This window comes from Enterobacter sp. 22452, from assembly GCF_052045065.1.
GTDB classification, from domain to species: domain Bacteria; phylum Pseudomonadota; class Gammaproteobacteria; order Enterobacterales; family Enterobacteriaceae; genus Enterobacter; species Enterobacter mori.
Genome location: NZ_JBQEOB010000003.1, coordinates 1 through 115,343 on the forward strand (window position 1 = coordinate 1; position 115,343 = coordinate 115,343).

Consider the following 115,343-nt stretch of genomic DNA (forward strand, 5'->3'; position numbering starts at 1 on the left):
ATCTCTCGCATCCCAGGGCATAAGCGACTCCATAAACGGGTTCTTATGCCTTAGTTGTAAGTGTCTACCATGTCCCCGAACAAGTGTTCACTATGTCCCCGGACCGTACATGGGAGAGGGTCAGGGTGAGGGCATCAGGCCGCACCTGCGAAATGTAGGCCGGGTAAGGCGAAGCCGCCACCCGGCTTTTTTATACGGTAAAACCAAGCATCATCCCCGTATCCTCATGCTCCAGCAGATGGCAGTGCGCCATATAGGCAAACGCCTTCGGCGCATCGTGGTCAAACTTCACCAGCACCTCGCTGACGCCACCTTCCACCCTCACCGTATCTTTCCAGCCCGCGCGGTGTGCATCCGGCGCTTTGCCGTTTTCTGAGAGAATGCGGAACTGGGTGCCGTGGATGTGGAACGGATGCAGCATCATGTCCCCTTCGCCCGAAATCACCCAGCGCTCAAACTGCCCCTTTGTCGCAGCGAACATCGGCGTGTTCATGTCGAACGCTTTGCCGTTGATCATATTGGCGTTGTGGAAATCAAAGCCGTGGTCGCCGTGATTCATGTTCCCCATGCCGCCCATTTTGCCGTGGTCCATATTCATATGGCCCATCATCTGCCCGTGGTGCATCCCCGCCATTGCCTGATCGCCATATTTCGCCATCAGCGCCTGCATGCCCATCATGTCGAGCATCGGGTTCATGGAGAGCTGCAGCTTGCGCTGCGTAAGCCCGTCAAGCGACGGGAGCGCTGGCAGGGTGGTTAACGTATCCGGCAACGTGCCGGAAGCGGTCACCAGTAAAGGCTGAATACGCAGCACCGGATGCGGCTTATCAAATGGCGCAACCGCCATCCCCATCTGGCTGACTGGCAGGGTTACGAGGTCAAACGCCTTGCCGTCGCTGATGTCCACCAGCACCTCGAAGCGCTCGCCCATCAGCATCGGCAACGCGTTCACTTTTACCGGCTCCGGCAGGAGTCCACCGTCGCTTGCCACCACGTACAGCGGGCGCTTATCGCTGGCGGCGAAGTTCAGCGAACGGGCGTTACAGCCATTAAGCAGACGTAAACGCAGCCAGCCTTTCGGCGCGGCATGCTGAGGGTAGATCGCGCCGTTGGTCAGCAGCGTGTCGCCAAACCAGCCCACCGCCGCACTCATCACGTCCAGCTGGTAGTCGATTTGCCCGTCAGCGTTGAATTTCTTGTCCTGCACAATCACCGGAACGTCGTCGATGCCCCACTGTTTCGGCAGGCGCATCAGGCGGCTTTCATCGTCTTCAATCAGCACCAGCCCCGCCAGCCCCATCGCCACCTGATGGCCCGTTTTGCCGTGCTGATGCGGGTGGAACCAGCAGGTCGCCGCACGTTGGTCAGGGGTAAAGGTCACGCTGCGTTTACCACCCGCCTTGATAACGCCCTGCGGTCCCCCGTCCACTTCGCCCGGCACTTCCAGCCCGTGCCAGTGCAGCGTGGTCTCTTCCGACAGCGTGTTGTGGATATCAACGGTGACGGTTTTTCCTTTGCGTAACTGGAGCGCCGGGCCGAGGAGATTTCCGTTATAGCCCCAGGTTGCGGCGGTATTCGCACCAAAGGTCGTTTTGCCTGATTGCACCACAAGCTGGATACGACTGCGGGCATCAGCAGTCAGCAATTCAGGAATGGGTAAGGCGGGTCTGTCAGCCGCGAAAACGGCGCGACTCCAGAGTGGTAATGCGCTGGCAGCCCCCAGCGCAGCGGAATATTTTAAAAAATCACGACGTTGCATGTTCATTTCCTTATTTCCAGCCGGCGATCTTTTGAGCATAAACCCTCCCCTTACCGGAAGGTCAAGTAAAGCGGCAATAATAAAGGTCGTCGGCCTGGCATCAAGTATGCTAACGTTAATTTTCCGTGATGCAGTGGTAGAAGCAATGAAGACGTTTTTCAGAACAATTTTGTTCAGTGGCCTGATGGCGATGTGTGCGAACAGTTACGCGCTGAGTGAAAACGAAGCAGAAGATATGGCCGATCTAACGGCAGTGTTTGTGTTTCTGAAAAACGATTGTGGTTACCAGAATTTACCCAACGGGCAGATTCGTCGCGCACTGGTCTTTTTTGCCCAGCAGAACCAATGGGATCTCAGCAACTACGACAGCTTCGACATGAAGGCGCTCGGTGAAGACAGCTACCGCGATTTGAGCGGTATCGGTATTCCCACTGCTAAAAAATGCAAAGCGCTGGCTCGTGATTCACTCAGCCTGCTCGCCTACGTGAAGTAACCTTCCCGACGCCCCTTGTTGACTCGTTAACCGCTTCACGGCGGTGATGTGTTGCGCCCCTTCTGCTGATTGTCAGGATGTAAACGATGGAGAGGACAGCCCATGACCGAGAAAACGGTATGGCAAGAAACGCTGCACGATCAGTTTGGTCAGTACTTTGCCGTTGATAACGTGCTTTATCACGAGAAGACCGATCATCAGGATCTGATCATCTTCGAGAACGCCGCCTTTGGCCGCGTCATGGCGCTGGACGGCGTGGTCCAAACTACCGAGCGCGATGAGTTTATTTATCACGAGATGATGACCCACGTTCCGCTGCTGGCCCACGGCCACGCAAAGCACGTTCTGATTATTGGCGGCGGCGACGGCGCGATGCTGCGTGAAGTGTCCCGACATCAGTCCGTCGAAACCATCACGATGGTGGAAATCGACGCGGGTGTGGTTTCGTTCTGCCGTCAGTACCTGCCCAACCATAATGCCGGCAGCTACGACGATCCGCGCTTTAATCTGGTTATCGATGACGGCGTCAATTTTGTTAACCAGACCACGCAAACGTTTGATGTAATTATCTCTGACTGCACCGACCCGATCGGTCCGGGCGCGTCGCTGTTTACCTCCTCGTTCTACGAAGGCTGCAAGCGCTGCCTGAATCCCGGCGGGATCTTCGTCGCGCAAAACGGCGTCTGCTTCCTGCAGCAGGATGAAGCCCTCGACAGCCACCGCAAGCTGAGCACCTACTTCAGCGACGTCAGCTTCTACCAGGCCGCGATCCCGACCTATTACGGCGGGATCATGACCTTTGCGTGGGCGACCGACAACGAGGTGCTGCGTCATCTCTCTACCGAAATCATTCAGGCGCGCTTCCACCAGGCGGGTCTTAAATGTCGCTATTACAACCCAGCCGTCCATACCGCGGCGTTTGCCTTGCCACAATATCTGCAAGACGCACTGTCCTCTAAGGGGGTGAGCTAATTGAAAAAGCTGAAACTGCATGGCTTTAACAACCTGACCAAAAGCCTGAGTTTTTGTATTTACGATATCTGCTACGTCAAAACTGCAGAAGAACGCGATGGCTACATCGCCTATATCGATGAACTCTACAACGCTAACCGCCTGACGGAGATCCTGTCAGAAACCTGCTCAATCATTGGCGCCAACATTCTGAACATCGCGCGTCAGGATTATGAACCTCAGGGCGCGAGCGTCACCATTCTGGTGAGCGAAGAGCCGGTAGACCCGAAGCTTATCGACAAAACCGAGCATCCGGGCCCGCTGCCGGAAGTGGTCGTCGCGCATCTCGATAAGAGCCACATCTGCGTACACACCTACCCGGAAAGCCACCCTGAAGGCGGGCTATGCACCTTCCGCGCGGACATAGAAGTGTCGACCTGCGGCGTGATCTCGCCGCTAAACGCGCTGAACTATTTAATCCACCAGCTGGAATCGGACATCGTCACGATTGATTATCGCGTGCGTGGTTTTACCCGTGATATCAACGGTATGAAGCACTTCATCGACCATGAGATCAACTCTATTCAGAACTTTATGTCTGAAGACATGAAATCGCTGTACGACATGATGGACGTGAACGTGTATCAGGAGAACATCTTCCATACCAAGATGTTACTTAAGGAGTTCGACCTTAAGCACTACATGTTCCATACCAAACCGGAAGATTTGAGCGAACAAGAGCGTAAGGCGATTACTGACCTGCTCTGGAAAGAGATGCGCGAGATCTACTACGGCCGCAATATTCCGGCCGTGTAAGAGTAAGCCGGAGCAGGGATGCTCCGGTCTGTTATTTCTGTTTCATAAAGTCGCGGTACGCATTTACCACCTGAAGGAAATCCTCTACGCCGCACATCGACAGGCTCTCTTCGTCGTAGTAGCTCATCCCCTCTTCCATCTCGTCACCTGAAAACTCAAGTTGGTTGGCGCGCACCATCACCTCTTCGCCATCCATCCACAGGGTGTATTCATGCCCGGCGCGCTGCCAGGAGCGCTCACTGCCTTTTACCGTCTTCGCCGCCTCTTCCACTTCATCAAGAAGTGCGAGATTCTCCTTCACCTCTTCGTTAAACCAGTGTCCTACGGCTTCGTGGCCCATCGACATACGCACTTTCACCACTCCGGTGATGTCGCGCAGAAATTCGTAATCCATAGTGTTTTCCTCTGCAAAGCCATTAGGGTAATTATCGCAGCAGCGGGGAAGAAAAAAAGCGTGAGAGGTGGGAGGAATGAAAATAAAAAGGTGAGAGCAAGACCCTGCGGCCTGATGCCCTCACCCCGTCCCTCTCCCACGGGAGAGGGTGCAAACACTAAAAACCGTCTCGTGGAGACGGTTTTGCTGTTTATACTGCCGTCTGGAAGATAACCCCGTCAGCCTTCTCGGTGTACTGAGAGAGCTGGTCGAAGTTCAGATAGCGATAGGTATCCACCGCTGTCTTATCCACCTGAGCCACAAAGGTCTGGTACTCTTCCGGCGTTGGCAGTTTGCCAATCAGCGCCGCAACCGCCGCCAGCTCCGCAGAGGCCAGGAAGACGTTCGCACCGGTACCTAAACGGTTCGGGAAGTTACGGGTAGAGGTGGATACCACCGTCGCACCGTCAGCCACGCGCGCCTGGTTACCCATACAGAGGGAACAGCCAGGGATTTCAATACGCGCACCACTCTTACCAAACACGCTGTAGTAGCCCTCTTCGGTCAGCTGCGCCGCGTCCATACGGGTTGGCGGTGCCACCCACAGACGGGTCGGCAGCTGGCCTTTATGGGTATCCAGCAGCTTACCGGCAGCGCGGAAGTGACCGATGTTGGTCATGCAGGAACCGATGAACACTTCGTCGATTTTCTCGCCCTGAACTTCAGAGAGCGGACGCGCATCGTCCGGATCGTTCGGTGCACAGAGGATCGGCTCTTTAATATCTGCCAGATCGATGTCGATCACCGCCGCGTACTCTGCGTCAGCATCGGCTTCCAGCAGCTGCGGATCCGCCAGCCATTTTTCCATGCCCTGAATACGACGCTCCAGCGTACGACGGTCGCCGTAGCCTTCCGCAATCATCCACTTCAGCAGCACGATGTTGGAGGTCAGGTACTCTTCGATTGGCGCCTGGTTCAGCTTGATGGTACAGCCTGCAGCAGAGCGCTCGGCGGAGGCATCGGTCAGCTCGAACGCCTGTTCCACTTTCAGATCTGGCAGACCTTCAATTTCCAGAATGCGGCCAGAGAAGATGTTTTTCTTCCCTTTCTTCTCAACGGTCAGCAGGCCCTGTTTAATCGCATACAGCGGGATCGCGTGAACCAGGTCGCGCAGGGTGATACCCGGCTGCATTTTACCTTTGAAGCGCACCAGCACCGATTCCGGCATATCCAGCGGCATCACGCCGGTCGCAGCAGCAAACGCCACCAGACCAGAGCCCGCCGGGAAGGAGATACCGATTGGGAAACGGGTGTGAGAGTCACCGCCAGTACCCACGGTATCCGGCAGCAGCATGCGGTTCAGCCAGGAGTGGATGACGCCGTCACCCGGACGCAGAGAGACGCCGCCGCGGTTCATGATGAAGTCTGGCAGCGTGTGGTGCGTGGTTACGTCGACCGGCTTCGGATACGCCGCGGTGTGGCAGAAGGACTGCATCACCAAGTCAGACGAGAAGCCCAGGCACGCCAGGTCTTTCAGTTCGTCACGGGTCATTGGACCGGTGGTGTCCTGAGAGCCCACGGAGGTCATCTTAGGCTCGCAGTACGCGCCCGGACGAACACCCGCTACGCCGCACGCACGGCCCACCATTTTCTGCGCAAGAGAGTAACCACGGCTGCTCTCCGCCACATCTTTCGCCTGACGGAACACGTCACTGTGCGGCAGACCCAGCGCTTCACGCGCTTTGGTGGTCAGGCCACGACCGATAATCAGCGGGATACGACCACCGGCACGCACTTCGTCGATCAGCACGTCGGTTTTCAGCTCGAAGCTTGCCAGCAGTTCGTTGGTTTCGTGGTTGCGCACTTCGCCCTTGAACGGGTAAACGTCAATCACATCGCCCATGTTCAGGTTGGACACATCCACTTCAATCGGCAGCGCGCCCGCATCTTCCATGGTGTTGAAGAAGATCGGCGCAATTTTGCCACCGAGGCACAGGCCACCGCCGCGCTTGTTAGGCACGTGAGGGATATCGTCGCCCATGAACCACAGCACGGAGTTGGTTGCGGATTTACGGGAAGAGCCGGTACCCACAACGTCACCCACGTAAGCCAGCGGGAAACCTTTCTCCTGCAGGGCTTCGATCTGTTTGATCGGGCCGACGCTGCCCGGCTGATCCGGCTCAATGCCTTCACGAGCGTTTTTCAGCATCGCCAGGGCGTGCTGAGGGATATCCGGGCGAGACCACGCGTCCGGTGCCGGAGAGAGGTCATCGGTGTTGGTTTCACCGGTCACTTTAAAGACGGTAACGGTGATTTTTTCAGCCAGTGCTGGACGGTTCAGGAACCATTCGGCATCCGCCCAGGACTGCATCACCTGCTTCGCATAGACGTTGCCCGCTTTGGCTTTTTCTTCTACATCGTAGAAGTTATCGAACATCAGCAGCGTGGAAGAGAGCGCTTTAGCGGCAATCGGTGCCAGCTTGTCGTTATCCAGCGCGTCAATCAGCGGATGAATGTTGTAACCACCCTGCATGGTGCCGAGCAGTTCAATGGCTTTTTCAGGAGTAACCAGTGGGGAGGTGGCTTCGCCTTTGGCGATAGCAGCAAGGAATCCGGCTTTTACGTAGGCAGCTTCATCTACGCCAGGCGGTACGCGGTTGATCAACAGATCTAACAGGAATTCTTCTTCGCCCTTAGGCGGGTTCTTCAGCAGCTCGACGAGCGCGGCCATTTGGGTTGCATCTAAAGGTTTGGGTACAATTCCCTCGGCGGCACGTTCTGCTACGTGCTTACGGTATTCTTCTAGCACGACGGTTCTCCTCGCTCTCATTGTCATATGCGGCGGGCGTTCTCTTCACGCTCCTGTGAGACAGCAGTTTGTAGGGTAAATGCCCGATACCGCGTCGGGCAGCATAGCAGGATTTCTGCACAGTGTTAATCCGTTTACAAAAAAGCAACATTAAAAAATTTGCTGAATCGTTAAGCATGGTGTAGCGGGGAGACGGGACGAATTTTGGGTACAAAAAAACCGCCTGGTGGCGGTTTATTTGTTGCCTTGCGGTGGTAGCACACCGTGTTGGCAGATTTGCGGCAACCCCAACGAAATGAATTTTGCATCACGCCCCGCGGGCTTGCAAGCCATTATGTCAATTTTGCGTAGCGCCTTCCTGTTTCAAATGAAAATTCGTTTCACTTCATTTTTCGCCTTCAGAATGACGACTGAGTCGATTACTCTTTTTCTCGGCCTGCTTCGCTGGTGTAGCAACCAGTCACCGGGCCCGGGAGCAGTTCCGTAACCTACGCGGCAATCCCAACTTGCCTGGTTCTGCCTTTCCCGGTGGAGAATGAACCCGCGTAGCCTGTACAGGAACGCACGCAATGGAGATGCGAATTACTGCGCTGATCGTTGTAATCGGTTTACTGCTTACCGCGCTGCACGGTGGCTGGAACATATCCGACATCACAGTGCTGTTTGTCGTCAACCTCGGCAACTAGCTGCTGGCCGCTCGCAAGAGCGGCCTTCTGAATTCCCGGCGCCTTTTCCCGCATCGCATATAATTGTGTAATAAATGCACACACTCTTTATCCGGACGCTTCGGTGGTTTCCCAAGAAAAGTCAAAACTGTCAAACACGGGTGAATAATACTCGCGGCAACAAGAACGCCTCACGGCACAGCGCTTGTCTCGTTGGAGTCATTTTATGAAGTTGCCCTTTAAGCCACACCAGCTTGTCCTTCTCTGCAGTGCCGGGCTGTTTGCCGCCTCAGGCGTTATGTTTGTCAAAAGCCGGGCAACGGAGTCGGTCGTCCCTGCTCCTGTCACGCAACAACCGGTGGCACCCGCCGCAGCCCAGCCCGCCCCTGTCGTTGCACCCACGTACACGGCCGCGCAGATCGATCAGTGGGTTGCCCCAGTTGCGCTCTACCCGGATGCCCTGCTGTCGCAAATTTTAATGGCCTCGACCTACCCGTCAAACGTTATCCAGGCGGCACAGTGGTCAAAAGATAATCCCAAAATGCAGGGCGATGCCGCCATTCAGGCCGTTGCTGGTCAGCCGTGGGATCCGAGCGTAAAGTCGCTGGTGGCGTTTCCGCAGTTGATGTCGCTGATGGGTGAAAATCCGCCCTGGGTCCAAAATCTGGGCGATGCCTTCCTCGCCCAACCGAAAGACGTAATGGATTCCGTTCAACGCCTGCGCTTGCTGGCGCAACAAACCGGTGCATTGCAATCAACGCCACAGCAAACGGTCACGACCGTGACGAAACCTGCCCCTGCAAAAACCACCACCAGCGAGTCAACAAACACCACCACCACAAGCCCGACGGTGATCAAAATTGAATCCGCCGATCCGCAGGTGGTTTACGTTCCGACCTATAACCCCAATACGGTTTACGGTACCTGGCCAAACGCGGCCTACCCGCCCACCTATTTACCGCCCTCACCCGGGGAGCAATTTACCGACAGCCTGGTCAAGGGTCTCGGCTTCAGTCTGGGGGTGGCGACAACCTATGCCATCTTCAGCAACATCGACTGGGATGACGACGATGACTGGGACCACCACCATCACGATGATGACTGGGATAATCATGGCGGCTATAACCGCAACGGCGATAACAACATTAATATCAACGTTGATAACTTCAATAAAATCAGTGGGCAGCGTCTGACGGACGCCAACCGCACCTGGCAGCACAACCCGGCCTATCGGGAGGGCGTGCCGTACCCGACCAACCAGCTCAATACCCGTTTCCACTCCACGAACGCGGCGACAGGGCTCAGTGCGACGCAGCAAAAACCGGTCAATCGGGACAGCCAGCGTCAGGCCGCATTGAGCCAAATGGAAAAATCGACAGGAAAAACGTTCCCTCAGGCAACGCGCCCGGCACAGCGTCAGGCTTCCAGCCAACAGCTGAAGCAGATTTCACAGCGCAATAACTACCGCGGCTACGACACCAAACCGCAAATCGCGAAGCGAACTGAGAACAACCGTACGGCCACACAACGACAGGAAAAACGGGTTTCGCAACCCTCACAGCAGCGCACGGCCCAGCAGAGAAATGTTCAGCAGCGAACCAGCCAGCATCGCGCTAATGCGCTGAGCGGCAACGATAGCCGCTCCGCCAACTGGCAAGCCCAGCAGCGTCGGGGCGAGCAGAGCAGACAAGTCGCTGCCCGCCATCAGCAGCCCCGTCAGGCCTCAGCCGGACGCGCAGAACACCGTGAATTCCGTCACCGTTAAGGGAGCCGACATGAAAAGTAAACTACTCTGTGGAATGGCGTTATTCATGCTTTCGGCCACCGCGATGGCACAGCAATCGTTCAGCACGCCAGGCCAGGCAACCGACGCGCTGGTGAGCGCCATCAGTAAGCATGATGAACGTGCAATGAGCGTTCTGCTTGGGGAGAACTGGCGCGACTTCCTGCCGCCTGAAGGGGTCGACCCGGATGCCGTTGATCGTTTTCTGAGAGACTGGAAAGTTCGCCATGATACCGCCATCGAGGGCGATGTGGCGCATCTGGTTGTTGGAGAGAGCGACTGGCAGTTGCCGATCCCGGTGATGAAAACCGCTACCGGCTGGCAATTTGACATTAAAGCAGGCGCCGAAGCGATCCTCTCGCGCGAGATTGGGCGTAACGAACTCGGTGTCATCGAGGCGCTGCATGCCTATGTCGATGCTCAGCAGAGCTATTTTGCGTTGAACCAGAAGTATGCGCAGAAAATTGTCAGTTCTGAGGAGAAAAAGGACGGTCTGTACTGGCCCGTCTCGCCAGGCGAAGCGCCAAGCCCGCTGGGTCCGGCGTTCAGTCCGAAAGAGCCAGGAGCAGGCTATCACGGCTATCGTTTCCGCATTTTGCCGGATAATAACGGTTTCGCAATGATCGCCTGGCCAGTCACTTACGGTCAGACGGGGGTGATGAGCTTCACCATCAATCAGGACGACAAGGTGTACCAGAGCGATCTCGGCAGTGATTCCGCGAAGAAAGCAAATGCCCTGACCGCATACCCTCTGGATAAGACCTGGCAACCCGTCGCCCCGTAATGCAGGCAGGCCGGGTAAGGCGACGTCGCCACCCGGCTGTTTTCCTACAGAATATTCGCGACCGATTTCGCCAGCTGCGCTTCCAGAACCGGCTTCGCCTCTTCGAACTTCAGGTTCACCTTGTTGGCGTTAGACACCACGCGGGTCTGATACTTCGCACGATCGCCCTGCTCGGTGCTGGTCTGCAGTTTCACGCCAGAGGTACCCTGACGCAGGGCAGCGATATTATCGGTTGTGACTTTTGCTTTGCTGCGCTCAGAGATCTGCAGGTCAGTCACCATGGTGTAGTTTACATCTTCCACCATGGCGTCTGCCGCCATGCCGATCAGACCCGCCGCCAGACCCACGCCCAGCGCTGCACCGGAAGAGTTGCTGTTATAAGCGGTGATCCCGGCACCCAGTGCAGCGCCCACAGCCGCACCTTCATACCCGGTTTTCAGGTAGCCCTGAGCTTCACGCAGGTCCATTTTGTCGGCTTTCAGGACGTTTGCCTGCACCCAGTAATATGCGCCGTCAGGGGAGCTGGTCACTTTATAGCCCTTGGCAATCAAGTCGTTCGCCAGCAGGGTCTGCAGGTTGCTCATGTCTTTATCGGAGGTGTTTTTAACCTGAATGTAGACCGTTTTCTCGTTGGATGGCTCAAGCCAGACGGTTTCACTCATCTGGGTTTTCACTTCCAGGTTGCGTTTCTTCACCGCCGTCGTTACCGCACCGCACCCTGTCAGCGTCAGCGCTGCCGCCACTAAGCCAATTACCGCCACTTTCTTCAAAGACATGTATTTTCCTTTTTTCGTGTAATAAAAGAGTCCAGAACCCCTAAACCGCGTGGCCAGTAGCCACACAATGGTGAAAAAAGTATCGGCAGATGAAGGGAAATTTTTAGCGGAAATATCAACAGGATGACTACTAAATCCGGTAGTGCCAGGCAAAAAAAAACGCCTCCGAAGAGGCGTTTATCAAGCGCAGAGAAACTTATTTCTTCTTCGCTTTCGCGTTTGGCAGGTCGGTGATGCTACCTTCGAACACTTCTGCCGCCAGGCCCACAGACTCGTGCAGAGTCGGGTGAGCGTGGATGGTCAGCGCGATGTCTTCCGCGTCACAGCCCATTTCAATAGCCAGACCGATTTCACCCAGCAGCTCGCCGCCGTTGGTACCGACAATCGCACCACCGATCACGCGGTGAGTCTCTTTGTCGAAGATCAGTTTGGTCACGCCATCTGCGCAATCGGAAGCGATAGCACGGCCAGAAGCAGCCCACGGGAAGGTGGCGGTTTCGTAGCTGATGCCTTTCTCTTTCGCTTCTTTCTCGGTCAGACCCACCCAGGCAACTTCTGGCTCGGTGTACGCGATAGATGGGATCACTTTCGGATCGAAGTAGTGTTTCATGCCAGCGATAACTTCAGCGGCAACGTGACCTTCGTGAACACCTTTGTGCGCCAGCATTGGCTGACCGACGATGTCGCCGATAGCAAAGATGTGCGGCACGTTGGTGCGCAGCTGCTTATCAACGCGGATAAAGCCACGGTCGTCCACTTCCACGCCAGCTGCGCCAGCATTGAGGTTTTTACCATTCGGCACGCGGCCGATAGCCACCAGCACGGCGTCGTAACGCTGCGCTTCTGCAGGGGCTTTTTTGCCTTCCATGGAAACGTAAATACCGTCTTCTTTCGCTTCAACGGCAGTCACTTTGGTTTCCAGCATCAGGTTGAATTTCTTGCTGATACGTTTGGTGAAGACTTTAACGATGTCTTTGTCGGCTGCCGGGATAACCTGGTCGAACATTTCAACCACGTCGATCTCTGAACCCAGCGCATGGTACACGGTACCCATTTCCAGACCGATGATACCGCCGCCCATAACCAGCAGACGCTTAGGAACGGTTTTCAGCTCCAGGGCATCGGTGGAATCCCACACGCGTGGATCTTCATGCGGAATGAATGGCAGTTCGATTGGGCGAGAGCCTGCCGCGATGATCGCGTTGTCGAAGTTGATCACGGTTTTACCGTTTTCGCCTTCCACTTCCAGGGTGTTCGCACCGGTGAATTTACCCAGACCGTTTACCACTTTCACTTTACGGCCTTTGGCCATACCCGCCAGACCGCCGGTCAGCTGAGTGATAACTTTCTCTTTCCAGGTACGAATTTTGTCGATATCGGTTTTCGGCTCGCCGAAGACGATACCGTGTTCAGCCAGCGCTTTGGCTTCTTCGATAACTTTCGCTACGTGCAGCAGCGCTTTAGAAGGGATACAGCCGACGTTCAGACAAACACCGCCGAGGGTGCTGTAACGTTCTACGATGACGGTTTCCAGACCTAAATCCGCGGCGCGGAATGCTGCGGAGTAACCTGCCGGGCCTGCCCCAAGTACTACGACCTGAGTTTTGATTTCTGTGCTCATCATGACCTCTTAATTTATACCCGTCGTCCACCGGGTCGTTCTATCCGCCCGCAGTTTACAAAATTGTTAACAATTTTGAAACAACAAACGGCTCACGAATTGTCGCTTTCGCCAATAACCTCACAAACACCATGAGATTATCAGAAAAAAGCCGGCCGACTGGCCGGCTTTTCGATTACATCACCAGGCGGCGAATGTCGCTCAGGGTGTTGTTGATGATGGTGATGAAGCGCGCACCATCAGCACCGTCGATCACGCGGTGGTCGAAGGACAGAGAGATTGGCATCATCAGACGCGGCACGAACTCTTTGCCATTCCACACTGGCTCCATCGCGGACTTGGACACACCGAGGATAGCCACTTCCGGCGCGTTCACAATCGGCGCGAAGTGGGTGGTACCCAGGCCGCCGATGCTGGAGATAGTGAAGCAGCCGCCCTGCATTTCGCCGGCAGTCAGCTTACCATCACGCGCTTTTTTGGAGATGGTGGTCAGTTCACGGGACAGCTCGGTAATGCTCTTCTTGTTCACGTCTTTAAAGACCGGAACAACCAGACCATTTGGCGTATCAACCGCAACACCGATGTTGATGTATTTCTTCAGCGTCAGCTTCTGACCGTCTTCGGACAGGGAGCTGTTGAAGCGAGGCATCTGCTCAAGGGCAGCGGCAACGGCTTTCATGATGAAGACCACTGGGGTGAATTTCACGTCCAGCTTGCGCTTCTCAGCTTCGGCGTTCTGCTGTTTACGGAACGCTTCCAGATCGGTGATATCGGTCTTATCGAAGTGCGTAACGTGCGGGATCATCACCCAGTTACGGCTCAGGTTAGCACCAGATATTTTCTGGATACGGCCCAGCTCCACTTCTTCGATTTCGCCGAACTTGCTGAAGTCCACTTTTGGCCATGGCAGCATGCCCGGGATACCGCCACCGGCGGCTGCAGCAGGTGCAGCTTCGGCGCGTTTCACCGCGTCTTTCACGTAGGTCTGAACGTCTTCGCGCAGGATACGACCCTTACGGCCGGTCCCTTTCACTTTCGCCAGGTTCACACCGAATTCGCGCGCCAGGCGACGAATCAGCGGGGTAGCGTGGACGTAAGCGTCGTTTTCAGCGAACTCAGATTTGCCTTCCGCTTTTGCAGCAGGAGCCGCAGCAGGTTTAGACGCCTGAGCCGGTGCAGCAGCAGGTGCCGGAGCTGCGGCAGGCGCAGCGCCTTCCACTTCGAAGACCATGATCAGAGAGCCGGTAGACACTTTGTCGCCGGTGCTGATTTTGATCTCTTTAACGGTACCCGCGAACGGCGCAGGGACTTCCATAGAAGCCTTGTCGCCTTCAACGGTGATCAGTGACTGTTCAGCGGCAACTTTGTCGCCCACTTTCACCATCACTTCGGTTACTTCAACTTCGTCACCGCCGATGTCCGGTACGTTAACGTCTTTCGCGCCGCCAGCAGCTGCTGGTGCAGCAGCCGGAGCCGGAGCAGCGGCCTGTGCTGGCGCGGCAGCAGGTGCAGCACCCGCCACTTCGAAGATCATGATAAGCGACCCGGTAGACACTTTGTCGCCGGTGTTGATCTTGATCTCTTTAACGGTACCGGCGAACGGCGCTGGCACTTCCATAGAGGCTTTGTCACCTTCTACGGTGATCAGTGACTGCTCAGCGGCAACGGTGTCGCCCACTTTCACCAGGATTTCAGTGACTTCAACTTCGTCACCGCCGATGTCAGGCACGTTCACTTCTTTCGCGCTTGCGGCAGCGGCTGGAGCAGCGGCGGCCGGAGCGGCTTCTTTCTTCTCTTCCTGCGCAGGTGCAGCTGCTGCTGCACCGTCGGCGGAATCGAAAATCATGATCAGTTTGCCAGTCTCGGTTTTATCGCCAACAGAGACTTTGATCTCTTTAACGATGCCAGCCTGAGGAGACGGGACTTCCATAGAGGCTTTGTCGCCTTCTACGGTGATCAGCGACTGTTCAGCTTCAACTTTGTCGCCTACTTTGACCAGGATCTCGGTGATTTCAACTTCATCAGCCCCGATGTCCGGTACATTGATTTCGATAGCCATTATTCTTTTACCTCTTACGCCAGACGCGGGTTAACTTTTTCTGCATCGATGTTGAATTTGGTGATTGCGTCCGCAACCACTTTCTTATCGATTTCGCCACGTTTAGCCAGTTCGCCCAGTGCTGCTACAACCACGTAAGAAGCATCAACTTCGAAGTGGTGACGCAGGTTTTCGCGGCTGTCAGAACGACCGAAGCCGTCAGTACCCAGAACGCGATAATCATCAGCTGGAACGTAAGTACGAACCTGCTCTGCGAACAGTTTCATATAGTCAGTAGACGCCACCGCTGGTGCATCGTTCATCACCTGAGCGATGTACGGAACGCGTGGAGTTTCCATTGGGTGCAGCATGTTCCAGCGCTCACAATCCTGGCCATCACGCGCCAGCTCAGTGAAGGAGGTCACAGAGTACACGTCGGAGCCCACACCGTAGTCTTTCGCCAGGATCTGAGCCGCTTCACGGACGTGACGCAGGATAGAACCGGAGCCCAGCAGCTGAACTTTACCTTTGCTACCTTCGAGGGTTTCGAGTTTGTAGATACCTTTACGGATACCTTCCTCGGCACCTGCTGGCATTGCCGGCATGTGGTAGTTTTCGTTCAGGGTGGTGATGTAGTAGTAAATGTTCTCTTGCGCTTCACCGTACATGCGCTGCAGACCGTCATGCATGATGACTGCCACTTCGTACGCGTAAGACGGGTCGTAAGAGATACAGTTAGGGATAGTCAGAGACTGAATGTGGCTGTGGCCATCTTCGTGCTGCAGACCTTCACCGTTCAGGGTCGTACGACCGGAGGTACCGCCTACCAGGAATCCGCGAGCCTGCTGGTCGCCTGCCTGCCAGCACAGGTCACCGATACGCTGGAACCCGAACATGGAGTAGTAAATGTAGAACGGGATCATCGGCAGGTTGTTGGTGCTGTAAGAGGTCGCAGCAGCCAGCCAGGATGCGCCTGCGCCCAGCTCGTTGATACCTTCCTGCAGGATCTGACCTTTCTCGTCTTCTTTGTAGTATGCAACCTGCTCACGGTCCTGCGGGGTGTACTGCTGGCCGTTCGGGCTGTAGATACCGATCTGACGGAACAGACCTTCCATACCGAAAGTACGCGCTTCGTCGGCGATGATTGGAACCAGACGATCTTTGATCGACTTGTTCTTCAGCATCACGTTCAGGGCACGAACGAAAGCGATAGTGGTAGAGATCTCTTTGTTCTGCTCTTCCAGCAGCTGAGAGAAGTCTTCCAGCGCTGGCAGTTCCAGCTTCTCGGTGAAGTTAGGCTGACGAGCTGGCAGGTAGCCTTTCAGCGCCTGACGACGTTCGTGCAGGTACTTATGCTCTTCAGACCCTTCCGGGAAGGTGATGTAAGACAGGTTTTCTACCTGCTCATCGGTCACTGGAACGTTGAAACGGTCGCGGATATAACGCACGCCGTCCATGTTCATTTTCTTAACCTGGTGAGCGATGTTTTTACCTTCTGCGGTATCACCCATGCCGTAACCTTTGATGGTGTGGGCCAGGATTACGGTCGCTTTACCTTTGGTTTCCTGCGCTTTTTTCAGTGCAGCGTAGACTTTCTTCGGATCGTGACCACCGCGGTTCAGGGCCCAGATCTGCTCATCAGTCCAGTCTGCAACCAGTGCTGCGGTTTCAGGGTATTTGCCGAAGAAGTGCTCACGAACGTAGGCACCGTCTTTGGATTTGAAGGTCTGATAGTCACCGTCAACGGTTTCGTTCATCAGCTGGATCAGTTTACCGCTGGTGTCTTTACGCAGCAGCTCATCCCAACGACCGCCCCACATGACTTTAATCACGTTCCAGCCAGCACCTGCGAAGATGCCTTCCAGTTCGTTGATGATCTTGCCGTTACCGGTTACCGGACCATCCAGACGCTGCAGGTTACAGTTGATGATGAAGCACAGGTTGTCCAGCTTCTCACGGGTCGCGATGGTGATCGCACCTTTAGATTCTGGCTCATCCATTTCGCCGTCGCCCAGGAAGGCGTAAACGGTCTGCTCGGAGGTGTCTTTCAGACCACGGTGTTCCAGGTATTTCAGGAATTTAGCCTGATAGATCGCACCGATTGGACCCAGACCCATAGATACGGTCGGGAACTGCCAGAATTCAGGCATCAGTTTAGGGTGCGGGTAAGAAGACAGACCTTTACCGTGAACTTCCTGACGGAAGTTGTTCATCTGCTCTTCAGTCAGACGACCTTCCAGGAATGCACGTGCATAGATGCCCGGAGAGATGTGGCCCTGGAAGTACACCAGATCGCCGCCGTCTTTCTCGTTAGCTGCACGGAAGAAGTGGTTGAAGCACACTTCGTAAACGGTAGCAGAAGACTGGAAGGACGCCATGTGTCCACCCAGTTCCAGGTCTTTCTTGGATGCGCGCAGAACGGTCATGATGGCGTTCCAGCGGATTGCAGAACGGATACGACGTTCCAGATCCAGATTGCCCGGGTATTCCGGTTCGTCTTCGACGGCAATCGTGTTTACGTAGTTGCTAGCCCCTGCACCTGAAGCAACCTTCACACCGCCTTTGCGGGCTTCAGAAAGCAGCTGATCAATCAGATACTGAGCGCGCTCAACACCTTCTTCACGGATGACCGATTCGATCGCCTGTAGCCAGTCGCGAGTTTCGATCGGATCCACGTCATTTTGGAGACGTTCTGACATGGGGGTATTCCTTATCTATCTAATACGTTGATTTGTCTGGAACCTGTCCCATTGTGCTCTTGGGCAAGAACACAATAAGACAGGTTCTGCGTTTAGTTGCCGCGCTCTAAAAGTACCTGGCGCTTAATCCTTTCGTTGCTGTATGCGGCGTAATGAACGTTCGCGACGCGATTGTTCACGGCTGCGGTCCAGCAAGATTTCCTCAATGAAAGCCAGATGGCGGTGCGACGCTTCACGCGCCTGCTCCGGTTCCCCGGCCATTATCGCCTCGAATACTCGGGTGCGATGGTTGCTTACCAGTGGGAGCATCTCCCGACGGGCATACAACAATTCAAAATTCTGACGAACGTTCTGGGCCAGCATCGGCTCCATGCAGCGTAGCAGATGGAGGAGCACCACGTTGTGGGCCGCTTCGGTGACGGCGATTTGATACTGGACAACGGCGCTGGACTCGGCGTCTAAATCGCCGGACTGCTGTGCCCGTTCAATGGCCTGATGCAGTTCGCGGATACGCACGCGATCTTCATCAGTGCTGCGAAGGGCGGCGTAATAGGCCGCAATACCTTCAAGCGCGTGACGGGTCTCAAGCAGATCAAACTGGGATTCTGGGTGGTCAGAGAGAAGTTCTACCAGCGGATCGCTGAAGCTCTGCCACAGGCTGTTTTGCACAAAGGTTCCGCCGCCCTGGCGACGAAGCAGCAAGCCCTTTGCTTCGAGACGTTGAATCGCCTCACGCAGAGAGGGACGTGAAACGTCGAACTGTTTTGCCAGCTCGCGTTCTGGCGGAAGTTTCTCACCCGGGCGCAGAGTCCCTTCGAGGATTAAAAACTCCAGCTGCTGCTCAATCACATCAGATAGTTTTGGTTGGCGAATTTTGCTGTAGGCCATATTCCCTGTCTTACGCCTTTTTGCCCGGAGTCAATTGGTCTTACCAATTTCAAGTTCGTATCGCTAAAGTAACAAAGTATTCACCTTCTGTCCATATTGGTTTTGATTGAAATCAGTAAACCCTGCACATTTTAACAACCTTACAGAAATAACGTTTCAGAAATGTAACTTTGCACAAATGAGTTGATTACTCCCAAAGAGGCAGTTTTAACCTTAATGAAACGAGGGTTTTTGCAATCTGAAGCGATTCAACAAGGCAAATAACGAAAATTCGCCCACTTCTGGCGCATTTCTATTCTATAGGTTGGGTTAGGAAGACTGAGCGGGCCGATTTACAAATGCTTTCTTTTTATTCAAGTCGTCATCAGCCCTTCATAAAGCAGGTGCATTCACAGGCGCTTACCACTATTCTTGCGCTTACGGAAGTCATCTCCGCTTTTTTCGGTCTCGTTAACCGTAAAGAAATAAATACAGAATATGGATTTTCATAATTACACACGCACAGCGTGAACATAACAACCACACACGAGGTTTCAAATGGAAGCTCAACAGCACGGCGATCAGCTAAAGCGCGGGCTTAAGAACCGCCACATACAGCTCATTGCACTGGGTGGTGCTATCGGTACTGGCCTGTTTCTCGGTAGCGCGTCCGTTATCCAGTCAGCCGGTCCGGGCATTATTTTGGGGTACGCAATCGCAGGCTTTATTGCCTTTCTGATTATGCGTCAGTTGGGTGAGATGGTCGTTGAAGAGCCGGTTGCAGGCTCGTTCAGCCACTTTGCCTACAAATACTGGGGCAGCTTTGCCGGTTTCGCCTCTGGCTGGAACTACTGGGTGCTGTACGTCCTGGTTGCCATGGCTGAGCTTACCGCCGTCGGGAAGTACATTCAGTTTTGGTATCCCGAGATCCCAACCTGGGCTTCCGCAGCGGCTTTCTTCGTCATTATTAACGCCATTAACCTGACCAACGTAAAAGTGTTCGGTGAAATGGAGTTTTGGTTTGCGATTATTAAGGTGATTGCCGTAGTGGCGATGATCATCTTCGGCGGCTGGCTGCTGTTCAGCGGCAATGGCGGCCCGCAGGCGACAGTGCGCAACCTCTGGGAACAGGGCGGCTTCCTGCCTCACGGCATGACCGGCCTGGTAATGATGATGGCTATCATTATGTTCTCCTTCGGCGGCCTTGAGCTGGTGGGCATCACCGCCGCGGAAGCCGACAACCCGGAGCAGAGCATTCCAAAAGCCACCAACCAGGTTATCTACCGCATCCTGATCTTCTATGTGGGCTCGCTGGCCGTGCTGCTTTCCCTGCTGCCGTGGACCCGCGTAACCGCTGACACCAGCCCGTTTGTGCTGATCTTCCACGAGCTGGGCGATACCTTTGTGGCAAACGCACTCAACGTGGTTGTTCTGACCGCGGCGCTGTCTGTTTATAACAGCTGCGTCTACTGCAACAGCCGCATGCTGTTCGGTCTGGCTCAGCAGGGCAACGCCCCGAAAGCGCTGCTCAACGTTGATAAGCGCGGCGTGCCGGTGAACACCATTATTGTGTCTGCAGTTGTCACGGCGCTGTGCGTGCTGATCAACTACCTGGCGCCGGAGTCAGCCTTCGGCCTGCTGATGGCGCTGGTGGTCTCTGCTCTTGTGATTAACTGGGCGATGATCAGCCTCGCGCACATCAAGTTCCGCCGCGCCAAGCAGCAGCAAGGCGTCACCACGCGCTTCCCTGCCCTGCTTTACCCGCTGGGTAACTGGGTGTGCCTGGTGTTTATGGCGGCCGTACTGGTGATCATGCTGATAACCCCGGGCATGGCGATTTCCGTTTACCTGATCCCGGTCTGGATTGCGATCCTCGGCGTGGGCTATATGGTGAAACAGAAGAACCAGAAAGCCGTGAAAGCACACTAAGCCTCTCTGCGCTGTACCCGTTTTTTGCGGGTACAGCGTGTTGTTACCTTCCTCACAAATTCAGGCCTTCAGCCGTTTCATCCATATCACCGCCTTTATCCTGCAACGCATATATTCATGAGCCAGCGAATAATTCTCTCCATACCGTAAACCGGAGAGCTGTCGATGGATAACAACAAACTGTCAGTAAAAGAAAAGATCGGCTATGGGATGGGCGACGCGGGATGTAACATCATCTTCGGCGCCATCATGCTGTTTGTTAACTATTTTTATACGGATATTTTTGGCCTGGCGCCTGCGCTGGTCGGCGTACTGCTGCTGTCCGTCCGCGTGATTGACGCCGTAACGGACCCAATCATGGGGGCGATTGCCGACCGTACCCGCAGTAAATATGGCCGATTTCGTCCATGGCTGCTGTGGATTGCCTTCCCCTACGCGCTGTTCAGCATCCTGATGTTCACCACGCCAGACTGGAGCTATAACAGCAAAGTTATCTATGCGTTTGTCACCTATTTCCTGCTGTCGCTGACCTACACGGCGATCAATATTCCTTACTGCTCGCTGGGTGGCGTGATCACCAACGACCCGAAAGAGCGCGTCGCCTGTCAGTCGTATCGTTTTGTGATGGTCGGTATCGCCACGCTGCTGCTCTCATTAACGCTGCTGCCGATGGCCGACTGGTTTGGCGGGGACAACAAAGCCAAAGGCTACCAGATGGCAATGACCGTCCTGGCCCTGATTGGGACCTGTATGTTCCTGTTCAGCTTCTCTACCGTGCGCGAGCGCGTGCGCCCGGCGGTGCAAACCAACGATGAGCTGAAAAACGATCTGAAAGACGTGTGGAAGAACGACCAGTGGGTACGTATTCTGCTCCTGACCCTGTGCAACGTCTGCCCGGGCTTTATCCGCATGGCGGCCACCATGTATTACGTCACCTGGGTGATGGGCCAGAGCACCCACTTCGCCACGCTGTTTATCAGCCTGGGCGTCGTGGGCATGATGCTCGGCAGCGTGCTGGCAAAAGTGCTGACCGACCGCTGGTGTAAGCTGAAGGTCTTCTTCTGGACCAACATCGTGCTGGCGATTTTCTCCTGCGCCTTCTACTTCTTCGACCCGAAAGCCACCGTCACCATCGTGGTGCTCTACTTCCTGCTGAACATCCTGCACCAGATCCCGTCACCGCTGCACTGGTCGCTTATGGCCGACGTGGACGACTACGGCGAGTGGAAGACCGGCAAACGCATTACCGGGATCAGCTTCTCCGGCAACATCTTCTTCCTGAAGCTGGGGCTGGCGATTGCCGGAGCGATGGTCGGCTTCCTGCTCTCCTGGTACGGTTATGACGCGGGCGCAAAAGCGCAGAGCGCGGACGCCATTAACGGGATCGTGCTGCTCTTTACCGTTATTCCCGGCATTGGATACTTAATTACCGCGGGCGTAGTACGCCTGCTGAAGGTAGACCGTGAAACGATGAAACGCATTCAGGAAGACCTGGAAAAACGTCGCACCAATTACCGTGAACTGAGCGACTATCAGGAACTGAAAGCCGCAGAGACAAAATAAGGAGAGCCAAATGCATCAGTGGCCAAACCCGTTTATCGAACAACGTGCCGACCCGTATATTTTACGCCATGAGGGGCAGTACTATTTTATCGCCTCCGTGCCGCAGTACGACAGGCTGGAGATCCGCCGCGCAGCGTCGCTGGAAGGCTTACGTAATGCTGAAGAAGTTGTGGTCTGGCGCAAACCCGAGACCGGCCCGATGAGCCAGCTGATCTGGGCGCCGGAACTGCACCACATTGACGGCAAGTGGTACATCTACTTTGCCGCGACGCACACCCAGGCGCTCGACGAACTTGGGATGTTCCAGCACCGCATGTTTGCGCTGGAGTGTACCGACAGCGATCCGCTCACCGGTACGTGGACGGAAAAAGGTCAGATAAAAACGCAGTTCGACACCTTCGCGCTGGATGCCACCACCTTTGTTCATCAGGGAAAACGCTGGTATCTGTGGGCGCAAAAAGCGCCGGACATCTCCGGGAACTCCAATCTTTATCTGTGTGAAATGGAAAACCCCTGGACGCTGAAAGGCGAGCCGGTGATGCTCAGCAAGCCGGAGTATGACTGGGAGTGTCGGGGGTTTTGGGTCAACGAAGGTCCGGCGGTGCTGGTTCACGACGATAAGCTGTTTATCAGCTATTCCGCCAGCGCCACCGACGAGAACTACTGCATGGGGCTACTGTGGATAGACCTGAATGCCGATCCGCAAAACCCGGCAAACTGGCAAAAATCCTCGCGCCCGGTGTTCGTCACCAGTTACGAAAACCGCCAGTACGGTCCGGGACACAACAGCTTTACGCAAACGCCGGAAGGGGAGGATGTGCTGGTGTATCACGCGCGTAATTACACCGAAATTGAGGGCGACCCGCTGTACGATCCGAACCGCCACACCCGCCTGAAGCTTGTCCGCTGGGACGAAAACGGGATGCCTGATTTCGGCATCCCGCCCGCGGATAAGCTTTAGTCTTTGCGGCGCGCTGGCTTACACCAGCGTGCCGTAGATAGTCAGCAACGCCACGACCACAACCACCACGAACGACGTTTTCTTCGCCATGGAGACAGCGGCTTTCGGCGTTTCAATCTTGTCGGTGTGCGGCTCACGCGCCAGCGAGAACTGCGCCAGACGCGTTAACACCTGGTACTGCGACGTATGGCGGTCAGCAAGCGAGGCAAACCATGCAGGCAGCGCTTTTTCACCGTGACCAATTAACGCGTACACCACGCCCACCAGACGAACCGGGAGCCAGTCGAGCACGTGCAGGATGGCATCAATACCTGACAGCAAGCGTTCATGCGGCGTCAGGTAACGGGCCAGCCAGGTCTGCCAGGCGCGCAGGAATGCATACCCCATCAGCAGTACCGGCCCCCACGGACCGCCCACCACGAACCAGAACAGCGGTGCCAGATAGTAGCGGAAGTTAATCCACAGCAGCGCATTTTGCAGCTCGCGCAGAAACTCGCGCTCGTCGCAGTCCGGCGGCACGCCGTGGATCATCGTCAGCTCGCTCGCCATGGCCCCGCGCGCATGGGCATCGTCACGGGAGGCGGCTTTAAGATAAGCGTGATAGTGCATACGCACTTTGCCCGCACCAATGCACAGTACCCCAAGCAGGATCCACACCACCAGCAGCGGCACGTTGAAAAACAGCCCGTACAGCGAGCGCAGGAGCAGGAAGGTAATAAGCATGACGCCCGCCATCATCAACAGCGTACGCAGCATGGAAAAATGCTTAATGCGGCGGAAAATCACCTCCAGCCGGTGATCCAGATGCCAGTGCTCGCCAAGTTTAAACAGGCGTTCAGCAATCATTACCAGCAGCATGGTAAATAACGTCATGGTATCTCCTTATTCTGACGACGCGGCGAGCATGGTGCGAAACCGGGACCAGTCAAAAGCCGGACCGGGATCGGTTTTTCTCACCGGGGCGATATCACTGTGTCCGGTAATATTTTCAGCGATTGCCGGATAGAGCCCGATAAGCGTTCGGGTCACGGCCGCTAACTGTTGATACTGTGAATCGGTGTAGGGCGTGGTATCCGTGCCTTCCAGTTCGATCCCAATGGAGAAATCATTGCACCGTTCGCGCCCGTGATACATCGACACTCCGGCATGCCAGGCGCGCTTATCAAAAGGAACATATTGAACCACTTCTCCGTCGCGACGGATCAGACAATGTGCCGATACGCGCAGATGAGCAATTTCAGCAAAAAAGGGATGAGCATCGGGATCAATCGTTCCCGTGAATAACGCATCGATCCACGGACCGCCAAACTCACCCGGCGGGAGACTAATATTATGAACCACCAGCAGTGTGGGCTTTTCATCCTCCGGGCGGCAATCGTGGTGCGGCGAGGGCACGTGCCTCGCATCCACCAGCCATCCGTCTTCTAACAACATGCTGGAACTCCTTCTGTATGGTGCAATGACTCGGTTCAGAGTAGCATGTTTCAATATTATGATTCGTTACCAATTTGGAGTTTTATCATGCCGCCTCGCCGCTACAACCCCGACCACCGACGTGAAGCCCTTCTGGAACGTATTAACATGGATATCCCGGCAAGCGTTGCCCATGCGTTGAAAGAAGACCTGGGCGGTGACGTCAGCGCCGACAACGATATTACCGCACAGTTGTTACCAAAAGAGACACGCTCCCACGCGGTCATCATCACGCGTGAAGACGGTGTTTTTTGCGGCAAGCGTTGGGTTGAAGAGGTCTTTACCCAGCTGGCAGGCGATGATGTGCAGGTAACCTGGCACGTGGAGGACGGCGACACCGTCACGGCGAACCAGCCGCTATTTGAGCTCGATGGCCCGTCCCGCGTGCTGCTCACCGGCGAACGCACCGCGCTGAACTTCGTCCAGACCTTGTCCGGGGTAGCAAGCGAAGTACGTCGCTACGTTGACCTGCTGGCCGGTACCCGCACGCAGCTGCTGGATACCCGCAAAACCCTGCCGGGCCTGCGTACCGCGCTGAAATACGCGGTGCTGTGCGGCGGCGGCGCAAACCATCGTCTGGGGTTGTCAGATGCCTTCCTGATTAAAGAGAACCACATTATTGCCTCTGGCTCGGTGCGCCAGGCGGTGGAGAAAGCCTTCTGGCTCCACCCGGACGTGCCGGTTGAAGTGGAAGTGGAAAATCTGGAAGAGCTTGAGCAGGCGATTAAGGCCGGGGCTGACATCATCATGCTGGATAACTTTGAAACCGAGCAGATGCGTGAGGCGGTAAAACGGACGAACGGACAGGCGCAGCTTGAGGTATCCGGCAACGTGACGTTCGATACCCTCCGTGAATTCGCGGAAACCGGCGTTGATTTTATCTCCGTAGGTGCCCTCACCAAGCATGTGCGGGCTCTCGATCTCTCCATGCGCTTTAAGTAATCCCGTTCTCCCCCTTCACGCGAAGGGGGAATTACAGACTGCATCGCAAAACTTTTGCCCTCCCCTGAAACGCTACGTTAAATTCCTGAAAGCCCCTTCACGTTTCCTTTTTTGCCCCTCGTTTCTGCTCCCTCTCCCTGCCAGAGTAGCGGCACCTAACCTAAGGAGCAGACATGAACAGACAAAAAGGATTCACGCTCATTGAGCTAATGGTGGTGATTGGCATTATTGCCATCCTGAGCGCCATCGGCATACCCGCGTACCAGAACTACCTGCGAAAAGCCGCACTCACCGATATGCTGCAAACGTTTGTCCCTTATCGCACTGCTATCGAGCTTTGCGCGCTGGACCACGGTGGCGTGGAGCGTTGTGATGCGGGGACGAACGGCATCCCCTCTCCGACGACGACACGTTATGTTTCAGCGATGAGCGTGGCTAAAGGCGTCGTATCGTTAACGGGGCAGGAGAGCCTGAACGGGCTGGAGGTTCTCATGACGCCGCTCTGGAGCGACGGCAATGGCATGACGGGCTGGACGCGTGACTGCAAGATCGACTCTGACAGCGCACTCAAGCAGGCCTGTGAAGACGTTTTCCGCTTCGACACTCACTAACGGGAGCGGATGATGAATACTGAGCAACTCGTCGCACTATGCCTGCGTCATCACGCCGTGCTACTGACCAACGATACCGACACGATCAGCATTGCCGTAGCGGGAAATCCCGGCAAGGAACTGATGGAAGCATTGCGTTTCGCGACGCAAAAACGGATTGATATCGAATGCTGGAGCGTTGAACGCATGGAAAAGCACCGGCAGATGGCATCACAATCTCATCTCCCCGTCGTATCAGCACCGCACTCTGCGGTAGATATCCTCAACCACACGCTGCAGCAGGCGATAAGCCAACGCGCATCCGACATTCATATTGAACCGATGGAGCACGCCTGCCAGATTCGTTTACGCATCGACGGCGTGCTTTGCCCGCAGCCGCCGCTTTCCGCGGCGCTGGCGACCATGCTCATCGCGCGCTTAAAGGTGTTGGGCAATCTGGATATTGCGGAGCGCCGTTTGCCTCAGGATGGTCAGTTTACGGTTGAGGTAGCCAACGAGCCGGTCTCCTTCCGTATCTCTACGCTCCCCTGTAGCGGTGGTGAGAAAATTGTGCTGCGCCTGCTGCATCAGGTTCAACAGGCGCTGGAACCCGCCAGGCTGGGAATGAATGCCGAACAGCTGGCCTGCTTTAACGAGGCCCTTCATCGCCCGCAAGGCTTGATCCTGGTGACGGGCCCCACCGGCAGCGGGAAAACCGTATCGCTTTACAGCGCGTTGCAGGCGCGTAACACTCAGGACGTCAATATCTGCAGCGTGGAAGATCCGATTGAGATACCGCTTGCCGGGTTGAACCAGACGCAGATTAATCCCCGAGCAGGATTAACCTTCCAGAGTGTGCTGCGGGCGCTGCTTCGTCAGGATCCCGACATCATCATGGTGGGTGAAATCCGTGACGGCGACACCGCAGAGATCGCCATCAAGGCCGCGCAAACCGGGCATCTGGTGCTGTCTACGCTCCATACCAATTCAACAGCAGAGACGCTTATTCGTCTTCAACAAATGGGGGTCGCCCGGTGGATGATCTCCTCAGCGCTTTCGCTGGTGATCGCCCAGCGGCTGGTTCGCCGCCTGTGTCCCCACTGTCGCCATGAAGCCAGCGGCCGTGAAAAATTACCTCGCGCCCTTTGGCCCAGGCCGCTTCCGCGCTGGCAACCTACAGGCTGCGATCGCTGTTATCACGGTTTTTATGGCCGCGTGGCGATTTTTGAAGTGCTGTCAATCGACAGCACGCTTCGGCAGGCGATTGCCAGCGGAGCAACCATAGAAGTGATAGAGGGCAGCGCCCGTCAGGCGGGAATGACATCGCTGTTTGAGCATGGCTGTATGGCTGTAGAAGAAGGGCTCACCACGATCGAAGAGGTAGTTCGCGTCATGGGAATGCCCGATGGCTGTTAATCAACTCTGGCGATGGCGGGCGCTTACTGCGGAGGGTGAAATCCGCACGGGCACGCTGTGGGCTATCAGTCGAGAAGCCGCTTGCAGCAGCTTAGAACAACGGCATCTTCATCCGCTGGCGCTCAATCGGTCATTGCAGCGTCCTCGATGGCAGCGTCATCACTGCTACGATATCTTTCGCCAGCTCGCGACGCTGCTGCAGGCTGGCCTGACGTTGTCTCACGGCCTGCAAATGCTGGCGGAACAGCATCCATTAAAGCATTGGCAGGCTCTGCTTCACAGCCTTGCTGACGATCTCAGTGGAGGCTGTTCCTTTTCTGCGTCAATGAATAAATGGCCGGAGGTGTTTAGCCCGCTTTATGTCTCCATGGTAAAGACAGGCGAGCTGACGGGGAAGCTGGAGGAGTGCTGTCGCCAGCTCGCACAGCAACAAAAAGCCCAGGAGCAGCTCGGTGCAAAAGTCAAAAAGGCGCTGCGCTATCCCACGATCATTCTGACCCTTGCAGCACTGGTAGTGCTGGCGATGGTGACGCTGGTGCTGCCCGAGTTCGCCGCGATCTATAAAACGTTTAATATTCCCCTGCCCTGGCTCACGCAGGCTGTCATGGGGCTAGCCGCCGCTATTCAGGGGCATATTGTCACGCTTTTTGCCCTGCTTCTTATTTTGGTTGTTGCCGCCTGTAAACTACGACGGCATCCGCGCTGGCAGCGCATGCTGCTGCATCTGCCCGTGATGGGCGTACTGGCGCGCGGGCAAAAATTGGGGCAGATATTTACCGTACTGTCATTAACCCAGCAAGCCGGGATCGCCTTTTTGCAGGGGCTGGAAAGTGTGGAAGAGACGGTTGAAAGCGGGTACTGGCAAACCAAAATGCGGGAGGTACGCGAACATATCGAGCAAGGAATGCCCGTGTGGTCAGCCTTTCAGCAGGCATCTGTCTTTACACCACTGTGCATACAGCTGATTCGAACCGGTGAAATCGCGGGTGCGCTTGATGTGATGCTGGCGAACCTTGCCCGCCACCATACGGAACAGACATTTCAACAAGCAGACAATCTGGCTGCGCTTCTGGAGCCACTGTTGTTGATTGTGACAGGGTTGATTATCGGCACGCTGGTGGTCGCAATGTATCTGCCGATATTCCATCTGGGGGATGCCATGAGTGCGGGATAGCACAGAATAGTGCTGGCGCACGGACATGCGCCAGCCAGCGGTATTACAGGCTATTGAAAACGCGGTTTTCCTGTTCCTGAACGCGAATAAACGTTGTGCGTTTCGTCAGCTCTTTCAGGCGGGATGCTCCCACGTAGGTACAGGCCGAGCGCAGACCGCCGAGGATATCGCGCGCGGTATATTCAACCGGGCCGCGCAATGGCAGCTTCACGGTTTTGCCTTCCGCCGCGCGGTATTTTGCCACGCCACCGACGTGACGGGTCATCGCGGATTCAGAGCTCATACCGTAGAACAGCATGAATTTCTCGCCATCTTCTTCAACGACGGTACCACCGCTCTCTTCGTGGCCTGCCAGCATACCGCCGAGCATCACGAAGTCCGCACCGCCGCCAAAGGCTTTCGCCACATCACCCGGCATGGTGCAACCACCATCGCTGATGATCTGACCGCCCAGGCCGTGCGCGGCGTCAGCGCATTCAATCACGGCAGACAGCTGCGGATAACCGACACCGGTTTTCACGCGCGTAGTACATACGGAACCCGGACCAATGCCTACTTTTACAATATCTGCACCGGAGAGGATCAGTTCTTCACACATTTCACCGGTCACCACGTTGCCCGCAATGATGGTCTTAGTCGGCCAGGCTTCACGCGCTTTGCTGACAAACTGGACGAAGTGTTCGGAATAACCATTCGCCACATCAATGCAAACAAAGTTAAGCGCCGGGTTAGCGTTCAGGATCTGTTTGGTTTTTTCGAAATCCGCGTCTGAGGTGCCGGTAGAGACCATAACATGCTTCACCACATCCGCGGATGCAGAGGCGACAAACGCATTCCACTCTTCGGTGCTGTAGTGTTTGTGAACCGCGGTAAGAATATCGAACTGTGCCAGGGCCGTTGCCATCTCAAAGGTACCGACCGTATCCATATTGGCAGCGATAATCGGCACGCCAGACCAGGTCTGACCGGAATGTTTAAAGGTGAATTGACGTTCGAGTTCAACGTCTGAGCGACTTTTCAGTGTAGAGCGTTTAGGGCGGATAAGAACGTCTTTAAAACCTAACTTCAGATCTTCTTCGATACGCATGTGCGGATTCCTGGGGTTAGAGGCAAATATGTTAAAAGCACAACTCCAGTGACGTTATCATACGCACTAATACCTGCTCCGCAAGACTGCGAAATTCTCTTTTTTTACGCTACAATCCTATAAATTTACCTGGTAAAAAGCAGGTAACGAGAGCTAAACACTCGCGGTAGAAAGTTTGAATTTCAACCAATTGATTTTAATAATGAATAATTCCCAGGATTCGATTTAATGGGGTATATCGTCGCATTAACCGGCGGCATCGGTAGTGGAAAAAGTACCGTTGCGGACGCGTTTTCTCGTCTGGGTATCACGATTATTGATGCCGATATCATTGCCCGTCAGGTGGTAGAGCCAAATACACCCGCACTCAAGGCCATCGAGGCACACTTTGGTCCCGTCATCCTTAATGCGGATGGCACGCTCAATCGCCGCCAGCTTCGTGAATGCATTTTTTCTGATTCTGCAGAAAAAGCCTGGCTTAATGCCCTGCTGCATCCCATTATCCACCAGGAAACCCAGCGTCAGATTGCCGCAGCACGTTCGCCTTATGTGCTCTGGGTCGTTCCACTGTTGGTAGAAAATCAGCTGCAACATAAAGCCGATCGGGTATTGGTGATAGATGTCTCCCCCGAAACGCAAATCCAACGAACCGTGGCGCGGGATCGGGTCTCACGTGAACATGCTGAACACATTCTTGCCGCACAGGCCACGCGCGCTCAGCGCCTTGCCGTTGCGGATGATGTTATTGATAATAACGGCGCACCAGATGCCATTGCATCGGATGTTGCCCGTCTGCACGCGCAGTATCTGACGTTCGCCGCGCAGGCCGTTGCACAGGAAAAACCATAATGTCGACCCACATCCTTTTTGAGCATCCGCTTAACGAAAAAATGCGTACCTGGCTGCGCATCGAATTTCTCATTCAACAGCTTTCGCATCATCTGCCTGTTAACGATCATGCCACCGCCCTGCATTTCTTCCGCAACGTTGGCGATCTGCTGGATGTGATTGAACGCGGCGATGTCCGCACAGAATTGCTCAAAGAGCTGGAGCGCCAGCAGCGTAAATTACAGGCATGGACAGAAGTGCCAGGCGTAGACCAGAGCCGTATCGACGCGCTCCGCCAGCAGTTGAAAAGCAGCAGTGCCATTTTGATGGCCGCGCCGCGCGTCGGACAGTTTTTGCGTGAAGATCGCCTGATCGCTCTGGTGCGCCAGCGTCTCAGCATCCCTGGCGGTTGCTGCAGCTTCGACCTGCCGACCCTGCACATGTGGCTACATATGCCGCAGGCACAGCGTGACGCGCAGGTGAATAGCTGGCTGGCAAGCCTGGAGCCAATGAATCAAACGCTCTCGCTGATCCTCGATCTTATCCGTAACTCAGCCCCGTTCCGCAAGCAAACCAGCCTGAACGGTTTCTACCAGGATAACGGGGATGATGCCGATCTGTTACGCCTGAATTTATCGCTGGGTGAGCAGCTTTACCCGCAAATTTCGGGGCATAAGAGTCGTTTTGCGATTCGCTTTATGCCGCTGGACAGTGAAAATGGCACCGTGCCGGAACGCCTCGATTTTGAACTGGCCTGTTGTTAAGGAGTGCCGATGTCTGACGTAACCACCGTAAACTGCCCGACCTGTGGCAAAACCGTTGTCTGGGGCGAAGTGAGCCCATTTCGCCCATTCTGCTGCAAGCGCTGCCAGCTCATTGACCTGGGCGAATGGGCCGCGGAAGAGAAACGCATTCCAAGCGAAGGCGATTTCTCTGACAGTGATGACTGGAGCGAAGAGCAGCGATAGCCTTTAATGTCTGCTGGCGCTTCGCTTAGCAGGCCTACAGGTTGCCCGTCAGGCGGGATATGACGGGCGCATTTGCCGGAGGAAATTTGTCGGCATCACTTGCCTTTAGCTCAACCCAGTTACCCGGCTGTCCCTCTTTCCCCCATGGCTCACCTTCCCAGCTTTCCACCAGCCAGAACCACAGCGTGATGTGCCTGTCCGGGAACTGGTATTCGAGCTTATCAAACAGCGTTGCGCCAAACGGGGTGATCCCCACCTCTTCCTGAAGCTCCCGAACCAGCGCCTGTTCCGGCGTTTCACCCGACTCGATTTTTCCGCCAGGAAACTCCCACTTGTTCGCCATATGGGCGTCGGCAGCGCGCTGGGTGATGAAAATTTGGTTTTGCGGGTTGCGAATAATCCCGACGGCAATTTGCAGTGTTTTCATATTGTGACTTCCATAAAAAAGGCGCAGTAATCTGCGCCTTTTCGAGTTGTTAACGTCTTAGCTCAGACGGCCGTGGCACGCCTTGTACTTTTTACCGGAACCACATGGGCACGGATCGTTACGGCCCACTTTACGATCGCCAGTCTGCGCTGCGATCGCCGCTGCGGCTTCGCTTTCGTCAGTCTGGTGACTCAGCTGCTGCATCTGTGCCAGACGCTCAGCTTCTTCACGACGCTGCTGCTCCATCGCTTCTACTTCTTCCGGCATACGCACCTGAACTTTGCTCAGGGTGCTGATGACTTCATACTTCAGCGATTCCAGCATAGCGGCAAACATGGAGAAGGATTCACGCTTGTACTCCTGCTTCGGATCTTTCTGCGCATAGCCGCGCAGGTGGATACCCTGGCGCAGGTAGTCCATCGCCGCCAGGTGCTCTTTCCACAGGGAGTCGAGCGTCTGCAGCATCACGCCTTTTTCGAAGTGACGCATCATCTCTGCGCCAACGACTTCTTCCTTACGCTTGTAGACGTCCAGCGCAGTTTCGAAGATACGTTCACGCAGCGTCTCTTCATGCAGCTCAGGCTCTTTGTCCAGCCACTCTTTGATTGGCAGTTCAAGGTCGAAATCATTTTTCAGACGTTCCTGCAGACCTTCGATATCCCACATTTCCTCCAGAGACTGCGGAGGAATATGCGCATCGATCGTCGCTTTGAACACGTCTTCACGGATACTGTTGATGGTTTCGCTCACGTCGGACACGTCCAGCAGTTCGTTACGCTGGGTATAGATCGCACGACGCTGATCGTTGGCAACATCATCATATTCCAGCAGCTGCTTACGAATATCGAAGTTACGGCTTTCCACTTTACGCTGCGCGTTAGCAATCGCTTTGGTGACCCATGGGTGCTCAATCGCTTCGCCAGGCTTCATACCCAGTTTACGCATCATGCCGGACACGCGGTCGGAGGCAAAAATACGCATCAGCGCATCTTCCATAGACAGGTAGAAGCGAGAAGAACCGGCATCACCCTGTCGGCCCGCACGGCCACGCAGCTGGTTATCGATACGACGAGATTCGTGACGCTCGGTACCAATGATGTGCAGACCACCCGATGCCAGCACGGCATCGTGACGCACCTGCCAGTCGGCTTTGATCTGCGCAATTTGTTCTGGTGTTGGGTTTTCCAGCTCCGCCACTTCGGCCTGCCAGCTACCGCCCAGCATAATATCGGTACCACGACCCGCCATGTTGGTGGCGATGGTCACGGCACCCGGATAACCCGCCTGCGCAACAATGTCCGCCTCTTTGGCATGGAATTTGGCGTTCAGCACGTTGTGCTTGATGCCCGCTTTAGTCAGCTCGTTAGAAACCACTTCAGATTTCTCAATCGAGATGGTCCCCACCAGCACCGGCTGGCCGTTCGCGGTACGCTCGCGGATATCTTCGATGATCGCCTGAATTTTTTCCGCTTCGGTCATGTACACCAGGTCCGGCATATCCTTACGGATCATCGGACGGTTGGTTGGAACGACCACGGTATCCAGCTTGTAGATGGAGCTGAATTCAAACGCTTCGGTATCTGCAGTACCGGTCATCCCTGCCAGCTTCTCGTACAGACGGAAGTAGTTCTGGAAGGTAATAGACGCCAGCGTCTGGTTTTCGTTTTGAATATCAACGCCTTCTTTCGCTTCAACCGCCTGGTGCAGACCGTCAGACCAGCGACGCCCTTGCATAGTACGGCCGGTATGTTCATCAACGATGATCACTTCACCGTCTTTAACGATGTAATCAACATCGCGAGTGAACAGCGCGTGCGCGCGCAGTGCGGCCGTCACGTGGTGCATCAACATGATGTTAGTTGGAGAGTAAAGAGACTCACCCTCTTCCATAATGCCCTGAGCCACCAGCAGTTCTTCAATCTGAACCAGACCACGTTCGGTCAGGTTAACCTGGCGCGCTTTTTCATCAACAGAGAAGTGACCTTCCCCCTGGAAGGTATCGGAGTCTTCTTTCTCCTGACGCAGCAGGTGCGGAATGATTTTGTCGACTTTACGGTACATTTCAGAGCTGTCTTCGGCCGGGCCGGAGATGATCAGCGGGGTACGCGCTTCATCGATCAGGATGGAATCCACCTCATCCACCAGCGCATAGTGCAGCTTGCGCTGTACGCGCTCTTCAGGGCTGAACGCCATGTTGTCGCGCAGGTAGTCGAAGCCGTATTCGTTGTTGGTGCCGTAGGTGATGTCTGCGTTATACGCTTCACGCTTGGCTGGTGCAGGCAGACCGGACATGTTGATGCCCACGGTCAAGCCTAAGAATTCAAACAGCGGACGGTTGTTTTCGGCGTCACGCTGTGCCAGATAATCGTTGACGGTAACGACGTGAACGCCTTTGCCGGTCAGTGCGTTCAGGTAAGCGGGCAGCGTCGCGGTCAGGGTTTTACCTTCACCGGTACGCATTTCCGCGATGCAGCGCTCGTTGAGCACCATACCACCCAGCAGCTGCACGTCGAAGTGACGCATACCGAAAACACGTTTACTCGCTTCACGCACGACAGCGAACGCTTCCGGGATCAGGCTTTCCAGGGTTTCGCCTTTTTCCAGACGCGCGCGGAATTCCGCCGTTTTCGCCTTCAGCTCGTCATCTGACAGCTTTTCCATCGCCGGTTCCATACCGTTGATGACGGCAACAGCTTTACGCATACGGCGCAGGGTACGATCGTTACGACTACCAAAAACTTTGGTTAATAATTTGATTAACATAATAAATTCTCAAACGCCCCAGATGGGCAGATAAATTAAGGTATTGAAATAAGGTTAATTTAGCTGAGGCGTTGCGGTCCGGCACGGATGCCGTGAACCTGGCTTATCCATGTCGAGACAGAAAATGTGGCAGGCGGAATGAATGCAAATTGCGCCGTCTGACGAACCATGACCGGCGGCTGGCTGTCCTGCGTGAGCAGCGCATTGAGCGTGTCCAGCAGAGCAAGATGCTGAGCCTGAACCGGCAGCGTCTCTTCAGCAATTGGCATGGTCTGCGGTGCCATCGCGAAGGACAGATGGCGGATAACCGTGCGGATGGCGTGTTGATGCCAGTAATCAACCGAGAAGTTTGGGCGGCGATTCGCTTCAAGCAGTGCGAGGTTGGTAAAATTAACCCGCGTGGTGAGATCGTGCTTGGTGGTAGAGGTTTTTGTCGGTGTTGCCGCTTCAGCACTGTTGCTGAGCGCAGGCAAGCCGAGGCTCGCCGCGACCATCCCCAATAAGAGATGCGGCCAGAAGTAACGTCTGCCAAATTGTCGCCAGCGCGTCAGTATTCCGCTCACCTGCTCCACCCAATAAGCCAGCCTTGCAGAGGCTGAGTTCAGTTATTCTTTTTAGCGCCCAGATATTACCACTAAAGCCAATGCGCAGCAGCAGGAATGACGTAATGCAGCAGGGAAAAACGGTCAAGAATGCAGCTAACGCACAGATTTTCTACGCCAGACGGGCGTGAGGATAAACCGGGGAAAACAAAGAAGAGTAAAAATAAAAACGACTGGCCTTCCTGGTCGGAGAGAGTACCAGGTTAACCAGTCGATTTTTTACGAACGGTATAGACCGTTACGCCAGAACCATGTTTGGTGCTTTGAAGGCCAGCGGCAGTTCAGCTTCGTCTTCAAAGGTCACATATTCCCAGGCTTCCTGTTTTGCCAGGACAGCCTGCAACAATTTGTTGTTCAGCGCATGACCGGATTTAAACGCGGTAAATGCACCAATGATGTTGTGACCACACATAAACAGGTCGCCGATCGCATCCAGCATTTTGTGACGAACGAATTCATCTTCAAAACGCAGGCCGTCTTCGTTCAGTACGCGATAATCGTCAACAACGATGGCACAATCGAAGCTACCGCCCAGGCACAGGCCGCGGGACTGCAGATATTCGATATCACGCATAAAGCCGAACGTACGAGCACGGCTGATCTGACGCATAAACGCATCAGCAGAAAAGTTCATCGCATAGCGCTGGGTGCTGGAGTCAATCGCCGGGTGGTTAAAGTCGATGGTAAAGTCCAACGAGAAACCATTGTACGGTTTGAATTCAGCCCACTTGTCGCCATCTTCGACACGAACGGTCTCTTTGATGCGAACAAATTTCTTCGCGCAGTTCAGTTCTTCGATGCCGGCATCCAGCAACAGATAGACGAACGGTGCAGCACTACCATCCATGATCGGGATTTCTGGTGCATCGACTTCAACAATAATGTTGTCGATACCCAGACCCGCCAGGGCGGCGTTCAGGTGCTCTACGGTAGAAATCCGCACGTCATGCTCGTTCACCAGGCAAGTACAGAGCATTGTATCACGCACAGATTTGGCATCGGCCGGAAAATCTACCGGTGGATTCAAGTCGGTGCGACGATAGATGACCCCGGTATTGGCCGGCGCAGGGCGCAGCGTCAGGGTGACTTTCTTGCCGGTATGTAAACCGACACCAGTCGCCTGAACGATACGTTTAAGTGTCCTTTGTTTGATCATCGTATAATCTCGCCAAATTAACTATCCAACCGAGAGTGTATATCACTAACGGTGGGCCAGTTTAGCACAAAGAGCGAAAATCCCCAAATTCCAGCCAATTCCTAGTCAGCTTGCTTACGCAGGAACGCCGGGATATCCAGATAATCTGGCTCTTTTGCCGTTTGTGGAGTCGGGTCGTTTACCACTTTCGCGGCCGGTTTCTGCTCCTGAGTCAGTGGAGACATACCGTGCTGCTGGTAACGATCCATCACCGGCTGCTGAGTCTGTTTGTTGGTGACCAGCGTGATCTCAGGACGCTTGTCCATACCGATACCGGTGGCAACAACAGTGACGCGCAGTTCGTCGTTCATTTCCGGGTCAAGGGAGGTACCGATTACCACGGTAGCGTTGTCAGAGGCGAACGCACGGATGGTGTTACCCACGGTTTCGAACTCATCCAGACGCAGGTCAAAGCCAGCGGTAATGTTGACCAGCACGCCGCGCGCACCAGACAGATCGATATCTTCCAGCAGTGGAGAAGAGATCGCCATTTCAGCCGCTTCTTCTGCACGGTCTTCACCGCTCGCCACGCCAGAGCCCATCATCGCGTAGCCCATTTCGGACATCACGGTACGAACGTCTGCAAAGTCAACGTTCATCAGACCAGGGCGGGTAATCAGTTCAGCGATACCCTGAACCGCACCTTTCAGCACGTCGTTTGCTGCGCCAAAGGCGTCCAGCAGGGAAATACCGCGCCCCAGAACTTTCAGCAGTTTGTCGTTCGGGATGGTAATCAGAGAGTCCACATGTTTGGACAGCTCGGTGATACCCTGCTCCGCGAAGGCCATACGCTTCTTGCCTTCGAAGTTGAAAGGCTTGGTCACGACAGCAACGGTCAGGATACCTAAATCTTTTGCCACTTCAGCCACTACAGGTGCTGCACCGGTACCGGTACCGCCGCCCATGCCCGCTGCGATGAAGACCATATCCGCACCTTCCAGTGCAGCACGCAGGGCTTCACGATCTTCTTCAGCCGCGTTGCGACCGACTTCCGGGTTAGCCCCAGCGCCCAGCCCTTTGGTGATACCACCGCCGATCTGGATAGTTTGGCCAACTGCCGTCTTACGCAGTGCCTGCGCATCGGTGTTAACTGCAAAGAATTCAACACCTTCAATGCGTTCACGCACCATATGCTCTACGGCGTTACCGCCGCCGCCACCGACGCCGATGACTTTAATCACCGCGTCGTTGGTCAGTTCCATAGGTTCAAACATAATTTCTCTCTCCGTTGTGCCTGTCGCCCGAGACCGCTAATTCTCTCCGGTCTCTTAAAAAAATTAAAACTCTTTTCGCAACCAGGTGTTAAGTCGTTTGACCCACGACCCCACCGAGACGCGTTTTTCCACTTCTGCTTCACCACTCAAATGGGATTCTTTCCCGTAGTGCAGCAGGCCCACGGCCGTTGAATAATACGGCTCCTGAGCGTAATCCGTTAAACCGGTGATATTCAGCGGCGCACCAATACGCACCTGCGTATGGAACACGCGCTGAGCGCAGGCCGCAAGACCTTCAATTTGCGCTGCCCCGCCGGTTAATACAATCCCCGCCGCAAGATGATGCTTAACCCCCTGCTGACGAAGCTGTTCCTGTAACTGCAAAATCTCTTCGTTGACCAGGTTGAGCAGCTCGGTATAGCGCGGCTCAATCACCTCTGCCAGCGTCTGGCGCTGCAGGCTGCGCGGTGGACGACCACCTACGCTCGGCACTTCAACGCTCTCATCTTTGCCCACGATAGAACCCAGTGCGCAACCGTGGCGGACTTTAATTGCCTCTGCATCGCTCGGTGGCGTACCAAAGGCGTAGGCTATATCGCTGGTCACAACGTTCCCTGCGTAAGGGATCACTTTGGTGTGGCGCAACGCGCCGCCGGTATAGACAGCCATGTCCATTGTACCACCACCAATATCGACCACACAGACGCCCAGTTCACGTTCATCTTCGGTCAGCACGGAATAACTTGCGGCCAGACCGGCGAAAATAAGTTGGTCAACTTTCAGTCCACAACGTTCAACGGCTTTAACGATGTTCTTCGCCATATCGTTGTGACATGTGATCAGGTGCACTTTTGCCTGCATACGTACGCCGGAAAGACCCACCGGGTTCTTAATCCCTTCCTGGTAGTCGATCGCATATTCCTGCGGGATCACATGCAGTACGCGATGCTCATCGCGGACGCGCACGGACTTCGCCGTATGCACAACATTCTCTACATCTTCCTGCGTCACTTCTTCTTCTGAAATCGGCACCATACCGATTTCGTTCTGGCAGCTGATGTGCTTGCCAGAAAGGGCCAGATAGACAGAAGAAATCTGGCAATCTGCCATTAATTCAGCCTGATCGATGGCGCGCTGAACGCATTTCACCACCGACTCAAGGTCGTTTACCCCACCTTTATCCATACCACGGGATGGGCAACTCCCCACGCCAATGATATTGACCATACCGTCGGGCAGAACTTCCCCTACTAAAGCGGCAACCTTCGCGGTGCCAATCTCCAGTCCAACTACCAGTTTTCTGTCCGTCGCCTTGATCATTGTTGTTCTGCCTGTACCTGTGCCTGATTCTGTTGCTGATTAGGTTCCTCGACCGGAGCCGGCACCCAACCGACTGCTGCGCCTGAGTCATAGCGCAAATCAACGTAGCTTATCCGTTTGCCGTCCGTCTGCGCCTGCTGCTGTAAAACCGGGTAAAGTTCTACAAATCGCGCCAGACGTTTCATTGTGTCGCCGCGGCCAAGGTTGAGCTTGATCCCGTTCGTTAACGTCAGTTGCCAGGAGCGGCGCGCCGTCATTGCGGCATCTTTTAACGTAAAGCGATCCTTAGCCAGCACCTGCCCCATCTCGCGGAAACCTTGTAACACTTCGTTTTCGCTGCCTTCAGGGCCATACAACATCGGTAAATTTTGCTTGTTGACGCGATCGCCTGGGACGCTGAAGGAATTTCCGTCTACGTCTACCATGTGCTGATCATTCCAACGCGCAATGGGCACATATTCAACCAGATGAATCTTCAATTCATCAGGCCATTGCTTTCTTACACTCGCCTGTTTTATCCACGGCAGACGTTCAATCTGGCTCTGGATAATATTGACGTCCTGGGTCATAAAGGTGCCAGGTGAGCCCAGGGCCAGAATAGACTGGCGAATATCATCGTTACGCGTGTAGTGACGCTCGCCGGTCACCACCAGCTTAGAGAGCGGTAAACGCTGCACATCTTCCATCCAGCCCAGCACCATCCAGCCGCTGATAAACACGGTGCACAGCACCCCGAGCAGGAAGATAATCCCTGCAAGACGCGTTCCATTACTCCGGCGTGAAGACGTATATTCTTCCTCTTCATCGCGGTTGCGCGTGTTCAATGCAGCCTGAGACATATCAGCCCGCCTGGTCCAGAATACGTACGACTAACTGCGAGAAGCTCATCCCCGCCTGACGCGCTGCCATCGGCACAAGGCTATGGCTCGTCATACCTGGTGAGGTGTTGGCTTCCAGCAGATAAAATTGCCCGTCACCGTCGAGCATGACATCAATGCGTCCCCAGCCGCGGCAGCCTAAAACATTCCAGGCTTTGAGCACCAGAGACTGTAAATCGGCTTCACGTTCTGCTTCAAGACCACTTGGACAGAAATATTGCGTCTCATCAGAGAGATACTTCGCCTCATAATCATAGAAGACTCCGGCGGGTTGGATGCGAATTGACGGTAAAATTTCTTCGCCAAGCATCGCAACAGTAAATTCCGGCCCGCTGAGCCATTTTTCAATCAGAACTTCTTCATCATGTTGAAATGCCAATGTTAACGCGGCAGATAAATCCTCAGTTTTATCCACCTTAGACATCCCGACGCTCGACCCTTCACGGCTCGGCTTCACAATAACCGGTAAGCCCAGCGCGGCAATGCGTGTATTAACGCTGTCCGACAGGCCCAATTCAAATTCAGTACGCGTCAGAGCAACCCATGGCGCAACGGGGAGACCCGCGCCCTGCCAGAGCAATTTGCTGCGCAGTTTATCCATGGAGATGGCAGACGCCATCACGCCGCTGCCGGTGTACGGCAGGCCGATTAACTCCAGCAGCCCTTGCAATGTACCGTCTTCACCGCCACGGCCGTGCAGCGCAATGAAAACTTTATCGAAGCCCATCGCTTTCAGCTGGGTCACATCAATCTCTTTCGGATCGACCGGATGCGCATCAACGCCACCTTCACGCAGGCCCGCCAGAACGGCAGCGCCTGAATTCAGGGACACTTCGCGCTCGGCGGAGGTGCCGCCAAACAGGACAGCAATCTTATCAGCCATGATGCTCGTCCTCCGGAGTTTGCGGCTTCAGTTTGATTTCGGCTAAGGTACGGGCGATTTTGCCGATATTTCCCGCACCCTGAATCAGAATCAAATCGTTACCCGTCAGCACCGGCGCGAGAATTTCTGCTGCCTGCGCCGGGTCCGAAACCAGAATAGGGTCCACTTTACCGCGTGCGCGAATGGTTCGACATAACGAACGGCTGTCCGCGCCCGGAATCGCTGTTTCACCCGCAGAATAAACATCCAGCATCAGCAGCGTATCGACCTGCGACAGCACGTTGGCGAAATCGTCGTACAGATCGCGGGTACGGGTGTAGCGGTGGGGCTGGAAAATCATCACCAGATTTTTGTCCGGCCAACCCGCACGAGCCGCTTTGATCGTGGCGTCCACTTCCGTTGGGTGGTGACCGTAATCGTCTACCAGCATCGCGGTACCCGATTTACCGTTCACTGCGTCCAGCGGGAATTCACCAAGGAAGTCGAAGCGACGGCCTGTCCCCTGGAAGCTTTCCAGCGCGCGCAGGATCGCATCATCATCAATGCCTTCTTCCGTCGCTACCGCAACCGCCGCCGCCGCATTCAGGGCATTATGGCGACCTGGCGCATTCAACGTCACGTGCAGCAATTCTTTGTCCTGACGTGCAAGGGTGAAATGCCCCTGCGCACCAATCTGTTTGTACTCTTCAACACGAACATCAGCATCTTCGCTGAAGCCATAAGTGGTGATTTGACGCCCGACGCGCGGGAGCAGCTCGCGGATCACCGGGTCGTCAACGCACATTACCGCACGGCCATAGAACGGCAGGTTGTGCAGGAAGTTAATAAACGTCTGCTTTAAGTTTTCGAAGTCGCCCTGGTAAGTATCCATATGGTCAGCTTCGATATTGGTGACAATCGCCACCATCGGCTGCAGGTGCAGGAACGACGCATCGCTCTCATCCGCTTCCGCAATCAGGTAACGGCTGTGGCCCAGACGCGCATGAACGCCTGCCGCTTTCACCAGACCACCGTTAACGAACGTCGGGTCCAGACCCGCTTCCGCATAAATGCTGGATACCATCGCCGTGGTTGTGGTTTTACCGTGCGTGCCCGCAACGGCGATACCGTGACGAAAACGCATCAGTTCCGCCAGCATCTCAGCGCGGCGGATCACCGGAATGCGCGCTTCATGTGCGGCAACGATTTCCGGGTTGTCTGAGGAGATGGCGCTCGACACCACCACCACGCTCGCATCGCGCACGTTTTCCGGGCGATGGTTGAAATAGATAGTCGCCCCAAGCGACGCCAGCTGCTGCGTTACAGGGTTTGGCGCCAGGTCAGACCCGCTGATCTGATAACCTTCGTTAGCTAACACTTCGGCAATACCGCCCATGCCAGCACCACCGATGCCAACAAAGTGAATGTGCCGGACGCGACGCATCTCGGGCACGATAGAACGCAGTTTTGCCAGTTGTTGTGTATTCATTCTCTAAACGCCATCGACTACTTAAAAATTCGTGCAGCGCAACACGCGCTGCGAGGGTTAAGCCTGGGCTGCCAGGCTCACTTCTTTTGCCACTCGTTCCGTTGCATCCGGGATAGCCGCCGCGCGCGCGCGCTGTGCCATTTCCAGCAATGCGTCTCTGTTCCAGCCCGCCAGAGTGGTGGCGACCGCATCGGCGGTAAATTGTGGCTGCTCAAAAATCTTCGCGGCACCGGCTTTCTCAAGCGGCAGCGCATTCCAGTACTGCTGTCGGTCTTTGTGCTGGAACGGCACAAACAGCGCTGGCAGACCCGCGGCAGCGATTTCGCTCACCGTTAATGCGCCAGAACGACAGACTACGACATCGGCCCAGGCATAGGCTGCGGCCATATCGTCAATAAATTCCGTTACGTTGTGCTGCGGCTGCCCCGCTTCGGCGTAAGCCTGCTCAACGGTCTGCTGAGCACCTTTACCGCTTTGATGCCAGATGGTCACGGCATCGCCCAGCTTTGCGGCCACCTGCGGCATCGTCTGGTTCAGGATGCGTGCCCCCTGAGAACCACCGACGACCAGCACGCGTACCGGACCTTCACGACCATTCAGGCGAGCGTCAGGCAGCGGCAGCGCCAGCACATCGACGCGCACCGGGTTTCCGACGACGTCTGCTTTCGGGAACGCGCCGGGGAATGCCTGCATCACTTTTGTGGCAATTTTCGCCAGCCACTTGTTGGTCAGCCCGGCGATACCGTTCTGCTCATGCAGCACAACAGGGATGCCCAGGGACCACGCCGCCAGCCCACCGGGACCAGACACGTACCCGCCCATTCCCAGCACCACATCAGGCTTAAACTGCTTCATGATGGTGCGGGCCTGACGCCAGGCGTTAAAAATACGCACCGGTGCCAGCAGCATTGCCTTGAGGCCTTTGCCTCGCAGGCCAGAAATACGAATAAAGTCGATCTCAATACCGTGCTTCGGTACCAGATCGGCTTCCATGCGGTCTGCGGTTCCCAGCCAGCGTACCTGCCAGCCCTGATCCATTAAATGGTGCGCAACCGCCAGCCCCGGGAACACGTGTCCGCCGGTACCGCCTGCCATCACCATTAACCGCTTCGGTTGATTCATCGTGAACCTCGTGTAAACGCCTGGGCTTTCTCCAGACGCGTCTCATAATCTATGCGCAACAAAAACATGATGGCCGTCGACATGATCAACAGACTCGAACCACCATAACTGATCAGCGGCAACGTCAGGCCCTTAGTCGGCAGCATACCCGCTGCGGCCCCGACGTTAACCAATGCCTGGAAGCTAAACCAGATACCAATTGAACAGGCTAAGAAACCTGAGAAGCGGTGATCGATCTCCAGCGCTTTTCGGCCAATCGACATGGCGCGGAAAGCGACGAAGAATACCATTAATAGCGCCAATACCACACCGATATAACCCAGTTCTTCCCCAATAATGGAGAAGATGAAGTCGGTGTGTGCCTCCGGCAAATACTCCAGTTTTTGCACCGAGTTGCCCAGGCCTTGCCCCCAGACTTCACCGCGGCCAAACGCCATCAGCGACTGCGTCAGCTGATAACCGCTGCCGAACGGGTCTTCCCACGGGTTCCAGAACGAGGTCACGCGGCGGATACGGTAAGGCTCGGCGAGGATCAGCAGCACAACCGCCGAAATCCCCATCCCGATAATGGCGATGAACTGCCACAGCTTTGCACCCGCCAGGAACAGCATCGCCAGCGTGGTGACAAACAGTACCACCACAGTACCAAGGTCAGGCTGTGCCAGCAGCAGGATCGCCAGCACCAGAATTACGCCCATCGGCTTTAAGAAGCCGCGAAGGTTATTACGAACTTCATCAACCTTACGCACCAGGTAGTTCGCCAGGTAGCAGAACAGGGACAGCTTGGTAAATTCCGCAGGCTGAATACGCAGTGGACCAAAGGCGATCCAGCGCGATGCCCCGTTAACGGAGCTCCCGACAACCAGTACGATCAGCAGCATGATAATGGACGCAATCAGCATGGCTGTACTGTGCCGCTGCCAGAACGACATCGGCAGACGTAAGGTCACCAGCGCCAGGCAGAACGCCAGAATGATGTACAGCCCGTCACGCTTGGCAAACAGGAAGGGATCGTTAGCCAGACGCTGCCCGACCGGCATGGAGGCCGAGGTCACCATGATAAAGCCGATCGCCGCCAGGCCCAGCGTAAGCCAGAAGAGCATGCGGTCATACATGATCAGGCTATCGGAATCCTTATCCCGGGAAGCCATCACCCAGCCTTTCAGTGCCGCAAACAGCCACACCAGAATTCCAAATCCTGGCAGGCGCGGCATTTTCAGGCGAGGGAGAGATAAACGCATCAGCCTAACTCCTTCGCCAGGCGGGTAAAGACATCACCACGCTGTTCGAAATTCTTGAATTGATCGAGGCTGGCGCAAGCCGGAGAGAGCAGCACCATGTCGCCTGGCTTCACGCGCGGCGCGATCAGGCGCAGCGCCTGTTCCATGGTCTCAGTTTGCTCGGCAATCTCCGGGCGCAGTTCAGCCAACTCGCTGCCGTCACGACCAAAGCAGTACAGGCGGATGTTATCTCCGGAGAGATACTGTTTCAGAGAGGAGAAATCTGCAGATTTTCCATCACCACCCAGCAGCAAATGCAGCGTACCCTCAACGTGAAGACCGTTCAGCGCGGCCTCCGTGCTTCCCACGTTGGTGGCTTTGGAGTCGTTAATCCAGCGCACGCCGTTATGTTCCAGCGCTAACTGGAAGCGGTGCGCCAGACCGGTAAATGTGGTCAGCGCTTTCAGGCTGGAAGAGCGAGGCAGGCCAACGGCATCCGCCAGCGCCAGTGCTGCCAGCGCGTTGGTGTAGTTATGCTGACCGCAAAGCGTCATCTCTTTCACGTTCAGCACTTTTTCACCCTTCACGCGCAGCCAGGTTTCACCCTGCTGACGGTTCAGGTGGTAATCACCCATGGTGATCCCAAAGCTGATGCAGCGGTCATCTGCACCGCGCACCGGCATGGTCAGCGCGTCGTCGGCATTAACTACGCAGACTTTCGCATTTTCATAAACGCGCAGCTTAGCCGCGCGGTACTGCTGCAGACCAAAGGGATACCGGTCCATATGATCTTCAGTCACGTTGAGGATCGTCGCGGCAGCCGCGTGCAGGCTGGAGGTGGTTTCAAGCTGGAAGCTGGAAAGTTCCAGCACGTACAGCTCACAGCCTTTATCCAGCAGCATCAGGGCTGGCAGGCCAATATTGCCGCCAACACCAACGTTCTTACCCGCCGCTTTTGCCATCTCGCCGACAAGCGTAGTGACCGTGCTTTTACCATTTGAGCCGGTAATGGCGATAATCGGAGCCTGCGCTTCGCGGCAGAACAGTTCGATATCCCCGACAATCTCTACGCCCGCATCGGATGCGGCGCTGAGCGATGGGTGCGCCAGCGCCATACCCGGACTGGCAACAATCAGATCGGCGGCCAGCAGCCAGTCATCATTCAGACCACCAAGGTGGCGTTCAACCTGTTCCGGCAGTTTGTCCAGACCCGGCGGAGAGACACGCGTATCCATCACGCGTGGCGTGACGCCGCGCGCAAGGAAAAAGTCCACGCAGGAAAGGCCCGTGAGGCCCAACCCGATGATAACGACTTTTTTACCCTGGTAATCTGCCATGATTAACGTACCTTCAGCGTTGCCAGGCCAATCAGCACCAGCATCAGCGAAATAATCCAGAAGCGCACAATCACGCGCGGTTCCGGCCAGCCTTTCAGTTCATAGTGGTGGTGAATCGGCGCCATACGGAAGATGCGCTGGCCGCGCAGCTTGAAGGACCCGACCTGCAAAATCACCGACAGGGTTTCAACCACAAACACGCCGCCCATGATCACCAGCAGAAACTCCTGGCGCAGCAGCACGGCAATAATGCCTAACGCGCCACCCAGCGCCAGTGAACCGACGTCGCCCATGAAGACCTGTGCCGGATAGGTGTTGAACCACAGGAAGCCCAGCCCCGCGCCGACAATCGCCGTACAGACGATCACCAGCTCACCCGCGTGGCGCAGGTAAGGGATGTGCAGATAGTTGGCAAAGTTCATGTTACCGGTCGCCCAGGCCACCAGCGCAAAACCGCCCGCCACGAAGACGGTCGGCATAATCGCCAGGCCATCCAGACCATCAGTCAGGTTCACCGCGTTACCGGTGCCGACAATCACGAAGTACGCAAGCAGGATATAGAACAGCCCCAGCTGCGGCATCACGTCTTTAAAGAACGGCACGACCAGCTCGGTAGCTGGCGTGTCTTTGCCTGCCAGATACAGCGCAAAGGCCACGCCCAGCGCGATGACCGACATCCAGAAATACTTCCAGCGGGCGATCAGGCCCTTGGTGTCTTTGCGTACCACTTTGCGATAGTCATCGACAAAGCCAATGATCCCGTAACCCACCAGAACCGTGAGTACACACCAGACATACGGGTTGGACGGATACGCCCACAGCAGCACGGAAACAACGATCGCGGTCAGGATCATGATCCCGCCCATCGTTGGGGTGCCGCGTTTGCTGAAGTGAGATTCCGGACCGTCGTTACGCACGACCTGGCCGAAAGAGAGCTTTTGCAGACGGGCAATCATGCGCGGGCCCATCCACAACGAGATGAACAGCGCAGTCAGCAGGCTGACAATGGCGCGAAACGTCAGATAGGAAAAGACGTTAAAGCCTGAGTAATATTTGACCAAATGTTCGGCCAGCCAAACTAACATGTCCCGTTCTCCTGTAATGCGTGCACAACCTCTTCCATGGCGGCACTACGTGAACCTTTCACTAACACTGTCACAATTTGTTTTTCTGTAATTAATGCTTTAAGGCGCTCAATCAACGCCGCTTTTTCGGCAAAGTGTTCACCGACACCGCTGGCATGGCTAATTGCCTGGCTCAGTTTTCCTGTGCTCAGCACGCAATCAATGCCCGCCGCTTTCGCCGCGTCACCGACCTGGGTATGACAGGCTTCGCTTTCATCGCCCAGCTCGGCCATATCGCCAACCACCATCACGCGGTAGCCCGGCATTTCTGACAACACCTGCACCGCCGCCGTCATCGAGCCAACGTTCGCGTTGTAGGAGTCATCCAGCAGCAGTTTGTTTTCCGAAAGCTGAATCGGGAACAGACGCCCCGGCACGGCTTTCAGATTCGCCAGCCCAGCTTTGATCGCATCATGCGACGCGCCAACCGCCATGGACAACGCCGCCGCCGCAAGCGCATTGGCGATGTTATGACGACCCGGCAGAGGCAGCAGCACATCCACGCCACCCGTTGGGGTGTTGAGGGTGAACTCCGTGCCATGGGACGTTACATGGATATTGGTCGCCGTAAAGTCACTGTTGGCGGCATTCGGTGAGAAGCGCCAGGTCTTACGGGAACCAATAATGCTTTGCCAGTTCAGCCAGTCATTGTTGTCGGCATTCATAATGGCAATACCGTCAACCGGCAGGCCGGTGTAGATCTCACCTTTGGCTTTCGCCACGCCTTCCAGCGACCCGAAACCTTCGAGATGCGCGGCGGCCAGGTTATTCACCAGCGCCGCCTCCGGACGAGTCAGGCTCACAGTCCAGGCGATTTCGCCCTGGTGGTTTGCCCCTAACTCGATCACCGCAAATTCATGTTCTTTGGTCAGGCGGAGTAATGTCATCGGCACGCCGATGTCATTATTTAGGTTGCCCGCAGTATAAAGTGTGTTTCCGCACTGGCCGAGAATCGCCGCCGTCATCTCTTTTACGGACGTTTTTCCGGACGACCCCGTCAGCGCGACAACGCGAGCCGGAACCTGCTGACGAACCCATGCCGCCAATTCACCGAATGCCAGACGGGTATCGTTCACCACTAGCTGCGGCAAATCGATATCCAGCCTGCGGCTGACCAGCAGCGCACCTGCGCCGTGCTCTTTGGCCTGCTGTGCGAAATCATGCGCATCAAAACGCTCGCCTTTCAGCGCCACAAACAGACAACCCGCGGTCACTTTGCGGGTATCCGTGGTCACGGCGTCAATGGTCAGATCCTGACCCAGCAATTCGCCGTGCAGTACCGCAGCGGCCTGGCTTAGCGTGAGGCTAATCATGCCACGACTCCCAGCAGACGAGCTGCCGTTACACGATCCGAGTAATCCAGACGACGATTGCCGACAATCTGATAATCTTCATGGCCTTTCCCGGCCAGCAGAACCACGTCGTTTTCCTTAGCCTGCATGATGGCGTTGGTCACCGCTTCCGCGCGGCCTTCCACCACGCGAGCACGACCCGCATCCAGCATGCCCGCCAGAATGTCGTTAATGATGGCGCGCGGCTCTTCGGTACGCGGGTTGTCATCGGTCACTACCGGAATATCCGCAAACTGCTCGGCAATAGCGCCCATCAGCGGTCGTTTGCCCTTGTCGCGATCGCCACCGCAGCCAAACACGCACCAGAGCTTACCGGCACAGTGCAGGCGAGCCGCTTCCAGCGCTTTTTCCAACGCATCCGGCGTATGGGCGTAGTCGACCACAACCGTCGGTTTACCCGGCGCGCTGAACACTTCCATACGGCCGCAAACAGGCTGCAGTCGCTCAGCGGTTTTCAGCAGGTCGACCATTGGATAGCCGAGCGCCAGTAGTGTCGCCAACGCCAGCAGCAGGTTGCTGACGTTAAACGCGCCCATCAGGCGGCTTTCAATTTCGCCTTCACCCCAGGAAGAGGCAAAGCGGATTGTCGCCCCGCTGTCGTGGTAATTCACCTCAACGGCCTTCAGCCAGCGGCCGCGGCAGTTCGGATTGATATGGTCTTCCATCGACACCGCAACCGCATCCGGCAGCTTCGCCAGCCAGCGGCGACCGACCTCATCGTCGGCATTGATGATGGCCTGACCGTGATGGTGGGTTGAATAGAGCAGCCATTTCGCGGCTTCGTAGTGCTCCATATCACCGTGGTAATCAAGATGATCGCGGCTCAGGTTGGTAAACACCGAAGCCGCAAATTTCAGCGCGGCCACGCGGTGCTGTACCAGACCGTGTGAAGAGACTTCCATCGCAGCAAAGGTCGCCCCCTGCTCTGCCAGCCCGGCAAGCACATGCTGTACGTCAACTGCCGAGCCGGTGGTATTTTCCGTCGGGCTCACTTTACCCAGCAGACCATTACCCACGGTCCCCATGACGGCACCGGTTTCACCCAGCAGTTGCGCCCATTGCGCCATCAGCTGTGTGGTGGTGGTTTTACCGTTGGTACCCGTCACGCCAACCAGACGTAACTGGTCGGAAGGTTCGTGATAGAAACGCCCTGCCAGCGCAGAGAGACGCTCATTTAACTGGCTGAGATAGATAACCGGCACACCGTGCATTTCACGGATTTCACCGTCGGTTGCCTCATCTTTGGCCTCAGCAATAATGGCAGCAACACCTTGCGCAATCGCCTGCGGGATATAACGACGCCCGTCCGCCTGATGACCGACCACCGCCACAAAAAGATCGCCGGAAGCAGCCACACGGCTGTCCAGTACCATCTCTCGCAGTGCTCGCTCCGGTGCATTTGGCACCCACGGAGCGAGAAGGTCGCGCAAATTACGATCTGCCACCTGTACCCTCGCCTTGATTAATTACAAATTCACTTTTGTCGCCCGTCGCCAGCGCATCCGGTTCAATGTTCATGGTGCGCAATACGCCGCCCATGATGGCCCCGAACACAGGCGCGGAGACGGCGCCGCCGTAGTATTTACCCGCCTGTGGATCGTTAATAACGACCACCAGCGCAAAACGCGGATTGCTTGCAGGCGCTACGCCTGCGGTATAGGCAATGTATTTGTTGATGTAGCGGCCGTCTGGCCCCACTTTTTTCGCTGTACCGGTTTTGATGGCGATGCGATAGCCTTTAATCGCCGCCTTCACGCCACCGCCGCCGGGCAGCGCCACGCTTTCCATCATATGAACAACAGTACGGACGGTCGATTCCGGGAAAATACGCTCACCGGGAACCGGTGGATCAACTTTGGTAATCGACAGCGGGCGATAAACACCATAGCTGCCGATCGTTGCGTAGACTCGCGCTAACTGTAACGGTGTCACCATTAGCCCGTAGCCGAAAGAGAAGGTGGCCCTCTCTATGTCAGACCACCGTTGTTTTTGAGGATATAAGCCACTGCGTTCTCCGACCAACCCCAAATTGGTCGCCTTTCCAAGCCCAAAACGTGAGTAAGTTTCTACTAACGCTGAGGACGGCATCGCTAACGCCAGCTTTGAAACACCGACGTTACTCGACTTCTGTAACACCCCGGTCAGGGTCAATTCGCTGTAGCGCGCCACGTCTTTGATTTCGTGGCCGTTAATTCGGTAAGGAATGGTATTCAGTACGGTGTTTTCATTGACGATACCGCGCTGAAGTGCCGTCATGACCACCATCGGCTTCACGGTCGAACCCGGTTCGAACACGTCGGTGATGGTACGGTTACGCATAACATCCTTCTGCGTACCGGTAAGATTGTTAGGGTTGTAGGACGGGCTATTGGCCATCGCCAGCACTTCACCCGTGTTGACATCAACTAACACGGCACTGCCCGATTCCGCTTTGTTAAAGGCCACGGCATTATTCAGCTCGCGGTAAACCAGCGCCTGTAGCCGCTCATCGATACTCAGTGCAAGGTTGTGTGCGGCCTGGCTGTCGGTTGAGGAAATATCCTCGATCACGCGACCATAGCGGTCTTTGCGCACAATGCGCTCGCCGGGCTGGCCGGTGAGCCATTTATCAAAGCTTTTTTCAACGCCTTCAATCCCCTGGCTATCAACGTTAGTAAAGCCAATGAGGTGAGCAGTCACTTCGCCGGATGGATAGTACCGGCGGGATTCTTCACGCAGATGGATTCCCGGCAGCTTCAATTTTTTGATGTAGTCCGCCATGTCAGGGTTCACCTGACGCGCCAGATAGATAAAGCGCCCTCTCGGGTTTGTATTCACACGTGAAGCTAACTGGTCAAGCGGCATCTTCAGCGCGTCCGCAAGCGCCTTCCAGCGGTTATCAAGCGTGATCCCGCCAGCATCATGCAGCTCTTTCGGATCGGCCCAGATGGCCTTCACCGGCACGCTTACCGCCAGCGGGCGACCGGAGCGATCGGTGATCATCCCGCGAGACGTAGACACTTCCTGCACGCGAAGAGAGCGCATATCACCCTGACGCACCAGCATGTCAGGAGCGATGATTTGCAACCACGCCACACGTCCCAGCAGGAAACCCAGCGCCAGTAAAATGCAGCCGCAAAGCAACGCAAAACGCCAACTGACAAAGTTGGCCTGTTCTTCCTGACGTTTTGGTTTTAGCGTTTTTGCCGCTGCTTTCATGCGTCGCGTTTTCCCTTATTTTTGTACTACGATATTTTCCTGCGATGGATCAACATGCTGCAGCTGCAGCTTTTCCGTTGCGATCCGTTCAACCCGGCTGTGATCGCCGAGCGCGTTTTCTTCAAGGATCAGATTTCGCCATTCAATATCCAGCGCATCGCGTTCCAGTACCAGCTGCTCGCGTTGCGCAGTCAATAAACGTGTATGGTGGGCTGTTGTCACCACCGTTACTGCCGTCACAATGATGCAAATGAACAAGCAGAGTGGCAGCTTCCCAAACCGCAAAAGATCGTCGCCGATCACGCCAGGCAAGGCATGGCGCTCGTTGCTTCCTAACGATCCCTTAACTTTGCTTAGGGTCTCTGTCACTCTGCCGATCATGCGTTCGTCCTCTCTGCAACTCGCAGCACTGAACTACGGGCACGTGGATTCTCTGCCACCTCTTCTTCGCCCGGCATCAACTTGCCTAATGCTCGCAACTGACGGCCACCCAGCTTCCTGAGTTGTTCTTCCGTCATCGGCAGCCCCGCTGGCACCTGAGGACCGCGGCTCTGTTCACGCATAAAGCGCTTCACAATGCGGTCTTCCAGCGAATGGAAGCTGATGATGGATAACCGCCCACCCGGGGCCAGCACGTCGAGCGAGTTTTTTAGCGCCAGCTCTATTTCCTCCAGTTCACTGTTTACCCAGATACGAACCGCCTGGAAGGTACGGGTCGCGGGATGTTTGTGCTTATCCTTCACCGGTGTTGCCGCTGCAATCACCTCGGCCAACTCTTTGGTACGCGTCATCGGCTCAATGCGGTTTCGTTCAACGATGGCGCGCGCGATACGTTTACCAAAACGCTCTTCGCCGAAGGTTTTGATGACCCAGGCGATATCCGCTTCGTCAGCAGTTTGTAACCACTCTGCGGCAGACTGGCCACGCGTCGGATCCATGCGCATGTCCAGTGGACCGTCGCGCATGAAGGAGAATCCGCGCTCTGCATCATCAAGCTGAGGTGAAGAGACGCCAAGATCGAGAAGAATTCCGTCGATCTTGCCCGTCAGGCCGCGCTCAGCTACGTAATCCGCCAGCGCAGAAAAAGGTCCATGCACGATGGAAAAGCGTGGGTCATCGATGGTTTGCGCAACGGCAATCGCCTGCGGATCGCGATCGATTGCCAGCAGACGTCCTTCCGCTCCCAGCTGGGAGAGGATCAGACGCGAGTGGCCACCGCGACCAAAAGTGCCATCAATGTAGATGCCGTCTGGACGAATATTCAGACCGTTAACGGCCTCATCCAGCAACACCGTTGTATGTTTATAATTTTCCATCATATTTATAGAGACAAGTCCTGCAGCCGTTCCGACAATGTTGCGGAATCGGACTGCTCAGCGTCGATATCTTCCTTGACCTGTTGATACCATGTCGTTTCGTCCCACAGTTCAAACTTATTGAACTGCCCGACCAGCATCACTTCTTTTGTCAGACCCGCATGTTGCCGCAACACAGGCGCAATCAGTAGTCGTCCTGCGTTGTCCATCTGACACTCACTGGCATGTCCCAATAACAACCGCTGTACGCGGCGCTCTTGCGGATTCATGCTCGACAGTCGCGACAGCTTTTGCTCAATAATTTCCCATTCGGGTAAAGGGTAAAGCAGCAGGCAGGGGGAGTTGATGTCAATGGTGCAAACCATTTGACCTGAAGCGTTCTCAATCAGCTGGTCGCGGTAACGGGTTGGTACCGATAAGCGCCCTTTGCTGTCGAGATTGACTAACGTAGCTCCACGGAACATGCCAGCCTCACCCCTCCTCACCACTTTAACCCACAAATTCCCACCTAAAGGAGTTTACGGAGCGATGGAAAAGCTTGTCAAGCCAGGACTCTCTCTATACGGACCCGAAAGCCCTCTATTTACAGAGATAAACAGACCTGGTTAATAACTGCACAACTGGCGAGGCAAAATTAACGTTATGAATATTTGTAAGAAAAAAACCGAATATGCACACTAGCGTTAAAGCTCACTCAATATCATCGCAAGGAAATATAAAGTGTCAGTTTGCGACGCGGGCAGCATTTTAAGACATATTGCCAGGGGATAACAGCGCCAGATTCATCGCGGCATCCTGAGCGTTCAACGGCGGGCAGGCTAGCCAGAAGGGAGAGAGAAAAAACGTTTGAATATTCATCACCCGAAGCAGGTTTGTAACAAAACAATACAAAATTAGCCTTTTAAAAACGTATCAGTATTCTTTTAAAGGCAATTTAAACGCTCAAACGAATTAAGAATAATAGCAGGCTATGATTCCTAAGGAATTATCCTAATTTTACTGCGGGAATTAAGGTAACTATTAATTCTGTAAAAGGGGGGCTGTTTTCACGCCCCCAGGAATTGATTAATGACGGCTTAAAATGCCACGACGATAAAGATTACGTTTGATGCGGGTAAGGCCTGGCTTCGGTTTGCGGGGCTCATCAAGGCTCGCCAGTACAATCTCCAGCACGCGTTCAGCCACGTCGCGGTGGCGCTGAGCCACGGCCAGTACCGGGCACTGCAGGAAATCGAGCAGTTCGTTATCACCAAAGGTAGCAATGGCCAGATCCGAGGGCAACTTCCCGTCACGACGCAGCGTCACATCCATCACCCCCTGCAGCAGCGCAAATGAAGTCGTGAACAGCGCCTGAGGCATTGGGTGCGTTTCGAGCCATTTTTCGAACAATTGTGCGGCGGCTTCGCGTTCATAGCTGTTGGCATAGAGATAGTAAACCTCGCGCGGATCCTCTTTCCAGGCAGTCCTGAAACCTTGCTCACGCAGGAAGCTCACCGAAAGCTCTGGCAGCGCGCCAAGATACAGCACGGTTTCGGCCGGGAAGGTTCTTAGCTCGGCCGCCAGCATTTCCGCATCATCCTGATCGGCGCCGACGACGCTGGTGAAATGCTCCCGGTCAAGGGCACGGTCGAGTGCGACAATCGGGAACGGATCGTTTGCCCAGCGCTGGTAAAAAGGATGCTCTGGCGGTAATGAGGTTGAAACGATGATGGCATCCACCTGGCGCTGGAGCAGATGCTCAATACAGCGCATCTCGTTGTCGGGCTGATCTTCAGAACAGGCAATCAGTAATTGATAGCCACGCTGGCGTGCCTGACGTTCGAGATAGTTGGCGATACGGGTGTAGCTGGTGTTTTCCAGGTCTGGGATCACCAGACCAATCGAGCGGGTGCGCCCAGCGCGGAGACCGGCTGCGACAGCATTCGGATGGTAGTTATGCTCACGAACCACCGCCATGACTTTTTCAACGGTCTTATCGCTGACACGATACTGCTTTGCCTTACCGTTAATCACATAGCTGGCCGTAGTTCGTGACACGCCGGCTAACCGGGCGATTTCATCCAGTTTCACAATTGCCCCTTAAAAAAAGAAAAGAGTCCATGGCCCTGTCAAGGTTATGGTTAAATCTTTTAACATCTAAACGCAGAAAAGCCTTCGCGGCAACCGCTTTTATCTGCGTTGTCGGCTGATTACACAAAAAAAAGCCCGGCTTTGGTAACCGGGCAGAAAGAGGCGAACCTTTTTGACAACTAACGCATGATTTTATCGCCGCGCGAAAGGCCAACCACGCCAGAGCGCGCAACTTCTACAATTTTTGCCACATCCCGCACGGAGGCCAGGAAGGCATCCAGCTTATCACTCGTCCCCGCCAGCTGAACCGTATAAATAGAAGGCGTGACGTCAATAATCTGCCCACGGAAAATATCCGTATTGCGTTTGACCTCTTCACGTCCGTAGCCGCTGGCCTGAATTTTTACCAGCATCACCTCACGCTCAACATAAGCGCCCTGCCCCAACTCACTCACGCGCAGCACATCAACCAGCTTATGTAGCTGTTTCTCAATCTGCTCAAGCACCTTGGCGTCGCCGACGGTCTGGATCGTCATGCGCGACAGCGTGGGATCGTCCGTCGGCGCAACGGTCAAACTTTCGATGTTGTAACCGCGCTGAGCGAATAGCCCGATGACGCGTGACAATGCGCCAGACTCGTTTTCCAGTAATACAGATAATATCCGGCGCATATCAGGTTCTCTCCGTTTTACTTAACCACATTTCGTCCATACCACCACCGCGAATATGCATCGGGTAAACGTGTTCGGTGCCATCCACAATGACATCCATGAACACGAGGCGGTTGTTTTTCACGTGCTCAAGCGCTTCACCGAGTTTCGTTTCAAGCTCTGCCGGATCGGTCACTCGCATGCCAATATGCCCATAGGCTTCCGCCAGACGGACAAAGTCCGGAAGCGATTTCATATAGGATTGAGAGTGGCGGCCGGAATAGATCATATCCTGCCACTGCTTCACCATGCCGAGATAGCCATTGTTCAGGTTCAGCACCAGGACCGGCAGCTCATATTGCAGCGCAGTAGACAGCTCCTGAATATTCATCTGAATACTGCCATCACCGGTCACACAGACCACGGTTTCATTTGGCAGCGCCAGCTTCACTCCCAGCGCGGCTGGTAGACCGAAGCCCATCGTGCCTAAGCCCCCGGAGTTGATCCAGTGGCGCGGCTTATCAAACGGATAATAGAGGGCAGCAAACATCTGATGCTGACCGACGTCAGACGTCACATACGCCCCGCCTTTGGTCAGACGCCAGATCGTTTCGATCACCGCCTGCGGCTTAATATGCTCACTTTGCGTGTCGTACTTCAGACACTGACGCCCACGCCATTGTTCTATCTGCTGCCACCAGTCGCGGATCTCATCCAACGGCTGAGAGACCGTTTCCTGCGCCAACAGATCCAGCATTTGCTCCAGAACCTGACGCGCATCCCCGACAATAGGCACATCTGCCGGGACCGTTTTCGAAATAGAGGTGGGATCGATATCAATGTGCAACACGGTCGCATTCGGACAGTATTTCGCCAGGTTATTGGTGGTGCGATCGTCAAACCGAACGCCAACAGCAAAGATCACATCCGAGTTATGCATCGTCATGTTGGCTTCATAGGTGCCATGCATACCCAGCATCCCCAACGCCTGACGGTGCGTAGCCGGGAATGCCCCCAGCCCCATCAGCGACGATGCGACAGGAAGATTCAGCTTTTCAATCAGCTCACGCAGCTGCGTTTCGCAGGCGGAGTTAACGGCCCCCCCACCCACATAGACCACCGGTTTTTTCGCTGCCACAAGCGTCTGCAGCGCGCGCTTAATTTGGCCTTTGTGGCCTTGCGTCGTTGGGTTGTAGGAGCGCATGCTCACCGATTCCGGCCAGACATAAGGCAGCTTATTCGCCGGGTTCAGAATATCTTTTGGCAGATCGACCACGACCGGGCCTGGACGCCCGCTTGCTGCCAGCCAGAAAGCTTTTTTCAGCACGCCGGGAATGTCTTCGGTTTGCTTCACCAGGAAGCTGTGCTTCACCACGGGGCGTGAAATCCCCACCATGTCGCATTCCTGAAAAGCATCGTAGCCAATCAAGGAGGTCGCAACCTGACCGGAAAGAATGACCAGCGGAATGGAGTCCATATACGCTGTCGCGATACCGGTAATGGCGTTGGTCGCACCAGGCCCAGACGTGACTAATACCACGCCCACTTCACCCGTCGCACGGGCCAGCCCGTCAGCCATATGTACTGCCGCCTGCTCGTGACGAACCAGAACATGGTCAATGCCGCCTACCGTATGAAGCGCATCATAAATATCGAGGACTGCGCCTCCCGGGTAGCCGAACACTTGCTTCACGCCCTGATCGATCAGCGATCGAACGACCATTTCCGCGCCAGACAACATCTCCATGCTTTGCCTCCAGGCTTTTTGTTATAGACAGAAAGCAGAATTCATTTCCGCCCCGTCTTATGATAGGGATTAACCCATCTTATATAATGCAGAGTGATCGTTACCTTAACCGCTCGTTATAAGGCAGGCAATTGGCAAACAAGGCGGGGGAAAAGCCTTCCGGAGCAGAAAAGAGAGCCAGTCAGGAAGGTTATGGTGAATTCATCTGTAATCAGAGGTTGGGATAATGAATCATCGCTTAAAAGTGAGATGATTCAGGAAATCATCTATTTTTGACGGTATGACAACGGCCAGAAAAAAATCATTCAGAACAAAATATCATTAACATTGAAAATACCAGGATAAACCGCATGCTTTAATGCGATTTATCCTGACGCGCTTATCGACGGCAGACGCTGATAAGCAACTCTTCCATCCACTGATGCCCTTTATCCCGGCCAGCGGCTTCATGCCATGAAAGGTAACAAGTACGGCTATTAAGCTTGAGCGGTAATGGCAAAATTTGCAGATTAAGCTGTTCAGAGAACTCTTCCGCCAGCCAACGCGGGGCAATAGCGACCAGGTGCGTCTGGGATACGACGTTTAATACGCTGACCATTGCCATGCCCTGATAAGCAACGCTCGCTTGTTTATCCGCAGTGTCATACCACGGCAGACTAAATGAAGCATACCTGTCGAGGGCGACAACGGCATGTTGCTCATTATAGACATCGTTTTCACGCAGCGGAGAATTCACTCTCGGGTGTTTTTTACTGGCGACCAGGACCATTTCATCTTTAAATAGCGGTACGCAGGAAAACTCCGGGCGACGGAACTCTTCATATCCTAAGACAAACTCCGTTTCCTGATAACGAAGCTGGTGCTCAGTGTTCTGATTTAATGAAGACTTAAAAACGAGATGAATATTTGGCGCAATTGTTTCAACTTTATTATATATAATAGAGGTCAAATAATTGTCTAGCGGACTGCAAACGCATAAATGGAATACTCGCTCGCTGCTTAAGGGTTCAAAGCCTGAACCAGGCAGTTCATTTTGTACCAGTTGCAGCGCCTGACGAATGGAGCCAAACAGTTGAAATGCGCGGGCAGTGGGTTGGATCCCTCTCCCGTAACGTACAAATAATTCGTCGTTAAACATTAACTTAAGCCTGGCCACCGCATTACTTACCGCAGGTTGAGACATGCCAAGGGATTGAGCTGCTCGCGTGATATTCTGCTCCTGCATTACCGCGTCAAAAACGGTTAACAGATTGAGATCCACAGTGCGTAACTGAGGTTTAACCCCGTCATAAACCTGAGGTTGATTAATATTATTTAATGACATTCCTGACTCCACTGTCACGCTAAACTCCCTCTGCCAAAGCATTGTAATAAGTTCGAAAAATATGATTTACCATGCATATACGACCAGCGAAAGAGAATTATTAAAAATTCGGAAAATATAAAGGCAAACTCATCAATAGAGGACAGATGCATCTCATTGACGCAGGGATAAAAACCACCGTGAATTGATATCAATTACATTAGGATTGGCATGAAACCATAGTTCATGTGAATAAACAATCACCCCTCAGATTAATAATAACTTAAGTTTCATTAAACTATTAACGCCAACACCGCTGAGTTAGTTAACAAACTTCTATCAATACGCCTAACGCATTCGTTTCCGAATCATTCACCACGCGCATAAATTAATGAAATAACACACATTTCAATCCCTGGCGCGATGACAAACAAAGTATGTTCAATTGATACTAAATATATTGAAATCATTCCGGTGATAAATTTCAAGTCCAAAAATAGACAATTAAAGAGGTCGTAAACGAGAAAGCCAGCACAATTAGCTAAATGCAATAATCAGTGCGATCGTGCCAGCAGGTGTAAATTTGTCACCAAGGGTTGACATGAACAGTCGTATCCAGTACCACTAAAAGCATATTGAATTTAACGGAGCACGATTCATGACACGCATCATTCGTTTCACCGGTCTACTACTACTAAACGCATCCACTGTGCGCGGTAGACTGGCGGGCGAAATTCAGCGTTGAATCGTCACCAGTAAGACTAAAAACCCGCGCCATTGCGCGGGTTTTTTTATGCTCGTAGCAAGGCGCCCTAAGACTGACAAGGACCTAACCCATGAGCCAGCAAGTCATTATTTTCGATACCACTTTACGTGACGGTGAACAGGCATTACAGGCGAGCCTGAGTGTAAAAGAGAAACTGCAGATTGCGCTGGCTCTCGAACGTATGGGCGTCGACGTGATGGAAGTGGGTTTCCCCGTCTCTTCACCGGGTGATTTTGAATCTGTACAAACCATTGCGCGCACCATTAAAAACAGCCGCGTATGTGGCCTGGCACGCTGCGTAGAGAAAGACATTGACGTTGCTGCCGAGTCGCTGAAAGTGGCTGAAGCCTTCCGTATCCACACCTTTATTGCGACCTCGCCTATGCATATCGCAACCAAATTGCGCAGCACGCTGGATGAGGTTATCGAACGTGCGGTGTATATGGTCAAGCGCGCACGTAACTATACGGATGACGTTGAATTCTCTTGTGAAGATGCGGGTCGTACACCAATCGAGGATTTGGCGCGCGTCGTCGAAGCCGCGATCAATGCGGGCGCAAAAACCATCAACATCCCGGACACCGTCGGCTACACCATGCCGTTTGAGTTCTCCAACATCATCACCGGCCTGTATGACCGCGTACCAAATATTGATAAAGCTATTATCTCAGTTCACACCCATGATGATTTGGGCCTGGCCGTGGGGAATGCCATTGCGGCCGTTCACGCCGGTGCGCGTCAGGTAGAAGGCGCGATGAACGGTATCGGTGAACGTGCAGGTAACTGTTCGCTGGAAGAAGTGATCATGGCGATCAAAGTGCGCAAAGACATTATGAATGTGAATACGCGCATTAATCACAATGAAATCTGGCGCACCAGCCAGACCGTCAGCCAGATCTGCAACATGCCGATTCCGGCCAACAAAGCGATTGTCGGCACCGGTGCCTTCGCGCACTCCTCTGGTATTCATCAGGATGGCGTGCTGAAGAACCGTGAAAACTACGAAATCATGACCCCGGAATCCATCGGCCTGAACCAGGTGCAGCTGAACCTGACCTCTCGCTCTGGCCGTGCTGCGGTTAAGCACCGCATGGAAGAGATGGGTTATCAGGAGAGCGATTACAACATGGATCAGCTGTACGACGCGTTCCTGAAGCTGGCCGACAAAAAAGGTCAGGTGTTCGACTATGACCTGGAAGCGCTGGCCTTTATTAACAAGCAGCAGGAAGAGCCTGAGCACTTCCGTCTGGATTACTTCAATGTGCAGTCCGGCTCCAGCGACATCGCCACCGCCTCGGTCAAACTGGCCTGCGGTGATGAAATTAAAGCAGAGGCCGCTAACGGTAACGGCCCCGTCGATGCCATCTACCAGGCGATTAACCGCGTTACCGAGTACGACGTTGAGCTGGTGAAATATGACCTGACGGCTAAAGGGCACGGTAAAGACGCGCTGGGTCAGGTGGATATCGTGGTGAATTACAACGGCCGACGCTTCCACGGCGTTGGCCTGGCGACCGATATCGTTGAATCCTCCGCGAAAGCGATGGTGCATGTTCTGAACAACATCTGGCGCGCCGCCGAAGTCGAAAAAGAGTTGCAACGCAAAGCTCAGAATAAAGAGAACAACAAGGAAACCGTGTAATGTCGAAGAATTACCATATTGCTGTGTTACCGGGCGACGGTATTGGTCCGGAAGTGATGGCACAGGCGCTGAAAGTACTGGAAGCCGTTCGCGCGCGTTTTGCGATGAAAATTACCACCAGCCACTACGACGTGGGCGGTATTGCGATTGATAACCACGGTACGCCACTGCCGAAAGCGACCGTGGAAGGCTGTGAAAATGCCGATGCCGTGCTGTTTGGTTCCGTCGGTGGCCCGAAATGGGAACACCTGCCGCCAGCAGAGCAGCCAGAGCGCGGCGCGCTGCTGCCGCTGCGTAAACATTTCAAGCTGTTCAGCAACCTGCGTCCGGCGAAGCTGTATCAGGGTCTGGAAGAGTTCTGCCCGCTGCGCGCGGATATCGCCGCCAACGGTTTCGACATTCTGTGCGTGCGTGAACTGACCGGTGGTATCTATTTCGGTCAGCCTAAAGGACGCGAAGGCAGCGGACAACACGAGAAAGCGTTCGACACCGAGGTGTATCACCGTTTCGAAATCGAACGTATCGCCCATATCGCGTTTGAGTCGGCGCGCAAACGCCGCCATAAAGTGACCTCCATTGACAAAGCGAACGTGCTGCAGTCGTCCATTTTGTGGCGCGAGATCGTCAGCGAAGTCGCTAAGCAGTACCCGGACGTCGCGCTGTCGCACATGTACATCGACAACGCGACCATGCAGTTGATTAAGGATCCGTCCCAGTTTGACGTGCTGCTGTGCTCCAACCTGTTCGGCGATATCCTCTCTGACGAGTGCGCGATGATCACGGGCTCCATGGGCATGCTGCCGTCAGCCAGCCTGAATGAAGAAGGCTTTGGCCTGTACGAGCCTGCGGGCGGCTCCGCACCGGATATCGCAGGCAAAAACATTGCCAACCCGATTGCGCAGATCCTCTCCCTGGCCCTGCTGCTGCGCTACAGTCTCGATGCTGGCGATGCAGCAACCGCAATTGAAAACGCCATTAACCGGGCGTTAGAAGAAGGCGTCCGTACCGGTGATTTGGCACGCGGCACGGCAGCAGTCAGTACCGATGAAATGGGCGACATTATTGCCCGCTATGTCGCTGAAGGGGTGTAATCATGGCTAAGACGTTATATGAAAAGTTGTTTGATGCGCACGTTGTCTACGAGGCGCCAAACGAAACCCCGCTGCTGTACATTGACCGCCACCTGGTGCACGAAGTGACCTCACCTCAGGCATTTGACGGCCTGCGCGCGCACAAGCGCCCGGTACGTCAGCCGGGTAAAACCTTCGCGACGATGGATCACAACGTTTCCACCCAGACCAAAGACATTAATGCCTCAGGTGAGATGGCCCGCATTCAGATGCAGGAGCTGATTAAGAACTGCAACGAGTTTGGCGTTGAGCTGTACGACCTGAACCATCCCTATCAGGGCATCGTCCACGTGATGGGGCCAGAACAGGGTATCACCCTGCCGGGCATGACCATCGTGTGCGGTGACTCCCATACCGCGACCCACGGCGCGTTTGGCGCGCTGGCGTTCGGGATTGGCACTTCCGAAGTGGAACATGTTCTGGCAACGCAGACCCTGAAGCAGGGTCGCGCCAAAACCATGAAGATTGAGGTAAAAGGTAAAGCCGCGCCGGGCATCACCGCGAAAGACATCGTGCTGGCGATCATCGGCAAAACCGGCAGCGCGGGCGGTACCGGCCACGTTGTTGAGTTCTGCGGTGAAGCCATTCAGGCGCTGAGCATGGAAGGGCGTATGACCCTGTGCAATATGGCCATTGAAATGGGCGCCAAAGCCGGTCTGGTCGCGCCGGACGAAACCACATTCAACTACGTCAAGGGCCGTCTGCACGCGCCAAAAGAACAGAATTATGTCGATGCCGTCGAATACTGGAAGACCCTGAAAACCGACGACGGTGCGAGCTTTGATACCGTTGTCACGCTGCAGGCAGAAGAGATTGCGCCGCAGGTTACCTGGGGCACCAACCCGGGTCAGGTGATTTCCGTCAACGACAGCATCCCCGATCCGGCGTCTTTCGCCGATCCGGTCGAACGTGCCAGTGCAGAAAAAGCGCTGGCCTATATGGGGCTGAAACCTGGCGTTCCGTTGACCGACGTAACCATTGATAAAGTCTTTATCGGTTCCTGCACCAACTCCCGTATCGAAGATTTGCGTGCCGCCGCCGAGATTGCCAAAGGCCGCAAAGTAGCACCAGGCGTGCAGGCGCTGGTGGTTCCAGGCTCCGGTCCGGTGAAGGCGCAGGCGGAAGCAGAAGGTCTGGATAAGATCTTCATTGAAGCAGGCTTCGAATGGCGTCTGCCTGGCTGCTCCATGTGTCTGGCGATGAACAACGACCGCCTGAATCCGGGCGAGCGCTGCGCATCCACCAGCAACCGTAACTTTGAAGGCCGTCAGGGCCGAGGTGGGCGCACCCATCTGGTCAGCCCGGCAATGGCCGCCGCTGCGGCAGTTACCGGTCATTTCGCCGATATTCGCAGCCTCAAATAAGGAGACAATCATGGCAGAGAAATTTACCCAACATACAGGCCGGGTTGTCCCGCTGGACGCCGCTAACGTCGATACTGATGCGATCATTCCTAAGCAGTTTTTGCAGAAAGTCACCCGCACCGGTTTTGGTGCACACCTGTTCAACGACTGGCGTTTCTTGGACGATAAAGGCGAAGTACCTAATCCGGAATTCGTGCTGAATTTTCCGGAATACAAAGGCGCCTCCATTTTGCTGGCGCGGGAAAACTTTGGCTGCGGTTCATCCCGTGAACATGCGCCGTGGGCGCTCACGGACTACGGCTTTAAAGTGGTCATTGCCCCGAGCTTCGCGGATATCTTCTACGGCAACAGCTTCAACAACCAGCTGCTGCCGGTCACGCTGAGCGATGAACAGGTCGATGAGCTGTTTGCGCTGGTGCAGGCAAATCCGGGCATATCGTTTGAAGTGGATCTGGAAGCGGAAGTGGTGAAAGCCGGGGATAAGACCTACAGCTTCAGCATTGATGCGTTCCGCCGTCACTGCATGCTGAACGGTCTCGACAGTATTGGTTTAACTCTCCAGCACGAAGACGCTATCTCTGCGTACGAGAAAAAACAGCCTGCGTTTATGGGCTAAAGGCAATGGCCCGCAGGGCGCGGGCCATTGATAAGGGTGCGTTGAGGCTCAACCACTCTGGAGAGGCGGGGAAACTTCCCCGCCAATACCGCTAACGTTTTGCTTCGTAAGCCAACACTGCCGCCAGCTCTGTTTTCTCCTGTCTGAAGTGCAGCTCACACAGCGAGTCACGCACCATCCAGGTGAAGATCAACAACGTCGTACAGATCAGAAACAAACCTAACAGCAGAGTACGTTTTGGCATTCCAGCCTCCTTATTGCTTTTCGGCAATGAAGAGACTAACCTCGCAATGTCGGTCGTGAAGTTAGTCTCCCCATCAGTTTTTTGATGTGGGACTCTCCACTGTTTGCCTCTTGCGAAAGCCTGAGGCAAACAGCCTCAAGCACCCGCCACGCACTCTATTCTCCTTCCTGGTACCTGTCAGAAAGTCGTTTCATTTCGTGAAGCCGCCTTCCAGAATCAGACATCCTTAACCCGGCAGGTCAGCCCAAGCGTAACCACCGAAATCGCGGCAATCATCCAGTAAACTGAGCCATGCCCGTAACTTTGCGCCAGCGCGCCCTGAATCACCCCTGCCAGAATAACGCCCGTTGAAATGCTGTTGGTGAAAAGCGTGGTTGCAGAGCCAGCGCGGCCCGGCATTAAATCCTGGAACCAGAGCATGCCGATCCCGGCAACAATCCCAATAAACACGGCGTTAAACAGCTGCAGCGCCAGCAACGCTTCACGTGAATGGAAAAGAATCAACCCCGCGTAGAACAGCACCCCGGCCGCCACGGCGACAATCATCATCCGACGCTTTCCGAAGCGCTTAACGTAGTATCCCGCCAGAATCATTGCCGGAATTTCCAGCCCGGCGGCGGTCCCCATAAGGATCCCCGCGAGCTTGTCCGGTAAACCCAGATCGCTGCTGATCCACAGCGGCATATCAATGATATACATGGTGTTGCAGGTCCACATCAGCGTGGAGGCAATAAACAGCATGCGGACGTTTTTGTCCTGCCAGCCGCTCACCTGGGTGACAGGTGTATCCGTCGTCTGTTCGACACGCGCCACAGACGGCAGTGCGAAGGCAATCAATGCCAGACTGATGACAAAAATCCCGGCGGCAATGGAGAACATGGTGGTGAAGCCGTAGTTCAATGCCAGCATGAAGGCCAGCGGCGGTCCAATGACCCACGCCAGCGAGAGCTGCGCGCGCATCACGGAGCTAAACATCACCACTTCCCGCGCCGAGCTATCGGCGTATTCGCGAGCCAGCGCGAACAGCTGCGGCATGGTAGTGTTCGCCAGTGACGCCAGCAGCACGCCGCAGGTAATGAGGGTCAAATAATGACGGTTAAAGGCAAACAGCAGCGCGTTGCCTACGGCCATCACACAGCAAAAGAGGATCAGCTTGCGCCTGTCACCCTGACTGTCGGATCGTTTTGCCAGCCACAGGCTGACCAGGATCCCGGCAATGGCGTTGACGGTATAAAACAGCCCCACCCAAAACGGCTGCGCCCCCACCTCGCGGCTGAGAAACAGGCTCAGCGTCGGTGCCTGAAGCGCCCCCGCCACGCCCATCATAAAGGCGACCAGCATAAAAGCGGCATACACGCCGTTCAGGCGTCGCCCCATCGTCATCAACCACAGCATGCGCAAGTCCTTGTGAAAGCGAATCGAAATTGGGTGAAATAGTAAACGAAAAAAGCCAGCAAAAACATTTTGCTGGCGGGTGATTAGCACCAATACTCAGTCACACATGATCGAGGCGAGTTAGCGAGAAGAGGTCGGTTTCGTAACGTCCCACTGCATCAATTCTTCTAACGTTTTCAGCCGTTGCTCTGCACACTGGCGGGCCAGCCAGGACAATCCTTTTGTCGCTGAAAAGTACTGCTGGTAAAACTGACGTGCGGTAGACCTCTTCATAATTTACCTCCTCACTTCATCGGGAAGGATTATTGTCCTAATATAGGGATTAATAAATTGCTGGTTTTTTGTCAGGAGTTCCCCTTTTATGCCTTCTGGTCGTCTGCAACAACAATTTATCCGCCTCTGGCAGTGCTGCGAGGGGCAATCGCAGGAGACCACGCTGAACGAGCTGGCTGATCTGCTCAACTGTTCGCGCCGACACATGCGCACGCTGCTCAACACCATGCAGCAGCAGGGCTGGCTAAACTGGGAAGCCGAAGCGGGACGCGGCAAGCGCTCGCGCCTGACGTTCCTCTACACCGGCCTGGCGCTGCAGCAGCAGCGGGCGGAAGACCTGCTGGAACAGGACCGCATCGAGCAGCTGGTACAGCTGGTGGGCGACAAAGCCGCCGTGCGCCAGATGCTGGTTTCCCATCTGGGGCGCAGCTTTCGTCAGGGCCGCCATATTCTGCGGGTGCTTTACTACCGTCCAATGAAAAATCTGTTGCCCGGCACGGCGTTACGGCGATCTGAAACCCATATGGCCCGGCAAATCTTCAGCGGGCTGACGCGGATAAATGAGGAAAACGGGGAACTGGAAGCCGATATCGCGCACCACTGGCAGCAACTCTCTTCACTCCACTGGCGCTTCTTTTTACGCCCCGGCATCCATTTTCATCATGGCCGCGAGCTGGAAATGAGCGACGTCATCTCTTCTCTGGAACGCGCCCGCAAGCTCCCCCTCTACTCACATATTTCGCGCGTCCACTCCCCTACGGCGTGGACGCTTGATATTGAACTGTCGCAGCAGGATAAGTGGCTCCCCTGGCTGCTGGGCTATGTGCCGTCGATGATTTTGCCCGGCGAGTGGGAATCGCTGAATAATTTCGCCAGCCAGCCAATTGGTACCGGCCCTTATGCCGTCTCCCGAAACAACAGCAACCAGCTGAAGATCCGCGCCTTTGATGACTATTTTGGCTATCGGGCGCTGATCGACGAAGTGAACGTGTGGGTATTGCCGGATCTCAATGAAGAGCTGAGCGCCGGGCTGACGCTGGAAGGGCCGACGACAGGCGAAAAGGCCGTCGAGAGCCGCCTTGAAGAGGGCTGTTATTATCTGCTGTTTGACCGCCGCACCCATCGCGGCGCAAATCCTCAGGTGCGTGAGTGGATCAGCCACATTCTGGCCCCTGCGAATCTGATTTATCATGCCGACGTTCAGTATCAGGCCTGGTGGTTCCCGGCCTACGGCCTGCTTCCACGCTGGCACCACGCTCGTCCAGCGCGTAGCGAAAAGCCCGCAGGGCTGGAGTCCATCACCCTAACCTACTACCGCGAGCATGTGGAGCATCGTTTTATCGCCAGAATCATGACCCGACTGCTGGCGGCCGAAGGGGTAACGCTGGAGGTCAAAGAAGTTGACTATGATGAATGGCACCAGGGAGATATCACCAGTGATATCTGGCTGAACAGCGCCAACTTCACCCTGCCGCTCGATTTCTCGCTCTTCTCGCACCTGTATGAAGTCCCGCTGATCCAGCACTGCATCGATCGAGACTGGCAGCAGGACGCCGCCTTGTGGCGCGCGGGCGAGATGAATTTAGCCACGTGGTGCCAGGCGTTACTTGCCGAACAGGCGATCGTGCCGCTGATACACCACTGGCTGATGATCCAGGGACAGCGCAGCATGCGCGGCCTGCGGATGAATACCCTGGGCTGGTTTGATTTTAAATCCGCCTGGTTTGCACCGCCGGAGCCATAACGCTTTCGTAATATTCACCAAATCATTACAATAGCGCCGTTCTCAACGGGGTGCTGCATCACTGATGTGCGCTGAGATAATACCCGTCGAACCTGATCCGGATAACGCCGGCGAAGGGATTTGAGGCTGTCGCTCAAAATCCTTTGCCACTCAACTTTGAGGTGCAAAGTGTTAAAAAAAGTTCTTCCCCTGCTGGCGCTGTTTGCGCTGCCTGCTTTTGCGAAGCCCGTCCTGACGGTCTACACCTATGACTCCTTCTCTGCCGACTGGGGCCCTGGCCCGGTAGTCAAAAAAGCCTTTGAAGCCGACTGCAACTGCGAGCTGAAGTTCGTCGCGCTGGAAGATGGCGTGTCACTGCTCAACCGCCTGCGTATGGAAGGGAAAAACAGCAAGGCTGACGTAGTGCTCGGGCTGGATAACAACCTGCTGGACGCTGCCTCGCAAACCAAACTGTTTGCCAAAAGCGGCGTCGCGGCAAATACCGTTAACGTGCCGGGCGGCTGGGAAAACGACACCTTTGTACCGTTCGATTACGGCTACTTTGCTTTTGTTTATGACAAAAACAAGCTGAAAAACCCGCCGAAAAGCCTGAAAGAGCTGGTCGAGAGCGAGCAAAAGTGGCGCGTGATTTATGAAGATCCGCGTACCAGTACGCCGGGGCTGGGCCTGCTGCTGTGGATGCAAAAGGTCTATGGCGATAAAGCGCCGGAAGCGTGGCAAAAACTGGCCGCCAAAACCGTCACCGTGACCAAAGGCTGGAGCGAAGCCTATGGCCTGTTCCTGAAAGGCGAAAGCGATCTGGTGCTGAGCTACACCACCTCTCCGGCCTATCACATCATTGCCGAGAAGAAAGACAACTACGCCGCAGCGAATTTTGCTGAAGGTCACTACCTGCAGGTGGAAGTGGCAGCGCGTACCGCTGCCAGCAAACAGCCGGAACTGGCCGAAAAGTTCCTGAAATTTATGGTTTCACCGGCGTTCCAGAACGCCATCCCGGCAGGTAACTGGATGTATCCCGTCACGAACGTTGCGCTGCCAGCAGGTTTCGAGCAGCTAACCAAACCAACAACCTCGCTGGAATTTACGCCGCAGCAGGTCGCCGCGCAGCGTGCCGCATGGGTAAGTGAATGGCAACGCGCCGTCAGCCGTTGATTCCCGGCTGGTTAATCCCCGGTCTGCTCGCCGCCCTGCTGATGGTGGCGGTCAGCCTGGGGGCATTCCTTGCGCTGTGGTTTAACGCGCCGGAGAGTGACCTGCTCGCCCTCTGGCACGACAGCTACCTCTGGCACGTGATCCGATTCTCCTTCTGGCAGGCGTTTCTTTCTGCCCTGCTCTCGGTGATCCCGGCCATTTTTCTTGCGCGAGCACTGTATCGGCGGCGTTTTCCCGGCAGGCAGGCGCTGCTGCGCCTGTGCGCCATGACGCTGATCCTGCCGGTGCTGGTAGCCGTATTTGGCATCCTGAGCGTGTATGGCCGTCAGGGCTGGCTGGCCTCGCTTTTTGCGATTTCAGGGCTAGAGTGGACCTTCTCGCCCTACGGACTGAAGGGCATTCTGCTCGCGCACGTCTTTTTCAATATGCCGATGGCGACGCGCCTCTTTTTGCAGGCGCTGGAAAACATACCCGGCGAACAGCGCCAGATTGCCGCCCAGCTAGGCATGCGCGGCGTGTCTTTCTTCCGCTTCGTAGAATGGCCGTGGCTGCGCCGCCAGATCCCGCCCGTGTCGGCATTAATCTTCATGCTCTGCTTTGCCAGCTTTGCCACCGTGCTGTCTCTCGGCGGCGGGCCGCAGGCCACCACCATCGAGCTGGCGATCTACCAGGCGCTGAGTTACGACTACGATCCGGGCCGCGCCGCGCTGCTGGCGATGGTGCAGATGATTTGCTGTCTCGCACTGGTGCTACTCAGCCAGCGGCTGAGTAAAACCCTTCCTCCCGGCAGTAATCAGATAGCAGGCTGGCGCGATCCGCAGGATAGCCTGCACAGCCGCGTCATCGATTTTATCCTGATTGCGCTGGCGCTCCTGCTACTGCTGCCGCCGCTTCTGGCCGTTATCGTTGACGGACTGAACCTCAATCTTGTGTCCGTGTTGCAACAGCCCGTGCTCTGGCAGGCAACCTGGACCTCGGTACGCATAGCGCTGGCTGCCGGGCTGGTCTGCGTCATGCTGACCATGATGCTGCTGTGGAGCAGCCGCGAACTCTACGCGCGTCAGGCCCGTAAAGCCGGTCAAATGCTGGAGCTGACGGGTATGTTGATTCTGGCGATGCCGGGCATCGTGCTCGCGACGGGCTTCTTCCTGCTGTTCAACAGCACCATCGGCCTGCCGGAAAGCGCCGACGGCATTGTGATTTTCACCAACGCACTGATGGCTATTCCTTACGCGCTCAAAGTGCTGGAAAACCCGATGCGCGACGTGAACAGCCGCTACGGTTTGCTGTGTCAGTCGCTGGGCATGCAGGGCTGGCAGCGGCTGAAAGTGGTGGAACTCCGCGCCCTGAAACGACCGCTCGCCCAGGCGCTGGCCTTTGCCTGCGTGCTGTCGATTGGGGATTTTGGCGTGGTGGCGCTCTTCGGTAATGAAGACTTCCGCACCCTGCCGTTCTGGCTTTACCAGCAAATTGGCTCCTACCGCAGCCAGGATGGGGCCGTCACGGCACTCTTACTGCTGCTGCTGTGCTTTGCGTTATTCACCGTTATCGAAAAACTTCCGGGGCGTGATGTTAGAACTGACTGATGTAACCTGGCTTTATCAGCATCTGCCGATGCGCTTCACGCTCTCCGTGCGTCAGGGGGAGATGATCGCCGTACTTGGCCCAAGCGGCGCGGGGAAAAGTACGCTGCTTAATTTGATTGCCGGTTTTCTGCAACCGGCGAGCGGATCGATAGTGATTGAAAACCGGGACCATACCCGAACTCCGCCGGCAAAGCGTCCGGTCTCGATGCTGTTTCAGGAAAACAACCTCTTTAACCATCTGACGGTGCGACAAAACATCGCGCTGGGGATGCATCCGAGACTCAAGCTGAACGAAGCCCAGCGCCAAAAGCTGGAGAGTATTGCCGCGCAAATGGGGATCACCGGGTTCATCGACAGGCTGCCGGGTGAGCTTTCCGGCGGCCAGCGTCAGCGCGTGGCGCTGGCACGCTGTCTGGTGCGCGCGCAGCCGGTGCTGCTGCTGGATGAACCCTTCTCTGCGCTCGATCCTGCGCTGCGTCAGGAGATGCTCGCCCTGGTGCAGGACGTCTGCCAGCGCCAGCAGCTGACGATGCTGATGGTGTCGCACAGTATTGAGGATGCCGCGCGGATTGCGCCGCGATCGGTGGTCATTGCCGAAGGGCGTATTTTGTGGGATGGAAAAACAGAAGAACTGCTGAGTGGTAAAGCGGGGGCGTCTTCACTTTTAGGTATTCGTGAGGTCTGATGCCCTCACCCTGGCCCTCTCCCACAGGGAGAGGGTACAAACATCAAAAACGGCAACCCGTTGCCGTTTTGCTTCTACCTTGTGCGGTCTGATGCCCTCACCCTCTCCCACCGGGAGAGGGAAAGCACCTTAACGGCTCACCACTTTTAATAAAATCTCGCCGTACACCGGCATCAGCGGGTGGCGAATCAGCGCCACCAGCGCCACGACAGCCACACCCAGCGTCAGCGGGGCCAGCCAGAGCAGGCGAGTGCGCGGGAGATAGCGCGTCAGGCGATCGACGTTGGCTTTCGCGCTGCGCCATAGCCGCCAGCAGAGCCAGACCGCCAGCCACAGCAGTACCGCCGTGCCCAGCAGCAGCCACTTAAACTCGCCGCTTTGCATTCCGTCAGGAATATCAATTGCCGCTCCGGCCAGGATGCCGGGCAGGAAGTAAAACGGCGGCCAGAAGACACAGCCGATAATGTTCGGCACCACGAATTTCGCAACGGGCAGATCAAGCATACCGGCCACCATCGGTACCAGCGGACGCGTTGGCCCAACAAAGCGGCCGACGAGGATGGTGAACATGCTGTGCTGATGCAGCGCGTGCTCGGTTTTATCCAGCAGCGCCTTGTTCTTTTTCATAAATGACCAGCGGTGCAGCGGCTTTTTAAAGCGCCAGCCCAGCCAGAAGGAGATCCAGTCGCCCAGCAAACAGCCGACGATACCGGCCATCCACGCCTGCCAGAAATTAACCTCACCGCTGCCGATAAGTGCGCCAAGCCCCGCCATCATCACGGTGCCGGGCAGGATCAGCCCAACCAGCGCCAGCGATTCCAGAAACGCCACCAGCGCCACGGCGATGAGCGAGTACATAACGGACTGGGTAATAAAGTGTTCCAGCAATGCCTGCATAACTATTCCGGTCAGAAAACGAATCAGCGATTCTGCTTAGCGCCCCGCACCGCGTCAAGGCATCAATTGTCTGAATAGTTTACAAGATGCTCCTGAAGTTCACCTGAATGTTTACCGTTTATTCACATCCCGCACGGAATTCGCTCGGGCTGGCCCCGGTGCATTTTTTAAATACGCGAGAGAAATAGAGCTGATCTTCGAAGCCCACGTTGCGCCCCACGGTGGCAATAGGCATTCGAGTGGTGCTGAGCAGCAGCTTCGCCTGGCTGATGCGCTGATCTTCGCGCCAGCTCAGCACGCTCACGCCAAGCTGCTGGCGGAACAGATGCGACAGGCGCGAAGGGGACAGGCAAACGTGCTGGGCGACGCTGGCAATATCAAACTGGCTGTCGGCCAGATGATCGCTGATGTACTGGCAGGCGTCGCGGACGCGGTTATCCAGCGGCGGGTTAAGCGATTCATTGATCGCTTCCATCCGGCGCAGCAGCACCTGTTCAAGCAGGTTAATCGCCAGCAGTTCGGCGTAGCGTCCGCCCGCCTGTCCCGCCTCAATAATCTGGGCAAACAGCTCGCGAAACTGCGACAGATGCGCCTCATCCGGGCGATAAAAGCCGGTATGCGCAAAAATGGCGGGCCACGAAAGCCACTCCTGCCAGTAGGCGCGCGGGCGGAAGTAGACCCACTGGTGATACCACTCTTTGGCATCCGGGTGGCGGCCGTAGTGGTGGATCTCCCCTGGTGGGAACAGCAGCATATCGCCGGGGCGGCAGATAAACTGCTGATCGCCGTTTTTGATGACCCCTTCACCGCGCACGGTGAGGTTCAAAATATACCCTTTCATTCCGAGCGGTCGGTCGACATAGAAATCGAGATAGCCCTCAGCCTCAATGGGCGTCAACCCTGCCACCAGGTGAGCATTAAACGAGTAGCCCGGCAGCAGGGGATCATTTTGCGGTTCAGCCATAATTTCAATACTCCCAACGGTCCTGAAGGAAACCAATTGTCCATATCGTTAAAAGCAGTATAAAAATGGCCCGCAAAAAGATCCAAAAAGCATTATGTCTCTTTTACGTCCGCCATGTTTCAGCCTTTCTCTCTGATTTCTCCGCCAGTATGAGCAGATAAGCAGTAACAAAAGTGTCTATAAGCGCGGCAGAAATGTCCACATTGAATATTTGCACGGCGTCACACTTTCAATCGTAACAGCAATTTAGTCCATAAGATTAGCGGATCCTGCCTGACGATTTTCGCCCCCAGTCTCTAATGTTCTTCCATACCTGTTTTTTGATGGAGCAACACCATGGCAATTGCGATTGGCCTCGATTTTGGCAGCGATTCGGTTCGCGCGCTGGCAGTGGACTGTACGTCCGGTCAGGAGATAGCAACCAGCGTAGAGTGGTACCCGCGCTGGCAAGTGGGGCGCTACTGCGATGCGCCAAACAACCAGTTCCGCCACCACCCGCGTGACTATATCGAGTCGATGGAAGCTGCGATCAAAACCGTCCTGGCTGAACTGACGGACGCCCAGCGGGCGGAGATTGTCGGGATTGGCGTCGACAGCACCGGCTCAACGCCTGCCCCGGTGGATGCCGAAGGCCGCGTGCTGGCGCTGCGTCCGGAGTTCGCCGACAACCCGAACGCCATGTTCGTGCTGTGGAAAGACCACGCCGCCGTGGAAGAGGCTGAAGCCATCACGCGCCTGTGCCATCAGCCGGGCAAAACCGACTACTCGCGCTACATCGGCGGGATTTATTCCAGTGAATGGTTCTGGGCCAAGATCCTCCACGTTACCCGCGCCGACGCCTCCGTTGCGCAGGCAGCCGCATCGTGGATTGAGCTGTGCGACTGGGTGCCTGCCCTGCTCTCCGGCACCACGCGTCCACAGGATATCCGCCGCGGCCGCTGCAGCGCCGGGCATAAATCGTTATGGCATGAAAGCTGGAGCGGCCTGCCTCCAGCCGCGTTCTTCGATGAGCTCGACCCGATTATCAACAAGAACCTGACATATCCGCTGTTTACCGACACCTTTACCGCCGATATTCCGGTCGGCACGCTCTGCGAAGAGTGGGCGAAACGCCTCGGCCTGCCGCAGAACGTGGCGATCTCCGGCGGCGCCTTTGACTGCCATATGGGCGCCGTCGGCGCAGGCGCGCAGCCAAACACGCTGGTAAAAGTCATTGGCACCTCCACCTGCGACATTCTGACGGCGGATAAAGCCACCGTCGGCGACCGTGCGGTAAAAGGCATCTGCGGCCAGGTGGACGGCAGCGTGGTGCCGGACTTTATCGGCCTCGAAGCCGGTCAGTCCGCGTTTGGCGATATCTACGCCTGGTTTGGCCGCGTGCTGGGCTGGCCGCTGGACCAGCTGGCGGCGGCGCATCCTGAACTGAAAACCCAGATAGCCGACAGCAAAAAGCAGCTTCTGCCGCAGCTCACCGAAGCCTGGGCGAAAAATCCCTCGCTCGATCACCTCCCGGTGGTGCTGGACTGGTTTAACGGTCGTCGCACGCCGTTCGCTAACCAGCGTCTGAAAGGGGTGATTACCGATCTCAACCTGGCAACCGACGCGCCTGCGCTGTTTGGCGGCCTGATTGCCGCAACGGCCTTCGGCGCCCGCGCCATTATGGAGTGCTTCACCGGGCAGGGCATCGACGTGAACAACGTGATGGCGCTGGGCGGCATCGCCCGTAAAAACCCGGTGATCATGCAGGCCTGCTGCGACGTGCTGAACCGTCCGCTGCAGATTGTGGCCTCCGATCAGTGCTGTGCCCTGGGCGCGGCGATTTTTGCCGCCGTGGCCGCAGGCGTCCATGCCGACATCCCGACCGCGCAGCAGCATATGGCGAGTGCCGTCGAAAACACTCTTCAGCCGCGTGCCCAACAGGCGCAACGCTTCGAACAGCTTTATCAGCGCTACCAGCAATGGGCAAAAAGCGCCGAACTTCACTATCTCCCTGTCGCCGCCCCGGCTAAAAGCACCGCGGACACTACGGCAACCCTGACCCATTAAGGACACGATGATGACCATTTTTAATAACTATGAAGTGTGGTTTGTGATTGGCAGCCAGCATCTGTACGGACCGGAAGCGCTGCAGCAGGTGACGAAACACGCTGAGCACGTGGTTAACGCGCTGAACGCAGAAGCGAAACTGCCGTGCAAACTGGTGCTGAAACCGCTGGGCACAACGCCGGACGAAATCACCCACATCTGCCGCGACGCCAACTATGACGACAAATGCGCCGGTCTGGTGGTGTGGCTGCACACCTTCTCGCCAGCAAAAATGTGGATCAACGGTCTGTCTATCCTCAACAAACCGCTGCTGCAGTTCCATACCCAGTTCAACGCCTCCCTGCCGTGGGACAGCATCGACATGGACTTTATGAACCTGAACCAGACCGCGCACGGCGGCCGCGAGTTCGGCTTCATCGGCGCGCGTATGCGTCAGCAGCACGCGGTGGTCACCGGCCACTGGCAGGATGGCAAGGCGCAACAACGCATCGGCTCCTGGATGCGTCAGGCGGTCTCTAAGCAGGACACCCGCCACCTGAAAGTGGTGCGTTTCGGCGACAACATGCGTGAAGTTGCGGTCACCGACGGCGATAAAGTCGCCGCGCAGATCAAGTTCGGCTTCTCCGTGAATACCTGGGCCGTGGGCGACCTGGTGCAGGTGGTGAATGAAATCAGCGATGGCGACGTGAGCGCGCTGGTGGACGAGTACGAAAGCAGCTACCGCCTGACGCCTGCGGCACAAATCAACGGCGACAAGCGCCAGAACGTGCTGGACGCGGCGCGCATCGAGCTGGGCATGAAGCGCTTCCTGGAACAGGGCGGCTTCCACGCTTTTACCACCACCTTTGAAGACCTCCACGGTCTGAAACAGCTGCCGGGTCTGGCGGTACAACGTCTGATGCAGCAGGGCTACGGCTTTGCGGGCGAAGGCGACTGGAAAACCGCCGCTCTGCTTCGCATCATGAAGGTGATGTCGACCGGTCTGCAGGGCGGCACCTCCTTTATGGAGGACTACACCTACCACTTCGAAAACGGCAACGACCTGGTGCTCGGCTCCCACATGCTGGAAGTGTGCCCGACAATCGCCGTCGAAGAGAAACCGATCCTCGACGTGCAGTATCTCGGCATCGGCGGTAAAGCCGATCCGGCGCGCCTGATCTTCAACACCCGCACCGGCCCGGCCATCAACGCCAGCCTGATCGACCTCGGCGATCGTTTCCGCCTGCTGGTGAACTGCGTCGATGCGGTTGAAACCCCACATTCTCTGCCGAAACTGCCGGTCGCCAACGCCCTGTGGAAAGCACAGCCTGACCTGCCAACCGCCTCAGAGGCCTGGATCCTGGCCGGCGGCGCGCACCATACGGTGTTCAGCCACGCGCTGGATCTGAACGATATGCGTCAGTTCGCGGAACTGCACGATATCGAACTGACCGTCATTGATAACGATACCCGCCTGCCCGCCTTCAAGGACGCGCTGCGCTGGAACGAAGTCTATTACGGTTCAAAACGCTAAGCCCTGAATGCCCGGTGGCACTGCGTTTACCGGGCCTACGGTTCCGTAGGCCGGATAAGCGAAGCGCCATCCGGCAGGAGACAATAATGTTAGACGATCTCAAACGTCAGGTGCTCGAAGCCAACCTGGCGCTGCCGAAACATAACCTGGTGACCCTGACATGGGGCAACGTCAGCGCCGTTGACCGGGAAAAAGGCGTGTTCGTGATCAAGCCTTCCGGCGTGGATTACGCGGTAATGACCGCAGAAGACATGGTGGTGGTCAGCATCAAAACGGGTGAAGTGGTGGAAGGCAGCAAAAAGCCCTCCTCCGACACGCCCACCCACCGCCTGCTGTATCAGGCATTCCCGACCATCGGCGGCATTGTGCATACCCATTCGCGCCATGCCACCATCTGGGCGCAGGCGGGCCAGTCCATCCCGGCGACCGGCACCACCCACGCGGACTACTTCTACGGCACCATTCCCTGCACGCGCCTGATGACCGATGCGGAGATTAACGGTGAGTACGAGTGGGAAACGGGTAACGTGATTGTTGAAACCTTCGAAAAACAGGGTATCGACGCGGCGCAAATGCCCGGCGTGCTGGTGCACTCCCACGGCCCGTTTGCCTGGGGTAAAAACGCGGAAGACGCGGTGCATAACGCCATCGTGCTCGAAGAGGTCGCCTATATGGGGATCTTCTGTCGCCAGCTGGCACCGCAGTTGCCGGATATGCAGCAGACCCTGCTCGATAAGCATTATCTGCGCAAGCACGGCGCGAAAGCGTATTACGGGCAGTAGCTTGTAGGCCGGATAAGCGCAGCGTCATCCGGCAAAAAAGGCACTGTATAAAACCCCAGCAAACCCACCTCAACCAGGCTATAATCAGGCCTGGTTTTGTTTTCTGGGATAACGGCGTGGCGCAGGCGCAAGAAGGCTTTTTACTGACCCGACACTGGCGGGATACCCCTCAGGGCACCGAGGTTGCGTTCTGGCTGGCGACGGATAACGGTCCGCTGCACGTTACGCTGCCGCCGCAGGAATCCGTGGCCTTTATTCCTGAAGCCCACGTCGAGAAGGTAAAGCAGCTGCTGCGCGGCGAAAACGGCTGGCGTTTGACGCCGCTTGAACTGAAAGATTTCCATCATCAGCCGGTCTACGGCCTCTACTGCCGCGCCCATCGTCAATTAATGCGCTACGAAAAGCTGCTCCGCGAAGCGGGCGTGACGCTTTACGAAGCGGATATTCGCCCACCAGAACGCTTTCTGATGGAGCGGTTCATTACCGCCCCTGTCTGGGTTGATGGCATCGAACAAAACGGCAGCGTCGTGAATGCTCGCCTGAAACCTAACCCACACTATCGCCCACCGCTGAAGTGGGTCTCCCTGGATATCGAAACCACCCGCCACGGCGAGCTTTACTGCATTGGCCTGGAAGGCTGCGGCGATCGGGTTGTCTATATGCTTGGGCCGCCGAATGGCGATGCGTCCGCGCTGGATTTCCGGCTTGAGTACGTGAACAGCCGCCCGCAGCTGCTGGAGAAGCTTAACCAGTGGTTTGCCGACTACGATCCCGATGTTCTGATCGGCTGGAACGTGGTGCAGTTTGACCTGCGCGTGCTGCAAAAACACGCCGAGCGCTACCGCATCCCGCTGATGCTGGGGCGCGGAAACAGCGAGCTGGAATGGCGCGAGCACGGTTTTAAGAACGGTGTTTTCTTTGCACAGGCTAACGGTCGCCTGATCATCGACGGCATCGAGGCGCTTAAGTCCGCCTTCTGGAACTTCTCTTCATTCTCCCTTGAAGCGGTCGCGCAGGAGCTGCTTGGCGAAGGCAAATCCATCGACAACCCCTGGGACCGAATGGACGAGATCGACCGGCGCTTTAACGAAGACAAACCTGCGCTCGCCACCTATAACCTGAAAGACTGCGAGCTGGTGACGCAGATTTTCCACAAAACCGAGATCATGCCGTTCCTGCTGGAGCGCGCGACGGTGAACGGACTCGCGGCTGACAGACACGGCGGCTCCGTGGCGGCCTTTAGCCACCTCTATTTTCCGCGAATGCACCGGGCAGGGTACGTTGCCCCCAACCTCGGGGACGTGCCGCCGCAGGCCAGTCCCGGCGGGTACGTGATGGACTCCCGGCCGGGATTGTATGACTCGGTGCTGGTGCTGGATTACAAAAGCCTCTACCCGTCGATTATCCGCACCTTCCTGATCGATCCCGTTGGGCTGGTTGAGGGCATGGCGCAGCCGGACGATGAACGCAGCACCGAAGGTTTCCTCGGCGCACGCTTCTCGCGGGAAAAACACTGTCTGCCTGAAATCGTGGGCAACATCTGGCACGGCCGCGATGAGGCCAAGCGCCACGGCAATAAGCCCCTTTCTCAGGCGCTGAAAATCATCATGAACGCCTTTTACGGCGTGCTGGGCACCAGCGCCTGCCGCTTCTTCGACCCGCGGCTGGCATCCTCCATCACAATGCGCGGACACGAGATTATGCGCCAGACCAAAGCGCTGATTGAATCCCGGGGCTATGACGTTATTTACGGCGACACGGACTCCACCTTTGTGTGGCTGAAAGGCGCGCACTCGGAAGGCGACGCCGCCCGCATCGGCAAAGAGCTTGTGGCCTTTGTGAACGACTGGTGGGGCAAACATTTGCAAAAAGAGCGGTTAACCAGCGCGCTGGAGCTGGAGTTTGAAACCCATTTTGCCCGCTTTTTAATGCCCACCATTCGCGGCACCGATCAGGGCAGCAAGAAGCGCTACGCCGGGCTGATTCAGGAGGGCGACGCGCAGAGGATGGTCTTTAAAGGGCTGGAGACGGTGCGCACCGACTGGACGCCGCTGGCGCAGCAGTTCCAGCAAACCCTCTACCTGCGGGTGTTCCGCAATGAGCCGTATCAGGACTACATCCGCGAAACCATCGCCAGCCTGATGGCGGGCGAACTTGATGCACAGCTGGTGTATCGCAAGCGCCTGCGCCGCCCGCTGGCGGAGTACCAGCGTAATGTGCCGCCCCATGTGCGCGCCGCGCGACTGGCGGATGAAGAGAATGTGCGGCGGGGCCGCGCGCCGCAGTATCAAAACCGTGGCACAATCAAATATGTCTGGACCACCAGCGGCCCGGAACCGGTTGATTACCAGCAATCGCCGCTCGATTACGATCATTATCTGACGCGCCAGCTTCAGCCGGTCGCGGAGGGAATTTTGCCCTTCATCAACGATGATTTTGCTACACTAGTGACAGGGCAACTTGGCCTATTTTGACGCGTGACGAAATGGCTGCCATCCAGTACCATAGCGCCCTTTCCATTCCCGGACCCATTTTTCGATGACCGTCTTTTTGACGGTGGTCGAACTATTGCCTGCAATTAAAGATTAGAGCCGAACAACTATGCCTTTTACACTTGGTCAACGCTGGATCAGCGATACAGAAAGCGAACTTGGATTGGGAACCGTCGTTGCCGTCGATGCGCGCATGGTTACCCTCCTCTTCCCTGCCACCGGTGAAAACCGTCTGTACGCTCGCAATGACTCCCCTGTTACCCGCGTGATGTTCAATCCGGGCGACACCGTGACCAGCCATGACGGCTGGCAGCTCAAGATTGAAGACGTAAAAGAAGAGAATGGACTGCTCGCCTACATTGGTACTCGTCTTGATACGGATGAGGCCAATGTCATCCTGCGTGAAGTGCTGCTCGACAGCAAACTGGTGTTCAGTAAGCCGCAGGACCGCCTGTTTGCCGGACAAATTGACCGTATGGATCGCTTCTCTCTGCGCTATCGCGCGCGTAAGTTCCAGAGCGAACAGTACCGCATGCCGTGGAGCGGCCTGCGCGGCCAGCGCACCAGCCTGATCCCTCACCAGCTGAACATCGCCCATGACGTGGGCCGTCGCCACGCGCCTCGCGTGCTGCTGGCCGACGAAGTGGGCCTGGGAAAAACCATCGAAGCGGGCATGATCCTGCACCAACAGCTGCTTTCTGGCGCTGCCGAGCGCGTGCTGATCGTGGTTCCGGAAACGCTGCAGCACCAGTGGCTGGTTGAGATGCTGCGCCGCTTCAACCTGCGCTTCTCCCTGTTCGACGACGAACGTTATGCCGAAGCGCAGCACGACGCCGACAACCCGTTTGAAACCGAACAACTGGTCATCTGTTCGCTGGACTTCGTGCGCCGCAGCAAGCAGCGCCTGGAGCACCTGTGCGATGCCGAGTGGGACATTATGGTGGTCGACGAAGCGCACCATCTGGTCTGGAGCGAAGACGCGCCGAGCCGCGAGTATATGGCTATCGAGCAGCTTGCCGAGCGCGTGCCTGGCGTTCTGCTGCTGACCGCAACGCCGGAGCAGCTGGGTCTTGAGAGTCACTTCGCCCGTCTGCGTCTGCTCGATCCAAACCGTTTTCACGATTTCGAGCAGTTTGTCGAAGAGCAGAAAAACTACCGCCCGGTTGCCGATGCCGTCGCCCTGCTGCTGGCGGGCAATCGTCTCTCTAACGATGAGCTGAACACCCTGAGCGATCTGATTGGCGAGCAGGATATCGAGCCGCTTCTGCAGGCTGCCAACAGCGACAGCGACAACGCGGAATCCGCGCGCAAAGAGCTGATCGACATGCTGATGGACCGCCACGGCACCAGCCGCGTGCTGTTCCGCAACACCCGTAACGGCGTCAAAGGTTTCCCGAAACGCGAACTGCATACGATTAAACTGCCGCTGCCGACGCAGTATCAGACGGCAATTAAAGTCTCCGGGATTATGGGCGCCCGCAAAACTCAGGAAGAGCGCGCCCGCGACATGCTTTATCCGGAACAAATCTACCAGGAATTTGAAGGTGATACCGGCACCTGGTGGAACTTTGACCCACGCGTGGAGTGGCTGATGGGCTATCTGACCGCCCACCGATCCCAGAAGGTGCTGGTGATCTGCGCCAAAGCGGCCACCGCGCTGCAGCTGGAGCAGGTCCTCCGCGAGCGTGAAGGTATTCGCGCTGCCGTGTTCCACGAAGGCATGTCCATCGTCGAGCGCGACCGCGCGGCAGCCTGGTTTGGGGAAGAGGACAGCGGTGCACAGGTGCTGCTGTGCTCGGAAATCGGCTCTGAAGGCCGCAACTTCCAGTTCGCCAGCAACCTGGTGATGTTCGATCTGCCGTTTAACCCGGATCTGCTGGAGCAGCGTATCGGTCGTCTGGATCGTATCGGTCAGGCGCATGATATTCAGATCCACGTTCCTTACCTGGAAAAAACCGCGCAGTCCGTGCTGGTACGCTGGTTCCACGAAGGTCTGGATGCGTTTGAACATACCTGCCCGACGGGCCGCACGATTTACGATCAGGTGCATGGCGATCTGATCGGCTACCTGGCCGCGCCGGAAAACGCGGAAGGGTTTGATGAGCTGATCAAGTCCTGCCGTGAGAAGCACGATGCGCTGAAAGCGCAGCTGGAGCAGGGCCGCGACCGCCTGCTGGAGATCCACTCCAACGGCGGCGAAAAAGCGCAGGCGCTGGCGGAAAGCATCGAAGAGCAGGATGACGACACCAGTTTAATCAGCTTCTCCATGAACCTGTTCGACATCGTCGGGATCAACCAGGACGATCGCGGCGAGAACATGATCGTCCTCACGCCGTCGGATCATATGCTGGTTCCGGATTTCCCGGGCCTGCCGGAAGATGGCTGCACTATCACCTTCGAACGTGATGTGGCACTGTCTCGCGAAGACGCCCAGTTCATTACCTGGGAGCACCCGCTGATCCGTAACGGTCTGGATCTGATCCTCTCCGGCGATACCGGCAGCAGCACCATCTCCCTGTTGAAAAACAAGGCGCTGCCAGTGGGCACCCTGCTGGTTGAACTGATCTACGTTGTGGAAGCGCAGGCGCCAAAACAGCTGCAGCTCACCCGCTTCCTGCCGCCGACGCCGGTGCGTCTGCTGCTGGATAAAAACGGTACTAACCTGGCCGCGCAGGTCGAGTTCGAGAGCTTCAACCGTCAGCTGAGCGCGGTTAACCGTCACACCGGCAGCAAGCTGGTCAACGCCGTTCAGCAGGACGTGCATGCTATTCTGCAACTGGGTGAAACCCAGGTTGAAAAAGCGGCTCGAGCATTGATTGATGCGGCACGCAGCGAAGCCGACGAGAAGCTCTCAGCAGAGCTTTCGCGTCTGGAAGCGTTAAAAGCGGTTAACCCGAACATTCGTGACGATGAACTGGCGGCGATTGAAAGCAATCGTCAGCAGGTGCTGGAGAGCCTGGATCAGGCAAGCTGGCGTCTGGACGCCCTGCGTCTCATCGTTGTGACGCATCAGTAAACGGAGCGCAAGATGGTGATGGAGCCCTACAATCCCCCTCAGGATCCCTGGCTGGTCATCCTTTATCAGGATGAGCATATTATGGTGGTCAACAAGCCAAGCGGCCTGTTGTCCGTGCCGGGGCGTCTGGACGAGCACAAAGACAGCGTGATGACGCGTATTCAGCGCGATTATCCGCAGGCGGAGTCCGTCCATCGCCTCGACATGGCCACCAGCGGCGTGATTGTGGTGGCTCTGCATAAAGAGGCGGAACGCGAGCTGAAACGCCAGTTCCGCGAGCGCGAACCGAAAAAGCAGTACGTCGCGCGCGTCTGGGGCCATCCGGCAAGCGAAGAGGGTCTGGTCGATTTACCGCTGATCTGCGACTGGCCGAACCGGCCAAAGCAGAAGGTGTGCTATGAAACCGGCAAGGCGGCGCAAACCGAGTATGAAGTGCTGGAGTACGCGCAGGATAACACCGCGCGCGTCCTGCTTAAGCCGATTACCGGGCGCTCTCACCAGCTGCGCGTGCATATGCTCGCCCTGGGCCACCCGATTTTGGGAGACCGGTTTTACGCGCCGCCAGAAGCGCTTGCGCTGGCTCCGCGCCTGCAGCTGCATGCGCAGACCCTCACCATTACCCATCCGGTTTTCGGCAATGCGATGACCTTTAAGGCACCCGTGGACTTCTAAAAAAAATGGCCCGATATCATCGGGCCACTTTTTTATTTAAAACCTTTTTGCTCTTTTATCAGCTCGTAGGCTTTCTGAATTTCCTGCGCTTTCTGCTTCGCCATCTCCATCATCTCTGGCGGTAAACCTTTCGCAACCAGCTTGTCCGGATGATGCTCGCTCATGAGCTTACGATAGGCACGCTTGATTGTGGTCTGATCGTCAGAAGGCTTTACGCCAAGCACGTTGCAGGCATCTTCCAGCGTCGGGCCACGCTGCGTCTGCTGCCAGCCGCCGCCGGAGGATTGCTGCTGGTAACCCCCGCCAAACTGCGCGCCACCCTGCATCATGCGCAGGAACTGGTCGAACTGCATGCGGGAGATCCCCAGCTCTTCAGCAATGACGTATAAAACGTCCCGCTCATTGGGATGAAGGGAGCCATCGGCGAAGGCCGCCTGAATTTGGATCTCCAGAAACATCCGAATTAAATCAAAACGTCCGAAGCAGATGCTGCGGAACTGACGCATTTTTTCACGCAGCGGATAGTTATCCGCTTTACCGATACGAAACGCATTTTGCGCTGCCACGCGAGATTCACCGTGCAGATTCATGCGATCCATGAATACGCTGGCAATCTGAATATCGGCTTCGGTGACGCGCCCTTTTGATTTGGTTAAATGCCCCATCACCTCAAAGGTGGTGGAGAAAAAGAGCGACTGACGCTCGCGCTGGTTGGCGAACCAGGCCATTTTGCGGCTGCGTGCCTTATCAAACATATGGCCGATAATGAGGCCCAGTACCACGCCCCAAAAGCCAGCGCCCATGATTAATGCGAACGCAACGCCGATGATTTTACCCCAATACTGCATATACTCCCCGAATAGTCATGTTCCTGGTTCGACGCAACGCCATCATTACAGTGGTCGCGCCACGGTCAATTGAGGGACATCGCCTATAATTTGCATTATCATACTCGTCATTCGATAGCGAGCCTAACACTCTGGCACGCAAACGGGCAGGATTAACGCTGGTACTGCGCTGATGAGTAAGATAGTCTCTGAGCGTTTGTAAGCCGTAGCCACTGATGACGGAACAATAAAATACAACGTATGAAAAAACGTATCCCCACCCTCCTGGCCACAATGATTGGCGCCGCTCTGTACAGCCAACAGGGGCTGGCAGCCGATCTCGCCTCGCAATGTATGCTTGGCGTCCCAAGTTACGATCGTCCACTGGTTGAGGGCGATACGAATGACTTGCCGGTTACCATCAATGCCGACAGTGCGAAAGGTAATTATCCTGACAATGCCACCTTTACGGGCAATGTCGATATTAACCAGGGCAACAGCCGTCTGCAGGCAGATGAAGTGCAATTGCATCAGAAGCAACCAGAAGGTGCGGCTGCGCCAGTACGTACGGTGGATGCGCTGGGTAATGTGCACTATGACGACAACCAGGTCATCCTGAAAGGTCCGAAAGCCTGGTCAAATCTGAATACAAAAGATACCAACGTCTGGGAGGGTGATTACCAGATGGTGGGTCGTCAGGGGCGCGGTAAAGCTGACCTGATGAAACAGCGCGGTGAAAACCGCTATACGATTCTGGAAAACGGATCGTTCACCTCCTGTCTGCCGGGCTCGAATACCTGGAGCGTGGTGGGCAGTGAAGTTATCCACGATCGTGAAGAACAGGTCGCGGAGATCTGGAACGCCCGCTTTAAGCTCGGCCCGGTCCCTGTTTTCTACAGCCCTTACCTGCAGCTTCCCGTGGGCGACAAACGACGTTCCGGTTTCCTGATCCCGAATGCCAAATACAGCACCTCGAACTACTTTGAGTTCTACCTGCCGTATTACTGGAACATCGCGCCAAACATGGATGCGACGATCACGCCGCACTATATCCATAAGCGCGGTAACATCATGTGGGAAAACGAGTTCCGCTATCTGACCAAAGCGGGTGCCGGTTTGATGGAGTTTGATTATCTGCCATCGGACAAAGTCTTCCAGGACGAGCACCCAAGCGAAGGTGATAAACACCGCTGGATGTATTACTGGCAGCATGCCGGGGTGATGGATCAGGTCTGGCGCTTCAACGTCGACTATACCAAAGTTAGCGATCCGTATTATTTCAACGACTTTGACTCTAAATACGGTTCCAGTACGGACGGCTACGCCACGCAGAAATTCAGCGTGGGCTACGCCATTGAGAACTTTAACGCCACGGTGTCGACCAAGCAGTTCCAGGTCTTTAACACCCAAACGGCCAGTACCTATGGTGCTGAACCGCAGCTGGACGTCAACTGGTATCAGAACGATGTCGGTCCTTTCGACACCCGCGTCTACGCCCAGGCGGTGCACTTCGTCAACACCAACTCGGATATGCCAGAGGCTACGCGTCTTCACCTCGAACCAACCATTAACTTACCTTTGTCGAACGACTGGGCAAGCCTGAACACCGAAGCCAAACTGATGGCGACCCATTACCAGCAGAAAAATGTCGACTGGTACAACAATCGCTATGGCACCGATCTTGACGAATCGGTAAACCGTACGCTTCCTCAGTTCAAGATGGACGGGAAGCTGATTTTCGAACGTGATATGGGCCTGCTGTCTGATGGGTATACCCAGACGCTTGAACCGCGTATGCAGTATCTCTATGTGCCTTATCGCGATCAGAGCAAAATTCAGAACTACGACTCCTCTTTCCTGCAGTCTGACTACAGCGGCCTGTTCCGTGACCGGACCTATGGTGGTCTCGACCGTATTGCGTCCGCTAACCAGTTAACGACCGGCGTCACAACGCGCGTTTATGATGAATCTGCCGTTGAACGTTTTAACGTTTCTGTTGGTCAAATCTACTATTTCACCGAGTCTCGTACCGGTGATGACGACATTAACTGGGAGAAAGACAACAAAACGGGTTCACTGGTGTGGGCAGGTGATACCTACTGGCGCATGACCGATCGTTGGGGTCTGCGCGGTGGTGTTCAGTACGATACTCGACTGGATAACATCGCGACGGGCAGTGCTGCCATTGAATACCGTCGTGATGAAGACCGTATGGTGCAGTTGACGTACCGTTATGCCAGCCCGGAATATATTCAGGCGACATTGCCGAACTACGCCAATGCTGACCAGTACAAAGATGGTATTTCGCAGGTAGGTGGCGCCGCGAGCTGGCCAATCGCCGATCGTTGGTCAATCGTCGGAGCCTACTACTATGACACGAATGCCCAAAAACCCGCTGACCAGATGCTAGGTCTGCAATATAACTCCTGCTGTTACGCGCTGCGTGTCGGCTACGAACGCAAACTTAACGGCTGGGATACTCAAAACAGTCAGGGCAAATACGATAACGTGATTGGCTTTAATGTCGAGCTGCGCGGCCTGAGTTCCAACTACGGTCTGGGCACGCAGCAGATGCTGCGCTCGAACATTCTGCCTTACCGCAGTTCCTTGTAATGTGCTTGATTTGCAACATAATCCGCTTTGCGGTTAATTGAAATGGAAAAAGTATGAAGAACTGGAAAACGCTGCTGCTCGGTGTCGCCATGGTTGCGAATACTAGCTTCGCGGCCCCCCAGGTTGTTGATAAAGTCGCCGCTGTGGTTAACAACGGCGTCGTGCTTGAAAGTGACGTTGACGGTTTAATGCAGTCTGTAAAGCTCAATTCGGGCCAGGCAGGTCAGCAGCTTCCGGATGACGCAACGCTGCGCCACCAGATCCTGGAACGTCTGATCATGGATCAGATCGTCCTGCAGATGGGTCAAAAAATGGGTGTGAAGGTTTCTGACGAGCAGCTCGATCAGGCGATCACGAACATTGCGAAACAGAACAACATGTCCCTGGACCAGATGCGCAGCCGTCTGGCCTACGATGGCATCAGCTACGCCACTTACCGTAATCAGATCCGTAAAGAGATGCTGATTTCAGAAGTGCGTAACAACGAAGTACGTCGCCGCGTCACCATCCTGCCTCAGGAAGTGGACGCGCTGGCTAAGCAGGTAGGTAACCAGAACGATGCCAGCACCGAACTGAACCTGAGCCACATTTTGATCCCGCTTCCGGAAAACCCAACCTCCGATCAGGCGGCTGAAGCAGAAAGCCAGGCGCGTTCTATCGTTGAGCAGGCGCGTAACGGCGGTGACTTTGGCAAGCTGGCCATCACCTATTCCGCTGACCAGCAGGCGCTGAAAGGCGGCCAGATGGGTTGGGGCCGTATTCAGGAACTGCCATCCCTCTTTGCCCAGGCGCTGAGCACGGCGAAGAAAGGGGACATCGTCGGTCCAATCCGTTCAGGTGTTGGCTTCCACATTCTGAAAGTGAACGATCTGCGCGGTCAGAGCCAGAGCATTTCCGTCACGGAAGTTCACGCTCGCCACATTCTGCTGAAACCGTCTCCGATCATGACTGACGATCAGGCGCGTGCGAAGCTGGAACAGATTGCAGCTGACATCAAGAGCGGCAAAACCTCCTTTGCGAATGCGGCAAAAGAGTTCTCTCAGGATCCAGGCTCTGCTAACCAGGGTGGCGATCTGGGCTGGGCTGCGGCCGACATCTACGATCCGGCTTTCCGCGACGCGTTGAAGAGAATGAGCAAAGGTCAGCTGAGCGCACCTGTGCACTCTTCCTTCGGCTGGCATCTGATTGAACTGATGGATACCCGCAATGTCGATAAAACCGATGCGGCCCAGAAAGACAGAGCCTACCGTATGCTGTTCAACCGCAAATTCTCTGAAGAAGCGGCAACCTGGATGCAGGAACAACGCGCCAGCGCTTACGTGAAAGTGCTGAGCAACTGATGAAACAGCATCGTGTTGTGATCACGCCCGGCGAGCCCGCCGGGATTGGGCCTGACCTCGTCGTCCAGCTCGCCCAGCGCAGCTGGCCGGTGGAACTGGTTGTCTGCGCAGATGCAACACTGTTACAAGACCGGGCAACATTGCTCGGTCTGCCTTTAACGCTCCTCCCCTATGTTGAAGGCCAGCAACCCGTTCCGCAGCAAGCGGGCACCCTCACGCTTCTGTCGGTTCCTCTTCGCACCCCTGTCGTCCCCGGTCAACTCAGCACAGAAAACGGGCGCTACGTTGTCGAGACGCTGGCGCGCGCCTGCGACGGCTGCCTGAACGGCGAGTTCGCGGCGCTGATCACCGGTCCGGTGCATAAAGGCGTTATCAACGACGCGGGGATCCCCTTTACCGGACACACCGAGTTCTTTGAAGAACGTTCGCACAGTCCGAAAGTGGTGATGATGCTGGCGACGGAAGAGATGCGCGTCGCGCTGGTGACGACCCATCTGCCCATCAAAGCCATTCCTGATGCCATCACCCCTGAGCTCCTGCGTGAGATCATCGGGATTTTGCATCACGATCTGCAGACGAAATTCGGTATCCCGCAGCCGCACGTGCTGGTTTGTGGCCTGAATCCGCATGCGGGCGAAGGCGGACACATGGGCACCGAAGAGATCGACACCATCATTCCGGTGCTCAACGAAATGCGGGAAAAAGGGATGAACCTCAGCGGGCCACTGCCTGCGGACACCCTTTTCCAGCCCAAATACCTGGATAATGCCGACGCCGTGCTCGCGATGTACCACGATCAGGGCCTCCCCGTGCTAAAATACCAGGGCTTTGGCCGCGGCGTGAATATCACCCTCGGTTTACCCTTTATTCGAACGTCCGTTGACCACGGTACTGCGCTGGATCTGGCAGGCCAGGGGAAAGCGGATGTCGGCAGTTTTATTACGGCGCTTAATCTCGCCATCAAAATGATTGTTAATACTCAATGACTAATCGAGTCCATCAGGGCCACTTAGCCCGTAAACGTTTCGGGCAAAACTTCCTTAACGATCAGTTCGTGATCGAAAGCATTGTCTCGGCTATTAATCCGCAAAAAGGTCAGGCGATGGTCGAAATCGGCCCGGGCCTTGCCGCACTGACCGAGCCAGTAGGCGAACGCCTTGACGAACTCACGGTTATCGAGCTGGACCGCGATCTGGCCGCACGCCTGCAAACACATCCGTTCCTCGGGCCGAAGTTGACCATTTATCAGCAAGATGCCATGACCATGAACTTTGGCGAACTGTCAGAGAAAATGGGCCAGCCGCTGCGCGTCTTCGGTAACCTGCCATACAACATTTCCACCCCGCTGATGTTCCACCTGTTTAGCTATACTGATGCCATTGCCGACATGCACTTCATGTTGCAAAAAGAGGTTGTTAACCGTCTGGTTGCAGGCCCGAACAGTAAAGCGTATGGTCGTTTAAGCGTGATGGCACAATATTACTGCAACGTGATCCCGGTACTCGAAGTACCGCCGTCAGCGTTCACACCGCCACCGAAAGTAGACTCTGCGGTTGTGCGCCTTGTGCCGCACAAAACGAAACCGTACCCGGTAAAAGATCTGCGTGTACTGAGCCGCGTCACCACCGAGGCCTTTAACCAGCGTCGTAAAACGATCCGTAACAGCCTGAGCAACTCGTTTACCGTTGAGGTGTTAGCCGAGCTGGGGATCGACCCGGCAATGCGAGCGGAGAACATTTCCGTAGAGCAGTACTGCAAGCTGGCTAATTACATCAGCGAAAATGCGCCGCCGAAGGAGAGTTAAGCCATGATTGATTCGCCCCGCGTATGTGTCCATGTACAAAGCGTCTATGTTGAATCGCAATCCTCACCGGATGAAGAACGTTTTGTCTTTGCTTACACCGTGACCATCCGCAATCTGGGGCGGATGCCCGTGCAGCTGCGCGGGCGCTATTGGCTTATCACAAACGGCAATGGTCGTGAAATTGAAGTCCAGGGCGAAGGCGTGGTGGGTGAACAACCGCATATCGCTCCTGGCGAAGAATATCAGTACACCAGCGGCGCGGTGATCGAAACGCCAATGGGTACCATGCAAGGCCATTATGAAATGGTCGACGTCGATGGCAATAGCTTCCGCGTTGCCATTCCCGTATTCCGTCTCGCCGTTACAACATTCATTCATTAATCCAATGTCTACATATCTGATTGGCGACGTTCACGGTTGCTACGATGAACTGATCGCATTATTAAAGCAGGTCGACTTTACGCCAGGACAGGACATGCTGTGGCTGACGGGTGATTTAGTGGCGCGTGGCCCGGGCTCCCTTGAGGTTTTACGTTTCGTTAAATCACTGGGCGATAGCGTACGCATGGTTCTGGGCAATCACGATCTGCATCTGCTGGCGGTATTCGCCGGGATCAGCCGCAATAAACCGAAAGATCGTATTACCCCCCTGCTTGAAGCACCGGATGCGGACGATCTGATCAACTGGCTGCGTCGTCAGCCGCTGCTGCAGATCGATGAAGAGAAAAAGCTGGTCATGGCCCATGCCGGGATCACGCCACAATGGGATCTCGAGACGGCAAAAGCCTGCGCGCGCGATGTTGAGGCAGTGCTGGCAAGCGACTCGTATCCTTTCTTCCTCGATGCCATGTACGGCGATATGCCGAACCACTGGAGCGAGGATCTCAGCGGTCTGGCCCGTCTGCGTTTTATCACCAACGCCTTCACCCGCATGCGTTTCTGCTTCCCGAACGGACAGCTGGACATGTATTCCAAAGAGACGCCGGAAAGCGCGCCTGCACCGCTGAAACCGTGGTTTGCCATTCCGGGACCGGTGACAAGCGAGTACAGCGTCGTGTTTGGTCACTGGGCGGCGCTGGAAGGTAAAGGGACGCCGGAGGGGATCTACGGTCTTGATACCGGATGCTGCTGGGGTGGGGAGTTAACCTGCTTACGGTGGGAAGATAAAACGTACTTCGTACAGCCATCCAACCGACAGCTGGACTTAGGAGAAGGTGAGGCTGTAGCCTCCTGAAAATTGCCCCTCACCCCGAAGGGGCGAGGGGGAAAAGACCGCACCGAACAGTCCCCTCTCCCCTGTGGGGAGAGGGTTAGGGTGAGGGGTACATCACTTAACGACGCTCCAGAATCTCGAAGCAGTAGCTATGTGAGTTCTGTGCATCCGCGTCGTGGAATTCGCTGAAAACGGATTCCCACTCGTCCGGATCGTAATCCGGGAAATGGGTATCCCCTTCCACTTCCGCATCAATGTGGGTCAGATACAATTTCTGCGCTTTCGGCAGGAACTGCTCATACACGCGTCCGCCGCCGATCACCATGATCTCTTCAGCATCACCACAGGCGGCAATCGCTTCATCAACGGATTTCACCCACTGCACGCGATCGTCAGTGCCTGGCTGGCTACTGATCACAATATTCTTACGGCCCGGTAATGGACGACCAATCGACTCCCAGGTCAGGCGGCCCATCACTACCGGCTTGTTTAACGTCGTACGTTTAAACCATGCGAGATCGGCAGGCAGGTTCCACGGCATGGCATTTTCCATGCCGATAACGCGGTCTACCGCCAGCGCTGCAATCAGACTGATCATTGAAAATTTCCCGGATGCAAAAAATTGCCGCCACTATACGGAAAGCTTAATCTTTCGTCGACTGGCGGCAGGGTAAAGAAACAGAAATTTTTTAATATTGCTGGCAACTCCACTTCACGCGGACGGTTTACTTTCCGGTTCATCCTGAGGATCCCCGGTGTGCTTGCCCTCTTCCGTTCCCTGCCAGCCGTGACGCTGGGTAAGCGACAGGTGATTGCGGTCCTCGTTAATGATTTCCGTCAGCATCGCGCTGGTACGTTTAAACACGGCTGCCCGGTCAGAAGCTGTGCTGCTCGCCATCTCCACCATCTCCTCGACCATCCCGGTGTTAAAGCGGCGGAACAGATCGGCACGCTCACGCGCCTCATACGCCCCCAGCCCCAGGCTTTCCAGTGCCATTCGACCAGATTTAAGCGCACCTTCGAAGGTTTCACGCTCCGGCGCTACGACGCCAGCCTGACGCAGCTGGATGTAGTGATCCACATCGCGCGCGCGGGAGATAATCGTCAGGTCAGGGAAATGCTCTTTGACCAGCTCAACCAGCTGCAGACTGGTTTGCGGATCGTCAATGGCGTTGATCAGCACCTCGGCTTTCGCAGCCCCGGCCGACTCGAGCAAATCGACGCGGGTAGCATCACCATAGAATACTTTCATATCGAATTTACGCAGGGTTTCTACGTGGTCAGGATCGTGATCGAGAATGACCATTTTAACGCCGCTGGAGAGCAGCAAACGGCCGGTGATCTGCCCGAAGCGCCCGAACCCGGCGACGATCACCCGAGGCTGTTCTTCGTCGATCTCATCGGCTTCACGCCCCTGTTCGCTGTCCGATTTCTCCAGACGCGTCAGCAGCACCAGCAGGATCGGCGTGGCGGCCATCGATAATGCCACGGCCAGCGTTAACGCTTTGGCCCATTCGGGATCGAGCACCTTCGCCATCTGCGCGGCACCAAACACTACAAATGCGAATTCACTCCCCTGTCCCAGCAGCGCGGCAAACCAGCGACGTTGTTTACCTGGCACCTTCAGCGGACGGGCAACCAGCCACAGTACCGCCATTTTAATGACCAGGAAACCCACCAGCAGGATAACAATCCGCAGCGGATGCGTGGCCAGCGTGCCGAAGTCGACGGACATCCCGACGCCGATGAAAAACAGCCCCAGCAGCAAGCCTTTAAACGGCTCGATATCGCTTTCCAGCGCGTGGCGGTATTCGGAGCTTGCCAGCAGAACGCCTGCCAGGAAGGCGCCCATAGCCATCGACAGCCCGGCTTCTTCCAGCAGCAGACCGAAGCCAAACACCAGGAATAACGCAACGGCACTGAACACTTCGCGCAGGCCCGAGCGCGCAACAAAGCGCAGCAGTGGACGGGTGACGTATCGGCCAAGCAGGACCACCAGCATCAGAGCACCGACGACTTTCAGCGCCGACAGTGCAAATGCGCCAAGCGTCGTTGATGCTCCGCTGGCGGCCAGCAGTGGGATCATCGCCACCAGCGGGATGGCGGCAATGTCCTGGAACAGCAGCACCGAGAACGCGCTGCGGCCCATCCGGGAGACCGTCAGGTTACGCTCATTCATCGCCTGCATGGCAATGGCCGTCGAGGAGAGCGCCAGCGTCATGCCGATCAGTCCGGCCACTTTCCAGTCCATCCCCAGCAGGATGCAGAACCCGCCCAGCAGCAGGCCACACGCCACCATCTGTAGCGCGCCGCCGCCAAACACGGAAGCACGCAATTTCCATAAGCGCTGCGGATCCAGCTCCAGACCAATTACAAACAGCATCAGCACCACGCCAATTTCAGCGAAATGCAGTATCGCTTCAGCATCGGTGACCAGACGAAGGCCCCACGGTCCAATCACGCACCCGGCAATCAAATAGCCGAGCACTGACCCCAGCCCCAGTCGAACCGCCACAGGGACAATCAGTGCCGCCGCGCCGAGATAAATCAGTGCCTGTATCAGCGTATGGCTATCCATTGTGCGTCTCCTGCCACTCAAGTAAGCGTTGTTTGTAGTGGCGAGCCTGCGCCTGCAGCGTTTCATCGTCGCAGACAAACGTGCAGTGCATGGCAAAAGGCGGGAGCCAGTTCAGACCACAATAGAGCGCGGTCGCCTGTAGCGGCTGCGCCAGCACCTCAAATCCGGGGAAGGAGCCGATATCAAAGTGGCTTTCACCGCCGCCGGTCGTCACGGCCCACATCAGGCTTTTCCCCTTCAGCGCATGACCGTTATGACCATATGCCCAACCGTGAGAGAAGACTTTATCGATCCACAGCTTCAACAGCGGAGGCGTGCTGTACCACTGCATCGGATGCTGCCAGATAATCAGATCGGCACGAGAAAGCGCCTCCTGTTCGGCGGCGATATCGATATTAAAATCGGGATAAAGTTGATAGAGGGAACGTATCTCTACGTTATCAAGCGTCCTTACCTGCTCAAGCATCCGCTTATTCGCATGCGAGTGCTGCGGATAAGGGTGCGCGTAAATTATGAGTATCATTGATTAGCCTGTTGTTACTGCTTTCTTTTAACAAAAGAGTGTAGTCAGTAATTCAACAGGCTAATAGTGAATATTATTGACGGGCTTAGGTCAGAATTCTGAATTAGTTATCCAGCTCGCCCATGGATTTAACCTGATCACGGTTAATCTGCTCAGTCTGACCGGTTTCGGCGTTTTTATACGACACCAGACCGGTATCATCATCCACCTGCGGTTTGCCGTCAGTGACAATGGTGCGGCCATCGGTGGTTTTAACTGCCTGATTAGACGAACACCCCGCAACGGTGAACATTGCAGTAGCGGCCAGAACGGAAGCGATCAGTAGTTTATTTTGCATGGTGTTTTCCCCTGCGCTCAGTTTAATTTCATTATCGACTTAACCATTTTAGGCTAACTGACTGAAAGCGGATGGAAAACCAGAAGGTTCTGAAGATGGGAGAATGCCCGGCAACGGTGCGTCGCCGGGCATTTTAACTTACTTGTTAATCTGTGCGTGCATTTCCTGCACTGAAATCACCTTCTCGGTGGCATCCGCGTTCAGCGCCATGGCCGTTGCGAAACCGCCGTTCAGGGTCGTGTCGTAGTGCACTTTGTACTGCAGCGCGCTGCGGCGAATCAGCTTGGAATCTTCAATCGCCTGACGGCCTGCGGTGGTGTTGATGATGTAGGTGTATTCGCCATTCTTGATACGGTCCTGAATGTGCGGACGACCTTCATGCACCTTGTTCACCAGACGCGGGTTGATACCGGCTTCACCCAGCACAATCGCCGTACCGTGGGTTGCATCCAGCTCGAAGCCCTGTTTCAGCAGCTTAGCGGCCAGGTCAACCACGCGCTCTTTGTCGCCTTCGCGAACGGAGAGCAGCGCACGGCCTGATTTTCTCATGGTGGAGCTACTGCCCAGCTGCGCCTTCGCGAACGCTTCTGCGAAGGTGCGGCCCACGCCCATCACTTCCCCGGTAGAGCGCATTTCTGGCCCTAACAGCGGGTCAACGCCAGGGAATTTGTTGAACGGCAGCACCACTTCTTTCACCGAGTAGTACGGTGGGATAATCTCTTTGGTCACGCCCTGCTGCGCCAGCGTCTGGCCCGCCATTACGCGCGCCGCCACTTTCGCCAGCGGTACGCCGGTGGCTTTGGAGACGAACGGTACGGTACGTGCCGCACGCGGGTTCACTTCAATCAGGTAGACTTCGTTGTCTTTCACCGCGAACTGGACGTTCATCAGGCCGCGAACCTGCAGCTCGAAGGCCAGCTTCTGCACCTGCTGACGCATCACGTCCTGAATCTCCTGGCTCAGGGTGTACGCTGGCAGAGAACAAGCGGAGTCACCGGAGTGCACGCCCGCCTGCTCGATGTGCTCCATGATGCCGCCAATCAGCACCATTTCGCCGTCGCAGATAGCGTCAACGTCCACTTCCACCGCGTCGTCGAGGAAGCGGTCGAGCAGCACTGGCGCATCGTTGGAGACGCTTACCGCAGTCTGGAAGTAGCGGCGCAGGTCGGCTTCGTCATAAACGATTTCCATCGCGCGGCCGCCCAGCACGTAGGAAGGACGCACCACCAGCGGGTAGCCAATCTCTTTCGCCTTCTCAACGGCCATTTCAATGGCGGTCACGGTGGCGTTCGCAGGCTGCTTCAGCTTCAGACGGTCAACCGCCTGCTGGAAACGCTCGCGGTCTTCCGCACGGTCAATCGCGTCCGGGCTGGTGCCGATAACCGGCACGCCTGCCGCTTCCAGCGCGCGCGCCAGCTTCAGCGGGGTCTGGCCGCCGTATTGCACGATAACGCCTTTTGGCTTCTCGATGCGCACGATTTCCAGCACATCTTCCAGCGTCACCGGCTCGAAGTAGAGGCGGTCAGAGGTGTCGTAGTCGGTCGATACGGTTTCCGGGTTACAGTTGACCATGATGGTCTCGTAACCGTCTTCACGCAGCGCCAGGGAGGCGTGCACGCAGCAGTAGTCGAACTCGATGCCCTGGCCGATACGGTTTGGACCGCCGCCCAGCACCATAATCTTGTCGCGGTCGACGGACGGATTAGCTTCGCACTCGTCTTCATAGGTGGAGTACATGTAGGCGGTGTCAGTTGAGAACTCTGCCGCACAGGTGTCCACGCGCTTGTAGACCGGGTGCAGGTCGTACTGGTCGCGCAGCTTGCGGATTTCCGCTTCACGCACGCCCGCCAGCTTAGCCAGACGCGCATCGGCGAAGCCTTTACGCTTCAGCACGCGCAGGAAGTCAGCGTCCAGACCGGTGATGCCCAGCTCTGCGACCTGTTCTTCCAGACGCACCAGCTCTTCAATCTGCACCAGGAACCAGCGGTCGATGTTGGTCAGGTTGAACACGCCGTCGACGGAGAGGCCGGCACGGAAGGCATCGGCGATGTACCAGATACGCTCTGCGCCCGCGTCTTTCAGCTCGCGACGGATTTTGGTCAGCGCTTCCGGGTCGTCCAGGCTCACTTTCGGGTCGAAGCCGGTCGCGCCCACTTCGAGGCCGCGCAGCGCTTTCTGCAGGGATTCCTGCTGCGTGCGGCCAATCGCCATCACTTCACCGACAGATTTCATCTGGGTGGTCAGACGGTCGTTAGCGCCCGCAAATTTCTCGAAGTTAAAGCGAGGAATTTTGGTCACAACGTAGTCGATGGACGGTTCAAAGGAGGCAGGCGTGCGGCCACCGGTGATGTCGTTCATCAGCTCGTCGAGGGTATAACCCACCGCCAGTTTCGCCGCCACTTTCGCAATCGGGAAGCCGGTCGCTTTAGAGGCCAGCGCGGAGGAACGGGACACGCGCGGGTTCATTTCGATAACAATCAGACGGCCGGTTTTCGGGTTCACGGAGAACTGCACGTTAGAACCACCGGTTTCCACGCCGATTTCACGCAGTACCGCCATCGAGGCGTTACGCATGATTTGATACTCTTTGTCGGTCAGGGTCTGGGCTGGCGCAACGGTGATGGAGTCACCGGTGTGGATACCCATCGCATCGAAGTTTTCGATGGAGCAGACGATGATGCAGTTGTCGTTTTTATCACGCACCACTTCCATCTCGTACTCTTTCCAGCCAATCAGCGATTCATCAATCAGCAGCTCTTTGGTTGGAGAGAGATCCAGACCGCGTTCGCAAATCTCTTCGAACTCTTCGCGGTTGTAGGCGATACCGCCGCCGGTGCCGCCCATGGTGAACGATGGACGGATGATGCACGGATAGCCCACGTCAGCCGCGACGGCCAGCGCTTCTTCCATGTTGTGTGCAATACCGGAACGCGCGGTGTCGAGGCCGATTTTCTTCATCGCCACGTCGAAGCGGCGACGGTCTTCTGCTTTATCAATCGCGTCGGCTGTCGCGCCAATCATGGTCACGCCGAACTCGGCCAGCACGCCCTGACGCTCCAGCTCCAGCGCGCAGTTCAGCGCAGTCTGGCCGCCCATGGTTGGCAGCACCGCGTCCGGGCGCTCTTTTTCGATGATTTTGCGCACCACTTCCCAGTGAATCGGCTCGATGTAGGTTGCATCAGCCATTTCCGGGTCGGTCATGATGGTTGCCGGGTTAGAGTTGACCAGGATAACGCGGTAACCCTCTTCGCGCAGGGCTTTACACGCCTGCGCACCGGAGTAGTCGAATTCGCAGGCCTGGCCGATGACGATCGGGCCAGCGCCAAGGATCAGGATGCTTTTTATGTCTGTACGTTTTGGCATTGTCTTCTCGGCTCCTGATTATTTAGCGGTCTTACGGTATTGCTCGATAAGTTCGATGAAGTGATCGAACAGCGGCGCGGCGTCGTGTGGGCCCGGGCTGGCTTCAGGGTGGCCCTGGAAGCTGAAAGCTGGCTTATCGGTACGATGAATGCCCTGAAGGGTGCCATCGAACAGCGACTTATGAGTCACGCGCAGGTTAGCCGGCATAGAGGCTTCATCAACGGCAAAGCCGTGGTTCTGCGCGGTGATCATCACCGTGTTGTTATCGATGTCTTTCACCGGGTGGTTACCACCGTGGTGGCCGAACTTCATCTTAACGGTGTTCGCACCGCTCGCCAGCGCCAGCAACTGATGGCCAAGGCAGATGCCGAATACCGGGATGTCGGTTTCCAGGAAGGACTTGATGGCGGCGATGGCGTAATCGCACGGCGCCGGGTCACCAGGACCGTTGGACAGGAAAATACCGTCCGGATTCATCTTCAGCACGTCTTCGGCAGACGTTTGTGCCGGAACCACCGTCAGGCGGCAGCCGCGGTCAACCAGCATGCGCAGGATGTTGCGCTTGGCGCCGAAATCGTAGGCCACCACGTGGAACGGCAGCTCGCTCTCTTTTTTCGCTTCCGGCAGGTCGCCTTCCAGCGTCCAGCTACCCTGCGTCCAGCTGTAGGCCTCAGCGGTAGTCACTTCTTTCGCCAGGTCCATGCCGTTCAGGCCCGGGAAGGCTTTCGCTTTTTCCAGCGCCAGCGTCGCATCGAGGTTGTCACCCGCGATGATGCAGCCGTTCTGTGCACCCTTCTCGCGCAGCAGACGCGTTAACTTACGGGTATCGATATCGGCAATCGCCACAATGTTATGGCGCTTCAGGTAAGAAGAGAGGTCTTCGGTATTGCGGAAGTTGCTGGCAATCAGCGACAGGTCGCGGATGACCAGGCCTTGCGCATGTACCTGAGAAGATTCTTCGTCAGCAGCATTGGTGCCGACATTGCCGATATGAGGATAAGTAAGAGTAACGATTTGGCGAGAATAGGAAGGATCAGTGAGGATTTCTTGATAACCGGTCATTGAAGTATTGAAAACGACTTCCCCAACCGCCGAACCTGTTGCCCCTATGGCCCGACCGATAAACTGGGTTCCGTCTTCCAGAACCAATAGCGCTGACTTAATCAAAACACCCTCCAGAGAATATTCACTCACTTTATTTGCATATTAATTCACAACCACGTCATAAATCAATGCAAATGTGTTGCCAGCGGATTTTTGGCAAACGGCGGCATTCTGGGGATTTGGTGGGTAAAAGTCAACTCAAAACGGATATTTTGTTTATTCTTTTGCGAGCCTGGCGGCTGGAATGCGATTTAAGGGGCAAAAAGATCAGGCAAATCATTCTGGAAAACGCTTGCGCGGTAAGTTTAATGGGAATTTCGTGCGCGGGCTAATAAAAAGTGGACCATATGGTCAAAATTTACAATTACGCAACGCAAAAAAGAGAGAAGAGACAGTATTTTAAAGCTTTAACAGAAAAACACAAACAAAGAAGATAAAATAAAAGGGCAATAAATTATTGCCCTATGCAATCAATACATTACGACTGCAATAACCACATCACGATGGGTAATAATGCTTACAAATTGTTGAGATCGAGCACATCTCGCATATCAAAAAGACCATTACGTTTGCCTTTCAACCACAACGCGGAGCGCACTGCGCCATTTGCAAATGTCATTCGGCTAGATGCCTTATGCGTGATCTCTACGCGTTCGCCGATATCGGCGAACATCGCGGTATGTTCGCCGACGATATCGCCTGCTCGCACAGTTGCGAAGCCAATGGTTCCCGGAACGCGTTCGCCCGTATGACCTTCGCGAGAATAGACCGCGATGTCTTTTAAATCTTTATCCATTGCATAAGCAATCGCTTCGCCCATTGCCAGCGCTGTGCCTGATGGCGCGTCGACTTTATAGCGGTGATGCGCTTCAACAATTTCAATGTCGGTATAGTCGCCCATCACTTTCGCCGCCTTTTCCAGCAGCTTCAGCATCACGTTAACACCTACGCTAAAGTTGGCAGCGAAGACGATCGCAATCTCGTTTGATGCCTCCTGAATGGCTTGTTTACCCGCGTCGTCAAAACCGGTAGTGCCAATCACCATCCCTTTACCGTTCTGACGGCAAAACGCAAGGTGGTTCAATGTGCCTTCAGGGCGCGTGAAATCGATGAACACATCAAAGTCACCTTTTACCGCATCCAGGCTGCTCTGCACGGTTACGCCCGTGTGGCCTGCGCCCGCCAGCTCACCCGCATCGGAGCCAAGTAGTGATGAACCTTCACGCTCCAGCGCCGCGCCAAGTGCCACACCATCCATCTGTAGCGCCGCCTGAATCAGCTGACGGCCCATACGTCCACCCGCGCCCGCAATAGCGACACGGATCTGTGCATCATGCATAGTTATTCTCTTACGTTAAAATGATGTAAACCGTTTTCAGATTAACCAGCCTTCGCTGAGGCTGCCAACTGAAAACACCGATAATTAGAATTTAACGTGAAACCGACTTAAATATCAGTAAAAGACATGATTTTGTGGTCACGATAAAGTAACGGGTAAAAAAAAGGCCAGCACAGGAGGTGCTGGCCTTTCATCAGAAGAGGGATTATTCCACTTCGCGGGCATCAATTCGCAGTTCTTTCGGAACTTCAAACACGATGTTCTCTTCGCGCCCTTCCAGCGGAACCGCGTCGCCACCGCCCAGCTCCTGCAGACGGGTAATCACGTTCTGCACCAGGATATCCGGCGCGGAAGCGCCTGCGGTAACGCCAACGCAGGCCGCATTTTTGACCCACGCTTCCTGAATGTCCGTCGCATCGTCAATCAGAAACGCTGCTTTCCCCATCCGCTGCGCCAGTTCGGCCAGACGGTTAGAGTTAGAGGAGTTTTTGGAGCCGACAACCAGCACCACATCCGCCTGTTCAGCCAGCGCACGCACCGCTTCCTGACGGTTAGTGGTGGCGTAGCAGATGTCATCCTTACGCGGCCCGACGATTTTCGGGAAGCGCTGGCGCAGGGCGTCAATCACGTCAGAGGTATCGTCTACGGAGAGCGTGGTCTGGGTCATAAACGACAGTCGCGCTTCGTTTTTCACGTTCAGCGTAAAGACATCTTCAGGCGACTCGACCAGATACATCCCCCCTTCCGGGTTACTGTACTGTCCCATGGTGCCTTCAACTTCCGGATGACCGGCATGGCCAATCAGAATCGACTCTTCACCACGACGGCTGGCGCGCGCCACTTCCATATGCACTTTTGTCACCAGCGGACAGGTGGCATCGAATACGGTCAGATCGCGGCTTTTCGCCTCGTTGCGTACCGCCTGAGAGACGCCGTGCGCGGAGAAGATCAGGATCGCACCGTCCGGCACTTCGCTGATCTGCTCAATAAAGATTGCGCCGCGCTCGCGCAGGCTGTCGACCACGTAGCGGTTATGCACCACTTCGTGACGCACATAAATCGGCGCGCCGTAAATCTCCAGCGCGTTTTCAACAATGCTGATAGCGCGGTCTACACCGGCGCAGAAGCCGCGCGGGTTAGCCAACAGGATCTGCATTTTACTCCTCCAGTGCCGGATCGATCTCCAGCACTTCGACATCAAAATGAACGGTACGCCCGGCAAGCGGATGGTTGAAATCGACGGTGATAGAGTCGCCGTTGATTTCGCGGATCACGCCAGGCATTTCGCTGCCGTCCATAGCAGTAAAGAGCATAATCGCCCCGATTTCCGGTTCACCCGCGTCCATGAACTCACGGCGCGAGAAATACTGGATCAGGTCCGGGCTTGGCACGCCAAATGCCGCATCCGGCTCCAGCGAAAACGCTTTTTTCTCGCCCTCTTTCAGACCCAGAAGCTGTTGCTCAAGACCTTCAGAAAGTGAGGTATCGCCAAGACGAAACAGGGCCGGTTTGCCGTTATTGCGGGTGGATTCAGCCGTGGAGCCGTCATCCAGCTTCAGCGTGAAGTGAACGAGAACCGCGCTGTTGCTCTGTACGGATTTAGACATACACATTGCTCTTTAATGTTGTCTCGCCTGTGTGCCGGGTGGCGCTGCGCNGTAAGCACAGCGCCACCCGGCTGGTTTTGTTACGCCTGCTCTTTCGCGGCGGGTTTAGGCAAGAAGCCTTCCAGCACGATTAACGCCGCACCGATACAAATTGCCGTATCGGCCAGGTTAAAGGTCGCGAAGTGCCAGTCGCCGACGTAGAAGTCGATCATATCGACCACAAAGCCGTGCCACAGGCGGTCAAACAGGTTACCCAGCGCGCCGCCAATGATCAGCGCGTAGGCGATGTTATTCAGCTTTTGCGTGGCCTTCGAGCGGTACATCAGCACCGCCAGGATCACGCAGATACCGAGAGCGATACCCGCGAAGAACCAGCGCTGCCAGCCACCGCTGTCGGCAAGGAAACTGAACGCCGCGCCGTAGTTGCGGGCGTAGTGCAGGTTAAGCGACGGGAACAGCGGAACCGTATCCCCCAGAGCAAAATTCTGGAGGATCAGGAATTTGCTGCCCAGATCGATAATCAGCACCACCACAACCAGCCACAGCCAGCGCAGTCCTGTTGAACAGAGAGTTTTACTCATCAGGCAAACTTACGTTTTTCGCCGTCACCGGCGACGTTGCTTACACAGCGTCCGCAGATGTCTGCGTGTTCCGCCACCTGGCCAACATCGGTGGTGTAATGCCAGCAACGCGGGCATTTCTCACCGTCGGCTTTGCTCAGTGCGACTTTCAGGCCTTTGAGCAGTTCGCTCTGCTGAGCATCAGCAGTAGCGTCGGCATAATCCGCAACTTTCGCACCGGAGGTCAACAGGACAAATCGTAATTCATCGCCCAGCGCGGTCAGTTTTGCCGCCAGCTCCGGTTCCGCGTACAGGGTCACTGCCGCTTCCAGAGAGCCACCGACTTTCTTGTCAGCACGCGCCTGCTCGATAACCTTGTTCACTTCGCCGCGCACTTTCAGCAGCTCGTCCCAGAAGGCGTCGTTCATTGCTTCAGTGCTGGAGAGATCGAACAGACCTTCGTACCACTCGCCCGTGAAGACATACTTCTCACGATCGCCCGGCAGGTAGCCCCAGATTTCATCCGCGGTGAAGGACATGATCGGTGCCATCCAGCGCACCAGCGCTTCTGCAATGTGGAACAGCGCGGTCTGGCAGCTACGACGCGCCACGCTGTCCGCTTTCGCGGTGTACTGGCGGTCTTTGATGATGTCGAGGTAGAACGAGCCCATCTCAATGGAGCAGAAGCGCATCAGGCGCTGCACCACTTCGTGGAAGTCGTAAGACTCATAGGCTTTCAGGATATCGTCCTGCGCCGCTTTCGCGCAGCCTACCGCCCAGCGGTCCAGCACGACCATCTCTTCCGGTTTCACCATATCTTTCACCGGATCGAACCCGTTCAGGTTCGCCAGCAGGAAGCGCGCGGTGTTACGGATACGACGATAGCTGTCGGCAGCACGTTTCAGGATCTCGTCAGACACCGCCATTTCGCCGGTGTAATCGGTGGATGCCACCCACAGACGCAGAATGTCTGCGCCCAGTTTGTTCATCACATCCTGCGGAGAAACGGTGTTACCGATGGACTTGGACATCTTACGGCCCTGACCATCCACGGTGAAGCCGTGAGTCAGTACCTGGCGGTAAGGTGCTTTACCTTTCATGGCGGTGGAGATCATCAGGGATGACATGAACCAGCCGCGGTGTTGGTCAGAGCCTTCCAGATACATGTCGGCAGCATGACCGGCAAACTCAGGACGCACATCAACCACGGAGGAGTGGGTAGACCCGGAGTCGAACCACACGTCCAGGGTATCCGGCACTTTCTCGTAGCTGTCTGCGTCAGCGCCCAGGATGTCGCGCGAGTCGAGATCCCACCACGCCTGAATGCCGTCAACTTCGACGCGCTTCGCCACTTCTTCCATCAGTTCCAGCGTGTTTGGGTGCAGCTCCTGCGTCTCTTTATGTACGAACAGAGACATCGGCACGCCCCAGGTACGCTGACGGGAGATACACCAGTCAGGACGGTTAGCCACCATGGATTCGATACGCGCCTGGCCCCAGTCAGGGATCCACTGCACGCCTTTGATCTCTTTCAGAGACTGCTCGCGCAGGCCTTTCTGATCCATGCTGACGAACCACTGCGGGGTCGCACGGAAGATGATCGGCGACTTGTGGCGCCAGCAGCACGGATAGCTGTGCTGCATTTTTTCAACGTGCAGCAGCGCGCCGCTGGTGCGCAGCATGTCAACGATGATGTCGTTCGCTTTGAAGACGTTGATACCGTCCAGCGCCGGGTAGGTGCCTGGCAGGTAAGAGCCGTCCGGACCAACCGGGTTAGCGATTTCCAGACCGTATTTCAGGCTGATGTTGTAGTCGTCAGGACCGTGGCCACCGGCGGTATGTACTGCACCGGTACCCGCTTCCAGCGTTACGTGGTCGCCCAGGATCGCCGGAACGTCGAAGTCCAGGAACGGGTGCTTGAAGCGCATCAGCTCCAGCGCGTCGCCTTTCACGGTGCCCAGCACGGTGTAGTCGGCGATGTGCGCGCGTTTCAGCACGCTTTCAACCAGATCTTTCGCCAGGATAACCGCCTGACCGTCAATCTGCACCAGCGCGTATTCGAACTCACCGGACAGGGAGATCGCGCGGTTTGCAGGCAGGGTCCACGGGGTGGTGGTCCAGATCACCAGAGAGATCGGGCCGTTAACGGAGGAGACGCCAAATTTAGCCTTCACCGCATCCTGATCGACGGCATGGAACGCCACGTCGATAGATGGAGAGGTTTTGTCATAATACTCCACTTCCGCTTCTGCCAGCGCAGAGCGGCAGTCCACGCACCAGTGCACCGGCTTCGCGCCTTTGTGCAGGTGTCCGTTACCGATGATTTTACCCAGCGCACGGATGATGTTGGCTTCGGTTTTGAAGTCCATGGTCAGGTACGGGTGCGACCAGTCGCCCAGCACGCCCAGACGGATGAAGTCAGCGCGCTGACCGTCAACCTGCGTCGCGGCGTATTCGCGGCACTTCGCACGGAACTCGGCGGCGGTGAACTTCTCACCCGGCTTGCCAAACTCTTGCTCCACTTTCAGCTCGATCGGCAGACCGTGGCAGTCCCAGCCCGGAACGTAAGGCGAGTCATATCCCGTGAGGCCTTTGGACTTCACGATAATGTCTTTCAGAATCTTGTTAACCGAGTGACCAATATGAATGCTGCCATTCGCATATGGAGGGCCATCATGCAGAATGAAGGTTTTTTTGCCTTTTTTGGCTGCACGAATGATGCCGTACAGGTCATCATCGGTCCAACGCGCCAGCATTCCCGGTTCACGCTTGGCGAGATCGCCGCGCATCGGGAACCCTGTTTCCGGCAAATTCAGGGTTGATTTATAGTCACTCATCAGATTCTCGGTTCCGTATTTATCACGTAGGCAGTTAAGCCGGTTCTAAAGCCCAAAAAACTCGCGGGCCGTCAATTCATCTCGCGCAATTTGCGCTTTGAGTTCATCCAGCGAACCAAATCGCTGCTCGTTGCGTATCTTTTTACGCAGTATTACATCTATATGGCGACCATAAAGGTCCATTACAACGTCCAGCAGGTGCACTTCTAACTGTTGACGCACACCGGCAACGGTAGGACGCGTGCCGATATTGGCGACGCCGTAAAACGGTTTATCGCCCAGTCCTGCCACTTCTACCGCATACACCCCTTTAACCGGGGAGACCTGACGACGCAGCGGTATATTCGCCGTCGGGAAACCTATCGTGCGGCCCAGCGCATCGCCATGCACCACGCGGCCAGAGATGGTGAACGGATGACCCAGCAAGTTTTCTGCGGTGTCCAGTTCATCATTGGCCAGCGCCTGGCGTACCGCCGTGCTGCTGACGCGAACGCCGCCTTCACAGAAAGTCATTGCGCTGGTGACGTCAAATCCGTACTCCAGACCAGCCTTCTGTAATAGCAAGAAATCGCCCTGACGACCAGCGCCAAAGCGGAAATCATCACCCACGGCAAGAAACTGCACGCCAAGACGCTTCACCAGCAGGTCGCTGACAAACGTTTGTGCTGTCAGCGCGGCAAAGCGGCGATCGAAACGCACGCACAATACGTAGTCCACGCCGGACTCTGCCAGGTAGCGCAATTTCTCGCGCAGGCGAGTCAGACGGGCGGGAGACTTTTCGCCCGCAAACAGCTCAAGCGGCTGCGGCTCAAAAATCATCACCACAACGGGCAGGCCACGGGCCTCCCCTTCTTTACGCAATCCCTGCAACAGCGCCTGATGACCACGATGCACGCCGTCGAAATTACCAATGGTCAGCACGCACCCATGCGGGGCTTTGCTGAGATTATGTATGCCGCGTATCAGCTTCATGTCTGGCTCAAAACAGTGAAAATCGCCAAAGTATACCTTGTACAGCGGTTAAGGTTAACCGGCGATTGTTCACGCAAAACAGAAAGCCGTAATGATTTCATCAGGCTGACCTTTCACAGCGAAAAAATCTGTCCGGGAACTGCGATTTTTATGCCGAAAGGCTGTATTCACGGAAGACAAGCTGGTAGAATCCTGCGCCATCACTACGTAACGTAGCGTCGCTAATTAACGGCGCTTATTTGCACAAATCCATTGACAAAAGAAGGCAAAGAGGGCATATTCCTCGGCCTTTGAATTGTCCACATAGAACATATTTGGGAGTTGGACTTGGCTAATATCAAATCAGCTAAGAAACGTGCCGTTCAGTCTGAAAAGGCTCGTAAGCACAACGCAAGCCGTCGCTCTATGATGCGTACTTTCATCAAGAAAGTATACGCAGCAATCGAAGCTGGCGACAAAGCTGCAGCGCAGAACGCATTTAACGAAATGCAACCAATCGTGGATCGTCAGGCTGCTAAAGGTCTGATCCACAAAAACAAAGCAGCGCGTCATAAAGCAAACCTGACCGCGCAGATCAACAAACTGGCTTAATCGCTACTTGTTGTTGCTTGTTTAAAGAACCCGCTTAACGCGGGTTTTTTTATGCCTTCAGATTGCCGGTGGCGTAAACAGTGCCGAGTAATCACGGTTGCAGATACGCTGCACCGCCGGGTGCTGAATCATTCTTTCGGCGAATATCGCGTGGTACTCCTCCATCACGTTATCTACCCTGCCAATCTCCGTAATCTTGTCGTCTGAATAGAGATCGTGCGCGTACAGCGTTGGCGCAACGAAGATCGCGTTATGCGCTTCGCCAAAGGCTTTCATTAACGCAGCGTCGTCGAACTCACCGAGTATTTCCACGTTCAGCCCCTGCGAGTTAAACCAGTTTAACAGCTTGCGTCCGAGCATGGAGCGCCTTCCCGGCACCAGCAGGCGACGCTCTTCAAGGCACGCGGGGAACGGTTTTTCCGGTGGCGGGTTAATGCACCAGAAGCTGACGCCGCATTCGCCAATTTTTACTGAGAACAGCCCTTCCTGCTGGGTGGAGTCGATCGGGCAGTCCGAGATAATCATGTCCAGCTTATGCTGACTCAGCTGTTCCAACAGCATCTCGTGCGTGGATTCAAAGCAGCGCAGGTGGATTTGCTCGTCTTCTACCACCGCCGCATCCAGCACGCCGCTCACCAGCCGTTTCGACAGCGCATCCGCCACACCCACGTCAAAGAGCAGGTTCGATTCTTTGCGGTAGTTGACGATGTCCAGCATCTCCTGGCTCAGGGTGAACATCTTGTCCGCATAGCGAAACACCAGCTCGCCCAGTTCGCTGGGTTCAATGCCGCGACCTTTACGCTTGAACAGCTTGCCCTGCAGACGCTCTTCAAGCGCCTTGATTTGCCCGGTGATGGTTTGCGGCGTCAGGTAGAGCGCCTCTGCCGCCCCCACCACCGAGCCCTGTTTATAGACGTGCCAGAAGTAGTACAGATGGTTGTAATTTAAATGAGACATCGCGTGTTCTCTCCCTGATTGTGTATCGGGAGAAGGAGCCCCTCCTCCCGGTTTCCTGTTATGCCTGAACAGCCTGTCCGGGCAATTTTGCCTTCAACAAGGTATAACCGATGACCGCAGCCAGTAATGACCCGATAAGAATGCCGAGTTTTGCCCAGACGATAAGCTCAGGCGCATGCGCCCCAAACGCCAGCGTCGAGATAAAGATCGACATGGTAAACCCGATTCCGCAGAGCACGCCCACGGCCATAATCTGCTTAAACGTAGTGCCATTCGGTAAAGACGCCAGCTTCAGTTTAATCGCCAGCCAGCAAAAGAGGCTGATCCCCAATGGCTTACCGATAAACAAACCAGCAATGATGCCCAGCGGCAGCACGGATGTCAGCCCGTCCAGCGTCACGCCGCCGAGGGAAACGCCCGCGTTGGCAAACGCAAACAGCGGCAGGATCATAAAGGCGACCCACGGATGCAGCACATGCTCCAGCTGTTTTGCCGGAGATTTGCCCTCCTGCGGCTTAAGCGGCACAAGGAAGCCCACAATTACACCCGCCAGCGTGGCATGCACGCCCGATTTCAGCACCGCCGTCCAGAGCACCATCCCCACCAGGATGTAGATACCAATGCGGCGGACGTTAAAGATGTTCAGCAGTGCCAGCACCGCAATCGCCCCAGCAGCCACGCTCAGCGACAGGATTGACAGATCGCTGGTGTAGAACAGCGCGATAATCACGATAGCGCCCAGGTCATCGATGATCGCCAGCGCCATCAGGAAGATTTTTAGCGCCACCGGCACGCGGCTACCCAGCAGGGCTAATACCCCGAGGGCAAAGGCAATATCCGTCGCAGCCGGAATAGCCCAGCCGTGGCGCGCCATCGGATCCTGCCAGGTGAAGGCCAGGAAGAGCAGCGCCGGAACGACCATCCCACCGAGCGCGGCAATCACCGGGAATGCGGCACGCTGACGGCTGGCAAGCGAGCCCAACACCAGTTCACGCTTGACCTCAAGCCCCACCAGCAGGAAAAACACCGCCATCAGCGCATCGTTGATCCACAGCAGCATGTTCTTGTTGATTTCCAGCGCCCCGACCTTCAGCTCAACGGGCGTTTCCAGAAATGCATGGTAGAGATCGCGCGTTAATCCTAAATTCGCCAACACCATCGCGGCAGCTGCAGCAATAATCAGGATCACGCCACCGGACGCTTCACTGCTAAAGAAACGGTGTAGTAATTTCATTTAAGTTCTCTCTTTTACAACAATACCTCGATAAAACCATAATACCAAGCCAAACAACTCGGCAAAAACAGATTAATATTGAGTATAGATTCAGTTTTACCGAGCTATACCTTCAAATAGAAAAAGCCCGGAATCGCTTCCGGGCTTTTTAAGGACACTTAACAGCTAACGGATTAGCGCGTTAAATCATCGAAGAATTTTTTGACGCCATCGAAGAAGCTTTTGGAGCGCGGGCTGTTTTTCTCACCCGTCGGGCCGCCAAAGCTTTCCTGCAGCTCTTTCAGCAACTGTTTCTGCTTGTCGTTCAGGCCAACCGGCGTTTCCACGACGACGCGGCACAGCAGGTCACCCTGCGCACCACCGCGAACGGATTTAACGCCTTTCCCGCGCATGCGGAACAGTTTGCCGGTCTGAGTTTCGCCTGGTACCTTCAGATTTACGCGACCATCCAGCGTCGGTACTTCGATTTCACCGCCCAGCGCCGCCATCGCGAAGTTGATCGGCACTTCGCAGTACAGGTTGTTGCCTTCACGCTCAAAAATTGCGTGCTGCTTCACCTGAACCTGAACGTACAGATCGCCTGCCGGTGCGCCATGCTCGCCCGCTTCGCCTTCACCTGCCAGACGGATGCGGTCGCCCGTATCAACGCCAGCCGGGATTTTAACGGACAGGGTTTTCGTTTTCTCAACGCGACCGTGGCCGTGGCATTTGGTGCACGGATCTTTAATCAGCGTACCGCGACCGTGACAGTGCGGACAGGCCTGCTGTACCGCGAAGAAGCCCTGACGCATCTGCACCTGACCGGAACCGTGACAGGTTGGACAGGTCTGTGGCTGCGTACCCGCTTTCGCGCCGCTGCCGTGGCACACATCACACTCTTCCAGCGTCGGGATGCGGATCTCTTTGGTGACGCCGCGAACGGCCTCTTCCAGCGTCAGATCCATGTTATAGCGCAGGTCCGCGCCGCGCGCTGCGCGCTGACGACCACGCCCACCGCCGAAGATATCGCCGAACACATCGCCAAAGATATCGCTGAAATCAGCGCCACCGCCAAAGCCGCCGCCACCGAATCCACCGCCACCCATGCCACCCTGTTCAAAGGCTGCGTGACCATACTGGTCATAGGCCGCACGTTTTTGTGCATCGGTCAGGACTTCGTAGGCTTCTTTGATCTCTTTAAATTTGGCTTCAGCCTCTTTGTCACCCTGGTTACGGTCCGGGTGGAATTTCATGGCCAGGCGCTTATACGCCTTTTTGATTTCACGCTCTTCCGCTGTTTTGGAAACGCCTAAAATCTCGTAATAGTCTTGCTTAGCCATCTTTTTTATCTGCCCCTAACATGCGTGCACGGGCGGAGAGGAAACCTCTTCGCCCGTGCCAGTAATTACCCGTTCAAAGGGCGATTATTTTTTGTCTTTCACTTCTTCGAACTCAGCGTCGACAACGTCGTCGTCTTTCGCGTTGTTCGCAGATGCATCAGCGCCCGCCTGCTGTTGAGCGTGCTGCTGCTGAGCGATTTCCATCAGCTTCTGGGAAGCCTGTGCCAGCTCCTGCATCTTCGCTTCGATATCCGCTTTATCTTCACCTTTCAGTGAGGTTTCCAGCGCAGTCAGTGCAGCTTCGATAGCAGTCTTGTCTTCCGCTGGCAGTTTATCGCCTGCTTCTTCAACCTGCTTACGGGTGCTGTGCAGCAGATGGTCACCCTGGTTGCGGGTCTGAACCAGCTCTTCGAATTTACGGTCGGATTCCGCGTTAGCTTCGGCATCACGAACCATTTTTTCGATTTCCGCTTCGTTCAGGCCAGAAGATGCCTTGATGGTGATCTTCTGCTCTTTACCGCTGTTTTTGTCTTTCGCAGACACGTGCAGGATACCGTCAGCATCGATATCGAAGGTCACTTCGATCTGCGGCATGCCGCGCGGTGCCGGGTTGATACCGTCCAGGTTGAACTGACCCAGAGATTTGTTATCCGCCGCACGCTTACGCTCACCCTGAATCACATGGATGGTTACCGCAGACTGGTTGTCTTCAGCGGTAGAGAACACCTGGCTGTGTTTCGTTGGGATGGTGGTGTTTTTGTTGATGAGCGCAGTCATCACACCGCCCATGGTTTCGATACCCAGAGACAGCGGGGTAACGTCCAGCAGCAGTACGTCTTTCACTTCACCGGTCAGTACGCCACCCTGAACCGCAGCACCGATTGCGACCGCTTCGTCCGGGTTAACGTCTTTACGTGGCTCTTTACCGAAGAACTCAGCCACTTTCTTCTGAACCATTGGCATACGGGTCTGACCACCCACCAGAATAACGTCCTGGATGTCAGACACGGACAGGCCAGCGTCCTGCAGGGCAACTTTCAGCGGCTCGATGGAACGGTTCACCAGGTCTTCTACCAGGCTTTCCAGTTTTGCACGGGTCACTTTGATGTTCATGTGTTTAGGACCGGTCGCGTCTGCAGTGATGTACGGCAGGTTCACGTCGGTCTGCTGAGCGGAAGACAGCTCGATCTTCGCTTTCTCAGCGGCTTCTTTCAGGCGCTGCATCGCCAGCGGATCGTTACGCAGGTCAATGCCCTGATCTTTCTTGAACTCGTCAACGAGGTAGTTGATCAGACGGGTATCGAAGTCTTCACCACCCAGGTGGGTATCACCGTTGGTTGCCAGAACTTCGAAGGTTTTTTCGCCGTCAACTTCGTCAATTTCGATAATAGAGATATCGAAGGTACCACCACCCAGGTCGTAAACCGCGATAGTGCGGTTGCCAACTTCTTTATCCAGACCGTAAGCCAGTGCAGCGGCGGTTGGTTCGTTGATGATACGTTTTACTTCCAGACCTGCGATACGGCCAGCATCTTTGGTTGCCTGACGCTGAGCATCGTTGAAGTAGGCAGGTACGGTGATAACAGCTTCAGTTACCGGCTCACCCAGGTAATCTTCAGCGGTTTTCTTCATTTTCTTCAGCACTTCAGCAGAAATCTGCGGTGGTGCAGTTTTGGTGCCTTTCACATCAAGCCATGCATCGCCGTTATCTGCTGCGATGATTTTGTAAGGCATGATGGAAACGTCACGCTGAACTTCTTCGTCCTGGAAGCGGCGGCCAATCAGGCGTTTGATCGCAAACAGGGTGTTTTGCGGGTTTGTCACTGCCTGACGTTTAGCCGGCTGACCAACCAGAGTTTCACCATCCTGGGTATAAGCAATGATAGAAGGCGTGGTGCGATCGCCCTCGGCGTTCTCCAGCACACGTGCAGTAGTGCCATCCATAATCGCTACACAAGAGTTGGTAGTACCCAGGTCGATACCAATAATTTTACCCATCTAAACGTCTCCACTAAAAATTCAGTCAACATGTGGTTGTGTACCTGTAATAAGGGCAGAACGTGCTTTTTCAACTGCCCAGATTTGATTTTTTTCAGGTCCACACACTGCGGTTGCTTACAAGATGGGGTCGCAACGGCATCCATCAAGGGGGACGTATAAAAAAAATTTTAATTTCCCCCTGATGAGATCATAGACGGCATCGATTGCGCCCCTTATTATGCCGCGCCCCGTCAGGGAGTATTGACGCGGGTTTAACCATTTCACCATATAAATGATGATTTTTTTGAGGACTTATGGGCAACACTAAGTTGGCTAATCCGGCTCCGCTGGGCCTGATGGGTTTTGGCATGACCACTATCCTGCTGAACCTGCACAACATCGGGATGTTCCCGATGGATGGCATTATTCTGGCGATGGGCATTTTTTACGGCGGTATCGCGCAAATCTTCGCGGGCCTGCTGGAATATAAGAAAGGCAACACCTTCGGCTTAACCGCCTTTACCTCTTACGGCTCTTTCTGGCTGACGCTGGTTGCCATTCTGCTGCTGCCTAAAATGGGCCTGGCAGATGCGGCAAACGCGCATTTCCTGGGCGTTTACCTGGGTCTGTGGGGCGTGTTCACCCTGTTCATGTTCTTCGGCACCCTGAAAGGTAACCGCGCGCTGCAGTTCGTCTTCCTGAGCCTGACCGTGCTGTTCGCCCTGCTGGCCATCGGCCACCTGGTGGATAACGAAGGCATCGTACACGTTGCGGGCTGGATTGGCCTGGTGTGCGGCGCAAGCGCTATCTACCTGGCTATGGGTGAAGTGCTGAACGAACAGTTCGGCCGCACCATTCTACCGATTGGTGAAAAACACTGATCCCTCTGTCGTGCCCGCCTCGCGGGCACGACATCCCCGCGTCTGCCTCAGCCAAATCCCTAATCCCAGCCCCATCAGCGAGAGCGCCAGCACGTACCAGGCCGGAGCCATGGGAGACACGCCCATCAATACCGTCACCACAATCGGCGTCAGTCCACCGAAAATGGCATACGACACGTTGTAAGAGAAAGAGATACCGCTGAAACGAACTTCCGGCGGGAAGGCTCGCACCATCACGTAAGGCACCGCACCCACGACGCCCACGCACAGCCCTACCACGCCGTACAGCAGGAACAGCTGTTCTGGATGGCTGCCCGCCAGATGGTAAAATGCCCAGCTCGACGCGGCCAGCAACAGGCTGCCGACGATAAAGGTAACGCTGGCCCCAAACCGATCCGCCGCCAGCCCGGCGGCAAGACAGCCAAAGCAGAGCATGATTGTCGCGATACTGTTCGCCTGTAACGTCACGGCAGGGGCGAAACCGTACTGCTTTTGCAACCACACCGGGGACATTAATATCACCACGACAATGCCCGCCGAGAGCAGCCAGGTGAGCAGCATCGACACCACCACCGCTTTTTTATGGCGCACCACAACCGCCTTCACCGGCAGCTCATCCGCCAGCGCTTTGCGCTGCTGCATTTCCAGGAATATCGGCGTCTCCTGCAGCCAGCGGCGCAGGTACATCGCCACCAGGCCAAACGCCCCGCCCAGCAGGAACGGAAGACGCCAGCCCCACTCATGAACGGCCTGTTGCGTCATGCTGGTATTCACAATCGTCGCCACCACCGACCCCAGTAAGATCCCGACGGTGAGCCCCGCGGTTAAGGTTCCACAGGCGATCCCGATGCGACGGGCAGGCACATGCTCGGACACAAATACCCACGCTCCTGGAACTTCACCCCCGATGGCCGCCCCCTGAAGAATACGCATCAGCAATAGCAGCAACGGCGCAAGGATACCCATCGAGGCATAGGTGGGCAGCAGACCAATAGCCAGCGTGGGCACGGCCATCAGCAGGATACTGAGGGTAAACATCTTCTTACGCCCGACCAGATCGCCAAAGTGCGCCATCACAATGCCACCCAGCGGACGCGCCAGATACCCGGCGGCAAAAATGCCGAAGGTTTGCACCTGACGCAGCCATTCCGGGATATCCGCCGGGAAGAAGAGTTCCCCCACCACGGCGGCGAAGAAGACAAAGATGATGAAATCGTAAAATTCCAGCGCGCCACCTAAGGCCGCAAGCGTGAGGGTTTTGTAGTCCTGTCGATTCAGAGGTCGGGTGTTATGTGACATAGCGAACCATTATGCGTGTGTTGTGGATTTATTTTTACAGCAATCGTAAAGAAAAAATTACTATATCGTAAATCCGTTTACACGCTACTGCGGCTGACGCTAATGTCACACTTTCGTTATTTTCAGGAGATTGTTTCGCGGCGAGCGCTTTTAGGACGAAAAGCTGCTACCACTTTTTCATCGGTTTCCACATAGGGACCGTCAAGCAGCTGTATACAATACGGTACACTTGCAAAGATACCGTGCACAATGACGCTGCCATCTTCTGCTTTCAGCCCTTCCAGCGTCTCTTTGATCGACTTCGGCTGGCCCGGCAGGTTCAGGATCAACGCCTGCTTGCGGATCACCCCCACCTGGCGGGAAAGAATGGCCGTCGGAACAAAGTGTAGACTGATCTGCCGCATCTGTTCACCGAAGCCCGGCATTTCGCGATCGGCAATCGCCAGCGTCGCGTCCGGCGTCACGTCGCGGCGCGCGGGGCCGGTACCGCCCGTCGTCAGCACAAGATGACAGCTCATCTCATCCACCAGTT

96 protein-coding genes, 1 pseudogene and 1 riboswitch (1 of these 98 running past the window's edge) are annotated in these 115,343 nt (G+C 55.6%); of the genes and pseudogenes, 38 read left to right on the forward strand and 59 right to left on the reverse strand.

Annotated features, from left to right (window positions below; genetic code table 11):
* Nucleotides 1-190: 190 nt before the first annotated feature.
* Entirely contained in the window at nucleotides 191-1,759 is a 1,569-nt protein-coding gene (cueO, locus tag ACTJJA_RS09905) for a multicopper oxidase CueO (protein WP_440667745.1), read from the reverse strand.
* 145 nt (nucleotides 1,760-1,904) lie between these two features.
* On the opposite strand from cueO, the gene ACTJJA_RS09910 reads away from it, so the two are divergent.
* The 3 genes from ACTJJA_RS09910 to speD all read left to right on the forward strand — a co-directional run bounded on the left by ACTJJA_RS09910 (nucleotide 1,905) and on the right by speD (nucleotide 4,019).
* Nucleotides 1,905-2,252: a YacC family pilotin-like protein gene (locus tag ACTJJA_RS09910; RefSeq protein ID WP_010426912.1), complete on the forward strand. Its 348-nt coding sequence runs from the start codon at nucleotides 1,905-1,907 to the stop codon at nucleotides 2,250-2,252.
* 102 nt (nucleotides 2,253-2,354) lie between these two features.
* Nucleotides 2,355-3,224: a polyamine aminopropyltransferase gene (gene speE / locus ACTJJA_RS09915; protein WP_010426914.1), complete on the forward strand. Its 870-nt coding sequence runs from the start codon at nucleotides 2,355-2,357 to the stop codon at nucleotides 3,222-3,224.
* On the forward strand, nucleotides 3,225-4,019 hold the full coding sequence (gene speD, locus ACTJJA_RS09920; RefSeq protein ID WP_440667746.1) for an adenosylmethionine decarboxylase: 795 nt from the start codon (nucleotides 3,225-3,227) through the stop codon (nucleotides 4,017-4,019).
* 31 nt (nucleotides 4,020-4,050) lie between these two features.
* On the opposite strand, the gene yacL is transcribed toward speD, so the two are convergent.
* Entirely contained in the window at nucleotides 4,051-4,413 is a 363-nt protein-coding gene (yacL, locus tag ACTJJA_RS09925) for a protein YacL (protein WP_010426919.1), read from the reverse strand.
* 190 nt (nucleotides 4,414-4,603) lie between these two features.
* Nucleotides 4,604-7,201: a bifunctional aconitate hydratase 2/2-methylisocitrate dehydratase gene (acnB, locus tag ACTJJA_RS09930; protein ID WP_440667749.1), complete on the reverse strand. Its 2,598-nt coding sequence runs from the start codon at nucleotides 7,199-7,201 to the stop codon at nucleotides 4,604-4,606.
* Nucleotides 7,202-8,092: 891 nt separating this feature from the next.
* Here acnB and ACTJJA_RS09935 point away from each other — a divergent pair.
* Both ACTJJA_RS09935 and ACTJJA_RS09940 read left to right on the forward strand, forming a co-directional pair.
* Nucleotides 8,093-9,631 carry a DUF3300 domain-containing protein gene (locus ACTJJA_RS09935; protein ID WP_440667751.1) on the forward strand — a complete coding sequence of 513 codons (1,539 nt, stop codon included), beginning with the start codon at nucleotides 8,093-8,095 and terminating at the stop codon, nucleotides 9,629-9,631.
* A 10-nt stretch (nucleotides 9,632-9,641) separates the two neighbouring features.
* A complete protein-coding gene (locus ACTJJA_RS09940; RefSeq protein ID WP_440667753.1) occupies nucleotides 9,642-10,433 on the forward strand; it encodes a DUF2950 family protein in 792 nt (263 codons plus the stop codon).
* 44 nt (nucleotides 10,434-10,477) lie between these two features.
* Here ACTJJA_RS09940 and traT read toward each other — a convergent pair whose 3' ends face one another.
* From traT to pdhR, 5 genes are all read right to left on the reverse strand, one after another.
* The gene (gene traT / locus ACTJJA_RS09945; protein ID WP_089599168.1) at nucleotides 10,478-11,209 is read right to left on the reverse strand and encodes a conjugal transfer complement resistance protein TraT; all 732 of its coding nucleotides are present in this window, start codon (nucleotides 11,207-11,209) and stop codon (nucleotides 10,478-10,480) included.
* Between the two features lie 196 nt (nucleotides 11,210-11,405).
* A complete protein-coding gene (lpdA, locus tag ACTJJA_RS09950; protein ID WP_042718239.1) occupies nucleotides 11,406-12,830 on the reverse strand; it encodes a dihydrolipoyl dehydrogenase in 1,425 nt (474 codons plus the stop codon).
* Between the two features lie 175 nt (nucleotides 12,831-13,005).
* The gene (gene aceF / locus ACTJJA_RS09955) at nucleotides 13,006-14,889 is read right to left on the reverse strand and encodes a pyruvate dehydrogenase complex dihydrolipoyllysine-residue acetyltransferase (protein ID WP_440667755.1); all 1,884 of its coding nucleotides are present in this window, start codon (nucleotides 14,887-14,889) and stop codon (nucleotides 13,006-13,008) included.
* Nucleotides 14,890-14,903: 14 nt separating this feature from the next.
* Complete coding sequence (gene aceE, locus ACTJJA_RS09960; protein WP_059310644.1) at nucleotides 14,904-17,567, reverse strand: pyruvate dehydrogenase (acetyl-transferring), homodimeric type; 2,664 nt, start codon at nucleotides 17,565-17,567, stop codon at nucleotides 14,904-14,906.
* A gap of 123 nt (nucleotides 17,568-17,690) precedes the next feature.
* A complete protein-coding gene (gene pdhR / locus ACTJJA_RS09965) occupies nucleotides 17,691-18,455 on the reverse strand; it encodes a pyruvate dehydrogenase complex transcriptional repressor PdhR (RefSeq protein ID WP_006173806.1) in 765 nt (254 codons plus the stop codon).
* Nucleotides 18,456-18,992: 537 nt separating this feature from the next.
* Here pdhR and aroP point away from each other — a divergent pair.
* From aroP to ACTJJA_RS09980, 3 genes are all read left to right on the forward strand, one after another.
* On the forward strand, nucleotides 18,993-20,363 hold the full coding sequence (aroP, locus tag ACTJJA_RS09970; protein ID WP_421511572.1) for an aromatic amino acid transporter AroP: 1,371 nt from the start codon (nucleotides 18,993-18,995) through the stop codon (nucleotides 20,361-20,363).
* A gap of 165 nt (nucleotides 20,364-20,528) precedes the next feature.
* Entirely contained in the window at nucleotides 20,529-21,926 is a 1,398-nt protein-coding gene (locus ACTJJA_RS09975; protein WP_010426938.1) for a glycoside-pentoside-hexuronide (GPH):cation symporter, read from the forward strand.
* A 10-nt stretch (nucleotides 21,927-21,936) separates the two neighbouring features.
* Entirely contained in the window at nucleotides 21,937-22,887 is a 951-nt protein-coding gene (locus ACTJJA_RS09980; RefSeq protein ID WP_440667759.1) for a glycoside hydrolase family 43 protein, read from the forward strand.
* A gap of 18 nt (nucleotides 22,888-22,905) precedes the next feature.
* Here the strand turns inward: ACTJJA_RS09980 and ampE are convergent, their stop codons facing one another.
* A complete protein-coding gene (gene ampE, locus ACTJJA_RS09985; protein ID WP_042718216.1) occupies nucleotides 22,906-23,760 on the reverse strand; it encodes a beta-lactamase regulator AmpE in 855 nt (284 codons plus the stop codon).
* A 9-nt stretch (nucleotides 23,761-23,769) separates the two neighbouring features.
* Nucleotides 23,770-24,321, reverse strand: a complete 552-nt coding sequence (gene ampD / locus ACTJJA_RS09990) for a 1,6-anhydro-N-acetylmuramyl-L-alanine amidase AmpD (protein WP_010426943.1) — start codon at nucleotides 24,319-24,321, stop codon at nucleotides 23,770-23,772.
* A gap of 87 nt (nucleotides 24,322-24,408) precedes the next feature.
* Here ampD and nadC point away from each other — a divergent pair, with 87 nt between their 5' ends.
* From nadC to hofC, 4 genes are all read left to right on the forward strand, one after another.
* Nucleotides 24,409-25,302 carry a carboxylating nicotinate-nucleotide diphosphorylase gene (gene nadC, locus ACTJJA_RS09995; protein ID WP_440667762.1) on the forward strand — a complete coding sequence of 298 codons (894 nt, stop codon included), beginning with the start codon at nucleotides 24,409-24,411 and terminating at the stop codon, nucleotides 25,300-25,302.
* 173 nt (nucleotides 25,303-25,475) lie between these two features.
* Nucleotides 25,476-25,913 carry a prepilin peptidase-dependent pilin gene (gene ppdD / locus ACTJJA_RS10000; protein WP_010426947.1) on the forward strand — a complete coding sequence of 146 codons (438 nt, stop codon included), beginning with the start codon at nucleotides 25,476-25,478 and terminating at the stop codon, nucleotides 25,911-25,913.
* A 12-nt stretch (nucleotides 25,914-25,925) separates the two neighbouring features.
* On the forward strand, nucleotides 25,926-27,308 hold the full coding sequence (gene gspE / locus ACTJJA_RS10005; protein ID WP_440667763.1) for a type II secretion system protein GspE: 1,383 nt from the start codon (nucleotides 25,926-25,928) through the stop codon (nucleotides 27,306-27,308).
* Nucleotides 27,298-28,482, forward strand: a complete 1,185-nt coding sequence (gene hofC, locus ACTJJA_RS10010) for a protein transport protein HofC (protein WP_440667765.1) — start codon at nucleotides 27,298-27,300, stop codon at nucleotides 28,480-28,482. The genes gspE and hofC overlap by 11 nt, the downstream gene beginning before the upstream one ends.
* A gap of 43 nt (nucleotides 28,483-28,525) precedes the next feature.
* Here the strand turns inward: hofC and ACTJJA_RS10015 are convergent, their stop codons facing one another.
* Entirely contained in the window at nucleotides 28,526-29,569 is a 1,044-nt protein-coding gene (locus ACTJJA_RS10015; protein WP_089599177.1) for a GMP reductase, read from the reverse strand.
* A 228-nt stretch (nucleotides 29,570-29,797) separates the two neighbouring features.
* On the opposite strand from ACTJJA_RS10015, the gene coaE reads away from it, so the two are divergent.
* The 3 genes from coaE to yacG are packed head-to-tail and all read left to right on the forward strand — an operon-like array spanning nucleotide 29,798 to nucleotide 31,365.
* Complete coding sequence (coaE, locus tag ACTJJA_RS10020) at nucleotides 29,798-30,418, forward strand: dephospho-CoA kinase (RefSeq protein ID WP_440667767.1); 621 nt, start codon at nucleotides 29,798-29,800, stop codon at nucleotides 30,416-30,418.
* Nucleotides 30,418-31,161, forward strand: coding sequence for a cell division protein ZapD (gene zapD / locus ACTJJA_RS10025; protein ID WP_010426958.1), 744 nt, complete (start codon nucleotides 30,418-30,420; stop codon nucleotides 31,159-31,161). Before coaE ends, zapD begins: the two co-directional genes overlap by 1 nt.
* Before the next feature lie 9 nt (nucleotides 31,162-31,170).
* The gene (gene yacG, locus ACTJJA_RS10030) at nucleotides 31,171-31,365 is read left to right on the forward strand and encodes a DNA gyrase inhibitor YacG (RefSeq protein WP_440667769.1); all 195 of its coding nucleotides are present in this window, start codon (nucleotides 31,171-31,173) and stop codon (nucleotides 31,363-31,365) included.
* 34 nt (nucleotides 31,366-31,399) lie between these two features.
* Here yacG and mutT read toward each other — a convergent pair whose 3' ends face one another.
* From mutT to leuO, 23 genes are all read right to left on the reverse strand, one after another.
* A complete protein-coding gene (gene mutT, locus ACTJJA_RS10035; protein WP_010426962.1) occupies nucleotides 31,400-31,792 on the reverse strand; it encodes an 8-oxo-dGTP diphosphatase MutT in 393 nt (130 codons plus the stop codon).
* A gap of 57 nt (nucleotides 31,793-31,849) precedes the next feature.
* Nucleotides 31,850-34,555, reverse strand: a complete 2,706-nt coding sequence (secA, locus tag ACTJJA_RS10040) for a preprotein translocase subunit SecA (protein ID WP_440667772.1) — start codon at nucleotides 34,553-34,555, stop codon at nucleotides 31,850-31,852.
* Nucleotides 34,556-34,614: 59 nt separating this feature from the next.
* A complete protein-coding gene (secM, locus tag ACTJJA_RS10045) occupies nucleotides 34,615-35,118 on the reverse strand; it encodes a secA translation cis-regulator SecM (RefSeq protein ID WP_440667773.1) in 504 nt (167 codons plus the stop codon).
* Between the two features lie 277 nt (nucleotides 35,119-35,395).
* Nucleotides 35,396-36,313, reverse strand: a complete 918-nt coding sequence (gene lpxC, locus ACTJJA_RS10050; protein ID WP_010426966.1) for a UDP-3-O-acyl-N-acetylglucosamine deacetylase — start codon at nucleotides 36,311-36,313, stop codon at nucleotides 35,396-35,398.
* Nucleotides 36,314-36,414: 101 nt separating this feature from the next.
* On the reverse strand, nucleotides 36,415-37,566 hold the full coding sequence (gene ftsZ, locus ACTJJA_RS10055) for a cell division protein FtsZ (RefSeq protein ID WP_008501978.1): 1,152 nt from the start codon (nucleotides 37,564-37,566) through the stop codon (nucleotides 36,415-36,417).
* Nucleotides 37,567-37,629: 63 nt separating this feature from the next.
* Entirely contained in the window at nucleotides 37,630-38,886 is a 1,257-nt protein-coding gene (ftsA, locus tag ACTJJA_RS10060; RefSeq protein WP_010426970.1) for a cell division protein FtsA, read from the reverse strand.
* Nucleotides 38,883-39,725, reverse strand: a complete 843-nt coding sequence (gene ftsQ, locus ACTJJA_RS10065) for a cell division protein FtsQ (protein ID WP_440667776.1) — start codon at nucleotides 39,723-39,725, stop codon at nucleotides 38,883-38,885. The genes ftsA and ftsQ overlap by 4 nt, the downstream gene beginning before the upstream one ends.
* Nucleotide 39,726: 1 nt before the next feature.
* Entirely contained in the window at nucleotides 39,727-40,647 is a 921-nt protein-coding gene (locus tag ACTJJA_RS10070; RefSeq protein ID WP_440667778.1) for a D-alanine--D-alanine ligase, read from the reverse strand.
* Nucleotides 40,640-42,115 carry a UDP-N-acetylmuramate--L-alanine ligase gene (murC, locus tag ACTJJA_RS10075; protein WP_089599182.1) on the reverse strand — a complete coding sequence of 492 codons (1,476 nt, stop codon included), beginning with the start codon at nucleotides 42,113-42,115 and terminating at the stop codon, nucleotides 40,640-40,642. The genes ACTJJA_RS10070 and murC overlap by 8 nt, the downstream gene beginning before the upstream one ends.
* 57 nt (nucleotides 42,116-42,172) lie before the next feature.
* Complete coding sequence (gene murG / locus ACTJJA_RS10080; protein WP_108417093.1) at nucleotides 42,173-43,237, reverse strand: undecaprenyldiphospho-muramoylpentapeptide beta-N-acetylglucosaminyltransferase; 1,065 nt, start codon at nucleotides 43,235-43,237, stop codon at nucleotides 42,173-42,175.
* Nucleotides 43,234-44,478 (reverse strand): cell division protein FtsW, encoded by a 1,245-nt coding sequence (gene ftsW, locus ACTJJA_RS10085; RefSeq protein ID WP_042718662.1) that lies wholly within the window; start codon nucleotides 44,476-44,478, stop codon nucleotides 43,234-43,236. Before ftsW ends, murG begins: the two co-directional genes overlap by 4 nt.
* A complete protein-coding gene (gene murD, locus ACTJJA_RS10090; RefSeq protein WP_042718665.1) occupies nucleotides 44,478-45,794 on the reverse strand; it encodes a UDP-N-acetylmuramoyl-L-alanine--D-glutamate ligase in 1,317 nt (438 codons plus the stop codon). The genes ftsW and murD overlap by 1 nt, the downstream gene beginning before the upstream one ends.
* A gap of 2 nt (nucleotides 45,795-45,796) precedes the next feature.
* Nucleotides 45,797-46,879 carry a phospho-N-acetylmuramoyl-pentapeptide-transferase gene (mraY, locus tag ACTJJA_RS10095; RefSeq protein WP_003856353.1) on the reverse strand — a complete coding sequence of 361 codons (1,083 nt, stop codon included), beginning with the start codon at nucleotides 46,877-46,879 and terminating at the stop codon, nucleotides 45,797-45,799.
* Nucleotides 46,873-48,231, reverse strand: a complete 1,359-nt coding sequence (gene murF, locus ACTJJA_RS10100; RefSeq protein ID WP_440667782.1) for a UDP-N-acetylmuramoyl-tripeptide--D-alanyl-D-alanine ligase — start codon at nucleotides 48,229-48,231, stop codon at nucleotides 46,873-46,875. Before murF ends, mraY begins: the two co-directional genes overlap by 7 nt.
* Entirely contained in the window at nucleotides 48,228-49,715 is a 1,488-nt protein-coding gene (gene murE, locus ACTJJA_RS10105; protein ID WP_440667784.1) for a UDP-N-acetylmuramoyl-L-alanyl-D-glutamate--2,6-diaminopimelate ligase, read from the reverse strand. Before murE ends, murF begins: the two co-directional genes overlap by 4 nt.
* Nucleotides 49,702-51,468 carry a peptidoglycan glycosyltransferase FtsI gene (locus tag ACTJJA_RS10110; protein WP_440667786.1) on the reverse strand — a complete coding sequence of 589 codons (1,767 nt, stop codon included), beginning with the start codon at nucleotides 51,466-51,468 and terminating at the stop codon, nucleotides 49,702-49,704. The genes murE and ACTJJA_RS10110 overlap by 14 nt, the downstream gene beginning before the upstream one ends.
* Nucleotides 51,469-51,483: 15 nt before the next feature.
* Nucleotides 51,484-51,849, reverse strand: a complete 366-nt coding sequence (gene ftsL / locus ACTJJA_RS10115) for a cell division protein FtsL (RefSeq protein ID WP_006173860.1) — start codon at nucleotides 51,847-51,849, stop codon at nucleotides 51,484-51,486.
* A complete protein-coding gene (rsmH, locus tag ACTJJA_RS10120; protein ID WP_010426994.1) occupies nucleotides 51,846-52,787 on the reverse strand; it encodes a 16S rRNA (cytosine(1402)-N(4))-methyltransferase RsmH in 942 nt (313 codons plus the stop codon). Before rsmH ends, ftsL begins: the two co-directional genes overlap by 4 nt.
* Before the next feature lie 2 nt (nucleotides 52,788-52,789).
* A complete protein-coding gene (mraZ, locus tag ACTJJA_RS10125) occupies nucleotides 52,790-53,248 on the reverse strand; it encodes a division/cell wall cluster transcriptional repressor MraZ (RefSeq protein WP_010426995.1) in 459 nt (152 codons plus the stop codon).
* Between the two features lie 601 nt (nucleotides 53,249-53,849).
* A complete protein-coding gene (gene cra, locus ACTJJA_RS10130) occupies nucleotides 53,850-54,854 on the reverse strand; it encodes a catabolite repressor/activator (RefSeq protein ID WP_440667788.1) in 1,005 nt (334 codons plus the stop codon).
* Nucleotides 54,855-55,033: 179 nt separating this feature from the next.
* Nucleotides 55,034-55,525 carry an acetolactate synthase small subunit gene (gene ilvN, locus ACTJJA_RS10135; protein WP_003856371.1) on the reverse strand — a complete coding sequence of 164 codons (492 nt, stop codon included), beginning with the start codon at nucleotides 55,523-55,525 and terminating at the stop codon, nucleotides 55,034-55,036.
* Between the two features lies 1 nt (nucleotide 55,526).
* Complete coding sequence (ilvI, locus tag ACTJJA_RS10140) at nucleotides 55,527-57,251, reverse strand: acetolactate synthase 3 large subunit (protein WP_440667790.1); 1,725 nt, start codon at nucleotides 57,249-57,251, stop codon at nucleotides 55,527-55,529.
* 379 nt (nucleotides 57,252-57,630) lie between these two features.
* Nucleotides 57,631-58,575 (reverse strand): transcriptional regulator LeuO, encoded by a 945-nt coding sequence (gene leuO, locus ACTJJA_RS10145; protein ID WP_440667792.1) that lies wholly within the window; start codon nucleotides 58,573-58,575, stop codon nucleotides 57,631-57,633.
* 637 nt (nucleotides 58,576-59,212) lie between these two features.
* Between leuO and leuL the strand changes: the two genes are divergently transcribed.
* The 5 genes from leuL (at nucleotide 59,213) to leuD (ending at nucleotide 64,072) form a co-directional block, all read left to right on the forward strand.
* Nucleotides 59,213-59,299 (forward strand): leu operon leader peptide, encoded by an 87-nt coding sequence (gene leuL / locus ACTJJA_RS10150; RefSeq protein ID WP_071985395.1) that lies wholly within the window; start codon nucleotides 59,213-59,215, stop codon nucleotides 59,297-59,299.
* Nucleotides 59,300-59,390: 91 nt separating this feature from the next.
* Nucleotides 59,391-60,962, forward strand: coding sequence for a 2-isopropylmalate synthase (leuA, locus tag ACTJJA_RS10155; protein ID WP_440667794.1), 1,572 nt, complete (start codon nucleotides 59,391-59,393; stop codon nucleotides 60,960-60,962).
* Nucleotides 60,962-62,053: a 3-isopropylmalate dehydrogenase gene (gene leuB, locus ACTJJA_RS10160; RefSeq protein WP_023310385.1), complete on the forward strand. Its 1,092-nt coding sequence runs from the start codon at nucleotides 60,962-60,964 to the stop codon at nucleotides 62,051-62,053. Before leuA ends, leuB begins: the two co-directional genes overlap by 1 nt.
* 2 nt (nucleotides 62,054-62,055) lie before the next feature.
* Nucleotides 62,056-63,456: a 3-isopropylmalate dehydratase large subunit gene (gene leuC, locus ACTJJA_RS10165; RefSeq protein ID WP_089599191.1), complete on the forward strand. Its 1,401-nt coding sequence runs from the start codon at nucleotides 62,056-62,058 to the stop codon at nucleotides 63,454-63,456.
* A gap of 10 nt (nucleotides 63,457-63,466) precedes the next feature.
* A complete protein-coding gene (gene leuD, locus ACTJJA_RS10170) occupies nucleotides 63,467-64,072 on the forward strand; it encodes a 3-isopropylmalate dehydratase small subunit (RefSeq protein ID WP_003856384.1) in 606 nt (201 codons plus the stop codon).
* Nucleotides 64,073-64,163: 91 nt separating this feature from the next.
* Here leuD and ACTJJA_RS10175 read toward each other — a convergent pair whose 3' ends face one another.
* The 3 genes from ACTJJA_RS10175 to sgrT form a co-directional block, all read right to left on the reverse strand.
* Nucleotides 64,164-64,316, reverse strand: a complete 153-nt coding sequence (locus ACTJJA_RS10175) for a Hok/Gef family protein (protein WP_010427008.1) — start codon at nucleotides 64,314-64,316, stop codon at nucleotides 64,164-64,166.
* A 216-nt stretch (nucleotides 64,317-64,532) separates the two neighbouring features.
* Nucleotides 64,533-65,711, reverse strand: a complete 1,179-nt coding sequence (locus tag ACTJJA_RS10180) for a sugar efflux transporter (protein ID WP_440667798.1) — start codon at nucleotides 65,709-65,711, stop codon at nucleotides 64,533-64,535.
* A 120-nt stretch (nucleotides 65,712-65,831) separates the two neighbouring features.
* A complete protein-coding gene (sgrT, locus tag ACTJJA_RS10185) occupies nucleotides 65,832-65,984 on the reverse strand; it encodes a glucose uptake inhibitor SgrT (RefSeq protein WP_010427011.1) in 153 nt (50 codons plus the stop codon).
* A gap of 88 nt (nucleotides 65,985-66,072) precedes the next feature.
* On the opposite strand from sgrT, the gene sgrR reads away from it, so the two are divergent.
* The 4 genes from sgrR (at nucleotide 66,073) to thiQ (ending at nucleotide 71,151) form a co-directional block, all read left to right on the forward strand.
* The gene (gene sgrR, locus ACTJJA_RS10190) at nucleotides 66,073-67,728 is read left to right on the forward strand and encodes an HTH-type transcriptional regulator SgrR (protein WP_010427012.1); all 1,656 of its coding nucleotides are present in this window, start codon (nucleotides 66,073-66,075) and stop codon (nucleotides 67,726-67,728) included.
* A gap of 36 nt (nucleotides 67,729-67,764) precedes the next feature.
* Nucleotides 67,765-67,865, forward strand: a riboswitch (TPP riboswitch).
* Nucleotides 67,866-67,896: 31 nt separating this feature from the next.
* Nucleotides 67,897-68,880 carry a thiamine ABC transporter substrate binding subunit gene (thiB, locus tag ACTJJA_RS10195; protein ID WP_440667800.1) on the forward strand — a complete coding sequence of 328 codons (984 nt, stop codon included), beginning with the start codon at nucleotides 67,897-67,899 and terminating at the stop codon, nucleotides 68,878-68,880.
* Entirely contained in the window at nucleotides 68,856-70,466 is a 1,611-nt protein-coding gene (gene thiP / locus ACTJJA_RS10200; RefSeq protein WP_440667802.1) for a thiamine/thiamine pyrophosphate ABC transporter permease ThiP, read from the forward strand. Before thiB ends, thiP begins: the two co-directional genes overlap by 25 nt.
* Nucleotides 70,450-71,151 (forward strand): thiamine ABC transporter ATP-binding protein ThiQ, encoded by a 702-nt coding sequence (thiQ, locus tag ACTJJA_RS10205; RefSeq protein ID WP_440667804.1) that lies wholly within the window; start codon nucleotides 70,450-70,452, stop codon nucleotides 71,149-71,151. Before thiP ends, thiQ begins: the two co-directional genes overlap by 17 nt.
* 129 nt (nucleotides 71,152-71,280) lie before the next feature.
* Here thiQ and ACTJJA_RS10210 read toward each other — a convergent pair whose 3' ends face one another.
* Nucleotides 71,281-72,048 carry a DedA family protein gene (locus ACTJJA_RS10210; RefSeq protein WP_010427019.1) on the reverse strand — a complete coding sequence of 256 codons (768 nt, stop codon included), beginning with the start codon at nucleotides 72,046-72,048 and terminating at the stop codon, nucleotides 71,281-71,283.
* 118 nt (nucleotides 72,049-72,166) lie between these two features.
* A complete protein-coding gene (araC, locus tag ACTJJA_RS10215; RefSeq protein WP_089599198.1) occupies nucleotides 72,167-73,012 on the reverse strand; it encodes an arabinose operon transcriptional regulator AraC in 846 nt (281 codons plus the stop codon).
* A gap of 336 nt (nucleotides 73,013-73,348) precedes the next feature.
* On the opposite strand from araC, the gene araB reads away from it, so the two are divergent.
* From araB to rluA, 6 genes are all read left to right on the forward strand, one after another.
* A complete protein-coding gene (gene araB, locus ACTJJA_RS10220; protein WP_440667807.1) occupies nucleotides 73,349-75,058 on the forward strand; it encodes a ribulokinase in 1,710 nt (569 codons plus the stop codon).
* A 10-nt stretch (nucleotides 75,059-75,068) separates the two neighbouring features.
* Nucleotides 75,069-76,571: an L-arabinose isomerase gene (araA, locus tag ACTJJA_RS10225; protein ID WP_023310371.1), complete on the forward strand. Its 1,503-nt coding sequence runs from the start codon at nucleotides 75,069-75,071 to the stop codon at nucleotides 76,569-76,571.
* Between the two features lie 86 nt (nucleotides 76,572-76,657).
* A complete protein-coding gene (gene araD, locus ACTJJA_RS10230) occupies nucleotides 76,658-77,353 on the forward strand; it encodes an L-ribulose-5-phosphate 4-epimerase (protein ID WP_440667809.1) in 696 nt (231 codons plus the stop codon).
* Between the two features lie 116 nt (nucleotides 77,354-77,469).
* Nucleotides 77,470-79,827, forward strand: a complete 2,358-nt coding sequence (polB, locus tag ACTJJA_RS10235; protein ID WP_440667811.1) for a DNA polymerase II — start codon at nucleotides 77,470-77,472, stop codon at nucleotides 79,825-79,827.
* Between the two features lie 127 nt (nucleotides 79,828-79,954).
* Nucleotides 79,955-82,861, forward strand: coding sequence for an RNA polymerase-associated protein RapA (gene rapA / locus ACTJJA_RS10240; RefSeq protein ID WP_260662864.1), 2,907 nt, complete (start codon nucleotides 79,955-79,957; stop codon nucleotides 82,859-82,861).
* 12 nt (nucleotides 82,862-82,873) lie between these two features.
* Nucleotides 82,874-83,533, forward strand: coding sequence for a bifunctional tRNA pseudouridine(32) synthase/23S rRNA pseudouridine(746) synthase RluA (gene rluA, locus ACTJJA_RS10245; RefSeq protein ID WP_440667813.1), 660 nt, complete (start codon nucleotides 82,874-82,876; stop codon nucleotides 83,531-83,533).
* A gap of 32 nt (nucleotides 83,534-83,565) precedes the next feature.
* On the opposite strand, the gene djlA is transcribed toward rluA, so the two are convergent.
* Nucleotides 83,566-84,381, reverse strand: a complete 816-nt coding sequence (gene djlA, locus ACTJJA_RS10250) for a co-chaperone DjlA (RefSeq protein WP_100165493.1) — start codon at nucleotides 84,379-84,381, stop codon at nucleotides 83,566-83,568.
* Nucleotides 84,382-84,621: 240 nt separating this feature from the next.
* Between djlA and lptD the strand changes: the two genes are divergently transcribed.
* Genes lptD through apaH form a run of 6 tightly spaced genes read left to right on the forward strand, consistent with a single transcriptional unit; the run spans nucleotide 84,622 to nucleotide 91,351 of the window.
* Nucleotides 84,622-86,973, forward strand: a complete 2,352-nt coding sequence (lptD, locus tag ACTJJA_RS10255; RefSeq protein WP_320743655.1) for an LPS assembly protein LptD — start codon at nucleotides 84,622-84,624, stop codon at nucleotides 86,971-86,973.
* Nucleotides 86,974-87,026: 53 nt separating this feature from the next.
* Nucleotides 87,027-88,313 carry a peptidylprolyl isomerase SurA gene (gene surA / locus ACTJJA_RS10260; protein WP_440667816.1) on the forward strand — a complete coding sequence of 429 codons (1,287 nt, stop codon included), beginning with the start codon at nucleotides 87,027-87,029 and terminating at the stop codon, nucleotides 88,311-88,313.
* Nucleotides 88,313-89,299: a 4-hydroxythreonine-4-phosphate dehydrogenase PdxA gene (pdxA, locus tag ACTJJA_RS10265; protein WP_042717204.1), complete on the forward strand. Its 987-nt coding sequence runs from the start codon at nucleotides 88,313-88,315 to the stop codon at nucleotides 89,297-89,299. The genes surA and pdxA overlap by 1 nt, the downstream gene beginning before the upstream one ends.
* A complete protein-coding gene (gene rsmA / locus ACTJJA_RS10270) occupies nucleotides 89,296-90,117 on the forward strand; it encodes a 16S rRNA (adenine(1518)-N(6)/adenine(1519)-N(6))-dimethyltransferase RsmA (protein WP_010427042.1) in 822 nt (273 codons plus the stop codon). The genes pdxA and rsmA overlap by 4 nt, the downstream gene beginning before the upstream one ends.
* A 3-nt stretch (nucleotides 90,118-90,120) precedes the next feature.
* The gene (gene apaG, locus ACTJJA_RS10275; RefSeq protein WP_333065429.1) at nucleotides 90,121-90,498 is read left to right on the forward strand and encodes a Co2+/Mg2+ efflux protein ApaG; all 378 of its coding nucleotides are present in this window, start codon (nucleotides 90,121-90,123) and stop codon (nucleotides 90,496-90,498) included.
* A 4-nt stretch (nucleotides 90,499-90,502) separates the two neighbouring features.
* Nucleotides 90,503-91,351: a bis(5'-nucleosyl)-tetraphosphatase (symmetrical) ApaH gene (gene apaH / locus ACTJJA_RS10280; protein WP_029484936.1), complete on the forward strand. Its 849-nt coding sequence runs from the start codon at nucleotides 90,503-90,505 to the stop codon at nucleotides 91,349-91,351.
* A gap of 97 nt (nucleotides 91,352-91,448) precedes the next feature.
* On the opposite strand, the gene folA is transcribed toward apaH, so the two are convergent.
* The 13 genes and pseudogenes from folA to ACTJJA_RS10345 form a co-directional block, all read right to left on the reverse strand.
* The gene (gene folA / locus ACTJJA_RS10285; protein ID WP_003856431.1) at nucleotides 91,449-91,928 is read right to left on the reverse strand and encodes a type 3 dihydrofolate reductase; all 480 of its coding nucleotides are present in this window, start codon (nucleotides 91,926-91,928) and stop codon (nucleotides 91,449-91,451) included.
* A 114-nt stretch (nucleotides 91,929-92,042) separates the two neighbouring features.
* Nucleotides 92,043-93,908, reverse strand: a complete 1,866-nt coding sequence (gene kefC / locus ACTJJA_RS10290) for a glutathione-regulated potassium-efflux system protein KefC (RefSeq protein WP_440667820.1) — start codon at nucleotides 93,906-93,908, stop codon at nucleotides 92,043-92,045.
* The gene (gene kefF, locus ACTJJA_RS10295; RefSeq protein WP_165747128.1) at nucleotides 93,901-94,431 is read right to left on the reverse strand and encodes a glutathione-regulated potassium-efflux system oxidoreductase KefF; all 531 of its coding nucleotides are present in this window, start codon (nucleotides 94,429-94,431) and stop codon (nucleotides 93,901-93,903) included. The genes kefC and kefF overlap by 8 nt, the downstream gene beginning before the upstream one ends.
* Before the next feature lie 103 nt (nucleotides 94,432-94,534).
* The gene (locus tag ACTJJA_RS10300) at nucleotides 94,535-94,768 is read right to left on the reverse strand and encodes a YgdI/YgdR family lipoprotein (RefSeq protein WP_010427047.1); all 234 of its coding nucleotides are present in this window, start codon (nucleotides 94,766-94,768) and stop codon (nucleotides 94,535-94,537) included.
* Between the two features lie 138 nt (nucleotides 94,769-94,906).
* Nucleotides 94,907-98,131 (reverse strand): carbamoyl-phosphate synthase large subunit, encoded by a 3,225-nt coding sequence (gene carB, locus ACTJJA_RS10305; RefSeq protein ID WP_221552688.1) that lies wholly within the window; start codon nucleotides 98,129-98,131, stop codon nucleotides 94,907-94,909.
* Nucleotides 98,132-98,149: 18 nt separating this feature from the next.
* Nucleotides 98,150-99,298 (reverse strand): glutamine-hydrolyzing carbamoyl-phosphate synthase small subunit, encoded by a 1,149-nt coding sequence (gene carA, locus ACTJJA_RS10310; protein ID WP_440667822.1) that lies wholly within the window; start codon nucleotides 99,296-99,298, stop codon nucleotides 98,150-98,152.
* 454 nt (nucleotides 99,299-99,752) lie between these two features.
* On the reverse strand, nucleotides 99,753-100,574 hold the full coding sequence (gene dapB / locus ACTJJA_RS10315; RefSeq protein ID WP_440667823.1) for a 4-hydroxy-tetrahydrodipicolinate reductase: 822 nt from the start codon (nucleotides 100,572-100,574) through the stop codon (nucleotides 99,753-99,755).
* A gap of 205 nt (nucleotides 100,575-100,779) precedes the next feature.
* The gene (ispH, locus tag ACTJJA_RS10320; protein ID WP_010427054.1) at nucleotides 100,780-101,730 is read right to left on the reverse strand and encodes a 4-hydroxy-3-methylbut-2-enyl diphosphate reductase; all 951 of its coding nucleotides are present in this window, start codon (nucleotides 101,728-101,730) and stop codon (nucleotides 100,780-100,782) included.
* Nucleotide 101,731: 1 nt separating this feature from the next.
* Nucleotides 101,732-102,181: an FKBP-type peptidyl-prolyl cis-trans isomerase gene (gene fkpB, locus ACTJJA_RS10325; RefSeq protein WP_015572634.1), complete on the reverse strand. Its 450-nt coding sequence runs from the start codon at nucleotides 102,179-102,181 to the stop codon at nucleotides 101,732-101,734.
* Between the two features lie 80 nt (nucleotides 102,182-102,261).
* The gene (gene lspA, locus ACTJJA_RS10330) at nucleotides 102,262-102,762 is read right to left on the reverse strand and encodes a signal peptidase II (RefSeq protein ID WP_048975056.1); all 501 of its coding nucleotides are present in this window, start codon (nucleotides 102,760-102,762) and stop codon (nucleotides 102,262-102,264) included.
* Nucleotides 102,762-105,578 (reverse strand): isoleucine--tRNA ligase, encoded by a 2,817-nt coding sequence (gene ileS, locus ACTJJA_RS10335; RefSeq protein ID WP_429167739.1) that lies wholly within the window; start codon nucleotides 105,576-105,578, stop codon nucleotides 102,762-102,764. Before ileS ends, lspA begins: the two co-directional genes overlap by 1 nt.
* Before the next feature lie 45 nt (nucleotides 105,579-105,623).
* A complete protein-coding gene (gene ribF, locus ACTJJA_RS10340) occupies nucleotides 105,624-106,550 on the reverse strand; it encodes a bifunctional riboflavin kinase/FAD synthetase (RefSeq protein ID WP_010427064.1) in 927 nt (308 codons plus the stop codon).
* Between the two features lie 7 nt (nucleotides 106,551-106,557).
* A pseudogene (locus tag ACTJJA_RS10345) lies at nucleotides 106,558-106,776 on the reverse strand (DUF2575 domain-containing protein).
* Between the two features lie 101 nt (nucleotides 106,777-106,877).
* Between ACTJJA_RS10345 and rpsT the strand changes: the two are divergent.
* On the forward strand, nucleotides 106,878-107,141 hold the full coding sequence (rpsT, locus tag ACTJJA_RS10350; RefSeq protein WP_003856458.1) for a 30S ribosomal protein S20: 264 nt from the start codon (nucleotides 106,878-106,880) through the stop codon (nucleotides 107,139-107,141).
* A gap of 57 nt (nucleotides 107,142-107,198) precedes the next feature.
* Here rpsT and nhaR read toward each other — a convergent pair whose 3' ends face one another.
* The 4 genes from nhaR to dnaK all read right to left on the reverse strand — a co-directional run bounded on the left by nhaR (nucleotide 107,199) and on the right by dnaK (nucleotide 112,649).
* Complete coding sequence (gene nhaR / locus ACTJJA_RS10355; protein ID WP_003856462.1) at nucleotides 107,199-108,098, reverse strand: transcriptional activator NhaR; 900 nt, start codon at nucleotides 108,096-108,098, stop codon at nucleotides 107,199-107,201.
* A gap of 58 nt (nucleotides 108,099-108,156) precedes the next feature.
* Nucleotides 108,157-109,332: a Na+/H+ antiporter NhaA gene (gene nhaA, locus ACTJJA_RS10360; RefSeq protein WP_420984827.1), complete on the reverse strand. Its 1,176-nt coding sequence runs from the start codon at nucleotides 109,330-109,332 to the stop codon at nucleotides 108,157-108,159.
* 173 nt (nucleotides 109,333-109,505) lie between these two features.
* Nucleotides 109,506-110,651 carry a molecular chaperone DnaJ gene (gene dnaJ, locus ACTJJA_RS10365; protein ID WP_010427068.1) on the reverse strand — a complete coding sequence of 382 codons (1,146 nt, stop codon included), beginning with the start codon at nucleotides 110,649-110,651 and terminating at the stop codon, nucleotides 109,506-109,508.
* 84 nt (nucleotides 110,652-110,735) lie between these two features.
* The gene (gene dnaK, locus ACTJJA_RS10370) at nucleotides 110,736-112,649 is read right to left on the reverse strand and encodes a molecular chaperone DnaK (protein WP_010427070.1); all 1,914 of its coding nucleotides are present in this window, start codon (nucleotides 112,647-112,649) and stop codon (nucleotides 110,736-110,738) included.
* 296 nt (nucleotides 112,650-112,945) lie between these two features.
* Between dnaK and satP the strand changes: the two genes are divergently transcribed.
* On the forward strand, nucleotides 112,946-113,512 hold the full coding sequence (satP, locus tag ACTJJA_RS10375; protein WP_010427072.1) for an acetate uptake transporter: 567 nt from the start codon (nucleotides 112,946-112,948) through the stop codon (nucleotides 113,510-113,512).
* Here the strand turns inward: satP and ACTJJA_RS10380 are convergent.
* Nucleotides 113,489-114,811, reverse strand: a complete 1,323-nt coding sequence (locus tag ACTJJA_RS10380) for an MFS transporter (protein ID WP_440667830.1) — start codon at nucleotides 114,809-114,811, stop codon at nucleotides 113,489-113,491. The two genes, satP and ACTJJA_RS10380, sit on opposite strands and share 24 nt — an antisense overlap.
* A 122-nt stretch (nucleotides 114,812-114,933) precedes the next feature.
* Nucleotides 114,934-115,343 carry the 3' portion of a molybdopterin adenylyltransferase gene (gene mog / locus ACTJJA_RS10385; RefSeq protein WP_431139690.1) on the reverse strand. It continues 178 nt past the right edge of the window, so only the last 410 of its 588 coding nucleotides appear in the window; its start codon lies beyond the right edge, outside the window; it ends in the stop codon at nucleotides 114,934-114,936.

Bases quoted from the DNA above. Each gene is read 5' to 3' on its own strand.
- rsmA (WP_010427042.1), top strand. From the start codon at position 89,296: ATGACTAATCGAGTCCATCAGGGCCACTTAGCCCGTAAACGTTTCGGG.
- ftsA (WP_010426970.1), bottom strand. From the start codon at position 38,886: ATGATCAAGGCGACGGACAGAAAACTGGTAGTTGGACTGGAGATTGGC.
- nhaR (WP_003856462.1), bottom strand. From the start codon at position 108,098: ATGTCTCATTTAAATTACAACCATCTGTACTACTTCTGGCACGTCTAT.
- sgrR (WP_010427012.1), top strand. From the start codon at position 66,073: ATGCCTTCTGGTCGTCTGCAACAACAATTTATCCGCCTCTGGCAGTGC.
- coaE (WP_440667767.1), top strand. From the start codon at position 29,798: ATGGGGTATATCGTCGCATTAACCGGCGGCATCGGTAGTGGAAAAAGT.
- ACTJJA_RS09980 (WP_440667759.1), top strand. From the start codon at position 21,937: ATGCATCAGTGGCCAAACCCGTTTATCGAACAACGTGCCGACCCGTAT.
- traT (WP_089599168.1), bottom strand. From the start codon at position 11,209: ATGTCTTTGAAGAAAGTGGCGGTAATTGGCTTAGTGGCGGCAGCGCTG.
- lspA (WP_048975056.1), bottom strand. From the start codon at position 102,762: ATGAGTAAAACTCTCTGTTCAACAGGACTGCGCTGGCTGTGGCTGGTT.
- kefF (WP_165747128.1), bottom strand. From the start codon at position 94,431: ATGATACTCATAATTTACGCGCACCCTTATCCGCAGCACTCGCATGCG.
- araB (WP_440667807.1), top strand. From the start codon at position 73,349: ATGGCAATTGCGATTGGCCTCGATTTTGGCAGCGATTCGGTTCGCGCG.
- leuC (WP_089599191.1), top strand. From the start codon at position 62,056: ATGGCTAAGACGTTATATGAAAAGTTGTTTGATGCGCACGTTGTCTAC.
- zapD (WP_010426958.1), top strand. From the start codon at position 30,418: ATGTCGACCCACATCCTTTTTGAGCATCCGCTTAACGAAAAAATGCGT.
- speE (WP_010426914.1), top strand. From the start codon at position 2,355: ATGACCGAGAAAACGGTATGGCAAGAAACGCTGCACGATCAGTTTGGT.
- kefC (WP_440667820.1), bottom strand. From the start codon at position 93,908: ATGGATAGCCATACGCTGATACAGGCACTGATTTATCTCGGCGCGGCG.
- yacL (WP_010426919.1), bottom strand. From the start codon at position 4,413: ATGGATTACGAATTTCTGCGCGACATCACCGGAGTGGTGAAAGTGCGT.
- carB (WP_221552688.1), bottom strand. From the start codon at position 98,131: ATGCCAAAACGTACAGACATAAAAAGCATCCTGATCCTTGGCGCTGGC.
- ACTJJA_RS10015 (WP_089599177.1), bottom strand. From the start codon at position 29,569: ATGCGTATCGAAGAAGATCTGAAGTTAGGTTTTAAAGACGTTCTTATC.
- apaG (WP_333065429.1), top strand. From the start codon at position 90,121: ATGATTGATTCGCCCCGCGTATGTGTCCATGTACAAAGCGTCTATGTT.
- leuO (WP_440667792.1), bottom strand. From the start codon at position 58,575: ATGTCATTAAATAATATTAATCAACCTCAGGTTTATGACGGGGTTAAA.
- ACTJJA_RS09940 (WP_440667753.1), top strand. From the start codon at position 9,642: ATGAAAAGTAAACTACTCTGTGGAATGGCGTTATTCATGCTTTCGGCC.
- ampD (WP_010426943.1), bottom strand. From the start codon at position 24,321: ATGTTGTTAGAAGACGGATGGCTGGTGGATGCGAGGCACGTGCCCTCG.
- ACTJJA_RS10110 (WP_440667786.1), bottom strand. From the start codon at position 51,468: ATGAAAGCAGCGGCAAAAACGCTAAAACCAAAACGTCAGGAAGAACAG.
- leuA (WP_440667794.1), top strand. From the start codon at position 59,391: ATGAGCCAGCAAGTCATTATTTTCGATACCACTTTACGTGACGGTGAA.
- thiP (WP_440667802.1), top strand. From the start codon at position 68,856: ATGGCAACGCGCCGTCAGCCGTTGATTCCCGGCTGGTTAATCCCCGGT.
- ACTJJA_RS10070 (WP_440667778.1), bottom strand. From the start codon at position 40,647: ATGGCTGATAAGATTGCTGTCCTGTTTGGCGGCACCTCCGCCGAGCGC.
- aroP (WP_421511572.1), top strand. From the start codon at position 18,993: ATGGAAGCTCAACAGCACGGCGATCAGCTAAAGCGCGGGCTTAAGAAC.
- ACTJJA_RS10180 (WP_440667798.1), bottom strand. From the start codon at position 65,711: ATGCTGTGGTTGATGACGATGGGGCGACGCCTGAACGGCGTGTATGCC.
- araD (WP_440667809.1), top strand. From the start codon at position 76,658: ATGTTAGACGATCTCAAACGTCAGGTGCTCGAAGCCAACCTGGCGCTG.
- ampE (WP_042718216.1), bottom strand. From the start codon at position 23,760: ATGACGTTATTTACCATGCTGCTGGTAATGATTGCTGAACGCCTGTTT.
- lptD (WP_320743655.1), top strand. From the start codon at position 84,622: ATGAAAAAACGTATCCCCACCCTCCTGGCCACAATGATTGGCGCCGCT.
- ACTJJA_RS10380 (WP_440667830.1), bottom strand. From the start codon at position 114,811: ATGTCACATAACACCCGACCTCTGAATCGACAGGACTACAAAACCCTC.
- ribF (WP_010427064.1), bottom strand. From the start codon at position 106,550: ATGAAGCTGATACGCGGCATACATAATCTCAGCAAAGCCCCGCATGGG.
- aceF (WP_440667755.1), bottom strand. From the start codon at position 14,889: ATGGCTATCGAAATCAATGTACCGGACATCGGGGCTGATGAAGTTGAA.
- rsmH (WP_010426994.1), bottom strand. From the start codon at position 52,787: ATGATGGAAAATTATAAACATACAACGGTGTTGCTGGATGAGGCCGTT.
- mraY (WP_003856353.1), bottom strand. From the start codon at position 46,879: ATGTTAGTTTGGCTGGCCGAACATTTGGTCAAATATTACTCAGGCTTT.
- mutT (WP_010426962.1), bottom strand. From the start codon at position 31,792: ATGAAAACACTGCAAATTGCCGTCGGGATTATTCGCAACCCGCAAAAC.
- djlA (WP_100165493.1), bottom strand. From the start codon at position 84,381: ATGCAGTATTGGGGTAAAATCATCGGCGTTGCGTTCGCATTAATCATG.
- surA (WP_440667816.1), top strand. From the start codon at position 87,027: ATGAAGAACTGGAAAACGCTGCTGCTCGGTGTCGCCATGGTTGCGAAT.
- ilvI (WP_440667790.1), bottom strand. From the start codon at position 57,251: ATGGAGATGTTGTCTGGCGCGGAAATGGTCGTTCGATCGCTGATCGAT.
- murD (WP_042718665.1), bottom strand. From the start codon at position 45,794: ATGGCAGATTACCAGGGTAAAAAAGTCGTTATCATCGGGTTGGGCCTC.
- murF (WP_440667782.1), bottom strand. From the start codon at position 48,231: ATGATTAGCCTCACGCTAAGCCAGGCCGCTGCGGTACTGCACGGCGAA.
- fkpB (WP_015572634.1), bottom strand. From the start codon at position 102,181: ATGTCTAAATCCGTACAGAGCAACAGCGCGGTTCTCGTTCACTTCACG.
- murC (WP_089599182.1), bottom strand. From the start codon at position 42,115: ATGAATACACAACAACTGGCAAAACTGCGTTCTATCGTGCCCGAGATG.
- ilvN (WP_003856371.1), bottom strand. From the start codon at position 55,525: ATGCGCCGGATATTATCTGTATTACTGGAAAACGAGTCTGGCGCATTG.
- ispH (WP_010427054.1), bottom strand. From the start codon at position 101,730: ATGCAGATCCTGTTGGCTAACCCGCGCGGCTTCTGCGCCGGTGTAGAC.
- leuB (WP_023310385.1), top strand. From the start codon at position 60,962: ATGTCGAAGAATTACCATATTGCTGTGTTACCGGGCGACGGTATTGGT.
- ACTJJA_RS09910 (WP_010426912.1), top strand. From the start codon at position 1,905: ATGAAGACGTTTTTCAGAACAATTTTGTTCAGTGGCCTGATGGCGATG.
- secA (WP_440667772.1), bottom strand. From the start codon at position 34,555: ATGTTAATCAAATTATTAACCAAAGTTTTTGGTAGTCGTAACGATCGT.
- ftsQ (WP_440667776.1), bottom strand. From the start codon at position 39,725: ATGTCTCAGGCTGCATTGAACACGCGCAACCGCGATGAAGAGGAAGAA.
- ACTJJA_RS09975 (WP_010426938.1), top strand. From the start codon at position 20,529: ATGGATAACAACAAACTGTCAGTAAAAGAAAAGATCGGCTATGGGATG.
- ACTJJA_RS10210 (WP_010427019.1), bottom strand. From the start codon at position 72,048: ATGCAGGCATTGCTGGAACACTTTATTACCCAGTCCGTTATGTACTCG.
- yacG (WP_440667769.1), top strand. From the start codon at position 31,171: ATGTCTGACGTAACCACCGTAAACTGCCCGACCTGTGGCAAAACCGTT.
- murG (WP_108417093.1), bottom strand. From the start codon at position 43,237: ATGAATCAACCGAAGCGGTTAATGGTGATGGCAGGCGGTACCGGCGGA.
- rapA (WP_260662864.1), top strand. From the start codon at position 79,955: ATGCCTTTTACACTTGGTCAACGCTGGATCAGCGATACAGAAAGCGAA.
- dnaJ (WP_010427068.1), bottom strand. From the start codon at position 110,651: ATGGCTAAGCAAGACTATTACGAGATTTTAGGCGTTTCCAAAACAGCG.
- ftsW (WP_042718662.1), bottom strand. From the start codon at position 44,478: ATGCGTTTATCTCTCCCTCGCCTGAAAATGCCGCGCCTGCCAGGATTT.
- gspE (WP_440667763.1), top strand. From the start codon at position 25,926: ATGAATACTGAGCAACTCGTCGCACTATGCCTGCGTCATCACGCCGTG.
- folA (WP_003856431.1), bottom strand. From the start codon at position 91,928: ATGATCAGTCTGATTGCAGCGCTGGCGGTAGACCGCGTTATCGGCATG.
- cueO (WP_440667745.1), bottom strand. From the start codon at position 1,759: ATGCAACGTCGTGATTTTTTAAAATATTCCGCTGCGCTGGGGGCTGCC.
- thiQ (WP_440667804.1), top strand. From the start codon at position 70,450: ATGTTAGAACTGACTGATGTAACCTGGCTTTATCAGCATCTGCCGATG.
- ftsL (WP_006173860.1), bottom strand. From the start codon at position 51,849: ATGATCGGCAGAGTGACAGAGACCCTAAGCAAAGTTAAGGGATCGTTA.
- rluA (WP_440667813.1), top strand. From the start codon at position 82,874: ATGGTGATGGAGCCCTACAATCCCCCTCAGGATCCCTGGCTGGTCATC.
- leuL (WP_071985395.1), top strand. From the start codon at position 59,213: ATGACACGCATCATTCGTTTCACCGGTCTACTACTACTAAACGCATCC.
- lpxC (WP_010426966.1), bottom strand. From the start codon at position 36,313: ATGATCAAACAAAGGACACTTAAACGTATCGTTCAGGCGACTGGTGTC.
- lpdA (WP_042718239.1), bottom strand. From the start codon at position 12,830: ATGAGCACAGAAATCAAAACTCAGGTCGTAGTACTTGGGGCAGGCCCG.
- ACTJJA_RS10300 (WP_010427047.1), bottom strand. From the start codon at position 94,768: ATGCAAAATAAACTACTGATCGCTTCCGTTCTGGCCGCTACTGCAATG.
- ACTJJA_RS10175 (WP_010427008.1), bottom strand. From the start codon at position 64,316: ATGCCAAAACGTACTCTGCTGTTAGGTTTGTTTCTGATCTGTACGACG.
- pdxA (WP_042717204.1), top strand. From the start codon at position 88,313: ATGAAACAGCATCGTGTTGTGATCACGCCCGGCGAGCCCGCCGGGATT.
- satP (WP_010427072.1), top strand. From the start codon at position 112,946: ATGGGCAACACTAAGTTGGCTAATCCGGCTCCGCTGGGCCTGATGGGT.
- dnaK (WP_010427070.1), bottom strand. From the start codon at position 112,649: ATGGGTAAAATTATTGGTATCGACCTGGGTACTACCAACTCTTGTGTA.
- sgrT (WP_010427011.1), bottom strand. From the start codon at position 65,984: ATGAAGAGGTCTACCGCACGTCAGTTTTACCAGCAGTACTTTTCAGCG.
- ileS (WP_429167739.1), bottom strand. From the start codon at position 105,578: ATGAGTGACTATAAATCAACCCTGAATTTGCCGGAAACAGGGTTCCCG.
- ppdD (WP_010426947.1), top strand. From the start codon at position 25,476: ATGAACAGACAAAAAGGATTCACGCTCATTGAGCTAATGGTGGTGATT.
- aceE (WP_059310644.1), bottom strand. From the start codon at position 17,567: ATGTCAGAACGTCTCCAAAATGACGTGGATCCGATCGAAACTCGCGAC.
- nadC (WP_440667762.1), top strand. From the start codon at position 24,409: ATGCCGCCTCGCCGCTACAACCCCGACCACCGACGTGAAGCCCTTCTG.
- apaH (WP_029484936.1), top strand. From the start codon at position 90,503: ATGTCTACATATCTGATTGGCGACGTTCACGGTTGCTACGATGAACTG.
- leuD (WP_003856384.1), top strand. From the start codon at position 63,467: ATGGCAGAGAAATTTACCCAACATACAGGCCGGGTTGTCCCGCTGGAC.
- nhaA (WP_420984827.1), bottom strand. From the start codon at position 109,332: ATGAAATTACTACACCGTTTCTTTAGCAGTGAAGCGTCCGGTGGCGTG.
- hofC (WP_440667765.1), top strand. From the start codon at position 27,298: ATGGCTGTTAATCAACTCTGGCGATGGCGGGCGCTTACTGCGGAGGGT.
- dapB (WP_440667823.1), bottom strand. From the start codon at position 100,574: ATGCATGATGCACAGATCCGTGTCGCTATTGCGGGCGCGGGTGGACGT.
- ACTJJA_RS09935 (WP_440667751.1), top strand. From the start codon at position 8,093: ATGAAGTTGCCCTTTAAGCCACACCAGCTTGTCCTTCTCTGCAGTGCC.
- ftsZ (WP_008501978.1), bottom strand. From the start codon at position 37,566: ATGTTTGAACCTATGGAACTGACCAACGACGCGGTGATTAAAGTCATC.
- mraZ (WP_010426995.1), bottom strand. From the start codon at position 53,248: ATGTTCCGTGGAGCTACGTTAGTCAATCTCGACAGCAAAGGGCGCTTA.
- araC (WP_089599198.1), bottom strand. From the start codon at position 73,012: ATGGCTGAACCGCAAAATGATCCCCTGCTGCCGGGCTACTCGTTTAAT.
- pdhR (WP_006173806.1), bottom strand. From the start codon at position 18,455: ATGGCCTACAGCAAAATTCGCCAACCAAAACTATCTGATGTGATTGAG.
- araA (WP_023310371.1), top strand. From the start codon at position 75,069: ATGACCATTTTTAATAACTATGAAGTGTGGTTTGTGATTGGCAGCCAG.